Source organism: Paraperlucidibaca baekdonensis, from assembly GCF_003387535.1.
GTDB classification, from domain to species: domain Bacteria; phylum Pseudomonadota; class Gammaproteobacteria; order Pseudomonadales; family Moraxellaceae; genus Perlucidibaca; species Perlucidibaca baekdonensis.
On record NZ_QUNR01000004.1, the window covers coordinates 1 to 112,827 of the forward strand.

Genomic DNA, 112,827 nt, shown 5'->3' on the forward strand with positions numbered 1-112,827 from the left:
TCGTTGATGGGGGGTTTGTCCTTGCTCATGGTGTCTCCGGTCTGATGCGACAGTGTCGCTTGGTAGACCGGTTACACAAAGTCTAGGACACCCTCCAAAAGTGCCAACCTCTATCTCCGCGTTCATCTTTTTAGCTAGCCCTTCTACTAGCCGCTCATTGGCCTTGGTAGCTTTTAAGTTTGTCTGTGGTCGAACTCGACATCCGCCAATACGCACATCAAATACAAACTTGCCCGTTTCTTTTCTTACTCGATAACTAACGTGTGCCATTTAATGCACCTCCTCTTGCCATTGGAATTGCTGTGACTTTGTTAAAGCCACCCAGCATTTCTTTTTCAATGTTTTCCCAGATGTACAATTTTTTCTTACCTCCAAATGGTCTTACGAAGTGAATGCCCTCTATCAAGAGCCTTGCGATGTGTCCGCGCGTAATTGTTTCTTTTGCGTAGGTAGTTCTGGTCGCTAACTCTTCTACTGTTATGTACTCGTGCATGGTGATACCCTCGTCATCATTAATTGCTTGGTTTGAGAAAATGTTGCTTGTGAGCAACATTCACCACCTATAGTACGCAGTGTCTGCCGCGTGTCAACATAAATTAATGCTTTTGAGCAACATATTCATACTGGAGGCAACATGATACGGTTCCGGCTGCGCGAGCTGATGGCTGATAAAGGCTTTGCGGAGAAGAGATTGGTGACGATGGGGGAGGTTGCGGAAGCGACGGGCCTTAACAGAAGTACGCTGACAAAAATTGCCAACACTCATGACTACAACTGCACTAGCGAAGTTATAGACAAGCTTTGTACTTACTTTGATTGTGAGATTTCAGACTTGATGGTTCACATCAAAGAGAACAAAGAGGCTTAAAGCTGAGTAAGAAAGGGCTGTGCCTCTAAAAACCAATTGGTCGAGGCATGGCTAATTTATTGAAGGTTGATTTTTAGTGCGCTAACAGGATCGGGCACAAAAGAGGCACAAAAAGGGCACAAATCACAGGCAAAAAAAAGACGCTCATCAGAGCGTCTTTTTTTCGTTGATAAATCAACAGTGTAGTGGTGGGTCGTCCGCGACTCGAACGCGGGACCAATTGGTTAAAAGCCAACTGCTCTACCAACTGAGCTAACGACCCAAATGCTTAACAAGGCATACCCTGTGCGAGCGAGGCGTAGTTTAGGGGCACACCCGCCCAAGGGCAATACCGTTTGCGTTTAACTGCTCAAGTTTTTACCAGTTTTTGTGTTTTTTCTTGGCGCACAATCGCGCGAACCTCGGCCTCGTGCCAATTATGCGCTTTGCGTTGGCGTAAATGTGCGATGCAGCGCTCGAGCGTGATGCTGATTTGCGACTGTGTACGAATCTGGTCGATCTTCGGCCACGTGGCGCGCTCACCTTGCTGGCGGAACCAAATCACTGATTCTTTCGTGGGGTTTTGCAGCATGTGCTTGTAATGCTCACGCGTATAACCGTTTGGTGCGATGGTGGCATCGCCATGATAGCTCTGCGAAATCATGGTGTAGGCGTGGCTGAGCATTTGCCGCAAGACTTCATTACGCGAGTTGTCGTGAATGGTTTGTAAGGTGCCCATGCCGAGCATGCGTGCTTGGGTTTTGAGGATGCGCTTGGGCAGCGAGCTGATATTGGCCTTGCCCGAGCGGCGCTGCTCCGACGCCAGTAGCGGCACAATATGCGGATTAACTTGGCTAGCAATAAAGTAATTCACATTGTACAGCCGCATCAGGCGGCGGCGTGGCATGTCGCTGCGCATGGAACCATCGACCCAACGCTCCAGCGGCATATAGGGCTGGTGCGAGCCATCGGCGGCTTTCGTGGTCAGCGTGACGGGTGGAAATAGCACAGGCACCGCGCAAGAGGCCAGTACCGCGCTCCAGACCAACAAATACGGCGAAGTAAGCTCGTTCATCAGGCGTGATTTTTGGTTCGTGCCCACCGGCGAAATGCTCACATTGATGTGGCGGCCGGTTTTCTCGAAGGCCTCTTGGAAGCTCATCTCACCGACATTTTGGCGTATGAACGTTTCCAATTGCTTCTGATTGGCAAAGCCTTTGCCACGCAGGCCATCGCTGATTTTGTTCCAGCTCCAGGCATGCTTATAGAGCGCATCGCCATCATAAAATGGCTCCATTTCTTCGCGCGTGTGGGTGCCGAGCATGGAGGCGACGAGCGAGCCGGCACTGGAGCCTGAAATGACAGTGGGTAATAAGCCGTGCTCATCGAGCGCTTTGCAAACGCCAATGTGGAACATGCCAAGTGTGGCGCCACCGGAGAGCTGCAGAGCGGGGCGGCCGAAGCTGCTTAAAATATCTTCAAACAGTGCCAGCTTTTCGTCATTGCTTAAGTGTTCAATGTCGGCATCGCAGAGATATTCCATGCTCGCGCAGACTTGCGAGACAAAGTCTTCAATGAGGCGCTTGGTGCCCACATGCGTGCGCGTGAACAGCATGGGATTACCCATATTGCCGAGATCGTGATGCAGGCCTTCGCGCAGCGCGCGGATCAACATTTTATGGTTATGCGTGGCCTGCCACTGACGCAGCGTGAGCAGCCGATCGCGCAATAGCTCGTGGTGATAATGGCTAGAAGCCGTCTCAATTTTCCATAAGTCGAAGCCCGTGAGGGCGTCGAGCTCTAATGAAGTTTCGCGCCACTCGCCATAGCTGCTGGCTTGTTCACGGGCGGCTTTCAGACGACTGATTTTCGGGTTGATGGCCATAATCGCGTACAGTACCGACAAATATAAAGCGTCGATGCTACCATGCGTCGAGCCCTTGTTCACCCGTGCTGAGCAGCAAAAAAGGCATGCTGCTGTAGGTTATTTGTCACGATAATTTCTTTGGAGGCTGCGTTGAATTCATCTGTCACTGCTATTGCTGAGCGCCCCCCGTTGGCCAGTAAGTCTGTGCCCTCGGCTTTGTCCGCACACGATGCATTCGAATGCTTGCGTGTCGTTGAGTTACCGCACTTGCAGGCCACATTTGCCGAATATCGCCACCGCGTCACCGGCGCGCGGCATTTGCATTTAGCCGCCGATAATCCCGAGAATGTATTTTTAGTGGCGTTTAAAACCATGCCCGAAGACTCGCGCGGCGTGGCGCATATTCTCGAGCACACAGCATTGTGCGGCTCAGAAAAATACCCCGTGCGCGACCCCTTCTTTTTAATGATCCGTCGCTCGTTAAACACCTTTATGAATGCCTTTACGGCGAGTGACTGGACGGCTTACCCATTTGCCAGCACCAATAAGCAAGATTTCGATAACCTGCTCAGCGTGTACTTAGACGCCGCTTTTTTTCCGCACCTCGATGCCTTGGATTTCGCCCAAGAAGGCATTCGCCGCGAGTTTGCCAGCGCCGACGACGATGCCGCGCTGGTCTATAAAGGTGTGGTGTTTAACGAAATGAAGGGTGCCATGAGCTCGGCTTATAGCGTGCTCTACGAGACCGTCAATCAGTTTCTCTTTCCAACCACTACGTATCACAACAACTCCGGCGGTGATCCGGCGCACATTCCAGACCTCACACACGATGACCTGCTGGCCTTTCATCGCCGTCATTACCATCCCTCCAATGCCGTGTTTATGACCTTTGGCGATGAGTCCGTGCTGAGCTTGCAAACGCGCTTTCAAGCACAGGCCTTGGCGCGCTTTGATGATGTTGCAACGCCTGTATTAGGCCGCGATGAAAAGCGCCTTGTGGCACCGCTGTGCGTGGACACGGCGTATGCGCCTGAAAGCGTTGAAGGCCCTCAAACACATCATGTCATGGGCTGGTTGCTGGGCTCGGCAAGCGACACCGATGCGCGTTTTGAGGCGCACCTTTTAAGCGGGGTGCTGCTGGAGAACTCCGCGTCACCCTTGCGAGCGGCGCTCGAAACCAGTGCCCTTGGTCAAGCGCCATCGGGGCTTTGCGGCGTAGATGACAATAGCCGCGAAATGACGTTTTTGTGCGGCTTAGAAGGCTCAGAGCCTGAGCACGCCGCGACCGTTGAAGCGATGATTTTGGCCACATTGACGCAGGTGGCGCGTGATGGCGTACCACTCGCCGATGTGGAGGCAGTCCTGCATCAGTTTGAGTTAAGTCAGCGTGAAATTGGTGGTGACAGCTACCCCTACGGCCTGCAGTTACTGCTTAATGGCCTGAGCCCGGCGTTACAAGAGGCCGATCCCGTAGCCGTATGGCAGGTTGAGCCGGCCTTAGCGCGTCTGCGCGAACTCATTAAAGACCCACGCTTTGTACCCAATTTAGTGCAAAAGCTGCTGCTCGATAATCCACATCGTGTGCGTCTGACGCTACGCCCCGATGCCCATTTGTCCGCTCGCCGCGATGCGCTTGAAGCCAGCCAGCTTGCCGCTGAGCGTGCGCAATTAACGCCAGCCGATTGTGCCGCGATTCGCGAGCAAACCGAGGCATTGCTGCGTCGCCAAAATGAAGCGCCCAACACCGACGTGCTACCGAAAGTCACGTTGGCGGATGTGCCGGTGCAAGCCAAGGCATTGACCGATGAGCGCGCACCCGTATTCAGCACCCTGGCCGAGCACCCCTTAACGCGTTATGCGCAAGGCACCAATGGCCTGTATTACCAGCAAATCGTCATCGATTTGCCGGCATTCTCGCCGCGCCAAACTCAACTTTTACCGCTCTACACCACGGTGTTTGCCGAGCTGGGTGCGGGCTCGCACGACTACAAAGCCCTGCAGCAGCGCCAAAGTGCCGTTACCGGCGGCCTGCGCATGAGCTTATCAGCACGCACAACGCGCACGAATGCCGAACAAGCGCAGGCGCACTTGATCGTCAGCGGCAAAGCATTGAGCTATAACCAAGACGCCTTTCAGCAGCTCGTCGATGAGAGTTTATTTGCCCAACGCTTCGATGAAACTGCCCGCATCGGTGAGCTCCTAGCCCAGTTAAAAGGCCGCTTAGAAGGCAGTATTACAGGCCAAGGTCATGCCTTAGCCATGGGCGCGGCTTCTCGCTCAATGAGCGCGCTGGCGGCGTTTCAGCAGCGCCATGGTGGCCTTTTTGGCATTCGTTTTTTACGCGAGCTGCATGCCAGCGCCGCCACACCCGAGGCGCTCAATGCCTTAGCGCAAGAGCTGGCTGCTATGCATCAGCTGGTGCTCTCCATGCCGCGCCAATTACTCATGATTGCCGAGCCTGAGGTGTTAACGCAGGCCATTGAAAGTGCGCAGCCATTATGGGCGATGCGGCGCACAGGCAGTGCCGAGCCGATGACGTGGCCCACGGCGAGCGAGCGGGTCAATGAGGCGTGGCTAACGCAAACGCAGGTGCATTTTTGTGCGCGTGCGTATCCGGCCGTACCCAGTGGTCATGCCGATGCCCCTGCGTTGATGGCGCTCGGCGGTATTTTGCGCAATGGCTTTTTGCATCGAGCCATTCGTGAGCAGGGCGGCGCTTACGGTGGCGGCGCCAGCTATGACGCCAATAGCTGCGCGTTTCGCTTCTTTTCCTACCGCGACCCGCGCCTGGCCGAGACCTTGGCCGATTTCGACGCCAGCCTCGACTGGCTACACAGTCAGCCGCTGCCTGCGTCGGCTTTAGAGGAGGTATTGTTAGGCTTATTTGCCGATCTCGATAAGCCCATGTCGCCAGCTGGCGAGGCGCGTCAAGATTTCCATCAGCAGCTTTATGGCCGTCGCCTAGCTGACCGTCAGGCATTACGCGAGAAGCTCTTGACGCTGACGCCCGAGGACATCGTGCGCGTGGCGCGCGAGTATCTGCAGCCGGAGCTCGCGCACACAGCGGTTATTGCGCCCATGGCAGCGGCTGAGCAAGTTGCGGCATTGGGCATGACGATACAAAAGCTGTAATTCGGCGAGCTTTCTACCAACCCAAACACCGCTGCTGGCGCTGCACGATACGCGCGCCGGCAGCACAGAGGAGTGCGGCAATGACGCAATCAACGCGACCGCTGGTGCATTTTGGTCATGCCAATGGTTTTCCCAGCGGCAGTTACGGGGCGTTTTTCGAGGCCCTCGGTGACGACATCGATATTATTGCTATCCCCAAGCTTGGTCATAATCCACGCTATGCGATTGCGCCAAACTGGCATGGCCTGGGTGATGAGCTCGCTGACTCCGTTCGGTCACAGGCCGATGGCCGCCCGGTGATCGCCCTTGGCCATTCGCTCGGCGGCATGTGCTCGTTGATCGCCGCACATCGCGACCCGAACCTATTTCAAGGCATCATCTTGATGGACCCGGCGACCATTAACCCACTAGCAGGAATGTTCATGGGCATGATGAAAGCCATTGGCCAGATTGATCGCATCACGCCGGCTGGGCGCAGCAAAGGGCGACGTGCGAGCTGGCCGAGCGCGCAAGCGATGCACGATTCATTACGCCATAAAGGCCTGTTTAAAGCCTTTAGCGATGACAGTTTCCAGTGTTATATGACCCATGGTTTAGTGCCCGATGGTGACGGCGTGCGCTTGGCATTCGAGCCCGAGCGCGAGGTTGAGATGTTTCGTCATACGCCGAGCGATTCCTGGCGTTATTGGCGACCATTGGCCATTCCGCGGGTGGTGATGACTGGCGCCAGTAGCGAATTTTTACGCAGCGGCAATATGGCGAAATTGGCGAAGGCCCAAGGCGTGCCGCTAGAGATCACGCTGGGCGATCACATGTTTCCATTAGAACAGCCGGCGCAAACGGCGGCGCGTGTGCGGGAACATATTTTCGCGATCCATGCCGGCACGCATAGCAGCCAGCCACGCCATCGCGCGTCATGAGCGAGTATCGTATTAGCCAAGCTTGGGGTCGTGGCGAGCTAGCCGTGAAAATTTGGCCTGGATCTGAAGCGGCGCTGCCCATTTTGGCCGTGCATGGCTGGATGGATAATGCCGGCACGTTTAATGAGCTAGCGCCGCGGCTGCGCGGTCATGCCATCCACGCACTTGATTTACCAGGTCACGGCTTAAGCGATCCGCGCCCGGCGGGCATGCGTTATCACAATGCCGATTTCCTCGACGATATTTATGCTGCCATGGCGCATATTGCGCCCAATAATGGCCCGCTGATCCTGCTCGGACATTCGCTTGGCGCGGGGCTGTTAATGCTCATCGCGGGGATTTTTCCAGAGCGCGTGAAGGCACTGATATTGATCGATGGCCTGGGGCCGATTTCAGCCGATCCCGCCAATTACGCACGTGATACGCGCGCGGCGATAGAAAATTTAGCGACTTATAATCCGAGCCGAAAGCCGATTGCTGATATTGACCAGGCTGTGGCGGCACGCCGTCACGGTGTCGCGGGCATGCTCAGTGAGCGCGCTTCACGCGCCTTGTGCGAACGTGCATTGAGGCAAACAGCGGCCGGCGAGCTGCGTTGGCGCACCGATAAGCGCCTGCGCTTAAATTCATTGATGCGCTATAGCGAAGCGCAAGTTTTGGCCTGCATTGATGCCATTACGGCGCCGTGTCTGCTGATTACCGGCGATCAAGGCCTGCCCAATACGCTGGGAAAAAATCAACCGCGATACGCGCAGCGCCTAGCGCATTTCAAACAGCTTGAGCAGGTGGCGCTCGAAGGCGGTCATCATTTGCATCTCGATGACTGCCCCGAGCGCGTAGCCGATGCCATTAACGCATTTTTAGCCGCGCAAGGCGGTTAAAGCGGTATGTAGATGGTCGCGCACGCCGGCTTTGCGTAGGCCGTCAGTGGCACATTCGAGCACATAGTCACTGGGGTTAAAGCGGGCAATGCGCAAACGGTATTCGGCATTTAAGCCGGGATAGAGCGTGTTGTTGCGGCCATTGGGGCTTAAGTACCAGCTGGCGCAGCCAGACTTCCATACCGTGTGTTCGCTGCGGCTGTCCATGCTGCTGACAAACGCGGCTTCAACTTCTGGCTTCACCGATAGCGCCTTAATGCCACGCTCGGCCTTTAATTTCAGCGCCTGATAGACGTAGTCAATTTGCGCTTCAGCGTAGGCAATCACCGATGTGTGGCCTGGACCCGTGAAGGGGCCAACTAAGAAATACAAGTTCGGGAAGCCCGCGGTGCTAATGCCTTGATAGGCCTCGGTGCCATCGCGCCATTTATCGTTGAGCTGAGTGTTATTAAGGCCAGTGATGGGCACGGGTGAGCCGGTGTGACGGACCTCGTAGCCAGTCGCCAAAATGATCACATCGAGCTCGTGGAGTTGGCCGTCGGCAGTGATCACGCCTTGCTCGCAAATGTGGCTGATGCCATTGGTTTCGAGCTGCACATGCTCGCGTTGCATGGTCGGATACCAATCACTCGACACCAAAACGCGCTTGCAGCCAAACTTAAAATTAGGCGTGAGCTTGGCGCGTAAGGCAGCATCTTTGACTTTGTGTTTGAGGTAGCTGGTGGCCAGCTTTTGTGGCTGCGATTTAAACAGGTCGTAGCGTAAAATCAAAAACGGCGCGGTTAGCTCATTGAACCAATACACCCCGAGGCGGCTGGCCAGCATGCGCGACGGTGAGCGGCGCTTGATGGCTTTCTCTTCTTCACTGATGTCGCGATCCATGCGTGGCATGATCCAATTGGCCGTGCGCTGAAACACTGTCAAGCTGGCAACGTCATCGGCAATCGCTGGGCCAACTTGAACCGCCGTAGCGCCGGTGCCGATGAGGCCAACACGTTTGCCTTTAAGGTCGACTGATTTATCCCAGCGCGCGGTGTGCAGCGTCTTGCCTTGGAAGCTGTCGAGGCCGGCAATATCGGGTTGCTTGGGGTCAGCAAAAGGACCTGGTGCGGTGATCAGCGAGCGTGCGGTAACCGTCTCGCCGCTGCTTAAACTCACCTGCCAATGGCCGCTGCTCGCGTCGTAGCGCGCGCCAGTCACCGCGGTGTTGAACTGAATAAACGGATACATGCCGTATTTATTCGCGCAATGACGCACATAGCTGTAAATTTCGCCTTGTTTGGCGTAGTCATTTGACCATTCGGCCCACGGTTCAAATGAGTAAGAGTAGAGCGCTGATTTCACATCACAGCCACAGCCGGGGTAGGTGTTATCACGCCAGGTGCCTCCGACATCGTGACCACGCTCAAAGACACGGAAGTTTTCCACGCCGCCAAGCTTGAGGCGAATGGCCATACCCAGTCCGGAAAATCCAGCGCCAACAATAACAGCGTCCAGCACAGTCGTGGCCGAGACGGGCGAAGCGGTGAGCGGGGCATTCATGGGCAGACTCCTGCGTGTGATGAAGTGCGCGCACTATTCCACAAGAAATATGACATCGTCAATTGTCAGAATGACATTTTATCGAAAAAATCACTCAAGTAGCTGACAGCCATGGGGTTTTTGGCGTAGTTTCATACCTATAACTACGAACATATCGAGGCTGTTATGCGTTCCATTAGCGAATTTCTCAACGAATACGGCAAAACTCATCGCCACCCCAGTAATCAACGCATTCATTTTCTCTGCGTGCCGGTAATTTTGATTAGCTCGTTGGCATTTGGCTGGCCCCTAAGCGCGGCGTTACTGGGCGTGGAGGCGGCTTGGGCACCGTTTGTCAATATCGCCACCGTGGCCTCTGTGCTCATGATCATTGGCTTTTATAGCCGTCTGGGTTGGCGTGCCGTAGCCGCTATGGCGGCATTTTTGGCGGTATCTATCGCGGTGATCATGGCCGTTGAACAGTCGAGCTTGCCGTTGGTGTGGACAGCGGCCATTGCGTGGATTGCAGCTTGGGCGCTCCAACTGGTGGGTCATAATATTGAAGGCGCGAAGCCAAGCTTTGTCGACGACCTCGTATTTTTGCTGATTGGCCCACTATTTGTTTTGGAAGAATGGGGCGTGCCATTGCGCGCTAAATAATCGCGACTAAAGTAGGTTTTGTCTGAGCGCGAACGAGTAGGCGAGCGCGTACACTCGGCCGCTTGATGTAGTCATTACTACGACAGGTCGAGGTTGTGTCATGCGCGCGCTGCAAGCAATTGAAAAAGGCTATCTTTTTGCATTAACCACGGTGTGCATTTGGTCTGGCTTCGTGATTATTTCACGCGTTGGTGGGCAAAGCCCGCTAACACCGTTTGATGTGGCGGCACTGCGCACACTGTTCGCGGCGGCTATTTTGTTGCCATGGTGGTTGCCACGCCTGTTGAATCCCGCCAAACGTAAGCTGCAGTGGTATCAGTCATTGAGCTTTGCTTTGTTGGCGGGCATTAGTTATCCCTTATTTGCTTATGGCGGCTTTCATTACGCGCCGGCCAACCACGGTGCGGTATTGATTGCTGGCACCTTGCCATTTTTCACTACACTGTTTGCGCTCATGTTATTGCGCGAAATGCCGAGCTTGCAGCGCATGTTGGGCTTGGCGCTGATTATTTCCGGCGTCACCACGCTGTTTGTTGCCATGATGCGTGGTGCGAGTTGGCAAAGCCTGCCTGGCGATCTGATGTTTCTTGCTGCCAGCCTGTGTTGGTCATTATTTGCCGTGTTGCTGCGCTATTGGCAAACGCGCGCATTCGACGTCACGCTCGGTGTGGTGGCATTCTCCCTGCTGGTGTATGTGCCGGTGTATGTCGTGTTTTTGCCCAAAGCGTTGGCGCAGGCGAGTTGGGGTGATATTGCGCTGCAAGGCTTTTACCAAGGCGGCATTGTGGTGTGTGTGGCGATGTGGACATTTGCCAAAGCGACCGAATTGCTCGGCGCCGTACGTGTGGCGGTGATTATGTCGGCGGTACCCGTGGCGGGCACGTTATTAGCGGTTGCATGGCTCGGTGAGCTGCTGACGCCTGCATCGGCCATGGGGTTGTTGCTGACATTTTTAGGCGCACTGATTGGCGCGTTGGCACGTGCGAAAGTGATTCTACCGGCTACGCCGTAAGTGGGGGTGCTGATGTGGCAGTCAGTAGCCACACCAGCGTTTGCGTTAGTCGTCTTGGCGCGATGTCCAGCGCTCAAGCAACTTACCCGCGGCCTCACGGCCACCCAAGCCAAAGGCGAGGGCAAACGCCACGGCCACGGCGCCGAGCGTTAAGCCAAAGGCTAAGTTGACGATCGAGTCGGCAATGCCCATGGCACGTAAGCCCATGGCAATCACAAGGCCGATCACCAAGGTGCGTACCAGGCCAGACAGCCAGGCGCTATCGCTACGGTTGTTTTGCGCGACCACACCCGCAATGACATTTGCCAGCCAAAAGCCAACCAGTAAGATCACTGCACCCAGCAAAATATCGCTACCGAATACGATAAAGGCGCTGACGAGTTGGCTCACGGCGCTGAAGCCAAGCTGATGAGCGGCCTCAATGCTGGCAAACAGCATGGCGAAAAACATCACCAGTTGCCCAATGACAGTCGATAGTGAGCGGTCGCCTAGCGCTTGGCCCATGCCAATTTTCTCTGGCAAGGTATCGAAGCCTGCGCTGGCCATAAGGCGGGTCACGAAGGCGCTTGCAAAGCGAGCCACATAGTAAGTCAGCACAATGATCAGTGCCGCGGCAATGATGCCGGGTACGGCGGAGACCAATTGATCGAGCAGGTTTTTCGCCGGCCCGGCAATCGCTTCAATGCCGAGAGCGTCGAGCGCGGAAATTAATGCCGGCACAAAGATCAGCAAAAACACCACGCTGCCGATGCCCTTTGCCAAGTCGACACTGTCGCTGAGGCCTATTTTGGCCGCGGCGTCAGAGAGCCGTGTGGCACCGAGCAGGTTGCTCACAATGCCGCTGACGACTTTCGCCACGGCATAACCGACCACGGCAATCACCGCTGCAGCAATGATATTGGGTAAGTAAGTCAGTAAGTTATCGATGAGGTTCTGCACCGGCTGCATGAGGCCATCGAGATCGAGTACACCCAAAATCAGCGGTAGAAACATCAATAAAATCAGCCAATAGGCCACATGACCCATGTTTTCGCTAATCGGCCGCATGCCGGCTTCGGCGCTGAGGCGCTCATCAACCGAAGTGGAGTTGAGTAACTTTGTAATGCCGGTACGCACCAACGAGGCCAACACCCAGCCGACCACCAGCAGCACCAAGCCTGAGACCAGTCGTGGCAAGTAGGTCATGACTTCGCCGAGCATATTCGATAAGGGCGCGGAGACATTAAACAGGCTGAGCAGATTGAAGCTGGCAATCAGTGCGATGAGGAAAATAAACCAAAAGGCGATACGCGCAACGATGGCTTCTAAGTTGGCGTCGATGCCGGTGCTTCGCCGCACGCGATCGTTAAGCTCAACAGTGGTCAATATTTTGCGTGACAATGCCGCAGCCATGAGCGCGACAATCCAACCCACCAGCAGTAACAAGAGCGCGCCAATGATGGCGGGGACTTGACCACTGAGGGTGTCTTGCAGGCGCTCGGCGAGGGAAAAGTGTTCCATGAGAAATTCTCCAAACCAAGGGGGGAGCTGACTAGGTTATTGATTTCAATAATGAGTCGCTTTTTTACCCTAGGGGAGATTACCGTCGCTGTAAACCGCAGAGCCGGTTTAGGCGACGGTGTGTCGGCACAACTTAGCTATTAATGAGCGCCAAATACTCGTTTCGCGTTTGCGGATTTTCGCGAAACATACCCAGCATAATCGAGGTTTTCATTACCGAGTTTTGCTTTTCCACACCGCGCATCATCATGCACATATGCTTGGCTTCGATGGTCACCGCCACGCCGCGCGCGTTGGTCACTTGCTGAATAGCATCGGCAATTTGCTTGGTGAGGTTTTCTTGGATTTGCAGGCGACGCGCATACATATCGGCAATGCGGGCCACTTTCGACAGACCCAAAACTTGCCCTGATGGAATATAGGCAACATGCACTTTGCCGATAAACGGCAGCAGATGGTGCTCGCAGAGCGAATACAGCTCGATGTCTTTGACCAACACCATTTGGTCGTTGTCGGAAGGAAATACCGCGCCATTAACTAAGGTGTCGAGGTCTTCTTCATAGCCTTTGCAGAGGTATTTGAAGGCTTTGGCAGCGCGTTTTGGGGTGTCGAGCAGGCCGGGACGGCCCAGGTCTTCACCCACTGCGCGGATAATATCTGCGTAGGCGTTTTCCATGGTTGTTCTCGTGTGATCTAGTGAGCCTGCACGCTAGCGATTAACGCCGCATGAGTAAAGCCTACAGCGGCTCGGGTTTGTCGAGTCTTGGGTCGATGCGTGCTTGGCGATCGCGCTTGAGCAGCAAGACCACCGCGCCGGTACCGCCATCGCGCGGGATGGCTGAGCTAAACGCGAGCACTTGCGGCAGTTGCTTGAGCCAGCCATTGACCGCGCTTTTCAAGACCGCTTGGCCGTTGATCAGGCCTTTGCCATGGACGATTTTGGCAACCTGTAGGTGTTCTTTTTGACAGTTATCGAGCAGGTTCAGCACGGCCTCGCGGGCTTGATCGAGCGTGCAGCCATGTAAGTCCACGGCGGCCTGCCAGTTGAGCTTGCCGGCTTTGAGCTGATCGAATTGGCGCGGCTGCAGGCCTTGTTGGCGAAAGGCGAGGATGGCTTCTGGCGCTACGCTGGCGAGCAGCGCCACGGTATCTGAGAGTGGCTGATCAATGCGTTCAAGCTCGCCCTCGGCTTGGGCGCGACGCAGCAGCGCTTGCGGGCTGGGCGTGGGGCGTCGCGTGGGGCGTGGTGGTGGCGCGGGGGCATGAATGCGCTTGGCGCCGTGCATGGCGCGCGCAAATAGCTCCTCTTCACTGAGCTCGGGCATACGTGCCGGTTTAGTCGGCGTTGCCGCTGAGACCACGGCCGTCTCGGCCTTGAGCTGGCGTTTTAGCGCGCTGAGCAGCGGATCTTTCATCGATAACTATCCTCGTTGACCAAGTCATGCCCAATGTCCATGGTATGCACGGGCCAGTGGGGCTAACCCTGAAGCGCTAGCTAGTATAAAATCATCAGTCCCAAGCAGCCTACACGGGTTGCGAATTTATTGCCGGATGGCTAAGGAGTGCGCGTGAGCGATCTATCTGATGACTTAATGCTATCTGATGAAGTACTCGCGGAGGCGCAACAACACTTAGTCAGCATTCGCGACTGGATACGTTTTGGCGTGAGCTGCTTTCGTGGCTGTGACGTGCATTTAGGCCATGGCAGCGATGACCCGTTTGCTGAGGCCACGGCACTGGTCATGCAAACGCTGAATTTGGCGTGGTCTGCCGATGCCGAAATCATCGATGCCGTGGTGCTGCCGAGCGAGCGCGCGGCCATTGCCGAGGTGTTAAAGCGTCGAGTCAATGACCGCACGCCATTAGCGTATTTATTGAATTTGGCGTATTTCGCCAATTTGCCATTTTATGTCGATGAGCGCGTGTTGGTGCCGCGCTCGCCGATCGCCGAGCTTATTGAGAGCCGCTTTTTGCCGTGGCTAAGTGTTGAGCCGCAGCGCATTTTAGACTTGTGCACGGGCTCCGGCTGCATTGCCATTGCCTGCGCGATGGAGTTTCCCGAGGCCATTGTCGATGGCACCGATATTTCTATCGATGCCCTGAGTGTGGCGGCGCTCAATGTTGAGCATCACGAACTTACCGAGCGCGTTGGCCTTATTGAGTCGGATGTGTTTAATAAACTTCCCGGCCAGCGCTACGATTTAATTGTCAGCAACCCGCCCTATGTGGATGCCGAAGACATGGCCGACTTGCCGCTGGAGTTCACACGCGAACCAGAGCTTGGCCTGGCCTCCGGCGTCGATGGCCTCGACATTACCAAGCGTATTTTGGCCGAAGCCGCCGACTATCTCACCGACGATGGCGTGCTCGTGGTCGAGGTCGGTAATTCACAATGGGCCTTGCAGCAAACCTTCCCCGATGTGCCCTTTGTTTGGGTCGACTTTATTCGCGGCGGGCAGGGCGTGTTTGTCTTAAGCGCAGCCGAGTGCCGTGAACATCAAGCCACTTTTGAGAGCAGTATCTGATGGCCGGAAATAGCCTAGGACAAGTCTTTCGCGTCATGACCGCTGGTGAGTCGCATGGCCCAGCCTTAACTGCGATTGTCGATGGGGTGCCGCCCGGTGTGGCGCTGACTGAGGCCGATTTGCAGGGTGATCTTGATCGCCGCAAACCGGGCACCTCGTCGTTTGCTACGCAGCGTCGCGAAGACGATGTGGTGCGCATTTTATCCGGCGTGTTTGAGGGCAAAACCACGGGCACGCCGATTGCGCTGGTCATTGAAAATACCGATCAGCGCTCGAAAGATTACGGCAATATTGCCGATACGTTTCGACCGGCTCACGCCGACTACACCTACACTCACAAATATGGCTTTCGCGATTATCGCGGCGGTGGCCGTTCGAGTGCGCGCGAGACCGCCATGCGCGTCGCCGCCGGTGCCATTGCGCGTAAGGTGTTGAGTGAGCATTTTGGTGTGCGTATTCGCGGCCGTGTGGCGCAAATTGGCGACATTAAAGCGAAAACCTGCGACTGGGATTATGTCCGCGACAACCCGTTTTTCTGCGGTGATCGCGATGCGGTGGCGCAGATGGAGGCTTTGGTGTTGAGCATGCGCAGCGAAGGCTCAAGCATTGGTGCGGCTATTGAGGTGTTTGCTGATGGCCTGCCAGTGGGATGGGGCGAGCCGGTGTTTGATCGCCTCGATGCTGATTTGGCGCATGCCATGATGAGTATCAATGCCGTCAAAGGCGTGGAAATTGGCGATGGTTTTGCGGTGGTGAATCAGCGCGGTGAGCAGCATCGCGATGAGCTCACGCCCGATGGCTTTCTCAGCAACCATGCCGGCGGTGTGCTTGGCGGCATCTCCACCGGCCAAGACTTGGTGGTGCGTATTGCCCTGAAACCCACGTCGAGTATTACCACGTCGGGGCGCAGTATTAATCTCGCCGGCGAGGCCATTGAGGTGGTCACCAAAGGCCGTCACGATCCCTGCGTGGGCGTGCGCGCGACACCCATTGCTGAGGCCATGATGGCGATTGTCTTGCTCGATCATGCGCTGCGTCATCGTGCGCAAAATGCCCGTGTCCAATGCAGCACGCCGGTGATCGCCGCGCAGGCGCCGTGAGTTCAGCAGCACGCCCACCGTTTGTTGCGCTGGGCGCGTTTTACTTCTTCTACTTTGCCGTCATTGGCGGTTTCATGCCGTATTGGGGCCTGTATCTGCAGAGCCTCGGTTTTAACGCGGCTGCCATCGGCGAGCTGATGGCGGTGGTGATGGCAACCCGCATCATCGCACCGAATTTCTGGGGCTATATTGCTGACACCACCGGTCAGCGTTTGCGCCTAGTGCGCATCGGCGCGCTGATGATCTGTGTTGGCTGGCTGGGCGTATTTATTGCGCGTGAGTTTTGGCCATTAGCCGCGGTGCTGTTGGCTTATGGCTTCTTCCAAAATGCCATTTTGGCGCAGTTTGAAGCGGTCACCATGGCGCATCTTGGCGATCAGCGCGCGCGCTACAGTCAGGTGCGAGTGTGGGGCTCGCTAGGTTTTATTGTCACCGGCACAGGCTTAGGCTTGGCCTTTGATTACTACCCGGTGAGCGCACTGCCATTGGCGCTTTTAGCGTGTGCGGTCGCCACGTGGTTGGCGAGTCTTTGGGTGCCGGATATTGCCACGCCGACGCGGCAAGCAGCGCAGGCCAGTGTGTGGCAAACACTGAAGCGCACCCCCGTGTGGAGTTTTTTTCTAGCGCATTTTCTGCTGCAACTGTCGCATGCGCCGTATTACACTTTCTACAGCATCTTCCTCGAGGAGCATGGTTATTCACGCTCGCATATCGGCTGGTTATGGGGCGTGGGCGTACTGGCCGAGGTCGGTATATTTTTAGTGATGCACCGATTTTTGCCGTGGGTCGGTGAGTATCGCTTGATGCTCATTAGTCTGTTGTTAGCCGCGTTGCGCTGGATTCTGATTGGCCAGTTTGTTGATAGCGTGGTGATTATTTGGCTGGCGCAGCTGCTGCATGCGGCGAGTTTTGCCACCTTTCATGCCGCGGCCATGGCGCGCGTGTATCGCTATTTTGGCGATGGCAATCAAGGACAAGGTCAGGCGATCTACAGCATGCTGTGGGGCACGGGCGTGGCGCTGGGTTCGTGGTGGGTTGGCATGGTTTGGGCGCCAGACACCGGGCCGTGGGTCTTCACGGCGGCGGCTGGTTTGTGTGTGATGGCGTTTGTGCTGATGAGCACGGCCGCGCGTTATGGCCGCGCAGCCTAAGCGCGCGGACTTAGTCCCAGCGCCCATTGCGCGCGGCAATAACACGCACGCGGTTAACCCCACTGGCGCGACAATGGGGCAGGCGCTCAGCGAAATCACGCGGGCGCAATAAATGTGCGCTGCCAAAACCACAATGCTCGAGTGCTTGCTCGGCGCTGACCTCGCCATCGAAATGCAAATGCACCTGACTGCGGACAAAGCGCGAGAGCATCGCAATAAAGGCTCTACTGGCTACATCGTCGCCCAAATGCCCGAGATGAATATCCGATAAATACAGGCCGCGCTGCATGCGCGACAGTGCCTGAGCGATACGCCCCCACAGCGCGATCACCGACTCGGTGGGAAAGTAATTGAGCAGACCCTCGGTAATAATGGCTGTGCCTTTGCGCCGATCGAGCGAGCTCATCAAGGCATTTAGGCTGAGCGCGCCGTCGTCGGCAAAGGCGTCGATATCGACGACGCGATGATTAGCGCTGTCGAGGCCGGCGCTTTGCAGCACATCGCGTTTGCGCTGCGCCATGGCCGGCAGGTCGGCTTCAATGTAGTCAATGGCGGCCCCGTGGCGACTCGCAAAGCGCCAGCCGCGCGGCGATAAACCGCTAGCAATTTCAATGACCTGCGTAATGGCACCACTGGCGATGGCGCGCTCTAACTGTAAGTCGATGAGCGTATGGCGAGCCAACAAGATGGCATCCATGGTCGGCCCGCCGGTGCGTGCCGATAGCCATTGCGGCGCTCGCAAAGCGGCATACAGCGCCTGACCTTTGAGCGTGGCAAATGACGGGTGCGAGAGCTCATGGGCGACCCAGACATAGCCGGTGTAATGTGCCGTTGGGCTGATGTTGTCGTGGCCTGCCATGCGTGCTCCCCAATCTTCTCAATGGCGAAAGCCTAAGGCCAAGCGCGTCTGGGCGCTAGCGCGGTTTATCCGAAATCACCACGCTCTCGCCAATGCCCCAGACCGGAAAGCGTGCAGCCGGCAGATTTGCCGCTTGGCGTGCGAGTGCTAAGTCTTCGGCGGGCTGCTCGATGCGCTCATTGCTTAGCACCAGCGTGCCCCAATGAATCGGCAGGCTCACGCGCGCCCCCACATCATGAGCAATTGTCACTGCCTCATCGGGGCTGATGTGTTGGCGCTGCGTTAATGGCCGCGGCAGGTAGGCGCCAATGGGCAGCAAAGCCACATCCATCGCGCCTAAGCGCTGGCGAATATCGCGAAAATCTTTGGAATAGCCGGTGTCGCCGGCAAACAGCAGCTGTTGCTCAGCGCTCTGCAGCACAAAACCGCCCCACAGACTCTCGTTGCGCGCGCGCTTGAGAAAGTGTCGGCTCCAATGCTGCACTGGCACAAAATGAATGCGCAGACCATCGAGCGCTTTGATTTGCCACCAGTGCATCTCAATCACCTGCGTCAGGCCCAACTCACGCAGCCACGCGCCATCACCGGCGGGCACATAAAAAATTGCTGGGCCTCCGGCTTGGTGTTGTAACGCCAGCAGACTGGCCGGGTCTAAATGGTCGTGATGGTTGTGCGAAATCAGCACGGCATCGATATGCGGCAGGTCGGCCACGGCGATCGGCAGGGCTTTATGGCGCGTAGGGCCGAGCCATTGCACCGGGGAGGCGCGTTCGGAAAAAAACGGATCGGTGAGTAGGCGTTTGCCGGCCATTTCCACCAGCACCGTGGCGTGGCCTAGCCAGGTCACACGCAGGCCATTGGCCGCTGTCTTGAAGCGCTCGGGATCAATGGCCTGCCATGGCACGGCGGCGTCATTATGAACAATGGCCGGCCCGGTGAGCCTCTCCCAGGCCCAGCCAATAAGGTCTTGCCATTGTGGCTCACGCCCGGGGTAATTGTTCTGAAAACCGCTGTCTGCATCCGGTGGCGATGGGCTGCAAGCGCTCATCGAGCCCAACAGCAAAGCAAGCAAAACTACGGTAACGAGCGTTCTACGTGTCATGATGCCAACCTAAACTAAGCGCCCCGCGTGCGCGCTACCGATAAACCCATGTCAGCGAGTGTAACGATTATGCGATGGCTGTGTCTGATTCAACGTGTGCTAGTGAGCGCTATTTTATTCAGCGGTTTTTCATTAACGGCCTATGCCCAGGAGCTGCCCGTGCCCGAGACCTTGCGCTTTAGCTCGCCGAGCTGGCCGGCGGCCTTAGACGCTGATCTCTATCGCCCCAATGGCCGTGGGCCATTTCCCACGGTGCTGCTGATCCACGGCGGTGGCTGGAATAGCGGCACCCGCGATGCCGGCTATGTGAAACAGATTGCCGAGCATTTGCAGCGCAGCGGCTATGCGGCCTTGGCGGCGTCGTATCGACTCGCCCCGCAGGCACGCTTTCCGGCACAGCTCGATGACATGAGCGAGGCCATCCGCTGGCTAAAAGCGCATGGCGCTGAGCATGGTCTGGCCACTGAGCAGATCGCGGTTTGGGGCTATTCGGCGGGCGCGCATTTGGCCTCGCTGATCTCAACGCAGCCGCAAGCGCTGCCGATTGTCGCGGTGATCGCCGGCGGCACGCCGGCGGAGCTGCGCGTGTGGCCTAAGTCACCGATGGTCAAAGACCTGCTCGGTCAAGCCCGCGATGAAGCGCCTAAGCTCTGGGCAGAGGCGTCGCCAGTGGCGCAAGTCAACGCACAAACGCCGCCGCACTTTCTCTATCATGGCCGCCTCGACACCCTCGTGGCCTACTCGCAAGCCGAGAAACTGAAAGCCGCTTTGGACGCCGTCGATGTGCCTGTCACGCTTTATACGCGCTGGTTTTATGGCCATATTTTGACTGCTGTCGCGCCCGGTGGCAGCTTCAGTGCCGCCACCGATTTTCTCGCGAGCTATCTGCCGCCCATGCCCGCTCAGGCCGCCGCGCCGCCATTAACGCCTCCCGTGGAGACCTCCCATGCTGACTGATGAACTCCTGCCGGTGCTAGTCGCCACGGTGCTCATGGTCATCGCCTTTTCGATTACCTGGGCGGTGCAGCTGCGCACCCAAAATGCCGGCATTGTCGATGCCGTGTGGCCATGGAGCCTAGGCGCCACCGGTGCCATTTATGCACTCTTGGGCCAAGGCGACTGGCTGAGCCGAGGCGTGATGGGCGTGCTGGCGCTGCTCTGGGGCCTGCGTTTGGGCTGCTATTTATGGCAACGCAATCACGGCCAGCCCGAAGATGGTCGCTATGCGCGTTTTCGCGAATCCTGGGGCGATAGCGCCGCGTGGAATATGTATTGGTTTTTCCAATTTCAAGTGCTGATGGCCTTGCTGTTATCTGTGGGTTTTTGGGTGGTCGCTGTGCGCGAAACGCCGGTGTCGACGTTTGCCATTGTGCTCGCCGTGGTGATTTGGCTGGTATCCGTGATTGGCGAGCATATTGCCGATCAGCAGCTCAATGCCTTTCGTAATAACCCGGCCAATAAAGGTCAAGTCTGCCAGCAAGGCTTGTGGTATTACTCGCGCCATCCGAATTATTTTTTTGAATGCTTGCACTGGTTGGCCTATGTGCCGCTGGCGTTTGGCGGGCCGTGGTGGGGCTTGAGCGTGTTGCCAGCGCTGATTATGGCGTGGCTGCTGACGCGCATGTCGGGCCTACCGTTGACCGAGGCGCAAGCGGCAAAGTCGCGCCCGGGCTATGCCGATTACATGGCGACCACCAGTGCGTTAATTCCATGGCCACCGAAGCGCGGCTAACGATAATTTTTACCCAGAGTCGGCTTCACGGAGCCGACGTTATTAGATGAACAACAAGAGAGAGCGGTAATGGATGTGATTGACCTGTGTGAACGTGGCTTAATTCCCGATGGCTTAACGCGTTATGGCATGCGCAAATTGATGCACAAACGCTTAGTCGACGAGGGCGCTTTCGATAGCGAAATGGCCAGCATACGCCGCCAAGCCTTGCTCGATGACCTGCGCCAAAGTCCCATTGCCATTGAAACGCAAGCCGCCAATGAGCAGCACTACGAAGTGCCAGCGGCGTTTTTCCATCGCCATTTAGGCCCGTGCTTAAAGTACTCCTGCTGCTTGTATCCCACCGGCAATGAAACGCTGGCCGAGGCCGAGGAGCTGATGCTCGCCCTCTACGCTGAGCGCGCCGGCCTCACCGATGGCATGCGTATTTTAGACTTGGGCTGCGGCTGGGGCTCGCTGTCGTTGTGGCTGGCGAAGCGCTACCCGAACTCGACCATCGTGGGGCTGTCGAACTCCAACGGTCAGCGCGAATTTATTGAAGGCCAGGCGCGTGAGCGCGGCATCACTAATTTGACCATTCTGACCGGCAATATCGTCGATTTTGATTTTCCCGCGACTTCCAACGCCGGTGCGATGTTGGAACCCGGTTTTGACCGCGTGATGTCCATCGAAATGTTCGAGCACATGCGCAATTACGGCCTGCTGTTAGCGAAAATTTCGCGTTGGCTAGAGGCCGACGGCAAGCTCTTTGTGCATATTTTTGCGCACCGTCATTTGGCCTATTTCTTTGAAGACAAAGAGGCCGATGACTGGATGACACGCTACTTTTTCACTGGCGGCATCATGCCCAGTGAAACGCTGTTCGCGAACTTTCAAGATGACCTCACGCTCGACACGCAATGGTGGGTCGACGGTCGTCATTATGAGAAAACCTCGAACCATTGGTTGGCCGGCATGGATGCGCAGCGCGCCACCTTGATGCCGCTGTTGGTGGAAACTTACGGCGCCGATCAAGCGGCGATTTGGTTTCAACGCTGGCGCATGTTTTATCTGGCCGTGGCGGAGCTGTTTGGCTACGAGCAAGGTCGCGAATGGGGTGTGGGTCACTATTTATTTAGCAAGCGCTAGGAGTTTTTCATGCCGCATCGACCACTAATGATACGTGCGCTAGCCGTCACCGGGCTGTTAGTTGCTACGCTGTTTGCGCCGCTGACGCAGGCCGAGACGCGCACTTATTACGGCTATGCCACCGATTTAGAAACCGGCGAATACCGCTACACCGAGGTGCATAAGCATCAGTTTGATGGTGATCGCTGGTTATCGGGCGTGATGAAATTTTATGCCCCTGATGGCCGCTATATGGGCGATAAGACCTTGGACTTTAGCCAAGATCCGTATATTCCCATGGTGCGTTTCACGCTGGGTGGCGGGCGCTACCAAGATGCCGTGACAAAAATCGATGCGAAGGCCATCACGGTCGAGACCAAGCGCGATGACGACGTCAAAACCGAGCGTATTGCGCGTCGTAAAAACCTCGCCGCCGACTCGGGCTTCAACGCGTTGTTGGTCGATAATCTGGGCAATTTTAAGGCGGGCAAGCGTGTCGATTTGAGCTTGGTGGTGATTGGTCGGCGCGACTATTATCGCTTCAAAGCCATCCCTAAAGGCACGCTCGATTTCGCCGGCGAAAAGGCGATTCGCGTGCGCATTGAGCCCGACTCCTTGCTGCGCTTTTTGGTCGATCCGCTCGATGTTATTTATGGCCTAGACAGCAAGTCATTGCTGCGTTACGAGGGTATTTCCAACATTCTCGATCGCAACACTGGCAAGCCGTTTAATGTGCGTATTGATTACCGTATCAAGCCTGATGGTGTGCCAGTGAAGTTGCCGCCAGCGCTATAACCGCTGTTTATGCGCAATCAGGCTGCCTCTTATCGGAAAGCGCTGAAAACTCGCGGATGTTGAGTGCGCGGCGCCGGCATCGCGCGCTACTCTCTTTTGTCTTGGCCTGCGAATGTGTCGTGAGCTGAGCAAAGGAGAGCCACACTATGCCATCTGCGCCGAAGCCCACGCTCACCTCGCAACTGATGCGCGCCATCGACTCCTTCGCATTCCCGTTGCGCACCTCGCATTATGTCGAGCTGGTGAACCCGCTGTGGTCTACAAGCAAGTTGCAAGCGCGGGTCATTAAGGTGTGGGATGAGACCAAAGATGCGCGCACGCTAACGCTGAAGCCGGGTTTAAATTGGCGCAGCCATCGCGCCGGTCAGCATGTGCGCGTAGGCATTCCCATCGATGGCGAGCACTTCACGCGCACCTACACCATTTCATCGGCGCCGGAGCGCAACGACGACGCCTTTACCATCACCGTGAAGGCTATTAGCGATGGTAAAATTTCACCGCATATTGTGCGCAATATCAAAGTCGGCGATTACTTGCCCATTGGCTTGCCGCAGGGCGATTTTTTTCTGCCCGATGCGCAGCCGGTGCTGCCACTGTTTATTACCGCGGGCAGTGGTATTACGCCGGCGATGAGCATGTTGCGAAGCTTGATCGCGCGTGATCGCCTGCCCGATACCGTGCACATGCATTACGCGCCGCATGAGCTCGATGTGATTTTTGCCGCCGAGCTGCGTGCCATGGCCCGCACGCAATCGCGCTATACGCTGCATGAAATTCATACGCACAGTTATGGCGAGCTGAAGCAGAGTAAGGGCTATTTTAATGCCGAGCAGATCGACGAGCTTTGCCCCGATTGGCGTACGCGTGATGTCTACGCCTGTGGTCCGCCGGGCTTGATGGCCGCCCTTGAGCAGCATTTCGACAACGCCGGGCGTAGCCAATACTTGCATATTGAGCGCTTTTTAGCCGACTTCGCAGCCATCCCGGCCGATGCCGTGGGTGGCCGCGTGCGCTTTCGCCGCAGCGCCACCGACATCGATGCCAGCCATGATATGCCGCTGTTGCGAGTGGCCGAGGAGGCTGGTCTGAATCCGCCGCATGGCTGCCGCATGGGCATTTGCCATACCTGCAATACCACGCTGCTTGGCGGCGCCGTGCGCGATTTGCGCACTGGCAAACTCATTAGTGATGTTGGCAGTGTTGTGCAAACCTGTGTTTGCGCCACCGCTGGCGACTGCGAACTGGACCAATAGGAGTAAGACCATGAGCCTTCCCACGCACTTAAGTGCTGAGCAAATCGAGGAGTTTGGCCGCGAGGTCGATGCCATTCGCGATGAGGTGTTTGCTAGTCGTGGTGCGCGCGATCGGGCATACATTACGCGGCTTATTCGCGCCGAACGCCTGATGTCTCTGGGCGGGCGCTACCTGATGCTTTTTAGTTTGTGGTTTTTGCCCGCATTGGGCATGCCGCACAGCGGCTGGACGCCCTTGCTGGCGGGCTTGGGGTTGGGCGCGCTGCTGCTGGGCCTAGCGAAGATTTTGGAAAATATGGAGATCGGCCACAACGTCATGCACGCGCAATGGGATTGGATGAAAGATCCGGCCATCCAATCCAATACCTGGGAATGGGATAACGTCGGGCCGTCGGATCAGTGGATTCACTCGCACAATGTCGTGCATCACACCTGGACCAATGTCATCGGCAAAGACCCCGATGTGGGCTACGGCCTAATGCGCGTAACACCTGAGCAGCGCTGGAAGCCGAAGTATTTATCGCAGCCGATTAGCAATATTATCTTGGCGCTATTTTTCCAATGGGGCGTGGGTCTCAACGATATTATTTGGGCCGATAAAACCAATGCCGGCCCACGCAAGGTGCTATTTCAGCGCTTTTTGCGCAAAGCCTACCGGCAGTTGCGCAAAGATTATTTTGCTTGGCCGCTGTTTGCGGCAGCGCTTGCGGCTATCGCTGGTTGGCTGTTGAAGGTCGATAGTTTAGCGGCCGCTTCAAGCGCCTTTGGCCTGATTTTTCTCGCCAATATGGCGGCCAGCACGTTGCGCAATGTGTGGACCAATATCATCATTTTTTGCGGTCATTTTCCTGATGGTGTCGCGCATTTTCGCCCGCAAGACATTGTTGGTGAGACGCGTGCGCAATGGTATGTGCGCCAGCTCATGGGTTCGTGCAATATCCGCGGCGGCACGCTGTTTAATATCCTTTCCGGGCACCTGAGCTTTCAGATTGAGCACCATTTATTTCCCGATATGCCGAGCAATCGCTACCCGGAGGTGGCGCTGCGCATTCAGGCCCTCACGCAGCGTTATGGCTTGCCATACAATAGCGCCTCGTTTTGGCGCCAGTACGGCACTACCACGTGGAAGATATGGCGATTAGCGTTTCCAGGCGGTGGTAAAACGGCTGCCGCCTAGCGCGGTATTGGTGTCGCAAACGATGTGTGCCGATACGGTATTAGCTTGACAGGCCATCGACTGCGCGAATAAACGCCAGAATTTCATCAGCCACTATGCGCGGACTTTCTGCCTGCAAAAAATGCCCAAGGCCGTCGAGCATGATGCTCGTGGCATTGGTGCCCAAGCCGCGGGCTAAGCGCTGATGAAAGTCGGCGTGCATACAGCCATCATCGCGCCCAGCGAGCAATAAGAGCGGCTGCGTAATGGCGCGGCTCATCAGCGCGTAAGCCTGTCGCGTGTTGGCCTGCCACGGCGTAAATAGCGCGCGATAATAGCGCGTGGCGGCCCACGCCATGTCAGGCTGGCTAAACACGGTGCGCGCCGATGCGATGTCATCACGGCTAAAAGCCCAGCTTGGCGACCACCGCCGCCAGGTTTTTTCGACCCAAGCAGCATGACGGGCACTGACCCATCGCCACGCGTGTGCTGACTGCAAATGCGCCATATACGACGAGAGCTTGAGCTGTTTGGGCACGCTCGGTAGAGCATTTAGGCTGTTCAGCAGCGGGTAAAAAGCAGGGATCGCCAGTAGGCTGATGCTCAGCCACTGAACCGATGGGTCGCCACGTTGATGCGCCGCGAGTTGCGCCAGTACCGCGCCCCAATCATGCCCGACTAGATGCGCGTGGCGCTGACCGAGTGCGTCACACCAGGCGTTTAAATCCTTAGCGCAACTCAGTAAATCATAGCTGCCCGAGCGCATGGCACTGGCCGCTGTGTAGCCGCGCAGCCAAGGCATGAGCACTTGATATCCTGCCGCAACCAGCCGATCAGCAACGCCAAACCAGCTCTGTGGCGTGTCAGGAAAGCCATGCACTAAAACCACCAACGGTGCGTCGGCATCGCCCCAGTGTTCAGCGCGTAAGGTCAGACCATCGCGAGTTAAGAAACGCGTGTGTTTGGCAAAACTGATCGATTGACTCATGTCGATGCACCCATTGCAGACTGTTCACGCAGCAAATCCAACATGGCGCGCGCCGCCCGCGATAATGCGCGTTTGGGGTGATAGACCACGCCTAAATCGCGCGACAGCGCGACGTTATTAACAGCAATTGCCACCACGTCGTCATCGCATAAATTTGCTGGCAGCACGCTCCAGCCCAGGCCAATAGACACCATCATTTTCAGGGTCTCCAAATAGTTTGTCTCTAAACTCACCTGCAGCTGCAAGCCTTCGCGCGCCAACATAGCCTCGGTGATTTGCCGCGTAAAGGTATTGCTGGCCGGCAAAATGGCCTCGTGCAAGGCCAAATCTGCTGCCGCAATGGCCCCTGTGCTGGCGGCTTGCAACGCCAAGGGATGATTCACCGCCGCCACTACACATAAAGGGTCAGGCCAGATCACCTCGCTCAGCAAGCGTGCATCGGGCACCGGCGGCAGCGTGACTATGCCCAGCTCCAAGTCGCCGCTGCGCACGGCCTCATAGGCCTGTTCGGAATCAATAAAACGAATATCGAGCTTCACGGCGGGGTGGGCGTGACTAAATGCCCGCAAGCTCGGCGGCAGCCGGTGCAAACCAATATGATGGCTGGTGCCGAGCAGCAGGGTGCCGCTCAATGGCGCCTGCGCGCTGGCCGCCACATCGCGGGCGTGGCGCTGCATATCATCGAGCTCATGCAGCCAATCGCTGGCACGCGGCAGCAGCGCCAGGCCGGTCTCGGTCAGACTAATATGCCGGCCAACGCGATCAAACAGCGGTGTGTCTAGCTGCGCTTCGAGCTGGCTGATGCGCTTGCTAATTGCCGGCTGTGTGATGTGCAGTGCCTGCGCGGCTTGCGAAAATGAGGCATGACGTGCGACTTCAACAAAGGCACGCCAGAGCGCGGTGTCCATAGGTATTCCAATTCGTTATGGCTTATATGAAAACTATAAATTGGATTTATTCGATGCGCTAGCTTAAAGTTCGCATCTTAAGACAGGAGGGCATCATGGCCGGCAAAACCTTATACGACAAATTGTGGGATGACCACGAAGTGATGCGCCGCAACGACGGCTCGAGCTTGATCTATATCGACCGCCAACTCTTGCACGAAGTCACCTCGCCACAGGCCTTTGAAGGCTTGAAGTTGGCCGGCCGCAAGCCCTGGCGCTTAGATGCCAATGTCGCTACGCCCGACCATAATGTGCCGACCGAGCGCGTTGAGCGCGCCGGCGGTGTGGCTGCCATTGCCGATACGACCTCGCGCATCCAAGTACAAACCTTAGATGACAACTGCCGCGATTTTGGCGTCGTCGAGTTCACCATCAATGATATTCGCCAAGGCATTGTGCATGTGGTCGGGCCAGAGCAGGGCTTGACCTTGCCGGGCATGACCGTGGTTTGCGGCGACTCGCACACCGCCACGCATGGTGCCTTTGCGTGCTTGGCGCATGGCATTGGCACCTCCGAGGTCGAGCACGTCTTGGCCACGCAGTGCTTGATTCAGAAAAAGAGCAAAAACATGCTCGTGCGTGTCGATGGCGTGCTGGGCGAGGGCGTGACGGCGAAAGATGTGGTGTTGGCCATCATAGCGAAAATCGGCACCGCCGGCGGCAATGGCCATGCCATTGAATTTGGTGGCCAAGTCTTCCGCGACATGAGCATGGAAGGCCGTATGACCGTGTGCAATATGGCCATTGAAGCCGGGGCACGCGTGGGTATGGTCGCCGCTGATGACAAAACCATCGCCTATTTTGAGGGTCGCCCCTATGCCCCCACGGGCGCGCAATGGGCCGATGCCGTGAGCTATTGGCAGACCTTGCATTCCGACGCTGATGCCGTCTTCGACACTACCGTGGTCATGGATGGTGCCGCGATTGCGCCGCAAGTGAGTTGGGGCACTAGCCCTGAAATGGTCGTGCCAATTACTGCCAGCGTGCCGACACCGGCCGATGCGGTCGATGCCGTGCAGCGCAGTTCGTTTGAGCGCGCGTATGAATACATGGGCTTGCGCGCTGGTCAGGCGATCACTGATATTCAGTTAGATCGCGTGTTTATTGGCTCGTGCACGAATTCTCGCATCGAAGATTTGCGTGCCGCCGCCGTGGTGGCGAAAGGTCGTCAAGTCGCGAGCAGCATCAAGCAAGCTTTGGTGGTGCCCGGTTCTGGCTTGGTCAAGCAGCAAGCCGAAAGCGAAGGCCTGCACACGATTTTTATCGATGCCGGTTTTGAATGGCGTGAGCCCGGCTGTTCCATGTGCTTGGCGATGAACGCCGACAAGCTCGGCAGCGGCGAGCATTGTGCATCGACCTCAAATCGTAACTTTGAAGGTCGCCAAGGTAATGGCGGACGCACGCATTTGGTCAGCCCCGCCATGGCGGCCGCTGCGGCGATTGCCGGTCATTTTGTCGATGTCCGTTCGTTTTAATCGGCCCCAGGAGCTTTCGCATGCAACAATTTACTGAAATGACCGGCTTGGTGGCGCCCTTAGACCGCGCCAATGTCGATACCGATCAGATTATCCCTAAGCAATTTTTGAAGTCGATTAAGCGCACCGGCTTTGGCGTGAATTTGTTCGATGAATGGCGCTATTTAGATGAAGGCTATCCTGGTCAAGATTGCAGCACGCGCCCCATTAATACGGATTTCGTGTTGAACTTGCCGCGCTACCAAGGCGCGCAAGTGTTGTTGGCACGGCAGAATTTCGGCTGCGGCAGCTCGCGTGAGCATGCCCCGTGGGCGCTCGACGAATACGGTTTTCGCGCGGTGATTTCCTCGAGTTTTGCCGATATTTTCTACAATAACTGCTTCAAAAATGGCTTATTGCCGGTGGTGCTCACTGAGGCGCAAGTCGATCAGTTATTTAGCGAGTGCCACGCCACTGAGGGCTATGCCTTAACGGTCGATTTAGCCGCCCAGCAGGTGCGCACGCCTAGCGGTGAGGCCTTTGGTTTTGAGGTCGATGCTTTCCGTAAGCATTGCCTGCTTAATGGCCTCGATGATATTGGCCTGACCTTGCAAGACGCGGAGGCCATCAAGGCCTTTGAGGCTAAAGCGCAGGTCGCGCGGCCCTGGGTATTTAACGCGCTGGCTCGCTGAGCGCCGGTTAGCGACTATTTTGAGTCGGCTTTGAAGGGCCGGCTCACCACAGAGGAATCACGCATCATGAGTCAACACATTGTGCTACTTGCCGGCGACGGAATTGGCCCAGAAATCATCGCCGAGGCGGAAAAAGTCCTCGCGCAGGTCAATACGCAGTTTGCGCTGAATTTAAGCTGGCATCATGAATTGCTCGGCGGCGCCGCCATCGATGCGCACGGTGTGCCGCTGCCCGATGTCACGCTCGATGCCGCGCGCCAAGCCGATGCGATTTTGCTAGGTGCCGTTGGCGGGCCAAAATGGGATGCCATTGAGCGTTCGATTCGTCCCGAGCGCGGCTTGCTGAGGATTCGCGCCGAGCTGAATTTATTTGCCAATTTGCGGCCCGCCTTGCTGTATCCGCAGTTGGCCGCGGCCTCATCGCTCAAGCCTGAGATTGTCTCGGGTCTGGATTTGCTGATTGTGCGTGAGCTTACTGGCGGTATTTATTTCGGCCAGCCACGCGGCATTCGCACGCTTGAGAATGGCGAGCGTCAAGGCTTTAACACCGACATTTATAGCGAGTCGGAGATTCGCCGCATTGCCCATGTGGCCTTTCAGCTCGCGCAAAAACGTAACAAGCGCCTGCTCTCGGTCGATAAAGCCAATGTGCTAGAGGTCACCGAGCTGTGGAAGCAGGTGGTCACTGAGGTCGCCGCCGAGTACCCTGATGTGTCGCTGTCGCATATGTATGTCGATAACGCCGCCATGCAGCTGGTGCGCGCGCCAAAACAGTTCGACGTTATTGTCACTGGCAATTTGTTTGGCGACATTCTTTCTGACCAAGCCGCCATGCTTACCGGCTCGATTGGCATGTTGCCATCGGCCTCGCTCGATCAGCAGCAAAAGGGTATGTATGAGCCGTGCCACGGCAGCGCACCGGATATTGCTGGGCAGGGCATTGCCAATCCGCTGGCAACGATTTTGTCGGTCGCGATGATGCTGCGTTATAGCCTGCAGGCACCGCAGGCCGCTGAAGCCATTGAAGCGGCGGTGGGTCGTGTACTCGATCAAGGCTTGCGCACGGCCGATATTTTCAGCGAAGGCACCACCCGTGTCGGCACGCAAGCCATGGGCGATGCCGTGGTGGCGTCCTTACTCACTATTTAGGAGACGAACATGAAAGTAGGTTTAGTTGGCTGGCGCGGCATGGTGGGCTCGGTGTTGATGCAGCGCATGAGCACCGAAAAAGATTTCGACCACATCGATCCCACTTATTTCACCACATCAAGCCCGGGCAGCATTGCCCCGCATTTCGGTGATAAAGACGCCGGTGTGCTGCAAGATGCTCACAGCATTGACGCCTTGTCGGCCATGGACACCATCATTAGCTGCCAAGGTGGCGACTACACCAGCGAGGTGTTTCCGAAGCTGCGTGCTGCTGGTTGGGCTGGTTATTGGATCGACGCCGCCTCGACGCTGCGCATGGAAGACGATGCTGTGATCGTGCTCGACCCAGTCAACGATGGTCTGGTTGAGACGGCGCTTAACAACGGCGTGAAAAATTTCATTGGCGGTAATTGCACCAACTCCATCTTGCTGATGGGTGTGGGTGGTTTATTTAAAGCCGGCTTGGTCGACTGGGTTACTTCCATGACTTATCAAGCCGCGTCCGGTGGCGGTGCCAATCACATGCGCGAGTTATTGCGCGGTATGGGCGTGATTCATGACGCCGTGACCGAGGAGCTCAACACGCCATCTTCAGCGATCTTGGCGATCGACCGGAAAGTATCCAACACCATTCGCAACGATGTGCCGCGCGAGTTTTTTGGCGCGCCGTTGGCCGGTGGTTTGATTCCGTGGATCGACAAGCAGCTCGACAATGGCCAAACCAAAGAAGAGTGGAAGGGCCAGGCCGAGGTCAACAAAATTCTCGGCACAGACACCACCGTGCCGGTTGACGGTCTCTGCGTGCGTATCGGCGCCATGCGTTGCCATAGCCTCGCGCTGACGCTGAAGCTGAAAAAAGACCTACCACTCGATGAAATCGAGCAGATCATCCGTCGTGGTAATGACTGGGTGAAATGGGTGCCCAACGACCGCGATGACACCGTGGCTGAGCTCACGCCAGCGGCGATTACCGGCACGCTAGCGATTGGTGTGGGTCGTGTGCGCAAGCTCAATATGGGCCCGGAATACATCTCGGCGTTTGTTATTGGCGACCAATTATTGTGGGGTGCTGCAGAGCCGCTGCGCCGTATGTTGCGCATTTTGCTGGCGCGTGAAAACGCCCAGACAGGAGCTTAAACACAAATGGCCGCTATCACGCAGTCGATTGGTTTATTTGGTGTGACGGGCGAGGTTGGCCGCGCTTTTTTCGATGGCCTTGAGGCGCAACCGGCGTTCGTTGGACGTTTGCGTCTGTTTGCCAGCGCTGCCTCCAGCGAAGAGACGCGCGTGTTTCGCGACAAGCCGATTGCTGTGGAGGTCGTTGAAGAGCTCGCTAGCGACCGCTTCGATGACTTGAGCGAAGCCATCTTGGCGGTGCCGGCCGATGTTGCCGATGAACTCGCTGCCGAGCTTTTGCAAGCCGGCGTGCGCGTCTGGGATGCCACGGGTCATTTGCGCGCGCACCCGCGTGCCGTGGCGCTTACCGAGGCTACATCGAGCGATTTATTGATCGTTTGTGATGACCCGCTCACTGCGCTTTGCCAGCCCGTGCTCGATGTGCTGGCTGCACACGCACCACTAACTGAGCTGGCCATCACCGCGCTGTCGTCGGTGTCCTTGCGCGGCAAGGCCGGCGTCAAAGAACTCGCTGCGCAAACCGGCAATCTGCTCAATGGTCGTGGCATTGAACCCAGTGTTTGGCCGCAGCAAATCGCCTTCAATGTGCTCTTGGCTGATGGTCAACGCGATAGCAGCGGCCGTACGGCCCGAGAGCGTCGGATTGAAAAGGCGTTGAGTCACTTAGCCGCGGCCGTCACGGTTGAGCAGATCGTCATGCCACTGTTTTTCGGCGCCATGGTGCAGCTTCGCTGGCACAGCTCTGCGACTATGCCGAATGATCTAAGCGAACGCTTGGCAAGCCTAGCGCATACGCAAGTCATGCCTGCTCAAGCCAGTGAGTTACCCAGCCCAGTCTCCGATGGTGCCGATCACGACGGCGTCAGCATTGCCCGCGTAAATCTGGCGGATCGCCGAGGTTCGCTGTGGATCGTTGCCGATCCCATCCGCGCGGGATTGGTGCGGCCGGTCCTTAACGTCTTGATGAATGTGCCATAAGGCGGCATTATCGCGTTTATAAGTAGCGAATTACCAAGGAGATTTTCCATGCGCCACGGCTTGCAGTACGCCGCCTTTGTGGCCTTCGGCCTGATACTTACGACACCGGCTCAGGCGGTCTCCGTTGGTGACATTCGCCCACAATCGGCCATTGGTGAGCCTTTAGTGGTCGATATTGCGGTTATCGACACCGATGGCATTAGCGACTCTGCTATTCAAATTACGCCTGCGACCGCCGCCGATCATGCCCTTTTAGGCATGCAGCGTCCGGTGTGGCTTGATCAAATGCGTTTCACCACGCAACGTGACGACAACGGCCAACTCGTGGTGCGCGGCCAAGCACCCATTTTGCCAACCGCGACGGCGCAAAACTTTCTGGTACAGCTAAGTTGGCCGGGCAATGTCCGACTTCAACAAGTCGCGGTTAATTTAGCAGATGCCAGCAAGACCCCAACGGCTGATGCTGTCTCGGTACCTAGCATCGCAGAATCCACCGTGATACCGACGCAGCCAGTGACTCCAGAGCCGATGCCAGCGGAGTCGGGCAATGTCATTGCGACTCAGCCAGCGCAAGCAGCTAATATTCCCGTGCCCATTGTTGAGCGACCTGCGCAAACCCGCAGTGGCCCAATCTCTGTACGCCGCGGCGACACGCTGAGCCAAATTGCCAGCGAATGGGATCAAGACCTGAGTTTATTCCAGCGTCAGCAAATCATTCGTGAGGCCAACCCTAAGGCGTTTATCGATGGCAGCATCAACCAGCTGCGTGCCGATGTGCGTTTGCAGCTGCCAGACCCGGCCACCATTGATGTACCAACTGAGGCGGAGTCGAATCGCTGGTATCGTCAAGCGCTCAAACAAGCACAACGCGTCAGCAATCCCGTGGTTGTTGCGCCTGAAACCGCTGAGCCAGAAGCCGTTGATGAGCCGAACCTTACACTTATTGCACCGGGTCAAGGCGAGGGTGAGGCTGCCGGTACGGCCGATACCGGAGCGGATGTTGCCACTGCACTCGCCGATGCCAAGCGTGAACGTGTTGATGCGTTGGCGACTCGCGATCAGTTACGCCAGCGCCTAGCCACATTAACGCAAGAAAGCGCTGCCGCTGATCAGCGTTTGGCGGTATTAGATGATCGTCTCGCGGCGTTTGATCGCGGCGAGACGCCGTCTCTAGAGGAGGCCGCCCCAACGCCCGCTGATGAGCCTGCGACAGCATCAGACAATACCTGGCTGTGGTGGTTATTGGCAGCAGCATTATGGCTAGTGCTTCTCGTTGTTTGGTTGCGCCAACGTGCGCAGCGTCAAGTGGCCGATCACGAAGCGGCCCGCACAGAGCCGGTAGTCGAAGCAACACCCGAAGCGCCCGTGGCTGTTGAGCCGCCAGCTGAGCATACATTTGATGACAGCTTTGCTGATTTAGCGCCGTCTGCCGCCGCGCTAGGCGAATACGATGCAGCCCCTGCGGAAGAGGAGGAGTACGATTTCCTCAGCGACAGCGATGCTGAAGCCTTTCAAACGCGCTTAGACCTGGCTCAGGCGTATCTGGACATGAATGAAGATAATGCCGCACGCGAGCTATTAGAGCGTGTGCTGGAGGGCGGCTCGAGCGATCAACGCGTACGCGCTCAAGAACTGCTCAACAGTATCGGCTAGTCGCTCCGTTGACTACGCAGCGCTATGCCATCGGCGTTGAATTCGATGGCCGTTTTTTTCGTGGTTGGCAAACGCAGCAAATCGGCGTCCCAAGCGTGCAAGCCACGCTTGAGGCGGCGATTAGCCGAGTGGCCAACCATCCTGTCATTATTCATGGCGCCGGACGAACCGATGCCGGTGTGCATGCCTCTGGCATGATCGCGCACTTTGATAGTGATGCTAATCGCAGCGAACGTAACTGGCTCATGGGCGTGAATAGCTGCTTGCCGGAAAGCATCACGCTGCGCTGGCTGACACCCATTGATGATGATTTTCATGCGCGCTTTCATGCCACAGCGCGGCGCTATCACTACATCATTTACAACCACCCGCGGCGCTCCAGTCATTTGGCAGGTCGGGCGACGTGGCATTACCACACGCTCGATCTTGCACCGATGCAAGCGGCTGCTCAGCTCTTGCTCGGCCGTCACGACTTCAGCGCTTATCGCGCCGTGGCTTGCCAATCCAATCGCCCCGTGCGCGATGTGCATTTTATTGATATCGAGCAGCGCGGCCCGCTCATCCGCCTAGACATTCAGGCCGATGGATTTTTGCATCACATGGTGCGTAATATCGTCGGCGTCATGTTTGCGATAGGCCAAGGCCATGCCGAGCCGTCATGGGCCGCCGACGTGTTGGCGAGCAAAAATCGCAGCATGGGCGGCATCACAGCACCACCCGATGGCTTGTATTTTGTCGACGCGCATTATGCTCAGGCATTACCGCGCGATAGTCTCGGTCCGACTTGGCTGTCGGCATGGCCTTGTCGGTAGCATTTGTTGAGCGTATCCGTCTGAAAATGGTGAGAATTGTCACTCAAGTCTTGGCATGCAGGCATTTTGCGCGTTTACTGCACACAAATTAGCGACATATAAAAAGGGAGCTTCACGGTGCACAAATTTCTACAAATCAGTTGTTTGGTATTAGCGTCGCTCGGCTTTAGCAGCGTTGCGCAGGCCTTTTCAGTCGAACAGATGTCAGCATGGTCCGCGCCCAATGAGCCATTACGCATGGATATTGCGCTATCTGGTTTATCAGTGGCTTATGCCAGTGAGGTGCAAGTGCGTGTGGCCAGCGAGGCGGATTATTCGCGCCTTGGCCTGACGCGCCCGGATTGGGCCAACAGTGTGACATTCCAAATGATCACACTCCCTGACTACCGTGTGGTGGCGCGTGCCACTTCAACCGCCGCCGTGACAGATGACCCGGTGACGTTGCTAGTGGACATTCGCACACCCGGTGAGGGGCGCTTGCAACAGGTCGGTGCAACATTGGGCGGACAGCCGATTGCGGCGAAACAGCCAGCGCCTGAGCGTACCGTTGCGCCTGTGCCAACTAAGCCGCGTGCAATCGTGAAAGTCGCGCCATCGCCACGTGCCAAATCATATGACCCGTCAGCCCCGGTCGCGCGCGTTGCGTCGAGTTCGGCTACCTCGGCACAGGCCGCACCTCAGCAAGCAACACCCAGTGCATTGGCTGACATGGCCGCTACTGGCGCCGATATGGCTGATGACGCAGAGCAAGAGCGTGCCGCATTGGTGCAAGGGTTGCAGGCGGCTAAAGCACAGGTCACAGACCTTGAGGCGCGCCTAGCCGCATTAGATCAGCAGGCCATGATTCGGGCCCAGTCGGCCGCCAGTGAAGCAGCCGCTGCAGATGAGACAACACCTGCGATGTCTGATGACACCCCAGTTGAAAGCGAAACAGGCCTGACCGATGACGCCGCGATGGTTGCTGAGCCGGCTGAATTATCTGGTGAGGCGGCAGCTATGGTCACTGGCGAGGCGGTAATAGAGGAGCCGGTGGTCAGCACGTTGAAGCCCTATCAGCTTTTTGCGCGCTTTATGATACTGGTGGTGGCGCTTATTTTGCTGGCCTTTTTCTTGATCGATAAAGTCCGCAATCGTCGTTAAAACCTAGGCTTAGGCCGTGCCACAAGGCATGGCCTTTGTTACACTCGCTGGCAGATTTTAGCTTAGGTATTTCTTGTGTCGCTGCCTGCATCTCATCGAACTCGCGTGAAAATCTGCGGCATTACTCGTCGTGAAGATGCCCTGCACGCCATCGCCGCTGGCGCTGATGCCTTGGGCTTTGTGTTTTATGCGCCGAGTCCGCGCGCGGTCAGCGCAGAGCAGGCGGCAGCCATCATTGCGCAATTACCGCCATTTGTGACAACCGTGGGCTTATTTGTCGATGCCTCCGCTGAATTCGTGCACGCCACGCTCGCCGCTACGCCGTTAAGTTTGCTGCAATTTCACGGCGATGAATCAGAGGCATTTTGCCAACAATTTCTACGCCCTTATGTCAAAGCGCTGCGTGTTCAAGCGAATGACAATGTGGCAGCTCGCATGCAGCAGTTTCCCTCGGCTGCCGCTATTTTACTCGATGCATGGCATCCCACTCAGCATGGCGGCACGGGGCTGGTGTTTGACTGGCAGCAAGTACCGCACGAACTGTCCAATCGTGTGGTGTTGGCAGGCGGCTTAAGCGCGGCTAACGTCGGCGATGCTATCCGTGCCACCAAGCCGTATGCTGTGGATGTCAGTGGTGGCGTAGAGTCAGCGAAAGGCATCAAATGTGCCGACAAATTAAATGCCTTTATGGCAGGAGTTCAATCAGCATGAATGCACCGCAGCCGGTAGATTTTGCCCAATTTCCAGACGCCCGCGGGCGCTTTGGTATACATGGCGGGCGCTTTGTTTCCGAAACCCTCATGGCCGCACTCGATGACCTCGACCAGCTTTATGCGCGTCTGAAAAACGACCCAGACTTTCTCGCGGAGTTCGATCACGATCTCGCGCAATACGTTGGCCGACCATCGCCGCTGTACCATGCTGAACGCTGGAGTCGCGAGCTCGGTGGTGCGCAGATTTATCTCAAGCGCGAAGACTTAAACCACACCGGCGCGCACAAAATTAACAACACCATCGGCCAGGCTTTGCTGGCTAAGCTGTCGGGCAAAACGCGTGTCATTGCGGAGACCGGTGCGGGTCAACATGGCGTTGCCACCGCCACCATTGCCGCGCGTTTGGGCATGGAGTGCGTGGTCTATATGGGCGCTGAAGATGTTAAGCGCCAATCGCCTAATGTCTATCGCATGAAACTCCTTGGCGCCACGGTGGTGCCGGTCACCTCGGGCTCGCAGACATTAAAAGATGCGCTTAATGAAGCCATGCGCGACTGGGTGACTAACGTCGATAACACCTTTTACATCATTGGCACGGTGGCTGGTCCGCACCCATACCCCATGATGGTGCGCGATTTCCAGTCGGTTATTGGCCGGGAAGCGCGGCGCCAGTGCTTAGAGCAGACTGGCAAATTGCCCGATGCCTTGGTGGCCTGTGTTGGTGGCGGCTCCAATGCCATTGGCCTGTTTCACCCGTTTTTGGCTGATGAGTCGGTGAAAATTTACGGCGTGGAAGCGGCGGGGCATGGCGTCAGTGCCGGCGATGGCCAGCACTCTGCACCACTCAACGCCGGTCGTCCGGGCGTGCTGCACGGCAACCGCACCTACTTGATGAGCGATAACGACGGTCAGATCATCGAGACGCATTCGGTGTCGGCCGGTTTGGACTACCCGGGCGTGGGTCCGGAGCATAGCTGGCTCAAAGATATTGGCCGTGCCGAATACGTGACCATTAATGACACCGAGGCGCTGGCCGGCTTTCATCGCCTAACGCGCACGGAAGGCATCATTCCGGCGCTAGAGACTAGCCATGCCTTAGCCTATGTGGAGAAGCTGGCGCCCACTATGCGCAGCGACCAAATCATCATCGTTAACTTGTCTGGCCGCGGCGACAAAGACTTGATGACCGTCGCCAATATTGATCAAGAGGGTTAATGCGTGAGCCGTTTGACTGCGTGTTTTGCTGAACTTAAAGCCTCGGGCAAAAAAGCCTTAATTCCTTATATTGTTGCCGGCGATCCAACGCCAGATATCACCGTGGCCTGCATGCATGCCATGGTCGCGGCAGGCGCTAATGTGCTTGAGCTCGGCGTGCCATTTTCCGACCCCATGGCCGATGGCCCGACCATTACACTTGGCCATGAGCGCGCCTTAGCGCGTCACGTGTCATTGCGTACTGTGCTGGCCATGGTCAGCGAGTTTCGTCGCCAGGATGCCATCACGCCGATTGTGCTGATGGGCTATCTTAACCCGGTCGAGATGATGGGCTATGGCGCCTTTGCCGATGCCTGCGCAACGGCCGGCATCGATGGCGTATTAACGGTCGATATGCCGCCGGAAGAAGCCGACGATCTGATGGCGGAGTACGCGCGTGTTGGTATTGACCCCATTTATTTGCTCGCGCCCACCACCACCATGGCCCGTGCGGCGCGCATTACCGCGGCGGCTAGCGGCTATGTCTATTATGTGTCACTCAATGGCGTCACGGGTTCAGCCGCGCTGAATGTTGAGGCCGTGAGTGCGCGTATCGCCCAATTGCGTAGTCTCACGCAATTGCCGATTGGCGTAGGTTTTGGTATCAAGGATGCTGAATCGGCGGCTGCCGTGGCGCGTGTCGCTGATGGCGTTGTGGTGGGTTCAGTCTTAGTGCAGTGCATGGGCGATTTAGCGCATGCGCCCGAAGAAATTCCAGCGGCGGTAGCGGCTATTTTAGCGCCGCTGCGTGCCGCTATTGATCAAGCCTAAACAGGCCAAGTCAGTTTACGCTGACTTACAAGGAGTCTTAGATGAGTTCGAGCTGGCTAGAGCGCATTTTGCCAAATGTTGGTGCGCAAGCGTCGGGCGAGCGTCGCGCGGCAGTGCCTGAGGGCTTGTGGCGAAAATGCCCGAAGTGTGAGTCGGCGCTGTATCAGGCAGAGGTTGAGCGCAATCAGCATGTGTGCCCCAAGTGCCAGCACCATTTACGCATTGGCGCGCGCGAGCGGATTAACTTAACGCTCGATGCAGAAGGCCGCGAAGAGCTAGGCGAGGCACTATCGCCAGTCGATATTTTGAAGTTCAAAGACTCCAAGCGCTACAGCGACCGGCTTGCCGATGCCCAAGCTAACACCGGCGAAAAAGACGCTTTGGTGGTGATGAAAGGCAGTATCAACGAGCTGCCTGTGGTGGTGGTGGCCTTTGAATTCGATTTTATGGGCGGCTCCATGGGCTCAGTGGTCGGCTCGCGCTTTGTGTTGGCCGCTGAGTATTGCCTAAAGCACAATATGCCGCTGATTTGCTTTGCCGCATCTGGCGGTGCGCGCATGCAAGAAGCCCTATTTTCATTGATGCAAATGGCGCGTACGTCAGCCGCGCTTGAGCGCATGAAAGCTTCCGGCGTGCCGTATATTTCGGTGCTCACTGACCCGGTTTATGGTGGTGTGTCGGCCAGCTTGGCCATGCTTGGCGACATCAATGCCGCTGAGCCCAATGCGTTAATTGGCTTCGCTGGCCCGCGTGTGATCGAGCAAACTGTTCGCCAAAAACTGCCAGAGGGCTTTCAGCGCTCCGAGTTTTTGCTTGAGCACGGCACCGTCGATGTCATTATCCATCGCCACGAAATGCGCGACAGTCTGTTTCGGTTGTTAGCAAAGTTCGTGCACTTTCCGGTGTGAGCATATCTCGCACCAGCAGCCAGAGCGATGAGCTCGCCATGACCAGCGCTCAGTGCGTCAACGATTGGCTCAGCATCCTCGAGCAGCGCCATCCTAGCACCATTGATCTGGGCTTGGCGCGCATTGGTCAGGTAGCTGATCGGCTCACCTTGACCACGTTTGCATGCCCCGTCATCACGGTCGCCGGCACCAATGGCAAAGGCTCAACGGTCGCCACAATTGTCGCGATCGCTCAGGCTGTCGGATGGCGCGTGGCCAGCTATACATCGCCACATCTGGTGCATTTTCACGAACGCATTCGCTGCAATGAACACTTAATTTCAGACCACGATTTAGTCGCCGCGCTCGACGCCATTGAGGCTGTTCGTGGTGATGTGTCACTGACGTATTTTGAGCACACCACCTTAGCGGCGCTTTGGTGGTTTCAACGCCAAGCGCCAGATTTAGTGGTGCTGGAGGTGGGCTTGGGTGGTCGCCTAGATGCCGTCAATCTGGTGGATCCGACGGTGGCTGTGATTACCAATATTGGCTTGGATCACACCGATTGGTTGGGTGATGATTTAGCCAGCATTGCCCGCGAGAAGGCAGGCATTATGCGCGCTGGGCGTCCCGTGGTGCTAGGCGAGCGTGAGCCGCACGCCGAGCTGTTGCAGCGCGCGCAAGCACTCGGTGCAGCGATATCGCGTAAAGGCGTGGATTACGATTTTTTAGTGAAAGCTGAGCAGGGTGCTTGGCAATACGGCGACTGGATTTTGCCGTTGCCGCGCGTAGCCTTGGACAATGCCGCCACGGCCATTGCCGCATTGCAGGCGTTGGCGCATGTCTCGACGTGCCGCGTTGGTGTGGCTGAAGTCGCGGAAGGTTTGCGCGCGGTGCAAGTTACTGGGCGCATGCAATCACTGCCATGGCCTGCCTCTATACCGGGCACATCCATGCCAGCATTGTGGCTCGATGTTGCGCATAATCCCCATGGCGCCGCGTTTCTTTGGCAACACATGCCGCCGCTTGCCGCACCGGGACGCACCATTGCGGTGTTAGCGATGCTCGCCGATAAAGATGCCGCCGGCGTTATGGCGTGCTCGCGTGATGCCGTTGATGTCTGGTGTTTGGCGACGTTGTCGGGCGCGCGAGGTCAGACAGCGGCGGCTCTCGCGTCGGTTGCACAGACTCAACAGTTGGCCGCTGTGTCGACACACGAGAGTGTCATTGCGGCACTTGCTCAGGCACGACAACTCGCCACAGCAGACGATCGTGTCGTGGTTTTCGGTTCGTTTTACACGGTTTCGGCCGTGCTAGCACTCAGTGAGTAGCGTATGGATAGGGTGATTGGGCAGCGTGTTTTAGGGGGTGTGGTGTTGGTGGCTGCCGCCGTCTTATTTCTACCAATGGTGCTCGAAGGCGCAGGCGTTGCGGCCTTGCAGCCACCTGAGATTCCAGCCAAGCCCACGGTGCCAACAGCCGGCGATTTGGCGCCGGCTTTGCAAGATCAAGCCGCGACACTGGAGACCGATATTGCGGAAAGTCATGGCGAGCCGACGTTTTATCCAGTGCAGCCCGCCACTCGTGCTGCTCCTGAGGCAACTGAGGCAGTGCCTGAGCGCTTTCGCTTAGCCGAGCCTGAGGTAGCGCCGCCCCCAAAAGCCAAGCCAGTGGCTGAGCCGGCGCCGGCGCCAAAAGCAGTGACCAAGTCGGCTCCAGAGCCAAAAGCTAAACCAGTGCCGGAGCCGAAAGCCAAACCAGCCCCAGAGCCGAAAGCTAAGTCTTTGCCGGATGCTTGGGTCGTTCAAGTCGCCAGCTTAAGCTCGAAAGCCAGTGCTGACGACCTGGTTGCACGCCTACGCGAACGGGGCTTTCGTGCGGCGGCCACCAATATAAATGGCGCCTATAAGATCAGTGTGGGTCCCGAGCTCGATCGCGCCATTGCCGAGTCGCTGAAAGAGCGTCTGCGCAATGACAGTGAACTAAAACTCAACGGTTTTATTCTTCCCTACCGCCCCTAAGGCCATGACGGCGCATGTTGCAATTGATATGATGCGCGCCATCTGGCCTTTGCCTCTCGTCTGTGATTTTTGAGCTTATGCACCCGGCAGATATTGTTATTTTGGTTGTGCTTGCACTGTCGCTGATCTTCGGATTTTCGCGCGGTTTGGTGCGCGAGGCAATTGCCTTGGCTGGCTGGGTATTAGCAATTTATTTAGCCCGCGCGTACAACGAGCCAATGGCCGCTTGGTTAGCACAGTGGGTCAGCACGCCTTCGGTTCGGCTGGTGATGTCCTACGGCAGCCTGTTTTTGGGCACATTAGTGGTGTGCAGCTTGGGCGGTCATGCCATCAGCATGATGCTGCGCGCGGGCGGCTTAAGCTTATTGGATCGTTTCTTCGGCGGGCTCTTTGGTGTGCTGCGCGGCGTGGTGCTCTGCCTGATTGCTTTGATGCTGATGGCACCGTTTATTCGAGAAGATGTGTGGTTTCGCGAGGCGCAACTGCCGCGCGCAATCTTGAAATATGAATCGCTTGCACGCCAGCTGAAAGACAAGGCGATTGCTACGGTTCGCTCCCCAACTGCTAGCGAGTCGGCTAGCCAATAAGCTTGTGAGGTCATCATGTGCGGAATCGTTGCCATTGCCGGAAAAGCCCCGGTTAACCAGGCACTTTATGACGCGCTCACGGTGCTGCAGCATCGCGGCCAAGACGCCGCCGGCATCGTCACCAGCGATGACCATCGCTTATTTCTCCGCAAAGACAACGGCATGGTGCGCGACGTTTTTCATACGCGCCACATGCTGCGTTTGGCTGGCCACTATGGCATTGGCCATGTGCGCTATCCCACCGCGGGCTCATCGAGCTCGGCCGAGGCGCAACCGTTTTATGTCAACTCGCCCTATGGCATCACGCTCGCGCACAACGGCAACCTGACTAATTCAGAGGCCTTGGCGAAAGACATTTATCGCTCCGATTTGCGCCATGTTAATACCGACTCTGATTCCGAAGTACTGCTCAATGTGTTTGCCCACGAGTTGCAAATTCGCGGCAAAATCGTGCCCAGCATCGATGATATTTTTGCCGCCGTGAGCGGTGTGCATACGCGCTGCAAGGGGGCTTATGCCGTGGTCGCCATGATTACCGGCTATGGCATTGTTGGCTTTCGCGACCCGTTTGGCATTCGTCCGATCATTTTTGGTGAGCGCGACACGCCCGCTGGCAAGGAGTACATCATTGCTTCCGAGTCGGTGGCAATCACCTCCGTGGGCTTTCGTATCGTTCGCGACTTGCTACCGGGCGAGGCGATTTTCATCGATAACGAAGGCAATATGCACACCCGCCAATGCGCCGATAAACCGGTGTTTTCGCCATGCATTTTTGAGCATGTGTATTTCGCGCGGCCAGACTCCATCATCGATAATATCTCGGTCTATAAAGCCCGTTTGCGCATGGGTGAAACGCTCGCCAATACCATCCGCGAGCTGCATCCTGACCTTGAGATTGATGTGGTGATTCCGATTCCCGACACCAGCCGCACGTCGGCGCTGGAGTTGGCCAATCAGCTCAATGTGAAGTACCGCGAGGGCTTCATGAAAAATCGCTACATTGGTCGCACATTTATTATGCCCGGTCAGGGTCAGCGCAAAAAATCCGTGCGTCAAAAGCTCAATCCCATCGAGCTCGAATTTATGGGCAAGAATGTGCTGCTGGTCGATGACTCGATTGTGCGCGGCACGACCTGTCGCGAAATTATTCAAATGGCGCGTGATGCTGGCGCGAAAAACGTCTATTTCGCCTCTGCCGCACCGGCCGTGAAGTTCCCTAATGTCTACGGCATCGATATGCCGGCTCGCAACGAGCTCATTGCCTATGGCCGCAGCGAGCAAGAGGTCTGCGAGCTCATCGGTGCCGATGCGCTGATTTATCAAAAGCTCGATGACTTAATCGCCGCGGCGCGTGAGGGTAACCCTGACATTGAGCGTTTTGATTGCTCAGTGTTTGATGGCGACTACGTCACTGGCGATATCAACGAGTCGTATTTAGCGGCCTTGGAAGTCTCGCGCAGCGACGGCGCCAAGCGTAAAGTGCCACAAGGGCCTAACCTTGTTGACCTATCCAACGGCGAATAACTGATCCGGAGACCGGCATGTCGCAGAACGATTCAACCCCGCGCTTTGATACGCTGGCGGTACGTGCCGGTAATATTCGCAGTGATCATGGCGAACACTCCGAGGCGCTATTTTTAACGTCTTCCTATGTCTTTGCCTCAGCCGAAGAGGCCGCGGCTCGCTTCGATGGCTCTGAGCCGGGCAATGTCTATTCGCGTTACACCAACCCCACGGTGCGCAGCTTCGAAGAGCGTTTGGCGGCACTCGAGGGCGGCGAAAAGGCCGTAGCAACAAGCTCTGGCATGGCTGCGATTTTGGCCACCGTGCTGGGCTTGCTGAAGGCCGGCGATGAAATCGTGACGTCGCAAAGCCTGTTTGGCACCACCAATGTGCTGTTTGATAAGTACGCGCGTAATTTCGGTGTCAGCACAGGCTTTGTGCCGCTCGCCGATTTGGCGGCTTGGGAGGCAGCGATTACGCCGGCGACCAAGTTGTTTTTTATTGAGACGCCGAGCAATCCGCTCGGCGAGTTGGTCGATATCGCCGCGCTAGCTGAATTGGCGCACAAACACGGCATTTTGCTCGCTGTCGATAACTGTTTTTGCACACCGGCACAGCAGTTACCTTTAGCGCTCGGCGCTGACTTAGTTATCCATTCCGCCACCAAATACCTCGATGGCCAAGGCCGTGCGCTCGGTGGCGCGGTGGTCGGCTCGGCGGCCTTGATCGCTGATATCGTTGGCGTGGTGCGCACCTGCGGCCCGGCCATGAGCCCGTTTAATGCCTGGGTATTTCTCAAAGGCTTGGAGACATTACGTATTCGCATGGCGGCGCACACGCAAAACGCACAAGCCTTGGCGCAATGGCTAGAGCATCAAGCGGGAGTAGTCGCCGTGCATTACACCGGCCTGAAGTCGCATCCGCAACATGCGCTGGCCTGTCGTCAGCAAACCGGCTTTGGCGGCGTCTTGTCATTTGAAGTGGCGGGTGGCCGCGAAGCGGCGTGGCGTTTTATCAATGCCACGCAGTTGCTGTCGATTACCGCGAATTTGGGCGATGCCAAATCCACCATCACGCATCCCGGCTCGACCACGCATGGACGTTTGAGCCCTGAGGCGAAAGCAGCTGCGCGCATTAGTGAGGGCTTGATTCGCATTGCCGTGGGCTTAGAGGACATCGAGGACATTAAGGCCGACTGCGCCCGTGGCCTAGCCGCGCTTTGAGTGCCTGTGATGCATGCGCGCCGTGACGCCGCTCGCTAAGCATTCGCCAGGCTACCGGCAGGTTTCGCGCGCCTTATTGCTGGGTGGCTTTTCAACCTTTTGGTTGCTGTATTGGCCACAACCTTTGCTGCCGCACTTTGCCCGCGACCTGCAGCTTAGCCCGGCACAAAGCTCAGTCATTTTGTCGGCTGCCACTGCGGCGTTGGGCTTGGCCTTAATTCCTGCCAGTGTCTTGGCCGATCGCTTTGGCCGTCGTCCTGTGATGGTGGCCTCACTCTTTATAGCAGCGCTGTTAACCCTCGCCACCGCATGGGCCCAAAACCCTGAGCAATTACTGATCTTGCGCGCTCTGGCCGGCGTGGCGCTTGCCGGATTGCCAGCGACCGCCATGGCTTATGCTGGTGAGGAGGTTGAGCTCAACGCGGTCGGCTCGGTGATGGGCATTTACGTGGCCGGCACCGCGCTGGGCGGCATGAGCGGGCGCTTAGCCACGGCCTTAGTTGCTGAGCATTGGCCATGGTCGGATGCCGTGGCCTTGGTTGGTGCTATTGGCCTAGTGGCGGCATTACTGATGTGGTGGTTTTTGCCGGATTCGCAGCAGTTTCAAGCGCGCGCTTTGCCGTGGTCTCGCGCAGGCCGTCAAGCCTTTATGCGCGCGCTTCGTGCGATTACCCGCGATGCTACTTTGTGGGCGTTGTATATCACCGGGTTTTTATTGCTCGGTATTTTTGTGGGGCTCTATAACTACTTGAGCTTTCGCCTCGAATTGCCGCCATTTTCATTTACCTCAGCGGCTATTGGTGGCGTGTTTCTGCTGTACTTGCCGGGCTCTTTAGCCTCTGCGTGGTCAGGTCGACTCACGCGCCAGCTCGGGCGAGCACCTGCCTTGGCGTGGATGTGGTTGGCTATGTTGCTGGGTTTGTGTTTGTCACTGCTGCCCAATGTGATCTGGCTGATGTCGGGTGTGGCGCTGTTTACCTTTGCCTTTTTTGGTGCCCACGCGATGGCCAGTAGTTGGGTCGGGCAGCGCGCGGGGCAACATAAAGCCCTGGCGGCGTCGTTATATTTGATGAGCTATTACTTGGGTGCCAGCATATTGGGCACGTATTCTGGAGTAGCTTGGGACGGCTACGGCTGGCTGGGCGTTGTCGGATTGTTGTCGTTGGCACTGTTGGTCGGTGTGGCCTTGCTCTGGAGCATACGCCGCGCCTCCATGCATCAATAAGTCGTGGCCGCACGAGCTTGTGTGGCCACGATGGAAAACCGCTACGCGCGCTTTACAAAACGTATGATGGCAATCAGCACAACAGCACCGACGGTGGCGACAATAATTCGGCCAACGAAGCCGCCATCGGCAGAGAGCCCGAGTGCTGAGAATAAATAGCCACCTAGCACGGCACCGACAATGCCCACGACAATATCGCCAATGATGCCAAAGCCGCCGCCTTTCATCAGCACACCGGCGAGCCAACCGGCCACGAGGCCCACTAAAATTAAACTTAACATCTTTTTTTCTCCTAACAGACGGTCTAGATGCCGCCTCAATGTTTTAGCACAGCGACAATGCCGCAGCCTAATAAAGACAACAGTTTAACGACAGGAAGTCTAAGCTTAGTTGCACACCAGTGCCCTGAAGTAGGTACTCTAAGCACATCATTTTCTTCATTGGCGCCAGCACGGCCGGCGCAATAGGGCAAAGATATGCTTGCGTTGCAATGGCATAAACCGTCATCTCGAGTCACGGCGTGGTTAGCGTTAGTGGTGTTGCTCTGCGTGGTGACTATTTCGGCGATGGTGATATCGGATAGCCGCGCTCGGAAAACCGCCGACCAAGAGCTCAACACCGCACTGGTGCGAATGAGTGCGCACCGCACAGAACAGTTCTCTAGCCATTTACTGGCGCTGCGCAATGACGTGCGCTTTTTGTCACGGCTACCGCCCGTTAAAGGCATGACGCGTGCGGCATTTAACCAAGGCATTGATCCGCAATCGCAGCTCAGTAGCGCACGCTGGGCTCAACAACTTGCCGATGTTTATGGGGCCTATCTTGAGACCAATCCCAGCCTGCTACAGGTGCGTCTCATTGGCGTGCAAAATGGCGGCAGGGAGTTGGTGCGCGTGGATCGGCGCGAGGGACAATCGCAGCGAGTCGTTGGCGACCAGCTGCAAGTAAAAGAAGACATGCGCTACTTTCAGGAGACACTGAAACTCAAGCGCAATGAGATCTATATTTCGCCGTTTAATCTCAATCGTGAGTTTGGCGAAGTGGAAGAACCGCATTCGCCGGTTGTGCGCATGGCCACGCCGGTTTTTCATGCCAATGGTGAGCTCTATGCCATTGTGGTGGTGAATTATAATAGCCAAGATATTTTGGCTGCTGTAAAGGCCAAGCTGCCGAAGTATGCCCAGGCCTATGTCACCAACACCTCGGGTGATTTTATTTTGCACCCAGACCGCCATAAGACCTATGGTTTTGATTTAGGCCAACGCTACCGCTGGCAAGATATGGCGCGCCCACGCACGGAAAACGTGGCACAGCTGCGCGGTATTTCACTTTGGCAAACCGATGACTCGCATGTTTTGCGTGTCGCCAAGCGTGTGTTGAAAGTGGGGGATGGTCGCACGGCTTATGACCTGGTGTTCTTCATCACGGCCGATGAAGCCACGATTGATCACAGCATATTAGCCGCTCGAAAAACCATCTGGCTCAGCATGATCATCGTGTCGGTTGTTAGCGCTATTTTCTTGCAGCTCTATCTTCTTATTCGTCGCCGCCAGCAGCAAATTGATTTGCAGCGAAATCATCAGGCCGCCATCGTGGCTAGTGCCAGCGACGCGATTATTGTGACGACCTTGACCGGCACGATTTTGAGCTGGAACCAGGCGTCCTCCCGGCTGTTTGGCTACAGCTCAGATGAGGCGACAGGCTGTGACTTGAACGCCTTGATTTGCCCAGATGATGCCGAGGCGGCGAGTATTCAAGAGACGCTTAGTCAGGGTCACAGCGTGGCGCATTTTGTCACCAGTCGAGAGCGCAGCGATGGCGAGCTGATCTTTGTTTCCTACTCCTTGTCGCCAGTGCGTGACGTTGGCGGCGATGTCATCGCCATTGCCCATAGTCTGCGCGATATCACCCGCGAAAAAGCCGCCGAAGCCGAGGTGTTGGCACTCAACGCCAACCTAGAACAGCAAGTCCTCGATCGCACCGCCGAGCTGCAAGTGGCGAAAGAGCGAGCCGAGGTGGCCAGTCAGGCCAAATCGGCGTTTGTCGCCAATATCAGCCACGAAATTCGTACGCCAATGAATGCGGTATTGGGCATCACGCATTTGCTTGGAAAAACCAAACTCAGCGCCGACCAAACCAAATACATGGCGATGTTACGCGGCGCCGGTGAGTCGTTGCTGACGCTACTCAATGACATCTTAGACTTCTCGAAAATTGAAGCCGGCCACATGACCTTAGTGGAGGCGCCATTTCGCTTAAATGATGTGCTCAATGTGTTGGCGACGATCATGTCGGTGAATGCCGCACACAAGTCGCTTGAGTTGATCATTGGCTTAGAGCCAGAGGTAGAGACCAACTACGTTGGCGATGTGCAGCGCCTGCAGCAAGTCTTGGTCAATTTAGTCGGCAACGCGATTAAATTCACCGAGGCGGGTGAGGTGGCGTTATTGGTCGATCGCCATCGCGATAATGACTTGGGCGAGTGTTTGCGCTTTCGCATTCGCGACACCGGCATTGGGATGACTGCCGAGCAGCAAGCGGGATTATTTGCGCCATTTTCACAAGCCGATGCATCGATTACGCGGCGTTTTGGTGGTACTGGCTTGGGCCTAGCGATCTCCAAGCGCTTAGTGGAGCTGATGGGCGGCCAGTTACAGCTACGCAGCGACTACGGGGTTGGTACGGAATTCAGTTTGATAGTGCCGTTACACGCATCGCAATTGGCGCTCGATAGCTCTCGCCGTGCAGAGACGCTCGGGGATCTGCGCATTCTCGTGGTCGACGATAACGCCACCAGTTGCGAGTATTTGTGCAAAGCCATTGAGAGCTGGGGCTGGCACGCCACCGGCGTTATCAGTGGCCACAATGCATTGGCGGTGATTGCGCGCGCGCAAGCCGCCAATAACCCCTTCGATGTGCTCGTGGTTGATTGGCAAATGCCCGGTTTAGATGGCTTGGAAACCATGGCCGCGGTACGCCAATCACACCCCAATTCATCCTGGCCAATGGTCATCATGGTGAGCGCGTTTCAGCAAAGTGATTTGCAAGCCAGTGTTGAGGCGGAGCAGGTTGATGCCGTTTTAGTGAAGCCGGTTACCAGCTCAAACTTGTTCGATACATTGCATGAAGCGCTGGCGAATCAGCGTGGCGAGCAGGTTTTAGCCATTCCCGATGTGGTTGCACAACCACTCACGGGTAAGCAGGTATTGTTAGTCGAGGACAATGCCCTTAACCGCTTTGTGGCCAGCCAAATGCTCATGCAAGCTGGAGCCGATGTGCATATTGCTGAGCATGGCGAGCAGGCTGTTGAGGCCGTAGCGGCGGCGTCGGTGGTCTTTGATTTGATTTTAATGGATATTCAAATGCCGGTGATGGATGGCCTCACGGCGACGGAGCATTTGCGCCAACAGCAGCAGTGGCGTGGTCCTATTTTAGCGATGACCGCCGGCGTGCTCGACAGTGAGCGAGAGTCTTATTTGGCGGCGGGCATGAACGGCTTTATTGCTAAACCCATCATTTATGAGCAAATGATGACAACGATACTGGCAGCATTGGCGTCGCCGTTGGCCGCTACCCATCAGTCAGTGGGTGCCGTGGCGCTGCGTGAGCGGCCATTATTGCAGCAGCGCTTACCAGACTTTGATGTCTCCTCGTTAGTCGCCTTGGCACAAAACGATAAGGGTTACATCGATGCATTGGCCAGTATTGTTGCCAAGGCGGTGCGTGCCAACGTGACCCCGATCAATGAGGTGCGAGCGGCCTGGCGTGAGGGCGATGTTGAACGCGCATCGGGCCTGTTGCATAGTTTGCGCGGCTCGCTAGGCTCGTTAGGCGCGCAACGTTTTGCTCATGTCGCGCTGCAGCTGGAGCTGGCCATTAGTGCCAATGACACCGAGCAAATAGAGGCACTGTTTGATACCACCACGGCCGCATTAAGTGCCTCTCTCGCGCAGGCGGCGCGTTGGCTTGAAAGCCGTCAATAAGCCAGGAGGCGACATGATTTCAGTGGTAGCCGCGATCGCTTTGCGCGACGGTCAAGTGATGGTGGCGCGCCGCGCCATTGGTCAGCGTCAAGCGGGGCTGTGGGAGTTTCCCGGTGGCAAGGTCGAGGCAGGCGAGAGTGATGCGCAAGCGCTAGCGCGTGAGCTGCACGAAGAGCTCAATGTCGCCGCTATTATTGGCGAGGAATTTGCCCGCACGCAGTATGACTATGCCGATGGCAGCATTGAGCTGATTGGCCTGTTTACGGAGCTGCCAGATCTTGAGTATGTGCTCAGTGTGCATGATCAAATCGACTGGCTACCGATCGGGCATTTAGCCATGGTTGAGCTGGCACCCGCCGATGTCGCGTTGGCGCAACAGCTCATGCAGCGCTTCGCTTAAGTCATCCTTGCCACAGTTTTGGCAGAGATGACAGGGCGTTTTGTGTGAATTAGGTATTCCTAAGTTTCACCTATGATGTATATTGCTGCTCATAAGAAATAAAAAAAGAGTAGCCGTTATGTCGAATTGCCTTCGTCATGTTTTGGTCAGCAGCTTGCTGGTCTCTATTAGCCTAGTATCCGCCTGTGGTGGCTCATCTAGCTCACCAGCTAGCGCTACGGTGGTTACGCCGCCGCAATCGCGCGACCAAGCTCCGTGCATCGAGCCCGATGCCAATGCACGCGATAAAATTCTCTCGCAGCTCTTTCAAGCCCGCGCCGGCGACACCGTGTCGCTATGCGAAGGCCGTTTTGAGATGCCCACGGGCTTATTGGTCAATAGCAAGCGCGGCATCACGCTGAAAGGTGCCGGTAAAGACAAAACCATCCTCAATTTCGCCAACAGCGACAGTGCCGAAGGCATCAACGCCACCATGGCCGATGGTTTGGTGCTCGAAGGCTTTACCATTGAAGACACGCCCGGCAACGGTATTCGTGTGTTCCGCTCCGAATTCATCACCATCCGCGATGTGCGTACGCGGTGGCACGACGCGGCCGGCCGCGATGAAAATGATCCTGCTTACACACCACGCTCCGATGTCGGCGCTTATGGCCTCTACCCGGTAGAAACCCGCCATGTCTTAATGGAGGACTGTGAGTCGCATGGTGCCTCCGATGCTGGCATTTATGTCGGCCAGTCCAGCGATGTCATTGTGCGCAACTGCTTGGCCACCTATAACGTCGCCGGCTTTGAGTTTGAAAACACTTATCGCGCGCTGTTTGAAGATAACGTGGCCACGAAAAATACTGGTGGCTTCTTGATTTTCGACTTGCCGAACTTGCGTCAATTTGGCGAAAAAAATGTGGTGCGCCGCAATAAAGCCTTCAATAACAACACCGAAAACTTTGCGCCGCTGGGCAATATCGTCGGCCTAACGCCGCGCGGCACGGGCATGTTGGTATTGGCTTCCGACCAGCTGGAAATCTACGACAACGACATTGAAAACAACGATACCGTGGGCATTGCCGTCGTCAATTATGGTTTGGTTGATCGCAATGAGCCTGACCTGCGTTATGACTACTTCCCTGAAGGTGTGGAGATTCATAACAACCGCTTCTCCGGCAATGGCAATAACCCGCAACTGCCCAATGCTAATCGTGGCGTGGCGTCAGCCTTGCCGCTGTTATTGCGTTTGAAAAACCAAGGCCGTGGTGCGGATATTGTTTGGGATGGCGGCGAAGATATGCCCAATGACTGCACCGAATATCCCACCGACAAAGACGGTATTCGTCTCGATCAGCCCAACCCCAATGAAGATCGCTACGAGGCGCGTATTGATGAGCGTGGTCGTCCTAATTACGACCGCCCAGACATGAAGCCTAACTGCAAATTCAACGCCTGGAAGTTTGACCAAGCCGGCGCCTTGAAAAAGCCTGAAAATGGCTTGTGCTTGAGCAATAACCAGCATGATTTCAACCCGCTCAACACACCATTTCTCAATGCCGGCCTGAACCGCTCCGACCTCGGCCCTGAGTTAGTGCAGCAAATTGTTGTGCCTGGCAGTTCCAGTACGGTGCCGCATAATTGCGACTTGCCGGATAGGCCACTGCCGGTTTTGGATTTGCCCTATAAAATCGTCGCTGAAGAACAGGCGCCTGCAGCCGCAGAGGTCGCGCGCGTGTGTGGCGCTGGGCCGGTCGGTCAGGTGAACTGGGCTGCATTAGCTAAATACGACTGCCCCGAGCTGAGCCAATACGGCCTGTTTAAAGTCGCCAATGACCCCACGCAAGGCGGACAAGGTATGGGCGTGATGCCCTATGAGCTCAATAGCACGCTATTTTCCGATTACTCCAGCAAGTATCGGGTGATCTTCCTGCCGCCCAATGGTCAAGGCAGCGTTAAACCCGCCGTCTATCAAGATCAACTTAGCACCGGCAGTGTCACCGAAGGCTTGAAGTTCCCGGTCGGTACCGTGATTGCCAAGACGTTCACGTTCCGCACGGAAGATGCCCAGGGCGCGCTGTTGCGTGAGCATATTGTTGAAACACGCTTGCTGATTAAACGCAACACCGCAGCGGGTGAGACCTGGGTTGGTCTGCCGTATATTTGGCAGCAAGGAGCTGATGGCAAACCCACTAGCGCCAAGCTCAGTCTGGCCGGCGGCAATGTCGCGGTGCAGTGGGATTACCTCGATGCCAATCCAAATGTAAAGATCAATGGCGAGCGCGTCCGTTACACCGGCTCAGCGCCGAGCTATGCGCCTCCAGCGGCACTCAATTGCATCACCTGTCATGGCGGCGACGATCGTTTGGGCACCGCGCCCATTGGTCCGAAAGCGCGTAACTTAGATCGTGGTATCAATAAAGATCGCAGTGGTGAAAACCAGCTAGCCTTCATGGCCCGAAAAGGCTGGCTTACCGGCATGCCTGCTGAGCGAGAGCCGGCGGTGGCGGTCATGGAAATTCCCAGCAGTGGTGCGGGTATGCCGATGCCCAATAGTCCGCGCGATGTCCATCAGCGTGTGCGTGCCTACTTGGAAGTTAACTGCATGCATTGCCATAACCCCAATGGCGGCGCGTCGAACTCGGGCCTATCGCTCGATAGCTTGCGCACAGTTGATGTGCGCTATGGCATCTGTAAAAAACCCGTGGCTGCCGGGCGTGGTTCGGGCAATCTCAAGCACGATATCGTCTTGAGTCGCCCGGGTTCGTCGATCCTGAATTTCCGCGTCAGTTCGTCAGAGGCCGGTATTCGTATGCCGCCAATCGCCCGCAGTGTTATGCACAAAGAGGCCGTGGCGCTGATCAATGAATGGGTCGCCACCGGCTTACCCGGTGTCAACAGTGAAAACGACGACGAGATTCAAAACGAAGGCAACTGCACGGATAGCGAGCTGCCATTGTTACTGACGGAGCTGTTGCCCGCAGAACTCACCGGTGTGCTAGAAGAGATTCAAAGCGCCAGCGGCGGGGCGATCAGCCCGGCCATTGTCACCGACTTGTTGGCCAGCATCACGCAAGGGGTGAATCAGGCCTTGAGTTCGCCTACGCAACGCAGTGAGGCCGCCCGTGCGCGCTTGTCGCCAAGGCCTCCGTTGCGCTAGAGGCTAGTCGAAAAAGCCACACGCCGCCGCCTGAAAGCCAAGCAGGCGGCGGCGTTTTTTCTTATACTGCCGGCCTCGATTCTGTTCATTGAAGCCTCGCTATGACCTCTGCCCAATTGCCTATTCGCACTCGCGTTGCGCCATCGCCTACCGGTGATCCGCATGTCGGGACTGCCTACATCGCCTTGTTTAATCTGTGTTTTGCGCGCCAACACGGCGGCCAATTCATTTTACGCATTGAAGACACCGATCAGCAGCGCTCCACGCCAGAGTCGGAGCAGCAGATTTTGCAGTCGCTAAAATGGCTGGGGCTGAATTGGGATGAGGGCCCCGATATTGGCGGTCCGCACGCGCCGTATCGGCAAAGCGAGCGCAGCGCGATTTACACCGCGCACACGCAACAGCTCATCGATCAAGGTCATGCTTTTCATTGCTTCTGCAGCAGCGAGCGCCTCGATGCCCTGCGTGTTGAGCAAACCGCCGCCAAGACTTCTCTTGGCTATGATGGTCATTGCCTGCATTTAAGTTCCGCTGAAGTCGCCCAACGCCTAAGTGCTGGTGAGGCCTCGGTGGTGCGCCTAAACGTGCCACGACCTGCCGCCGATGCGCCCGCGAGCGAGCGCCTATGCACCTTCACCGATATGCTGCGCGGTGAGATTGAGATCGCTTGGGAACAGGTCGACATGCAGGTCTTAATGAAGGCTGATGGCTTGCCGACCTACCATTTGGCTAATGTCGTCGATGACCATTTAATGCAAATCACGCATGTGCTGCGTGGCGAGGAATGGATTAGCTCGGCACCGAAACATCAGCTGCTCTACCGCTATTTTGGCTGGGATATGCCCACGCTCTGCCACATGCCGCTGCTGCGCAACCCGGATAAATCCAAGCTCTCGAAGCGCAAAAACCCCACATCAATCACTTATTACGAGCGCATGGGCTACTTGCCACAAGCATTGGTGAACTATCTCGGCCGCATGGGCTGGTCGATGCCAGATGAGCGTGAGCAGTTCACCTTAGACGAGATGATTACGCACTTTGATGTCTCGCGCGTGTCCTTGGGTGGCCCGATTTTTGATGTCGAAAAGCTCGCTTGGCTCAATGGCCAGTGGATTAAAGCCTTGCCAGCGACCGATTTTGTCGCAGCCTTTCAGCAATGGGTCACGCCAGCGTATTTGGCGCGCGTGGCCAGTCAGATCCAAACGCGTGTGCAAACGCTATCGGAAGCAGTGGATTGGGCGGGTTTCTTTTTTGCCGGCTCGGTGGGCCTCAGCGCCGAAAAATTGCAGCATAAGAAGCTCTCGCCCGAGCAGATCAAACAGCTCTTGCAGCTGAGCTTGTGGGAGCTTGAAGTGTTGCAGCGCTGGGAGCATGACACCATCTCTGCGCTGATGCAGCGCCTCAGCGAAGCCCTAGGGCTGAAAATGCGCGACTTTATGGCGCCATTTTTTGTCGCTATGGCGGGCTCGCCATCGGCGCCGCCGATCATGGAGGCGATGGCCATCATGGGGCCGGACATGACGCGCGCGCGGCTGCGCGATGCCATTGCAGTGCTTGGTGGTGTGTCGAAAAAAGAGGCGAAGGCGCTGGAGGCACAGCTCGCGGCATTTCGCCGGGGCGAGTCGCTAGTTGAGGCCTCTACAGAAGGCTAAACCTCGCCATAAAACGCTAGTCGAGCTGCTCGCGCCGCAGCAGCTCGGCTTTATGGGCAACCCCCCATTTGTAGCCGCCCAATCCTCCATCGCTAGCCACCACGCGGTGGCAGGGCACGACCAAGGCAATGGGATTGGCACCGCAAGCACTGGCTGCCGCTCGAATGGCTTTCGGTCGGCCAGCCTGCGCCGCTAGCGCTTTATAGCTAATGGTTTGCCCGCGCGGGATGCGACACAGCGCCTGCCATACCGCCTGCTGAAACGCCGTGCCGGGCAAGGCTAAGGGCAGGGCGATGGTCGCCGGCTCACCTTTGCTCATTGCCGCAATGGCTTTCGCGGTGGCTTGATGCGCGCGTTGTTCATCGGCGCTCATCGGCAAGCACTGAGCTTTGGGATGCTCCGACTGCAGGCCGGCGATCAGCTCCTCATCGCTTGCACTAATAATCACTGAGGCGATACCTGCGTCACCGACCGCTAGTAGCAGTCGGCCAGCGGCGCCATCGAAGCAGTGGTAGCGCAGCGTCACGGCAGTTGCTTGCTTGGGCTGTGGTTTAGACACTGCAGTGTTCAGCGTTGGGTTCATGGGTGGCGGCCTGTGTCGTCTCGGTAATCAGTCGTCCCCAAGCCGATACCACGGCTTGAATGCTCGCCAAGGTGGTGTCATTGGCCATGGCGCTGGCAATGATTGTGCGCTCGCCCTGACGAATTTGCACGCAGGCGAGCGCCTCGGCGGCGGTGTTATCGCTCAAGCTAAATTCATCGAAATGCTCCACGCTGGCCGCCACGCCGGCATATTGGCTTAAGCCATTGATCACCGCGGAGATTACGCCATCGCCCATGCCGACAATATGCCGCGTGCCGACCTCGGCTTCGATGCGGACTTGGCCATCGCGGCGATGCGCTTGGTAGTCGCTGACCTGCCAGCCTGTCGGCACATTCAAGCAGTGCTCATCAAACAAGTGGGCAATGCGGCTGGCGTCGATCTCGCCACCGCTGGCTTCAGCCGCCGCCTGCACGCGCTTGGAGAAGGCAATTTGCATCCAGCGCGGCAGCGTGATGCCCACGTGTTGCTCGAGCACATGCAGCACGCCACCTTTGCCCGATTGCGAGTTGATGCGCACGACCTCCTCGTAGCGCCGGCCTAAGTCACGCGGATCGATAGGCAAATACGCGACATCCCACGGCGACGCCGCGCTAACCGGCGCGCGCTGGCGGTTTAAGCATTTGCGAATAGCATCTTGATGGCTGCCCGAAAACGCCGTGAACACCAGCTCGCCAGCATAGGCGTGGCGTGGGTGCGTGGTGATTTCAGTGACCGCCTCGACGGTCTCAATGATGTCGCGCATATCGGATAAATCCAGTTCAGGATCAATGCCTTGGCTGTAGAGGTTCATCGCCATGGTGACCAAGTCCATATTGCCGGTGCGCTCGCCATTGCCGAGTAATGTGCCTTCGACGCGATCGGCACCGGCCATCACGCCAAGTTCCGCCGCGGCAACGCCACAGCCGCGATCATTGTGTGTGTGCAACGATACGCAGACATGCGCGCGCTGGGTCATGTGCTCAATCATCCACTCCACGCTATCGGCAAAGACATTCGGCGTGCTGATCTCCACCGTGGCCGGCAAGTTGATGATCACCGGCTGGCCTTGTGCAGGCTGCCAGACCTCAATCACGGCATTAACAACCTCGGCGGCGACCGGCAACTCGGTGCCGGTGAAGCTCTCTGGCGAATATTGAAACGTCCATTGTGTCTCTGGATGCTGGGCGGCGTGTTCGGCTACGCACTGCGCACCGGCCACGGCAATGGCTTTGACGCCGGCGACATCGGTCTGAAAAACCTGCTCGCGCTGGATTTTTGAGGTGGAGTTATAGACATGCACAATGGCTTTCGGCGCCCCACGCAACGACTCATAGGTGCGCGCAATCAGCTCGGGGCGCGCTTGCGTTAACACCTGAATGGTCACCGTATCGGGGATACGCTGCTGTTCTATCAACGCGCGCACAAAGTCGAAATCGGGCTGTGACGCTGCGGGAAAGCCGACTTCGATTTCGCGAAAGCCACAGCGCACCAAGCATTCAAACAGGCGAATTTTTTGCGCCACGGTCATTGGTTTCACCAAGGCTTGATTGCCATCGCGCAGATCCACGGCGCACCAGCGTGGCGCCTGCGTGATGACCTGGTTTGGCCATTGCCGCTGTGGGCGCGCGAGCACCGGAGCAGGGCGGTACTTGCGATGATCAAATGCCATGATGATGTCCTCAATAATCCAGGGTATGGCGCTTAGTGTAGGCGTGTATCGGCGCAATTGTTGTGCTTTAGTGTGCTTGATAGCGGCTTAATTAGTGATATATTGCTTAAAATTAAATATTAATAGATAAATATAGTGCAATGAATGATAAGCAAAACAATTTGGATAAATTCGACAAACACCTCTTGGCGCTCTTACAGGCCGATGGCTCGCTGAGTAATTTGCAGCTTGCTGAACGTGTTGGTCTCTCACCATCGCCGTGTTTGCGCCGCGTCCAAAAACTCGAAGCGCTTGGCGTGATTACCGGTCGTCATGCCTTGCTATCGCCGAAAGCTTTGGGCTTAGGCCTCACGGTGATGATTCAAATCAGCATGGATAAGCACACGCCCGAGCGATTTGCGCAGTTTGAGGCCACGGTCTCAGGCTTTAATGAAGTGCAGCAGTGCTACTTGATCACCGGCCAAAGCGCGGATTATTTGCTGAAAGTGGTGGTGCCGGACATGGATCGCTATCAGGATTTCTTGCTCAATAAGCTCACGCGCATCGACGGGGTCAGCGGTGTGCATTCGAGCTTTGTCATGCGCCGCGTGGTCGACACCACGGCCTTACCCTTGCAGTATGTCTAGTCCTGCAACACAGAGGAGGGCTTATGAAGACGCTATTAATTGTTGCCCACGCGCCATCAACCAATATGCAGGCCTTGGTCGACGCTTTGCAGGCAGGCGCCAATGACAGCGCTATTGACGATGTCCAGGTGGTGCTGGCCGAGGCGCTGCAGGCCACGCCCGAGCAGGTCCTAGCCTGCGATGGCATTGTGTTGTTTACGCCCGAGAATCTCGGCTATATGAGTGGTGGCATGAAGGATTTTTTCGACCGCTGCTATTATTCGGTGCTCGAGCATAAGCAGGGCTTGGCCTGTGCGCTGCTGATTCGCGCAGGCTCCGATGGCACTGGCACGCGGCGCGCCATTGAGTCGATAGTCACCGGCTTGCGTTGGCAATGGGCGCAAGCGCCGCTGACGTGTCGTGGCGACTGGCAGCTTAAGTTTGTCGAGCAGGCGCGTGAGCTTGGCATGGGCATGGCGGCGGGGCTGTCGGCGGGTATTTTTTAGGCGGTTTACGCGTGTTTTGCTCGCGTGTTAAGCAAATACAGCGCGAACTGTGCAAAGCGTGTGCATATGGTCATTAAAATGCAAAAGGAGTGTTGACAGCATCTGGCCTGCTCAATAAACTGCGCGCCTCGAACAGCAGCAAGCACCCAGTCGCTGTTTGAAGCGTGGGGCTTTAGCTCAGCTGGGAGAGCGCTACAATGGCATTGTAGAGGTCAGCGGTTCGATCCCGCTAAGCTCCACCACTTTGGCCCCATCGTCTAGCGGTTAGGACATCGCCCTTTCACGGCGGTAACCGGGGTTCAATTCCCCGTGGGGTCACCACACAAGAAAAGCCCGGCTCGTCAGAGTCGGGCTTTTTTGTTTCTGGGCTACGCGCCACATTCTTCACGCTCAATACGCATCTGTCCTTGACTTTCCAGTCACGAACTTGTGTCATTCGCCAACCGTTTCTGTCAACGGATGTCACATAGGGATTACTCATGTCGTATCGTTCTGCTTTTCGTGCCGATTTATTTGCCGGCCAAACTCATCTTGTTACTGGTGGCGGCTCTGGTATTGGCCGCTGCTGTGCGCACGAACTCGCCGCCTTGGGGGCCAATGTGGTGCTTATTGGCCGTAATGTGGAGCGTCTAGAAGCCACGCAAGCGGAAATTATTGAAGATGGCGGCAAGGCCAGCTTTTATAGTGTCGATATTCGCCAAGAAGCCGATGTGCGCGAGACGGTCGCCAAAATTGTCGCGGAACACGGCCGCATTCACGGCTTGGTCAATAACGCCGGCGGTCAATTTCCAGCACCGCTCATGCGCATTTCGAAAAATGGCTGGGATGCCGTGGTCAACAGCAACCTCACCGGCGGCTTTTTGATGGCCCGCGAGGTCTTGAACCAATCCATGCACGAGCACGGCGGCTCGATCGTCAACATCATTGCCGATATGTGGCGCGGCATGCCTGGCATGGGCCATTCCGGCGCCGCTCGCGCCGGCATGTTGAGCTTTACCGAAACGGCTGCGGTGGAGTGGGCGTCGTTTGGCGTGCGCGTCAATGCCGTGGCGCCAGGTTTTATTGCCTCCAGCGGCATGGACCGCTACGACCCCTCATTTGCTGAGTTCGTGGTGCCACAGATGCGCGGCACTATTCCCTCAAGCCGCATGGGTGATGAAGACGAAGTCAGCAGCGCCATTACCTTCTTCTTATCGCCCGCGGCGTCTTACACCACGGGTGCTTGTCTGTGTGTTGATGGCGGCTCATCGCTCAATACCAAGCTGTTTCCGCTCAGCGATCATGCGCGCATGCCTGAGCAGAAGGCTTTTCATCGTGCCGTTAAGCCGCAGGCGGTGTTGCGCACCCTGAAAAAAGACGCATGAACACGCTGTGGCCGCAATGGCAAACGCGCGATGACGGCTTGCATATCGCCATGGGCTTTGCCAACTTCGATGCCGTGCAGGGGTTTGTCACTGAGCTAATGGCCTGGGCGCAGCGCAATGATCATCACCCCGAGGTAAGCTTCGGCTACGCGCAGGCCACGGTACGCTGGTTTAGCCACGACGCCGGAGCCATTACCGAGCGCGATCAGCGTGCGGCGCGCGCCACTCAGCAGCTGATGACCACCTGGGGTGCTACGGTCAGCTAAAGCAATCGGTTACACTTCGATCTTTGCGGCTGTATTAGCCGGGATGGGAGTCGCCGCGTGACGCATACCGAAGCCTTCTTGAAAGACCTCGCCATCATCATGATGGTGGCGGGGTTTATCACCTTAGTTTTTCACCGTTTCAAGCAACCAGTGGTGCTCGGTTACATCCTCGCTGGCATCATCATTGGCCCGCATACGCCACCATTTCCGCTGATTTCCGACCGCGACACCATCCAAACGCTGGCTGATTTGGGCGTGGTGTTTTTGCTGTTTTCATTAGGCCTTGAGTTTAATGTGAGTAAGCTGAAAAAAGTCGGCGGCACGGCGTTAATTGCCGGTACGGCGGAGATCAGCCTCATGCTCTGGGCCGGCTACAGCCTTGGCCGCGCCTTTGGTTGGAGCGAGATGGACGCCATCTTTTTAGGCGCCATGGTCTCGATCTCATCCACCACCATCATTGTCAAAGCTTTAGATGAGCTCAAGCTCAAGCGCGAGCGTTTCGCGCAATTCATTTTTGGCGTGCTGATTGTCGAGGATATTCTCGCCATTGCCATGATTGTGTTGCTGTCCGGCCTCGCGCTGACCGGCGAAGTGAGTGTGAGCAGTGTCGCCAATACGCTCGGGCGCTTGAGTATTTTCTTGGTGGTGGCGCTGCTGCTGGGCCTGCTGCTGGTGCCGCGACTGTTGTCGGTGGTGGCGCGCTATCAAAGCAAAGAGATGCTCTTGGTGTCGGTATTGGGGCTCTGTTTTGGCTTTTGCTTATTGGTGGTGGAGCTCGGCTATAGCATGGCGTTGGGCGCCTTTGTCATGGGCGCGATTATTGCCGAGTCGAAAGAGATTCATGTCATTGAGCGCTTGGTCGAGCCCTTGCGCGATATGTTTACGGCGATTTTCTTTGTCGCCATTGGCATGCTGGTCGACCCCAGTGTGCTGGTCGAATACTGGTTGCCTATCTTGGTGATTACGGCCGTGGTGGTGCTTGGTAAAACTACCGCCAATACGCTTGCCACCATTGCCACCGGGCATGATGCGCGCACCTCACTCAAGGTCGGCATGGGCCTGTCACAGATTGGCGAGTTCTCGTTTATTATTGCCAGCCTTGGCGTCACGCTTGGTGTCACCAGCGGCTTTCTCTACCCTGTGGTGGTGTCGGTGTCGGTACTAACGACCATCCTCACGCCGTATTTGATTAAAAACTCAGACTTCGCCGCGTCGACGCTGCGCAATTTAGTGCCGAACTCGCTGCAAGGCAGCCTCACGGCCTATGAGAATTGGCTCGGCAGCATAGGCTCAAGCGCGCAGGAAAATCAGGTGTCGGCGTTTATTCGGCGCATATTGCTGCATGTGGTGCTGAACTTCTGCGTGATTGCCGCCTTGTTTTTGGCGGGCGCGGCATTGGTGGCGCACAGCGATATCACGCAATGGATGGCGCTGCTGCCGCCAGACTGGCACAGCACGGTGTTTTGGGCAGCGCTCTTGATTATTGCCATGCCATTTATGGTGGCAACCTACCGCAAGCTGGAGGCGCTGGCGATGATTCTCACTGAGCTCGGTGTCGGCGTGGCCACGACACCATCGCGCGTGGCCTTGCACCGTTTGTTTGCGCGCGCATTGCCGACCGCGTCATTGGTGGCGATGCTGCTATTGATCTCGGCACTCAGCTCGATTATTTTGCCGCCGCTGCATTTATTCGTTGCGGTGCTGGTGCTGGTGCTCATGCTGGCCTTGGCGTTGTGGCCGCGCGTGGTGCGCTGGCATTCGCAGTTGCAGGTGGCGTTGCGGGAGACCATTGCCCAGCAAGCCGATGACCCAAAATAACGAGACACTGAGATGATTACCGAGCAAGGATTTAGCGGTCATGGCCGTGGCTTTTTAAAGGCATTGCTGATTGAGCTGCTGCTCTATGTGTTGATTGCGACGGTGGCGGTAGGCCTCGGTGGCTCGCTGCTGAGCGTAGTGCTCAGCTGTATTGGCGTGTTTGCCTTGCTGCGTTTGCTGATGGTCATGGGCAATGTCATCCCGACGTATAAACACCGTTCGCCGCTGCGGGCTGAGCACGAAATCGGCTGTTTCACGACGCTGGCCATGCTCTTGCGCGAATGGTGGGCGGCGCTACTGACCTATCCGTTTTTGTTTGCCTTGGAGCCGTGGTTGGTGCCGACCAATCCACCGCGGGGCGCAATGCATCGCGGTGAGCCGATTGTCTTGGTACCTGGCTTTTTCACCAATCGCGGCTATTTGTGGGCATGGCGCCGATTTTTAATTAAGCAGGGCTATGGCCAAGTGTATGCGGTGAGCCCTGAGCCAATTTTTCACAGCGTGGAGAAAAACGCCGAGCATTTGGCACGCTTTGTCGAGGAAGTCTTGGTCGATACCGGCGCAAAGCGCGTGATCTTGCTTGGTCATTCCATGGGTGGCTTGGTGATTCGCCTGTATTTGCATCGCTTTGGCGGCATGCCCAAGGCCGCGCTAGCCGTGGCGGTAGGCTCGCCGTTTAGTGGCACGGTGCTGGCAGAGGGCAAAGAAGGTCTGGGTCCTATTGTCGCGCAATTAACGCGTCGTAATGCTTGGGCGATGGAACTCTTGCGTGAAGTAGAAGCCGCGCCATGCCCAATTCCATTTGTCAGCGTGTGGTCACCGCACGACACCATTGTTGCCCCGCAAAACACCTCGATGGTGGCGCCCCACTATGGCCAAAATATTACGTTACCAGGCGTTGGTCATATGGAAATGGTCAACTCGCCGCAGGTCATGCGTGTGCTTAAGCAAACGCTCGACGAGTTTCATGACGAGCGCGGCAATTAAGCCCGTCAGTGCCTTTGCAGGCGCAGATGATTTCTCTATACTGCTGCCTCGCTTAAGGCTCCGCGCCTCACGCGCTATGGTGACCCTGCCGGTCTCCTCGCACGATAAAACAGTCAATCCCGCCAGGTCCGGAAGGAAGCAACGGTCGCTGTCGAGTTGGTGCCGAGGCCGGGCTGGTAGGGTTGCCACCCAACCTCTCGCTAGCACTTTCTTATGATCCCTGTTGCCATCATTGGTGGTGGTCCTGCGGGTCTGATGGCCGCTGAGCAGCTCGCGCAAGCGGGTATTGCCGTCGCTATTTTCGACACCATGCCCTCGCTTGGCCGGAAATTATTGCTCGCCGGCATTGGTGGTTTGAATATCACGCACAGTGAGCCAGCGGAGCCATTTTTGCGCCGTTATGGCGACGCGCAGGCGCCGCTCGCGCCGCTCATCGCCGAGTTTGGCGCCGATGCGTTGCGCGAGTGGGTGCATGCGCTGGGTATTGAGACGTTTGTGGGCAGCTCCGGGCGTGTCTTTCCGATCGAAATGAAAGCCGCACCATTGCTGCGACGCTGGCTCAATCGTCTGCGCGGGCACGGTGTCTACGTACACACGCGCCATCGCTGCGTGGGCCTCGTGGCCAACGCCACACAAGGCTACACGTTGGACTTTCAAACAGCCGATGGGCCGCGACAAATTGAGGCGCAGGCGGTCGTGCTGGCATTGGGCGGCGCGAGCTGGTCACGCCTCGGTTCCGATGGTGCTTGGCAGCAGTGGCTGGCGCCGCTTGCTATGCAACCCTTACGGCCAGCCAACTGCGGCTTTCATTGCCAGCACAGTGCGACCACGCAAGCGCTGGCGGGCAGTCCGCTGAAAAATATTACGTTGCGACTGCCTTGGCTCGACGAAGTCCAACGGGGTGAGGCCGTCGTCACCTCGTGGGGTATTGAGGGCGGTGTCATTTATGCCCACAGCGCGATGATTCGCGCGCGCATTGAGTCTCATGGCGTTGCCGATATTGTGCTTGATCTATTGCCCGATCAGAGCCACGCATCATTGCTAGCGCGCCAGCAACGCGCCAACCCGAAACACAGCCTGACTCGGCAGTGGCAGGGCATGGGCTTGACGGGTGTGAAAGCAGCCTTGGTGCGCGATACGCTGGCGCGTGGTCATTGGTCGGATGCTGCAGCGCTCATTAGCACAATAAAATCGCTGACATTACGGCTCACGCAGGCAAGACCGTTGGACGAAGCCATTAGTACAGCCGGTGGACTGTGTTGGACGGAGCTCACGCCAACGCTAGCGGCGAAGCGCTATCCTGGCGTGTTTTTTGCCGGTGAAATGCTCGATTGGGAAGCGCCAACCGGTGGCTATTTGCTCACTGCCTGCTTCGCTACTGGTCGGCAAGCTGGCCTTTCTGCGTTACGTTTTCTGAGCAGATAACTTGAGCCAAGGCGGTGTCAGAGGGTATAACAAGCATCCACTTTTTAATTGGACGGAGTTAATCATGGTTGATGTCGATGCTTATCAAAAGAAATTGAGCGCTCAACTTAACGAGTGGAAAGCTCAAACAGAGCAGTTAAAAGCCCGCGCTGAAGGTGCTGGCGCTGATTTGCAGCTTGAGCTAAATAAGCAGATCGAAAATCTGAAAGGCCTCCAAGCCGACGCGCATAGCAAGTTTGAAGAAATGCGTAACGCCGGTGAAGAAAAAGCCAATGAGTTGAAGTCCATGGTTGATGGCATGGTCGGTGAAATTGGTGACACCTTGAAGTCGCTGGGTTCACGCTTGAAAAAGTAAGTGACCCGATAAAAAAGCCGCCATTGAGGCGGCTTTTTTATGGCAAAAAGCCAATATGGCGAATAAAGCCGCGCATTGCTTTCAAATAGCGGCCTTTGTCGAAGTGCACGAGGTGATTGCCCGGAAACCAATGTAAGCGGCAGCGCTGCCAATGCTCCCAGAGTATGTGGGTATGTTTTGGCGGCGCTAAGCGATCGCCAGCGCCGGCTATGAGCATCAGTCGTTGGCGAGGCAGTTTCGGGGCAAAGCTCAAGGCTGATTGTACGGCAGTGGCGGCACGCGCATCGGTAATACTCATGCCGGCGAGCTTTAAGCCGGTGCGCACGATGATGCTGGTGGGAAACCATTCGAGCATGATATCCATAATGCTCACCACCGGCACATTTGGCACGCAAAATGCCAGTCGATCCTCCACACACGCGAGCAGTGCCGCGGTATAGCCACCTAAGCTAATGCCGGTGACGCCCATTTGTGGCACGCCTTGATCTTCCAAATAGTCCATAAAGACACGAATGTCGTGAATGGCATGTGCCATGGTCTCACTCATGTGGCAAAAGCCATGTGAAAAATAGCCGTGTCCGCTAAATGGCGACAAGGGTCCTTGGCGCTTGCCATGAAAGGGCAGTGTGACCAGCAAAATATCGTAGCCCTGCTCGTAGAACCATGGCATCGCGAGAAAGCGGCTATTGAGCCAATACGGGTCGGCGGTGAAGCCATGCACAACAATGATGGTGGCTCGCGGTCTATCGCCGTGCTGCCAATGCTCCGCCCATGCCGTGGCATTGCGGGTGTGCCGCGCGTAGGAGGCACGCAATGCCGGGTTGACCGGCTCGAAGGCGCTATCAAAAGACAGTAAGTCGATGTGGCCGGAGGGCAGGCGGTATTGCAAGCAGGTGGTTTTTTGTTTGCGTAGCGTCACGCCACGGGCGGGGCGCTGATAAAAACGCGCGGCATCACCTTGTCGTGCGATGGCCTCATAAAATCCGCGTTGCTCGCGATCAATGGCCACTTGTGTGGGTTTGAGTGTGGACGGAATGGCCAGCAGGCCGGCCATGGTGGCGAGCCCAGTGCGAAGCACATTGTCGATTTGCTTGGTGCCGGCGACCATGAGTTTTGCTGTGCCGCTAAGCGTGAAGTCATCTTGCCATTGCGAAAAATCTTCCGGCAAATGCTGCCACCAAGGCGAGCCGCTGATAATTTTGCCAGCGCGCCGATAGGTTTGATTGGCTATACGCGAAACGCGATGGGCGGGAGATACCATGAGCTATCCGTCACAAATAAAAATCCGATGCAGACGGTAGCGACTGATGAGTCATAGAGCAAGGCCAGCGCGTGGGAAAGTCGCAGAAAAGCTTGGGGTCGACTCATGCATCCGCTACGATAGCTGCAGATCCTTTTCATGAGATGCGTCGCTATGAGCTATCACGTCCTAGCCCGTAAATATCGCCCGCGCTGCTTTCAAGAGCTGGTAGGGCAAGAGGTGGTTGCGCGCGCGTTGAGTCATGCGCTTGAGCAAAATCGCCTGCATCACGCCTATTTATTTACCGGCACGCGGGGCGTCGGCAAAACCACCATCGCGCGTATTTTGTCACGCTGCTTAAACTGCGAAGTTGGCATCAGCGCGAACCCTTGCGGCGAATGCAGCACCTGCCGTGAAATCGATGAGGGTCGCTTCGTTGACCTCATTGAGGTTGATGCGGCCTCGCGAACCAAAGTCGAAGACACGCGCGAGCTCCTCGATAACGTGCAGTACGCCCCCACGCGCGGGCGCTATAAGGTCTATCTCATCGATGAGGTACACATGCTGTCTGGGCATTCGTTTAATGCCCTGCTGAAAACCCTGGAAGAGCCGCCCCCCCACGTGAAGTTTTTGTTAGCGACTACCGATCCGCAAAAGCTGCCAATAACGATTTTATCGCGTTGTTTGCAGTTTGCATTAAAGCCCATGACCCCGGAGCGTGTGGTTGGCCATTTGCAGCAAGTCTTGGCGGCTGAGCAAATAACTGCCGATGATGCGGCATTGTGGCTATTGGCGCGCGGCGCGCAGGGCTCCATGCGTGATGCTTTGTCGCTGACCGATCAAGCCATTGCGTTTGGTCATGGCGCCTTGGTCGAGGCAGATGTGCGCACACTGCTTGGCAGTATTGATCGCGACGTCGTGTTTCGTGTGCTCGATGCCTTGCTCGCTCACGATGCCGCGGCGGTGCTCGCCGTGGTCGCTGGCATGGCCGAGCAAAGTATTGATTTTGCTGGCGCGATCAGCGAGCTCATTAGTGTCTTGCATCGTTTGGCCGTGGCGCAAGCCGTGCCACAAGCGATTGATAATAGTGAGGGCGACCGCGAGCGACTGTTAGCCATTGCGCAGGCACTCACCGCCGAGGACTTACAGCTTTACTATCAAATGGCGCTGCATGGGCGTCGCGATTTGCCCTTAGCCGTTGATGCGCGCTCGGGTTTTGAGATGACGTTATTGCGCATGCTCAGCTTCCGTCCTGATACGCGCTCGCCAAGCGCGAGTCCTGCCGGCAGTAGCGATGCGCAGAAAGCGGGCGCTGCGGTGTCCGTCGTGCCATCGGTGCAGGCCGCACCCATCGTGACTGCGGCCCCCGTATCCATGCCTGAGCCTGTCATTGCGTCTGTTGCTGCACCTGTTGTCGCGCCTGTTGCCGCACCGACAGCGCATACACCAGCCTCCGAGGTTGCCGATGCGCATCCGCAATCTCGCTTAATGGCCGGCGACTGGTCTGCCGAAGCCTGGGCGCAATGGGTTGAGCGATCTGGCCTCACCGGTGCGCCGCTGAATCTCGCGCGCCACACGTATTTGCATCAACAGCCCAATAGCGCCTGGGAGCTGCGGTTAGCGCCACAGTTTCAAATGCTCGCGGGCGGACAAGCATTCCCACCACTGCAGCAGGCATTAGCGCGGGATTTTCCCGCGCAAGCCATTCATATGTCGATGGTCGATCCAGAGGTGGAGACGCCGATTCAGCGCCGACAGCGCTTGCTTGCTGCGCGCCGAGCCGCCGCCGAAGATGCCCTACGCAACGACCCCGTGGTGAAGGCATTAGAAAGTACCTTTGAGGCGCGACTAATTCCTGAGTCGCTGACCTTGACGCATTAACCAGTAACCAGAGATATTTTTATGAATATGCAGCAAATGATGCAGCAAGCTCAGCGTATGCAAGAGCAAATGCAAAAGAAAATGGAAACCGCCAAAGCTGATTTAGCCGCTGCCGAAATTCATGGCGAGGCCGGCGCGGGCTTAGTCAAAGTCACCATGAATGGTCAGCATGACGTGAAGCGCATCAGCATTGATGACAGCTTAATGAGCGAAGACAAAGACATTCTGGAAGATCTGATTGCCGCCGCCGTTAACGACACGGTACGTAAAGTCGAGGCCGCTAGCCAAGAAGCCATGGGTGCAGCGACCAGTGGTTTGGGTCTGCCGCCTGGCTTTAAGTTGCCGTTCTAAGCCATGCTCAGCCCTCTGATCAGCGAGCTGATTGATGCGCTACGGATTCTTCCCGGTGTTGGCCCAAAGTCAGCGCAGCGCATGGCCTTGCATTTATTGGAGCGGCAACGTCCCGGCGGTTTGCGACTCACAAAGGCACTAGAAAGCGCGTTGCACCGCGTGGAGCATTGCCGCGACTGCCGTATGTTGACGGAGCAGGCCGTGTGCCGTTTGTGCCAAGATGGGAGCCGCGATGATGGCGCATTGTGCGTAGTCGAAAGCCCAATGGACGTCATCGCGTTGGAGCAAAGCGGCTGTTTTCGTGGCCGCTATTTCGTATTGCTTGGGCGCCTATCACCGTTGGATGGTATTGGTCCGCAGGAGCTCGGGCTGCCGCAATTGATTTCGCGTCTGCGCGATCAGCCCAGTATCACTGAGTTGATTATTGCGACCAACGCCACGGTTGAGGGCGAGGCAACGGCGCATTATTTGCGTGAAGCCACGCGCGCTTTGCCGCTCACGGTGAGCCGCATTGGCCATGGCGTGCCCATGGGGGGGGAGCTCGAATTTGTCGATGGCAATACCCTCACACACGCCTTGAGTGGCCGCCGCCCCGTGCCTTGAGCGCGTTTATTAGGTAAGTGTTTATGCGCTGGCAGACCCGAATCACCTCGCTATTTGGCATTCGTTATCCGCAGATTTGCTCCGGTATGACCTATGTGTCAACGGCGGAGCTCGCCGCGGCGGTGAGTAATGCCGGTGGTTTAGGGCTTATTCAAATTGGTCATCTCAGCCCGGCTCTGGCGCGAGAGGAAATTCAGCGCGCCCGAACATTGACCGATAAACCCTTTGGCGTGGGCTTGGCGCTGATCATGCCGGGTGCGCATGAAAACGCGGAAGTCGCTCTCGATGAGCGGGTGCCCGTGATTAATTTCTCGTTGGGCAAGGGCGATTGGCTGTGCCAGCGAGCACATGCCTATGGTGGGAAAGTGATTGCCACAGTGGTCACCGAGCGCCATGCCATCGCCGCCGAGCGCGATGGCGCCGATGCGCTATTAGTCACGGGCCATGAAGCCGCGGCACACGGTGGCGATGTCACCACGATGGTTCTGGTGCCGGCAATTCGGCGCGTCAGCACGCTACCTATTATTGCCGCCGGCGGTATTGCCACTGGCCAGGGGCTTGTTGCAGCGCTGGCATTAGGAGCGGATGCCGTGGCCATGGGCACGCGCTGGGCGATGACGCAGGAAAGCCCAGTGCATGCAAAAACCCGCGAGTTGATTGCGACAAAGTCAGTGAGCGACACGCTCTACACTGCGAATTTCGATGGCATGGCTTGCCGCATCATGGATACGCCGACTGCGCGAGCCGCGGCGCGCAAGCCGATGAGCCCGTGGCGCGCACTATGGGCGGCATTACAGCTCATGCGTGAGCAGGGCACGCCGGTGCGTCAGGTGGTTGCCAATTTTCGCCGTCATGGCGCATTGGCCACACTGCAGCTGAGTTTTTTTGCCGCGGCCGTGGAGCGTATTCGCCTCGCGATTCTCGACGGCGATCATCAGCGCGGCGTGCAGCTGATTGGCCAGGCGCAAGGACTCATTGACGATGTGCCCAGTTGTGAGACGCTCATGCAGCGCGTCATGCAAGAGGCTGACAGCGGCTTCACGGCGATCAGCGCGCAGGCCGGCAACGCTGACGCTGCTGTGGCGCAAGTAACCCGCTAAGACGAGACGACTATGGATGCCTTAACCGCGATTCACACACGCCGCTCATTGCCTCGCTTGGCGTTGCCCGTGCCTTCGGCTGCGCAACTGGCGGGTTTATTTGAGGCGGCGGCGTGCGCACCCGACCACCGACTGTTGCGGCCATGGCGTTATTTAGTCATCAGCGGTGATGGCTTGGCGCAGCTTGGTGCTGTTTTCGTGGACGCTATTGCCCAGCAAGACCCCGTACGTGCAGCCGCAGAGGGCGAGCGTTTTCGGCAAATGCCGCAGCGTGCGCCGATGATTATTGTGGCGATCTTAAGTATTGAAGATCACCCCGGTGTGCCTGAATGGGAGCAGTGGTTGAGTTTGGGTGCATCGGTGCAAAATTTGCTGTTGGCCTTGCATGCACAAGGCTTTGCCGGCATGTGGCGCACGGGCGATATGGCCACCAATACGCATGTTTGCTCGGCACTCGGCCTGGCGGCGCATGAGCGCATTGGTGGGTTGATTTATGTGGGCAGTGCCGTCGCCGATAAAGCGGCGCCTGCCGCCCCCAAGTCTGTGTGGTCGCAATGGCCCGCGCTGTGACGAAGTCAACACTGCAGCAGGCACAAGGCCATTGGCTAGACGTGCGCGATACCATCCCCATGCTCAGTTATATGGCCACCGAGTTGACGTATTGGGATGGCCAAACGCTAACGATCGCGGCGCCATTGGCACCGAATAGCAATGATAAGGGCACAGCGTTTGCGGGCGCATTGGCGACGTTAGCAACGGTAACTGGTTGGGCGGCATTAACGTTGTGGGCTAGGGCGGCGTATGTGCCGTGCTGGGTGGCGGCGGCGGAGTCACACACGCGATACACAAAGCCCGTGATGGGTGACTTTCAGGCGGTGGCAACGTTGCCGTCAGCCGAGGATTTAGCGGGGCTACAAGCGCGCATTGCCAGTCATGGCCGCGGGCGAGTGAGTGTGGCGGTGATTATTGAGTGTGCGGGCGAAGAGGCGTTAACGTTAACCGCGAGTTACGCGGTGTGGCCTGTAGCGCGTGAGCCATGATGGCTCACGACAAACTTAAGCGGCTTGGCGGCTATCGGGGAAATGGCAGCGTTTGGCTAACTCGGCACAGGCCTGCTGAATCATTTCTTCAGTGATCGCAATTTCACGGCCTTGATCATCAACCAGTGCAGCAAATTGAAAAGCATTGCTGTATTGATGGCTGTCATTGTGATGTTGAGTCGTTGTATTCATGGGGCACCTCGTGCGTTTCCTTGAGTTCAATATAATCAGTACCCCTTAGTGCGTCATGGACTTTCATTCGTTAAATGTAACCATCTATGAAATCATTTCAGACTGTTTCAGAAACACCGAATAAGCCGAGTTTACGGCTAGGGTTATTGATTAACCCTTACGCTGGCGTTGGTGGGCCGTTGGCGCTGAAAGGCAGCGATAGCTTACCGGCGGCGGTGCGCAACAGCTTACATGCGCAAGTCGCGAGCAGTGATGCACCGGCACAACAACGTGTTGCGCAATTTCTGCAGGCATTAGCCACTGAGCCGCTGAGCCTGCAATGGGTCAGTGTTGATGGACCCTTAGGAGGCGCTGTGTTAGCGCAAGCGGGTTTGCGTTTTGAGGCCGTCAGCGTGGCGGTTGAGCAGCCCAGCACAGCGGCAGACACACAGGCGCTAGCGTGTGCTATTGCTGCTGCCGGTGTGGATTTGCTGATTTTTGCCGGCGGCGATGGCACGGCGCGCGATATTTGCGATGCGATTGGCATGCGGCTGCCGGTGCTTGGCTTGCCGGCGGGCGTGAAAATGCACTCGGGCGTGTTCGCGATTAATCCGCAAGCCGCCGCGACAGTGGTTGCTGACCTTCAGCAGGGGCGCTGGGTGGCGCTGGATACCGCCGAGGTGCGCGACATCGATGAGGCGGCCTTGCAGAAAGGTCGTGTTATCGCCAAGCATTTTGGCGAAATGCGCGTGCCCATTGCGGCAAATCAATTGCAACAGGTGAAATGTTCGGGCTTGGAGGTGGAGGCGTTAGTGGTGGCAGAAATTGCCGCTGATGTGACCGAGTCGATGCCCAGTGGTCAGCTTTACGCGCTTGGCCCAGGCACCACGGTGGCGGCAGTGGCGGCGGCGCTGGGTGTGGCGAATACCTTGTTAGGCTTTGATTTAGTGCGCGATGGCGCACTGGTATTAGCAGACGCCACCGCTGAGGATTTATGGCAACACGCGCAGCGCGAATCGTTGCGCGTGATCATCACACCAACGGGTGGCCAGGGCAGTCTCATTGGTCGTGGTAATCAGCAATTGACTGCAACTTTGCTACAAAAAATAGGCCGTGATGCATTGCAGGTCTTAGCCACGCCGGCCAAGCTAACGGCACTCTCGGGACGACCTTTACGCTTAGATACGCACAACGTTGAGTTGGATCGCGCGTGGTCGGGTCTTTGGCCTATTACCACGGGTTATCAGCAAGCGGCGCTGTATTCGGTGTCAGGTTAACCGCTGATTTATTACATTTTTCCGGCAATGCGAAACGCGCATTGCTGATTTTCGGAGCAAGTTATGAGTGCGTTGTTTGAGCCACTAACCATGGGCGCGTTAACGCTGCCCAATCGCGTCATTATGGCGCCGCTGACGCGCATGCGTGCCAGTGCCGGCGATGTGCCGAGCGAGTTATCAATCACCTATTATGCGCAGCGCGCCAGTGCTGGTTTGATCATCACGGAGGCTTCGCAGGTCTCGCCGCAGGGCAAAGGCTATATGCAAACGCCGGGTATTTATTCGCCGGAGCAGGTCGCCGGATGGCAGCGTGTCACCGCCGCCGTGCATGAGGCTGGTGGTCGTATTGCCATGCAGCTATGGCATGTTGGTCGTATCTCGCACAGCAGCCTACAGGTTGATAATCAGCCGCCAGTCTCGGCCTCTGACCTGCCCGCGATGACCAAGACCACCGTGCTCGGCGCCGATGGTAACCCCGAGCGCGTACCCTGCAGTACGCCGCGCGCATTAGCACTCGCTGAGATTCCTGAGCTGCTGGCGAGCTACACACACGCCACTCATGCCTCACGCGAGGCCGGCTTTGACTATGTTGAAGTGCATGCCGCGCATGGCTATTTGCTGCATCAGTTTCAGTCTATTGAGAGCAATAAGCGCGATGACGCCTATGGCGGCAGCTTAGAAAATCGTGCACGCCTGACTTTGGAGGTGCTCGACGCCACCATCGCGGCTTGGGATGCCGACCGCGTTGGCGTACGCATTTCGCCAATGGGTAATTTCAATGCCCTCGATGATGCCGAAGGCGAGGCCATGGGTCTGTATTTGGCCGAGCAGTTTGCGCAGCGCGGCATTGCTTATTTGCATCTATCTGAGCCAGATTGGGCGGGTGGCCCTCAGCTTAATGAGCGCTTCCGCATTGCGTTGCGTGCGCGCTTCCCTGGCGTGATTATTGGTGCCGGTAACTACACGAAGGCCAAAGCCGAGCCCTTGTTGGCGAAGTCGCTGATCGATGCCGCTGCGTTTGGCCGGCCTTACATTGCTAACCCCGATCTTGCGGAGCGTCTGCGCGATGATGCACCGCTCAATGAGCAGCGCCCGGCGTTGTTTTATGGTGGTGGGGCAGAGGGTTATACGGATTATCCGGCGTTGTCGGCTTAACGGCTTGTGGGTTGGTTGGCGGCGAGATGGGTTGGCGCACCACGCTGCGCTATGTGAGCCAACCCATCTCGCCGCCAACCGATAGACGTCAGTGGGTGTTGCGGCCCTTAGCCAAAGCGGTAGTGGGGAGTCCACCACAATCGCAGGTGCTGAGCCAAATCAGTAGGAGAATCCACCACAATCGCAGGTGCTGAACCAAAGCATTTGGCGCACATAGCGCAGCGTGGTGCCCCAAATGCTTTGGCTCAGCACCGTCAATAGCAACTCCTCAAGCGCTTAGCCACCGCCCCGCGAATAAAAAAAGGCCCATCAAAAGACAGGCCTTAATTCACCACAAAACACCTTAAGCAATCTGCATATTCTGCAGCGCCTCAATGCGCTTCTCCAGCGGCGGGTGCGACATAAACAATGACGCCACACTAAAGCCCTCGCGCTTGCCAGAAGTGATTGCCATTGCAGTCATCTCAGCCGGCATCTGGTCGGGCACCTCATGTTCGCGTTGCAGCGCGCGCAAGGCATTGATCATGGACTGGCGACCGGCCAAGCGAGCACCGGCTTCATCGGCACGGAACTCACGATAGCGCGAGAAGTACATGACAATGGTCGAGGCCAAAATACCCAAGACAATGTCGGCAATGATACTGGTCACGAAGTAAGCGATGCCCGGACCTTCTTCATTTTTAAACACCACGCGGTCGACAAAGTTGCCGATGATGCGCGAAAAGAACATCACAAAAGCGTTCACCACGCCTTGGATCAGCGACAGCGTCACCATATCGCCATTGGCGACGTGACCGATTTCGTGGCCCAGCACCGCGCGCACTTCATCGCGGTTCATGCGTTGCAACAAGCCTGACGATACCGCCACCAAAGCTGCGTTTTTATTCCAACCAGTGGCAAATGCGTTGGACTGGTAGCTGGGGAAAATACCGATTTCGGGCATTTTAATGCCAGCTTTTTGCGACAGCTCAGAGACGGTATCAAATAACCATTTCTCTTCATTGGAGCGTGGCGACTCAATGAGTTGCACGCCCATGGAGCGTTTCGCCATCCATTTCGAGAGTAATAGCGAGACCAGCGAGCCAACCATGCCGAAGACAAAGCACATGATGAGCAAGTTGCCCAATTGCAAGGTATTGCCTGCGCCATGCGTCGACCCCACGCCAAGCAGGCTGAGCACAACACCAGCAACCACCAAAACCGCTAAGTTGGTGAGCAGGAACAAGAAGATGCGTAACATGGGCTTTTGAGCTCCTTTTGATTGAAATCACTAGTTAATCTATGGACGCCCGATGACGATTTCAAGTCATCAAACGCTTATTTTGTGTCGGTCTGTATCGAGACGCAGAGCCTGTGTTGCCGCCACACGCTGTTTGTCCGACGTTAATGACTAACTGGCCACTGAATCGGTGCCGTGGCGGCGGCGATAATCCGCCAAAAACCGCGCCAAACGCGAAATTGCCTCGGTGAGCTCCTCACGATGCGGCAAAAACACCACGCGGAAATGATCCGGCGTTGGCCAGTTAAAGCCGGTGCCTTGCACCAACAACACGCGCTCGGCTTTCAGTAACTCCAAGATAAACGCTTGGTCATCGGCAATCGGGTACACGGCCGGGTCGAGGCGCGGAAATAAATACAGCGCGCCATTGGGCTTTACGCAGCTCACCCCGGGAATATCGGTGAGCAGCTGCCACGCCAGCTCGCGCTGTTCATGCAAGCGCCCACCGGGGCGAATTAAGTCATTGATGCTTTGGTAGCCGCCCAGCGCCGTTTGGATGGCAAATTGCGCTTGCACATTGGCGCATAGACGCATGGAGGCGAGCATATCCAAGCCTTCGATATAGTCTTTGGCCTGCGCTTTGGCACCGCTGACCATTAGCCAGCCGGAGCGAAAGCCGGCCACGCGATAGCTTTTCGAGAGGCCGTTGAAGGTCACGCAAAGCAAGTCATTGGCGAGCGTGGCAATGGACGTATGCTGGGCTTCGTCGTAGAGAATCTTGTCGTAGATTTCATCGGCGAAAATGATGAGGTCGTGCTTGCGCGCCAACGCCACAATACCCTCGAGAATCTCTTTTGAGTACACCGCGCCGGTGGGATTGTTGGGGTTGATCACCACAATGCCGCGGGTTTTTGCGGTGATTTTGCGCTCTATATCGGCGAGGTCGGGGAACCAGCCATTGTCTTCATCGCACAGATAATGCACGGCTTTACCACCGGAAAGTGTCACGGCAGCGGTCCACAGCGGATAGTCGGGCGCCGGCACGAGCATTTCATCGTCGTTATTCAGCAGCGCTTGCATAGCCATGACAATGAGCTCTGAGACGCCATTACCAATATAAATATCGCCCACATCGACGCCGAGCATGCCCTTGGTTTGGTAGTAATGCACCACGGCTTTGCGTGCGGCAAACAGACCCTTGGAGTCGCAATAGCCCACGGCATTAGGCAGATTGCTGATGACATCCGAGAGAATTTCCTGTGGCGCTTCGAAGCCAAACGGTGCTGGATTGCCGATATTGAGCTTAATGATGCGATGGCCTTGCTCTTCCATGGCATTGGCGGCTTTCAATACAGGCCCGCGAATGTCGTAGCAAACATCTTTAAGTTTCAGCGATTTTGAAATAGCCATGAGCGCCCACACCATCAAATTAAGCCGTCATTCTAGAGCAAATCATCACAGCTGTTGATAGCTGGCACGACTGTTTTCATCACCTAGCCAGACATTCGTGATAAAACCATCGGTTATAACGGTTCGCGCGTCAGCTGCTTGGCGCTGACCAACACATAAGGAGTGCGACATGACCAAAAAAACCGAGGCGCAATGGCGAGAAGCGTTGAGCCCTGAGGTGTTTCATATCACCCGACAAAAAGGCACTGAGCGTCCGTTTACTGGCGAATATAATGCCACCAAAACAGCGGGCACCTACTTATGCAGTTGCTGTGGCGAGCCGCTTTTTGATTCAGCAACAAAGTATGATTCGGGCTCGGGTTGGCCAAGCTTTTATGCGCCGCAGGCAGCATCGGCGGTAGCGGAGCATCGGGATGTCAGTCATGGCATGGTGCGCGTTGAGGTGACTTGCCAGGCCTGCGATGCGCATTTGGGCCATGTCTTTCCCGATGGGCCTGAGCCCACGGGCCTGCGCTATTGCATTAATTCTGCTTCGCTGCAATTAAAGCCCCAATCCTAAAGACAAGACGAACACGGCACAGCAGCGCATGACGCGCGCTTAATAGGAGGTTGCATGAACACATTAGGTGATTTTTCAGCACAAGGTATTGATGGCCAGGCCGTGTCGTTAAAAGACTACGCTGGTCAGGTGGTGTTGGTCGTTAACACCGCAAGCAAGTGTGGTTTTACGCCGCAATTTACAGGCTTGGAGACGGTTTATCAGCGCTTTCGTGACCAAGGGTTTGTGGTGCTGGGCTTTCCATGCAATCAATTTCTCAACCAAGACCCTGGCTCTGACAGTGAAATCGCCGAATTTTGCAGCCTAGATTATGGCGTGACGTTTCCTATGTTTGCCAAAATCGATGTCAATGGCCCCGATGCGCACCCGCTGTTTCAACACCTCACGCACGCCGCACCGGGCTTATTGGGCAGTAAAAAGGTCAAATGGAATTTCACCAAGTTTCTCATCGGCAAAGATGGTCAAGTCATTGATCGTTATGCGCCAACCACCAAGCCCGAGGACTTGGTGGCCGATATTGAAAAAGCCTTAAGCGCTTAAATCCCGGCAATCGCTGCGCTGGCGGCCATTAACGTGGCGGCCACGGCGGGGTCTTTTGATTCACTGGAGGTCATGGCTTTTTTGCGGCGAACAAAATACTGCCCGTGATGGTGCGCGGCGTCATCAGCAAGTGCCAACCAGACGGCGGTGTCAGCACCCTGTGTGGGACTGATGAGGACTTTGTCGACGAGCCATTGCACCGGTCCTGGCAGTTCACGCCAAATACCGGTGGCCACGCCGCCTGGGTGAAAGGCATTGACGCGAATGGCGCTGCCTTGTAGCTCAGCGGCTAAGGCGCGTGCATAGACCAAGTTGGCGAGCTTTGCGCTGCCATAGGCGGCGAAATCGCTCCAGTAGCGTGATGGGTTTTCATAGCGCTCGGCGTCTAAATGCCCCGCCCAATGCGCGACGGAGCTGGTCACCACCACGCGCGCCAAGGCTGCTTTATGCAGGCTTGGCAACAAGTGTTGCATGAGTCTAAAGTGACCAAAATGCATGGTGCCGATCATGCTCTCAAGGCCGTTGTCGAGCTGGCGCAAGCCATTGGTAAAACTGCCGGCATTGAGCATGACGGTGTCGAGCGCGGGTAGGGTGCTGAGCACCGTCAAGGCAGCGGCATCGACTTGCGTGAAGTCGGCGAGATCGAGCGCAATAGCGTGCAGCTTAGCGTTTGGCTGTTGTTCGCGAAGGCTGTCGATGGCCGCCATGGTTTTCGCCAAGTCGCGCGCTGCAATAGCCACTTCGTGGCCATCCGCGACAAAGGCTTTGACCATCTCCAAACCAATGCCGCTGTTGCCGCCGGTCACCAAAATTTGCCGCGATACGTTAGCCATTTTTCCTACCTTGTTGTCGATCGAGCGAAATTTACGCCGCGACATCGGCCGGCGGGCGCTGTAAGTTTTGCGATACTACGATATAACAAGGCCTAGAGCATCTACGAGCTGGAGTCATTGATGGCGGTTATCGGGATTTTTGGTGCGGGTAGCGTGGGCTGCTATTTGGGTGGCTGCTTGATGGCAGCACATACCGAGGTGGTGTTGGTTGGCCGAGCATCGCGCCGTGATGAACTGCGCGCGCATGGGCTGACGATCAGCGACTACAAAGGCCGCACACATGCGTTGACGAACGTCATGCTGGCCACCGATGCATCGGCATTGCAGCAAGTGGAGGTGGTGCTGGTGACCGTGAAGTCGGCTGACAGTGCCCAAGCAGCAGTCGACCTAGCGCCACATTTGCGCGACGGCACGTGGGTGGTGAGCATGCAAAATGGTATCGATAATGCCGCCACGTTGGCGCGTGGTTTGCCGCGTTGTCGGGTCGTGGCCGGGATGGTGCCGTTTAATGTCGCGCGTCGGGCACCGGGTGTGTTTCATCAGGGCACCGAAGGCTATTTAGCGGTCGGGCAGGCGCCAGGCCTGCAAGCGCTGATTGAGGCGCCCTTTGCCAAAGCCAAGCTACCGTTGCAATGGCAAGAAGATATGAACTCAGTGCTCTGGGCAAAGCTGATGCTCAACCTCAACAACCCCATCAACGCCTTGTCAAACCGGCCATTAAAAGAAGAGTTATCGCTGTGGGCGTATCGGCGCTGCTTGGCGATGGCGCAGCGCGAGTTACTCGGCTTGCTTAAGAAGGCTGATATTACGCCGGCACGACTCACGCCATTGGCGCCACAATGGATTCCACGCTTGATGTCATTGCCGGACTTTTTGTTCTCTCGCTTGGCTCACAAGCTGCTGGAAATTGACCCATTGGCACGATCATCCATGTGGGAAGACTTTGAGGCGGGTCGCCGCACGGAAGTCGATTGGATCAATGGCGAGGTGGTGCGCTTGGCGGAGCGCTTGGGCGAGCAGGCACCGGTCAATAAACAACTGGTGCGCTTAGTGCGCGATGCCGAGCAGGGCGGTCCGCGCGAATGGCAGGGTTCATCGTTATTGTTGTCGCTGAAAGCCGCTGCTGGTAGCGCCTAGCCTGCGCGCGATGGTTTTGCTGAGCGGCTGTCGCTTGACAGCACAATAGCCGCCTCCCTAACATCCGCGCCGCAGCTTCCGCTGCTGCCTCCCACGCATTGCCGTGTTCGATGTCCCCATCGTCTAGAGGCCTAGGACATCGCCCTTTCACGGCGGTAACCGGGGTTCGAATCCCCGTGGGGACGCCACTCATTAAGATTTCTCCTTTTCGTTTGTAGCCTGAGCACTTAATTGATCACTTTATATCTGCTATTCCATATATATGGAAAATCAGATATAAAGTGATGGTCTTACGAAGCAGCGACAGCCATGACGACCTCATTGACCCCGATAACGCTATTTAAGTGTTTAGCCGACGATACCCGCGCGCGACTGATGTTGCTCATCAATCAGGAGCACGAGCTGTGCGTCTGTGAGCTCACCTGCGCGCTGGATTTAAGCCAGCCAAAAATTTCGCGGCATTTGGCGCAATTACGCCAGTGCGGCTTGTTGAGCGATCGGCGAGCCGGGCAGTGGGTGTATTACCAAGTAGATCCACAACTGCCGGTGTGGGCGCGCGAGATTATTGCGCTGGCGGCAGCTGCCTATGGTCAGGCGTTACGCGATGATGAGACGAGATTGCAGGGCATGAATGAGCGTCCACAACGAAGCTCACTGTGCTGTCACTCAGGAGACTAGCCATGAAAATTTTGTTTATTTGCACACATAATCGCTGCCGAAGCATCTTGAGCGAAGCCATCACCAATCATCTGGCGCAAGGGCGTATTCAAGCCTTTAGTGCGGGTAGCCAGCCTGCCGGCGAAGTGCATCCACTCACGCTGAAGTATTTAGCTGAGCGTGGCATTGCTTGTGAGGGCCTGAAAAGCCAATCGTGGGATGATTTTGAGTCGATGCAGCCCGATGTCGTGGTGACCGTCTGCGATAGCGCGGCGAGTGAGGTTTGCCCGGTGTGGTTTGGCCAAACGATTCAGGTGCATTGGGGCTTGCCGGATCCATCGAAACTGGGTGCTGAGGAGGCTCCGGCGGCCTTTTTTGCGGTAATGGACACCATCAGCGCGCGCATCGAGGCGCTTTTGGCCAGCAATTTTGAGCAGCTCACTGAGCAGGCGCTGCGCGCTGAGCTGCAGCGCGTGGCGGATTAAATCATGGGCATTTTTGAGCGTTATTTATCGCTGTGGGTGGCCTTGTGTCTGGCGGCTGGGGTGATCTTGGGGAGCGCTTTTCCGGCACTATTTCAGTGGTTTGCAGCGCTTGAAGTCGCGCATGTGAACCTGCCCGTGGCGGTGTTTATTTGGTTGATGATCTACCCCATGATGGTGCAAGTAGATTTTGCCTCATTAAAAGCGGTAGGTCAGCGGCCACAAGGCTTGTATTTGACGCTAGTGATTAATTGGCTAGTCAAGCCTTTGACCATGACAGCGCTAGGCTGGCTGTTCTTCAAAGTCATTTTTGCCGATTTGATTGATGCGCAGAGTGCGAGCGAGTACTTAGCCGGTTTGATTTTGCTGGGCGTGGCACCGTGCACGGCAATGGTATTTATCTGGAGCCATTTGGTTAAAGGCGATGCCAATTACACCTTGGTACAAGTCTCTCTAAATGACCTGATTTTGATAATTGCCTTTGCGCCAATCGCTGCCTGGTTGCTGGGCATCAGCAACATTACCGTGCCCTGGGACACCTTGTTATTGTCGGTATTGCTCTATGTGGTGGTGCCGTTAGTGGCCGGCGTGTTGACTAGGCGCTGGCTGCTGGCTTCTGGCAGTGAGGCTCGCTTAAATGACTTTTTGGCGAGCATTAAGCCTCTGTCGATTAGTGGTTTGTTGGCGACGGTGGTGCTGCTATTTGGGTTTCAGGCAAACACATTACTCGCGCAGCCAGAGCGCGTGGTGCTGATTGCCATTCCGTTGATGATTCAAACCTATGGCATTTTCGCTTTGGCTTATGTGGCCGCGTGGCTGATGAAGCTGCCACATCGTATTGCCGCGCCGGCCTGCATGATTGCCACCTCGAATTTCTTTGAGTTGGCCGTGGCCGTGGCGATTGCCTTATTTGGCCTGCATTCGGGAGCGGCCCTGGCCACGGTGGTGGGTGTTTTGGTGGAAGTGCCGGTGATGTTGAGCTTGGTGGCCTTGGCAAATCGCACGCGGCGGTGGTTTCCGGCCTAGGTGCGACATATTGTCGCAGTGCTGGCCATCTGCGTTGTCAGCTGCAAGCGGGGTGAGTAGGGTAGCGTCAAAATAACAACGGATTTGCCATGACGACTTTAGCCCCAGCACCTTTATTTCCCCGAACCCTGTGCGCGCTTGCGCTTGCCAGCCTGAGTCTGCCAGTTTTTGCCGCCGGTACACACCATGGTGCCTCGGAAAACACAGCACATGCGAGCCACGGCGGGGTGCTCAGCCATGCGCCAATTGGCGTGATGGGCGATCATCGCCACGGAAAGGGCGAGTTCATGTGGTCGTACCGATTTATGCGCATGAATATGGAAGGCAACCGCCAAGGCACCGATTCGATTAGTAACGATGAGATTGTCACCACGGTGGCCAATCCCAATGGCAGCCCGGCCACTGTGCGCGTGGTGCCGAAAAAAATGACTATGGACATGCACATGCTCGGTGCCATGTACGGTCTCAGCGATCGCGTCACGCTGATGGCTATGGTGCCGTATTTGCAAAACAGCATGGATCACATCACGTACATGGGACCTTCTCCCACGGGGCCTAATGGCACCAAGGTGCTTGGCGAGTTCAGCACCGAAAGTAATGGCTTAGGCGATATCAGCCTGAGCGCCTTGGTAGGACTCTACACGCACGGTGCTAGCCAAGTGCATGCGCATATTGGCGTGAGTCTGCCGACCGGGACCATTAAAAATGAAGACACGGTGCTAGCGCCTACGGGTGCTATGCCGCGTCTGCGCGTGCCCTATGCCATGCAAATTGCTTCTGGCACTTATGACTTCCTGCCCGGCCTGACCTACACCAGTCAGCATCAACGCTGGGGTTGGGGCGCGCAGTATTTGGGTCGTTTGCCTTTAGAGAAGCGCAATGATCAAGGCTATGTCTTGGGGGCGCAGCACAGCATTACCGGCTGGGGAGCCTATGCCGTTGCGCCGTGGATCAGCACGTCATTGCGGGTGAAAGGAACGCATCGCGATCGCATTCACGGTATGGATGCCGCTATTCGCGCGCCGATTCAGACCGCCAACCCCGATAACTACGGCGGCGAGCAGGTTGATATTGGCTTTGGGGTTAACCTCATGGGTACCAGTCCTGGCCTGAAAGGCAAGCGTGTGGCCCTGGAGGTGCTGACGCCGGTGTATCGCAACCTCAACGGCACGCAGCTTGAACAAGACTGGACGCTGACCGTGGGCGCACAAGTTGCCTACTGACGCGCGCGGCTAAATCTTGCTATGTTGCCCCTCACGACAAAGGGGCAACGTATGATTGAGTTATTTACCGCATCGACACCGAATGGCTGGAAAGTCTCCGTGGCACTCGAGGCGCTGGGGCTGGCCTACGAGGTGCGCGCCATTGATCTGATGAGTCAGGCGCAGAAGGCGCCGGAGTATCTGGCCATCAACCCCAATGGCCGCATTCCCGCCATCATCGATCACGCGCCGACCGATGGCGGCGCGCCGATCACCATCTTTGAGTCGGGCGCTATTTTGGTGTATCTGGCCGAGAAAACTGGCCAGCTGATGCCGACTGATGTGCGTGGGCGCATGGCGTGTCTGCAGTGGCTGATGTTCCAGATGGGCGGCATTGGCCCGATGATGGGACAGGCCAATGTGTTTTTCCGCTACATGCCGGAAAAAATTCCCACCGCCATCATGCGTTACCAAAATGAATCGCGGCGCTTGTTTGAAGTGCTCGACCGGCGTTTGGGCGAGAGCGAATGGCTCGCCGGTGACGCCTTTTCCATTGCCGATATTGCCAACTGGTGCTGGGTGCGGACCTACAAATGGTCGGGTGTCTCGGTCAATGAGCTGCCGCACCTGCGGCGCTGGCTCGATGCCATCAAAACCCGCGAGGCCTGCCTGAAAGGCGTGACTATTCCGCACCCCATGCCATCACTCGATGATGACGAAGCGGCGGAGGCGAAAGCCAACTTCGTGAAGGGCGCGCAAACCATGGTGCAACGCTAAGATATGACCGCTGAGTCCGATAATTTTTACGAAGTTACTGGCGTTGCAACACGCCAGTAACATTCGGCAGCAAATCTCCTAAGAACTCCCCCGCCTAATCACTAAAGCGCGACAGATACCGGCCGACAAAGGTTGCACGATCAACCTATCGAGCTAAACAGGTACCGCGCTATGAAATTACTAATCGCCGACGACAGCAAAGCCATGCGTTTGGTTATCAACCACATGCTGCGTCAGGCCGGCTTTAAGGGTCATGAAATCGTTGAGGCCGCCGACGGCACCCAAGCCTACGACGCCATTCATAAAGAAGATCCTGAGCTGATTATCTCCGACTGGAACATGCCTGGCATGACCGGCATCGAAGTGCTGCAAAAAATCCGCTCAGAAGGCATCGACACCACCTTTGGCTTTGTGACCACCGAAGTCAGTCACGACATGCGTACCTTGGCAGAAGGCTCTGGCGCGGCTTTTCTCATTGGTAAGCCGTTTACGCCCGATGACTTTGAGCGTGCCCTAGATAAGTACCTAGGCTAAGGAGAGTCGCATGCAGTCGCTGCCAAATGCTGATGCCGTTGCAATGACCTTGACGACGTTTTTACGCCGCAAAGTCAAAGTAACGCCGGCCACTGTTCCAGATCGCTTACCGATTTTAGGCTTCTATCGTTCCACCGAAGCGACCGACATTGCGGTCTGCGAAAGTGATGTTGCCTTTGCTGCCAACTCGGCGGCGGCCTTTGCCTTGATTCCTGCCCCTATGGCGCAAGAGTCCATCAAAGCCGGCACCTTAGATGAAGGTCTGCAAGAAATTTTCGCTGAAGTACTTAATGTCTTGTCGCGCTTATTTGCCGATACCGATGGCGTGCGCGTGACATTAACCACGACTGTTTTTCCTCCCGAGGACCTTCCCGAGCGCATGGCCCAACGGCCAGCCGGTGGTGAGGTGGGCTTTGACGTGAGCATTGATGGCTACGGCACAGGCTTCTTGGGTTTAGGGTTACTGGGGGCGGTATGACAATAGACATGGACATGAGTGAATTTCACGCCATCTTCTTCGAAGAGGCGTCTGAGCACCTGGCCAGTCTAGAAACATTGCTGGTTGGGTTTGATCGTGAGCAGCCCGACCCGGAAGCAATGAATGCAATTTTCCGCGCGGCGCATTCGATCAAAGGCAGTGCCTCGACGTTTGGCTTCCCCGACATGGCCGCGGTCACCCACGACTTAGAAACATTGCTCGATAAAGCGCGCAAAGGCGAGTTGCAATTGACCGAAGAAATGGTCGATATCACGCTGGAGGCGCGCGACGTGTTGCTGCTGCAGTTGGCTGCACACCAAGGCGGGGAAGCGGTCGAGCAAGCAGTGATCGATGATCTCTGCGCGCGCGTGCGGGCCTTAGCTGTGGTGTCAGAGCCGGCTGTGGCAGCGCCAACTGAGGCGGATGAGACGTCTGTTGAAGCGGCAAGTGATGCCGTCGTCGATGCGCCAGATCAAGCAGTGCCAGAGCCGGCAGCCGTTGACAAAGCTGTGGCAGCGCCGCCAGAGACGCCAGACAAACCAAAGGCGGTGGCGAAAGTCGCCGAGTCCTCTTCGATTCGCGTTAGCGTGGAAAAGGTCGATCAGCTCATCAACTTGGTTGGCGAGCTGGTCATTACGCAGTCTATGTTGGCGCTCACCGAGCAAAGCCCGCTCAATGATGGCAGTGCCGAAGCCGAGCGCTTGCTGGAGCGCTTGCAACAGCTCGAACGCAATACCCGTGAGCTGCAAGAAACCGTGATGAGCATTCGCATGTTGCCAGTGAGTGCGGTGTTTAACCGCTTCCCACGGTTGGTGCGCGACTTGGCCGGCAAGCTCGATAAGCAAATTGAGCTGCGCACCTTTGGTGAATCTACCGAGCTCGATCGCGGCGTCATTGAAAAAATTACTGACCCACTCACGCATTTAATCCGCAACAGCGTCGATCACGGCATTGAGCTGCCCGATGAGCGCACGGCGGCTGGCAAGCCAGCTAAGGGCGTGTTGACACTGTCGGCGTATCACCAGGGCGGCAGCGTCATCATCCAAATTCAAGATGATGGCAAAGGCTTTGATCGCGATCGCATTTTGGCGAAAGCCCGCGAGCGCAATTTGCCGTTGAGCGATAACCCCGGCGATCAGGAAATTTGGAATCTGATTTTCGCGCCCGGTTTTTCCACCGCCGATACCGTGACCGATGTCTCGGGCCGTGGCGTGGGCATGGATGTGGTGCGGCGAAATATCGAAAACCTCGGTGGCCGTGTCGATTTGCAGTCGGTGCAGGGGCAGGGCACGACCATCACCATTCGCTTGCCGCTAACGCTGGCGATTATGGATGGCATGGCCGTGGGCATTGGCGAGCACAACTACATTGTGCCGCTGACGGCGATTATTGAATCGCTGCGGCCCATAGCGAAAGACCTCAAAGGGCTGGTCGGTCACGATGGCAGCAAAGGCCGCTTAGTGCTGGTGCGCGGTGAGTATTTGCCGCTCGTGGCGCTGCATGAGGTGTTCAATATTGAGCCGAAAAATGCCGAACCAGAAAAAGGCATTTTGATCATTGTCGACACCGACAGTGGTCGCGCGGCGCTGTTTGTCGATGAGCTGCAAGGCCAGCGTCAGGTGGTCATTAAGAGTTTGGAGTCGAACTACCGCAAGGTGCCTGGCATCTCGGCGGCAACCATCATGGGCGATGGCAGTGTTTCGATGATTTTGGATGTATCGGAAGCCGTACGCCTTGGTCGTCGGCATGGTATGGCGGCAGTAACGATGGCGCAGGCTGTCTAGGGGATAAACGATGGATATTTTGCAACGCGACAACACCAAGTCGAGTACGGGTCAGGAGTTTTTGACCTTTGCCCTCGGCGCTGAGGAATACGGCATTGATATTTTGAAGGTGCAGGAGATTCGCTGCTATGAGCGCGTCACGCACATCGTCAATGCGCCGAAGTTCATTAAAGGCGTGATCAATCTGCGCGGCATCATTGTGCCGATTATTGATTTGCGCATGAAGTTTGACCTCGGGAATGCCGATTACACGGCGTTTACCGTGGTGATTATTTTGAACCTCAACACCCGCGTGGTGGGTGTGGTGGTCGATAGCGTGTCGGATGTGATTCAGCTCGAAACCGAAGAGATTCGTGAGGCGCCGAGCCTGAGCAGTGTCGATCTCGACGCACAGTTTATCCGTGGGCTTGCCACGCTCAATGAGCGCATGGTGATTCTCATGGACATTGAAGCCTTGATGAGTAGTCCAGAGATGGCGCTGATCAACACCCCCACGACGGCCAGTGCCGACGCAGCTTGAGTTATTAGGAGAAAGATCATGCGAAATAACTTACCGGTGACAGGCACTGAGCGGTTTTTGGGAGAGGGTGAGTTCATCCTGTCGCAAGCCGATATGCAGGGCAATATCACCTACATGAACCGCACATTTATTGAAATGAGCGGTTATACCGAGGCTGAACTGCGCAATCAGCCACACAATATTCTGCGCCATCCCGACATGCCGCCCGAGGCCTTCCGTGACTTCTGGACGACGCTAAAGTCTGGCAAATCGTGGTCGGGTTTGGTGAAAAACCGCTGCAAAAACGGCGACCACTATTGGGTAACGGCGAATGCCACGCCGATGTGGAGCAACGGCACCATCACCGGCTATATGTCGGTGCGCACACGCCCCGATCGTAAGCTGGTCGAGAGCGCTGAGACGCTGTATCGGCAAATGCGCAATAAAGAAACTAAAGCGACCCTCAGCGATGGTCGAATCATGCTTGGCGGTTTAAAAGGCCTACTACAACGGTTGGATGATATGACGATTAAAAAACGGATGAGCTTGGTTTTCACAGCAACCTTGGTGCTCTGGTTAATGGTCGGCTTTTTAGGCTGGAGCGGCATTGCCGATGGTGAAAACGACCTGCGCGAGGTTGTTGAGCAACGCATGGAAGGTAATCGCCTCATTACCGCTATTGAAGCGGACTATGCGGTGGATATTATCGATGCAGTCAATAAAACCAATGCTGGGATTATGACAGCTGAGGCGGCTAATGCCGGTATTGATGCGGCTATCAAGCGCATTGATAAAAACTGGACAGCATTGAATGGATTAGATCACTCACCCGCTGCTCAAGACTTGCTCGAAAAAGCTGGCGCTCAAATGAAAAAGGCAGATGCTGATATTGTCAGGCTACAGTCGGCTTTGAGCGTTTTGAATGGCGCCGCGCCTGGTCGCTTAAATGCTTTCGATGGGGCGCTCTATCGCAGTATCGACCCCATTGGCTCAACACTTAATCAAGTCTTCGATATTAAAAATGAAGCCGCCAAGCAAAGCTATATTGACGCGATGTCACTGCACACGGCGCACAAAAGCGGTATTTCGATACTGATTTTGCTCGGCGCTATCTTGATTGCCTACATGCTGTTCCGCACTTACAAAGTTATTGTGCAGCCGGTGGAGCGTGTGCGTAAGCAGATGGTCGAAATTACTAACGGCAACTTGTCCTTAGCCGTTGAAAGTGATCGTCGCGATGAGATCGGTGATATGACCGATGCCTTCAAGTCGATGTTCGTGAAGCTGCGTTTCGACATGGCTGACACGCGCCGTGTGGCTGATGAAGCCGAGCGCATGGGCTTTGCCTTGGCCAGCGTGAGCATGCCCGTGACTGTGTCGAACGAGCAAAATAACCTGATTTATTTGAACCAGGCCGCACGCCAGCTCTTTGAAGGTATTTACGGCAGTGGCTCAGCAGTCGATGCACTGCTCAATAAGCCCATTACCGAGTCATTAGATGACCCTGAGCTCAAGCGCATTACGTTTGGCAAACTCGATCAAGCGAAAGCCGCTGACGGTATCCTGGCGGGCCGCAATATTCGCCTAAGTACACGCCCGGTAGTCGACAAGGCCAATACATACTTAGGGCGTGTTTGTCAGTGGAATGACCGTACTTTGGAGGTGCGCTCTGAAGAGCAGGTCTCGTTTATGGTCGAGGCAGCCTCTAGCGGCGACTTCAGTCAGCGCATTGAAACAAAAGATAAGTCTGGCTTCTTCTTGGCACTGGCTAATAACCTCAACGATCTTGTTGAGGCCACTGGTCAGAGCTTGGAAGATGTGGTGCGCGTGCTGAACTCGCTCGCTAAAGGCGACCTCACGCAGACCATTGATCGTGAATACCGCGGCACCTTTGCGCAGATGAAAACTGACGCTAACGCCACCGTGGCGCAGCTGAAAGAAATCATCACCACGATTTCTGAAGCGACCGACGCCATCAACGGTGCAGCGAAAGAGATTGCCGCTGGTAACGCCGACTTGTCGCGTCGTACCGAGTCGCAAGCCGCTAGCCTGGAAGAGACGGCATCGAGCACCGAAGAGCTAACCAACACCGTGCGCAATAACGCCGATAACGCCACGACGGCGAGCCAGTTAGCGCGCACATCCTCGGAAGTTGCCGATCGCGGTGGCCGTGTGGTCAGCGAAGTGGTAGTGACCATGGGCGCGATTGCCGAGTCATCGAGCAAAATCGCCGAGATCATCAACGTCATCGATGGCATCGCTTTTCAAACCAATATCTTGGCGCTCAACGCCGCGGTGGAAGCCGCGCGCGCCGGTGAGCAAGGTCGTGGCTTTGCGGTGGTGGCGGGCGAAGTGCGGAACTTGGCACAACGCAGCGCCTCGGCGGCAAAAGAAATTAAAGAGTTGATTTCTGAGTCGGTAGCGAAAGTTTCCAACGGCTACAAGCTGGTGGAAACCGCCGGTCAAACCATGCAGGAAATCGTCAGCTCTACGCAGCAAGTGGCGTCGATCATGAACGATATCTCCTCGGCATCGGAAGAGCAGCGCACCGGCATTATGCAGCTCAACAGCGCCATCACCTCGATGGATGAGACCACGCAGCAAAACGCCGCGTTGGTGGAAGAGGCTGCGGCTGCTGCGCAATCGCTGGAAGATCAATCCGGCAACCTCACCGAGGCCGTGGGTGTGTTCCGCATTGATGGTCGCGAACGTGGTGGCTCACGCAAAGTCGAGCGTCTGCCCGTGCGGCCAGTCATGAAAGCCGCTGCTTACAAAGCACCGGCCAAACCGAAAGCCGTGGGTGGCTCTGCCGCCGCCCAGCTCGATGATGAGTGGGAAGAGTTCTAAGTAACACCCTCCTAACAGGTCGTTAGGTGTGCACCGGCTGGCAATAGGGCCGGCCGGTGTAACAAGGAGAGGCGAGTCGTGAAAGCCAATAACGAACGGATTGTTACTGTCGATGGCAAAGAAGCCGGGTTTTCGTTTAATCAAGGCGATTTCCGTCAAGTTCAAAAACTGATTTACGATCATGCCGGCATCAAGCTGGCTGATACTAAGCAAGACATGGTGTATTCGCGGATTATTCGTCGTTTGCGCGCCACCGGTATCCAAACCTTTCGCGAATACCTCACGCTGATTGAGACAAGCCCGAGTGAGTGGGAAGCCTTTGTAAATAGCCTGACCACCAACCTCACGGCCTTTTTTCGAGAGGAATACCATTTTCCGATTTTAGATGCGTTTATGCGTCAGCGCCCCGATTGCTCGCGGCCATTTCGCATTTGGTGCAGTGCCGCGTCTACAGGCGAGGAGCCGTATTCGTTGGCGATGACGGCCTTACAAGTATTTGGCAAAAATCCGCCGGTGGAAATTATTGCTACCGACATCGACACCAGTGTGCTGGTGAAAGCCGATGCCGGTGTCTATCGCAACGATCGTATTGAGAAGTTAGACCCGAAATACTTACGCTATTTTGCGCGTGGCAAAGGCAGCAACGAAGGCCTAGTCCGTGTGCGCCCAGAAGTGCGTGAACTGGTGACTTTTTTGCCGCTGAATTTGCTCGATAATCAATGGCCAATCAACGGCCAGTTCGATGCGCTGTTTTGCCGCAATGTGTTGATTTATTTTGATAAAGATACTCAGCGACGAGTGCTGGAAAAGTTTATTCCGTATATGCACAACCAGTCGCAGCTATTTGTTGGGCACTCGGAGTCATTGCTGCACTTAAATGACCTGTTTCGCCTGCGTGGCAAGACCGTTTATGAGCTGCAGTCCTCCCTCAAGCGTGCAGGATGATGACTGATGTCAACACCGCGGCGTCGGCCGCGCTATGACGCTTCAGTTGGTGAGGCCTACCTAGCAACGTCTAAATTTTATGACCATCAATTCAAACGGGAGGTCATTAAAATCATGCCAGGTGAGTTTTTCGTTGCCAGCGGTGAGGTGGTGATTGCTACCGTGCTGGGTTCCTGTGTTTCTGCGGTGATTTGGGACCCCGTCACACGTATTGGTGGCATGAATCATTTTATGTTGGCCGCCAGTGCCGATGAGCATGGCGACGAGATCGACTGCATGCGTTATGGCCATTTCGCCATGGATACATTGATAGAGCGCGTATTGGCACAGGGTGCACTCAAGCACTCGCTTGAGGCGAAAGTGTTCGGCGGTGGCCGCGTGCTGCGCGGCTTCAGTGCCAGTGATATTGGTGAAGACAATGCCGCCTTTGTGGTGGAGTACCTTGAGGAGAAAGGTATTCCTATCACGGCCTGTAATTTAGGGGATGTCTACCCGCGCAAGTTGTATTTTTTTCCAGACAGTGGCCGCGTGAAAATGCGCAAGTTGAAAACTGACTATAACCCCAAGGTCGCTCGTATTGAGATGGCTTATCGGGCAAACCTAAAACTAGGATAAGACAATGACCTCTCCTTCTGTAGCGTCATCGGTTTCTTTACAGCCCATTCGTGTGGTGGTGGTGGACGACTCATCGGCGATGCGCCTTTTACTGTCAGAGATCATCAATCGACAACCCGATATGCGCGTGATTGCGACTGCGCCCGAGACCGATACCGCGCGCAAACTCATCCGCGAGTTGCAGCCCGATGTGGTGACGCTAGATATTGAAATGCCGGGTATGGATGGCATCAGTTTTTTAGAGCGTCTGATGCGTTTAAACCCATTACCCGTGTTGATGATTTCCAGTGCCGGTGATGCTGATTCTGAGTTGGCGCTGCATGCACTCGACTTAGGCGCGATGGACTTTATTAGTAAGCGCCAGCTCAAAGGCCGCGCAGATTTGCAAAGCATGGCTGCGGAAATCACCAATAAAATTCGCATCGCCTCAGAGGCCAATCATCATTTCAAGCGTGTACAGCCGAGTATTGTTAAAGCGCAGCATGCCAACACAGGGACACAAAAATTCCCGCTCAATCATATTGTTTGTTTGGGTGCCTCCACCGGCGGCACCGAAGCCATCAAGCAGTTTGTGCATCAGCTGCCCGCTAATTCGCCGCCGGTATTGATTGTTCAGCACATGCCCGAGGGCTTTACGCAGCGCTTTGCCACGCGTTTAAACAATGAGTGCAAGGTACACGTGAAAGAGGCGGTGGCTGGCGAGGTGATTCGACCCGGCTGCGTCTATATTGCGCCGGGTAATGCCCATATGTTGCTAGAGCGCGTTACCGGCGGCACCTACAAAGTGGTGTTATCGGAGGGGCCGGAGGTTAATCGTCATCGTCCGGCGGTCGATGTGCTGTTTGATAGCGCCGCCGAGGTGCTCGGCAAGCTCGCCACCGCCGTGTTGCTGACCGGAATGGGCCGTGATGGTGCCAAAGGCATGGCCGCGATGAAAGCCAAAGGCGCGTATTGCTTTGGTCAGGATGAGGCCAGCTGCGTGGTCTATGGCATGCCGCGAGCAGCGTTTGAGCTGGGCGCAGTCGATGAGCAAGGCTCACCGGATGTCTTGGCGCAGCGCGTTTTGGCGCGCTTATCGTCGATGGCCGATGTGATGGCCGCGGTGGGGTCAAAAGCCTGACGACTCGCGCCTGTCATTTTTTTGACATGCCTGCGCTGTTTTCATAACTAGCTGATTTTTATTGTATTTAAAGAATATCTAACGACTGGCACAGCATTTGCAAATCCCTAGTTATCCAGGCCATTGCGGCTCGATAACGATAGGACGTTGCAGATGAAAAAAATGTTGATGATTGGGGTGGGCGTTGTGGTGCTGTTGGCAGCAGCCATTGGTGGCACATTATTTGTCACCGGCAGCCTCGGCGGCGGTCATGCCCCAGAGGGCGCGCCGGCAAGCGCCGCCCCCGTGGCGCCACCGGCTCCGGTGGTCGCTGATCCCGTGTATTTCCCCATGGAACCGGCCTTTACCGTCAATATTGAAGACGGTTTTGCCACGCGCTTTCTGCAAGTAGAAATCAATCTGATGTATCGCGACACCAGCACGGGTGATCGCTTAAGCAAAGTCATGCCGCATATTCGCAACGACATCTTGATGTTGTTGAGCGCGAAAACCCGTGAGGCCATTAGCACTCCTGAAGCTCGCGAGGCATTGCAGGCCGAATTGGTTGCCAGCATCAATGCCGTGCTCAGCGAAAATACCGGTCGTGGCGGCGTTGAGGCCGTGTATTTCACCAAGTTCGTGGTGCAATAAGGAGCGCATCATGGGCGATATTCTCGAGCAAGAAGAGCTTGATGCGCTGATTGGCGAGGGCGCGGAGGGCTTGGTCAAAGACGACAGCGACACCCTCAGCGGTGGCGGCGAAAAGTATGACTTTGCCAGTCAAGAGTATGCCGTGTCGCGGCTTATTCCGGCGCTGTCGCAGGTGCAATCGAGCTTGGCTGAGGGTATTAAACAGCGCATTCGTCAATGGGTGCCGAGTGTTGAGAGTGTCCGCACCGATCGTATTGCGGTGATGAAATTTGCCGAGGTGATGCGCAGCATGGCGGCCCCGGCCTACATCGTCAGCATCAAATCTGACACCTTGGGCGCGCCGATTTACTTGGCCTTTGAGGCGGAGCTAGTGTTTTCGCTTGTCGATCATTTCTATGGTGGACGTGGGCGCTCACAGCATGTGCGCGCGCAAGATTTTTCGCCCTCTGAGGCGCGCTTTATGGAGCGCCTGACCACGAGCTTATTGCCCGATATCACCGCCGCCTGGCACACCGCCGTCAACATAACGCCGCGCATTGATGAGCATTACCACGACTTCCGTTTTGTCGATGAGCTCCAACAAACCGACACCCTGATGGTCACTCGCTTTACCGTGCAAGTCGGCCAGCAAGAGGCCGAGCTCTGGTCAGTGGTGCCGTGGGCGGCGATTGACCCAATTCGTGACAGCCTCGGCGGCGTGGTACGCACCACGCGTCAAGAGCACGACGCGCAATGGCGGTCACGCCTGATGGCCGGCCTCGAAGACAGCGAACTGACGCTGGTGGCGAAACTCGGCGACAGCAAAGTCAGCCTCAAGCGCGTCTGCAATTTACAAGTTGGCGATATTTTACCGATCGATAACCCCGCCAATGTGTGTCTACAGCTTGAGGGTCACGCCCTGATGAGCGCCACCTTTGGCACCCATCACGGCCAGCTGTCAGCCAAAATACGTCATATATATCCGGCACTTAACCGCCGTAATTAATACCTTTGAGTGTGGAGAGATGTCATGAGTGAACACGAAATTCCCGACAATGATGAAGTCCAAGCTGCCGCCTTTGGCGAGCTGCAAAGCCAGCCCGCGGCGGCCTCGGCGAGTGCGCCGAACGTCAATCTAGACATGATTTTAGACGTCAATGTCACGGTCTCGATTGAAGTGGGTCGGGCGCGTATGAGCATTAGCGATCTGCTCAAGCTCAGCCAGGGCGCGATCATCGAGCTCGACCGAATGGCCGGCGAACCACTCGATGTGTTGGTTAATGGCACGCTTGTTGCTCGTGGAGAGATAGTCGTTGTCAAAGATAAGTTTGGCATCATGCTCACCGAAGTGGTGAGTCCCGAAGAACGCGTACGCCGCCTGCATTAAGGACATGTTATGACTCTCCGCCATCGCCTACTCACACCGCTTATGGTTAGTGCTGGATTGTGTGCCAGCACGGCGCATGCCGCGGCGACCCCGAAAGATCCGCTGTCTGGCGCGAATGTGATCTCGGTATTTTTAGGCTTGGTGGTGGTGGTGGCGTTGCTGTTGGCGGCGGCGTGGATGATTCGTCGCTTTCAGCGCATTCAAGCGCCGCGCGAGGGCGCTTTGCAGGTCACCGCGCAATTATCATTGGGCTTAAAAGAGCGCGTGATCCTGCTGCGCGTGGGCGATGAAAACGTCTTAGTGGGCTGCACACCCGGCAGCATTCGGCCACTGCATAGCTGGCGTGGTGACACCCCAGCGGCGGCAGAGCCCACGGTATCAGCGCCATCAGCACCTGATTTTATGTCGCAGCTGCGTGGTGTCTTGGCCGCGCAAGGTGTGCGTCGCCCTGGAGCCTCGTCATGATGCGCTGGCTCGCCATAGTGGCGCTGTCGGCCTTGCCGGCGTTGAGTCTGGCTGCACCGACTGGCATTCCTGGTGTGAGTACCGCCGGCTCGGGCGAATACTCGGTGTCTTTGCAGCTGCTCGCCATGATGACCGCGCTCACGCTGCTGCCGGCGATTTTGCTCGGCATGACAGCATTTACGCGGATCATTATTGTCTTGGGGATTTTGCGCCAAGCCTTGGGCACTGGTCAGACGCCATCGAACCAAGTGCTGCTCAGTGCCGCGCTGTTTTTGACGCTGTTTATCATGAGTCCGGTGTTGCAGCAGACTTACACCGACGCCGTGGTGCCGTACATGAACGATGAGCTGGCGTTTGCGCCGGCGGTGGAAAAAGGCTTTGGTCCGATTCGCGGCTTTATGCTCAAGCAAACCCGCGAAGCCGACATCGCCATGTTTGCTGAGATTGCTGGCGTGAAAGCCATGGACAGCGCCGATGACGTGCCATTTCCGATTCTCATGGCCTCGTTTCTCACCAGCGAGTTAAAAACTGCCTTTCAAATTGGCTTCCTGCTGTTTATTCCGTTTGTGGTGATCGATCTGGTGGTGGCCAGCGTGCTGATGTCCATGGGCATGATGATGCTGTCGCCGATGATGATTTCGCTGCCTTTTAAAATCATGCTGTTTGTCTTGGTCGATGGCTGGAGCCTGATCATGGGCTCATTGGCGGCGAGCTTTCACATGGGGGCAACATGACACCCGATACCGTTATTGAGATCGGTCGCCAAGCCGTGACCGTCACCGTATTGCTGGCCGCACCCTTGCTATTGGCGGCGCTGGCGGCCGGTTTAATCATCGGTATGTTTCAGGCCGCCACACAAATTCAAGACATGACGCTGAGCTTTATTCCGAAGCTTATTGTGCTGATTGTGGTGCTCGGTCTGACCGGGCCGTGGATGCTGCGCATGCTCGTTGATTACACCCGCGAATTGATCCAAATGATTCCGAATTTGGTGGGTTAGGGCGATGAACTTTGCCGTCAATGACGCGCAACTGTTGAGCTGGCTGGCGGCGTTTTGGCTGCCCTTTTGCCGCATCAGTGGCGCGATTTTATCGGCGCCATTATTTAGCGGCAAAGGCGTGCCGGGGCCATTTCGCATTTTGCTGGCGGTGACCATCAGCGCCATGATGGCACCCATGGTGTTAGCCAATGGCACGGCGCCATTGACCGATTTCAACCCACTGAGCCTAAACGGCTTATTGATGGCCGCCAACGAGCTACTCATTGGTATTTGCTTAGGCTTTTTGGTGCAGCTGGCGTTTGAGGCGGTGATGTTTGCCGGCTCAATCATCGCCACCGGCATGGGCTTGGGCTTTGCGACCTTGATTGACCAGCAACAAGGCACACCCGTGCCGGTGTTGGGTCAGTTTCTGATGCTCATCACCTTGCTGCTGTTTATGGCACTCAATGGCCATTTAGCCTTTTTAGAGCTGCTGATGAAAAGCTTTATCGCGTGGCCGCCCGGCACGCTATCGCTGACCCCTGATGCGGTGCAAGTGCTGCTGAAAAGCATCAGCGCGATGTTTGCGGCAGCCATGCGCATTGCGCTGCCAGCCGTGATTGCGCTTCTGGTCGTGCAGGTCGGCATGGGCGTGATCAGTCGTTCATCGCCCTCGATGAACCTATTTGCGGTGGGCTTTCCGATCACCATGATGGTCGGCTTTGTGGTCATTGCGCAGGTGTTGCCGACGTTGACGCCGGCGCTAGAGGATTTGTTGTCATCGGCACTGAGCCAAGGCGGCGTGCTCATGGAGGCCTCGGATGTCCGATGACAGCGCCGAAAAGACCGAAGAGGCGACCCCGAAAAAATTAGAAGATGCCCGCAAAAAAGGCCAAGTGCCGCGCTCGCGTGAACTCTCAACGGCATTGGTCACCTTGGTGGCCGCTGTAACGCTATTTGCCTGGGGGCCGCAGATGGGCCGCGACTTCGCCAATTTATTGACGGTGTCATTGTCGCCGGCGGTATTAGCCAGCCAAGACCCCGCGCAATTGCCAGGCTTTTTCTACAGTTTATTAGTCGATGGCCTGTTGCTGATGTGGCCATTGATGGCGATGTGCTTTGCCGCCGCCTTGGTGTCTTCGGTGGCCCTTGGCGGCTGGACGTTTAAGCTCAATCTGAAGCTCGAGACGCTTAATCCGATCACCGGTATTGGCAAAGTATTTTCCGCCAAAAGCCTCGTGGAATTAGGCAAGTCATTGTTAAAAGTCGTATTTATTGGTGCGGCCGCTTACGGCTTGCTGAGCTATATGACGCCGTCAATTTTGGAACTCAGCCGCCACAATGCTGAGCAGGCTATGCGCCAAAGTGGTGGCATGTTGCTGTGGTTTTTCTTGATTGTCAGCTTACCGCTCATTGTCATCGCCTTGATCGATGTGCCATGGCAAATCTTTAGCTTTAACAAACAGTTAAAGATGTCTCGTCAGGAGGTTCTGGACGAGCATAAAGAGGCCAATGGCAAGCCTGAGGTAAAAGCGAAAATCCGTGAGTTGCAGCAGGCGGCGGCACGTCAACGCATGATGCAGGAAGTGCCGAAGGCCGATGTCATCATCACCAACCCCACGCATTTTGCCGTGGCGCTGCGCTATCGCGAGTCTGGCGGCGGTGCGCCAATTGTTGTCGCTAAGGGTGCCGATGAAGTCGCTGCGCGCATTCGCGCCCTTGGTAAAGCCAATAAAGTGCCGCTGGTGGCCTCGCCACGCTTGGCGCGAGCACTCTTTGCTAGCACTGATTTAGATCAAGAAATCCCTTCTGGCCTCTATCTTGCAGTAGCTCAGATACTGACGTACGTCTACCAGCTTCGGCAGTGGGAAGACCTCGGCGGCGACTACCCCGACGCACCCAGTCCCGTAGTCGACGATAGCTATTTGACAGGATTTAATGATGAACCCCAGCGAGATATTTCAGACCCTCACGCGTAACGGCTTAGGCATTTTATTACTGATCATGGCGCTGCTGGCCATGCTGGTGATTCCTATTCCGCCGATTTTGTTGGATCTGTTTTTCACCTTCAATATCGCCTTGTCGCTGATCATTATTTTTGCCGTGGTCTATGTAAAGCGGCCCATGGACTTCAACTCATTTCCATCTATTTTGCTGCTCGCCACGCTGCTGCGCTTGGGCCTCAACGTGGCATCGACACGGGTAGTGCTGATGGATGGCCACAACGGTCCCGGTGCCGCGGGCCATGTCATTGAGTCATTTGGCGCCTTTGTCATTGGCGGCGATTTTGCGGTCGGCATCGTGGTCTTTGCGATCTTGGTGATCATCAATTTTATGGTGGTGACCAAAGGTGCTGGCCGAGTCTCGGAAGTGACCGCGCGCTTTACCTTGGACTCTTTGCCCGGCAAACAAATGGCCATCGATGCCGATTTAAACGCCGGCGTGTTGACGCAAGATCAAGCTCGCCAACGCCGCGAGGACGTGCGCACGGAGGCCGATTTCTATGGCTCCATGGACGGTGCCAGCAAGTTTGTGCGCGGGGATGCCATTGCCGGCATCTTGATTTTGTTTATTAACATCTTCGGTGGTTTGGCGATTGGCATGCTGCAGCACGATCTGTCGTTTGCGCAGGCCGCGAATAATTACGTGCTGCTCGCCATTGGTGATGGTCTGGTGGCGCAAATTCCAGCGCTGCTGTTGTCGATTGGCGTTGCGGTCATCGTCACGCGCATCTCCAGCAGCCAAGACATGAGCACGCAGGTGGTCAAGCAAGTGCTGGCCAGCCCCCGTGTGTTGTATTTGGCGGCGGCGGTATTGGGCGTTATGGGTGTCATCCCGGGCATGCCTAACCTAGTGTTTTTATTAATGGCGGCGGCGTGTGGCGGCGGCGCTTGGCTGATGCAGCAAAAAGCCCTAGAGCCGGAGGTGCTCGATGGCAGTGATGCTATGTCGCGTACTGGTGGACTGCCTGGCGATGCGAAAGCGGCAGAACCCACCGAGCTGCAATGGGATGATGTCACCAATACCGATGTCATCGGTCTGGAAGTGGGCTACCGCCTGATTCCCTTGGTCGATCGCGCGCAGGGCGGCGAACTCATTGGCCGCATTACCGGCGTGCGTAAAAAGCTCTCGAAAGAACTGGGCTTTTTGGTGCAGTCGGTACATATCCGCGACAACCTCGATTTAGCGCCTGGCGCTTATCGCATCACCTTGCTTGGCGACACCGTGGCGCAGGGCGAGATCGTCATGGGCAGCGAGTTGGCCATCAATTCCGGTCAAGTCCATGGCCAGATTCGTGGCACGGCCACGCGCGACCCGGCATTTGGCATGGAGGCGGTGTGGATTGACCCGTTGCAGCGCGATCAAGCGCAAACCCTTGGCTATACCGTGGTCGACAACGGCACGGTAATGGCCACGCATTTAAGCCAAGTCATCAAGCAACACGCGCATGAGCTGCTTGGCCACGAGGAGGTGCAGCAACTGCTCGATGGACTGGCGAAAAGCGATTCGAAACTGGTGGAGAGCTTGGTGCCGAAGCAGCTGCCGCTGAGTGTGGTGGTGCGCGTGCTACAAAACCTGCTGAAAGAGGGCGTGTCTATTCGCAGCTTGCGTTTAATTGCCGAGTCGTTGGCAGAACAAGCGCCGCGCACGAAAAACCCCGATGAGCTACTCGAAGGCGTGCGCATGGCCTTAGGTCGCATGATTGTGCAAGAAATCAATGGTTTAGAGACCGAGCTACCTGTCATGGCACTCGATGCCGACCTTGAGCAATTGCTATTGAACTCGCTGAAAGGTGGCGGTGGCGGAATTGAGCCGAGCTTGGCGGAAAAACTGCAAAACGGCCTGTCTGACTTCACTCAAACGCAAGAGCTCAGTGGCCGGCCTGCCGTGCTGCTGGTGTCACCGGCGATTCGTTCGTGGCTGTCGCGGTTTATTCGCCGCAGCGTGCCGGGACTCAATGTGCTGTCGTACAACGAAGTGCCTGATAGCAAGGAAGTGCGCCTGGTGTCGACCATGGGGAATAACGGTCGCGTAGGGTTGGCCTAAGTTTTGCATTAACCCTATCAGAGCGCCTAAACAGGCGGCGCACCGTGATTGAGTAAGGGGCAGAAGATGAAGATTCGTAAGTTCAAAGCCGCAAACAGCCATGTTGGCATGCGTATGATTCGCGAAGCCTTGGGCGATGACGCCAGTATTTTGGCATGCTACGAAGTGGCTGATGGCGTCGAGTTTATTGCCACCGGCGACGACTTAAGCGCCATGGTCAATGCTAAGGGCCAACCCGTTGATAGCGAGGCCGCTCGCGTGCAAGCCATGGCCTCGGCAGTGACTCCCCCTGAGCAAGTGCAGCGCCGGCAATCCAACTTACGTCATTTAGGTCTGAGCGATGATACGCCGGCCCGCGACGGCGGCGTTACAGCGTCGATCTCCAGTGTTGGCCATAGCGCCAATATTTTGATGCGCAATACCCGCGCGGCTGAGAAGCCCACAAAAACGCCACTGCGCGCGGTCAATACCGACAATCAGCAATCCCTAGAAAAAAGCTTACAGGCCGCCAGTGCTTTGGCCATTGGCCGCTCAGTAGCGGCTGCTAAGCCTGCCGCTGCGCCTGCTGTCGCCACAGCGGCTGCGCCAGCTCAGCAGTCCCAAGCCGACATATTGGCGCTCAAGCAAGAGCTCGGATCGATTCGCCATTGGCTAGAAAACCATTTGCGCCAAAGCAGCGTGAGCAGCGTCGGTCAACTGCCCGATAACCTGCTGCAATGGAGCGATGCACTAGGCCTCGACAGCCATTGGCTACTCAGCAAGCCTGCCGTGCACGACGCCGTAAATGCGGGCCTATCTGTGCCTGAAGCGTTAGCCAAATCATTGGCGCAAGGCGTCAAAACTTCGGCTCTACCAAGCCAAGGCGTGGTGTTTATTGTTGGCCCAGCCGGTGCCGGAAAAACCACACTCGTCAATAAACTGGTGATGTCAGATATCCGTCGCGCCGGCCATGGCGGCCTCGCTTTAATCACCACCGACGGCAATCGCCTCGGTGCCCAAGAGCAGCTGCGCGCGGCGGGTCGCGTACTCGACGTGCCCGTGCACAGCGCTTTCACGCCCGATGAGCTGCGCGAAACCTTGGCGCGCTTAAGCCAGGAACGGCTGGTGATTGTCGATACTGCCGGCCTGCAAGCGCGCAACGAAGGCTCATTAAAAGCGTTGGCCATGCAGTTGGCCTGCGCACCCGATGCCGACGTGATGTTAGCGCTACCGACCGACGCCGACCCACGCAGCCTGCGCGCCTTAATGAGCCGTTGTGCGGGCCTACCCATTAGCGCCGTGGCATTGACGCGTGTCGACATGAGCTTTGCCCTGGCTCCCACGTTGTCGTTGCTTGGCGACTATGGCCTGCCGGTTGCTGCAATTAATCAAAGCCCGCGCATGACCGATGGCATAGATGCTGCAAAGAAAGACATAGACGTGCTGATTGCACAAACCCTGGTTCAAGCCGACGAGTGCATGAATCCAACGCCAGCGGCCAATGCCAACACGGCCCTAACCGCCTAAATAATTGATTCGGCAGCGTTTGCATGCCGACACAGCACACGACAAAAAGGAAGCGCTATGAAACCGGTAAACGTTATTGCAGTCACCAGTGGCAAGGGCGGTGTGGGCAAATCCAATGTTTCCGTGAATTTGGCCTGCCAGCTCGCCAAACTAGGCCGCCGCGTTTTACTCATGGATGCCGACTTAGGCCTCGCAAACATCGATATTTTATTGGGCCTGCGCCCCGCGCAAACCTTGGCCGACGTGGTCGCTGGGCGCGCTCATCTACGCGACATCTTAATGGAAGGCCCCTGTGGCATTCGCATTGTGCCAGCGGCTTCCGGCATCAAGCGGATGGCGGAAATGCAGCCCAGCGAACATGCGCGCATCGTGCAGGGATTTGCCGAGCTAGGTGACGAATTTGACGTGATGATCGTCGATACCGCCGCCGGCGTATCAGACTCTGTGGTGACCTTTAGCCGTGCCAGCAACCATGTTTTGGTGGTGCTCACCGAAGAACCCACCTCGCTGGCCGATGCCTATGGCCTGATCAAAGTGCTGAAGCGTGACGCCGGCATTAGCCATTTCAACATTCTCAGCAATATGGTCAGCGGCGATCGTGCTGGCCGTGCGGTCTTTAACCGCCTCAATGAAGTCGCGCAGCGTTTTTTGGATGTCAATTTACGCTACGCCGGTGCCATTCCGCGCGATGAGTTTTTGAAGAAAGCCGTGAGCCGTCAGCGTGCCGTCAGTGAGCTCTACCCAGCCACCGATGCCACCGCCGCCTTTAAGCGCCTAGCCACTGCGGTGAACCAGTGGGCGCCGCCGAGCCAAGCGCGTGGCCATATTGAGTTTTTTGTTGAGCGCCTACTTGGGGTGCCAAATCTAGCGGGAGTCGCCTAATGAACGCACATGTTGCCTACCAAGCGGTGGCCATGGGCAGTCGTGACGAGTTAGTGATGCGTCACGCTGGTCTGGTGAAAAAAATTGCCTGCCATTTGGCCGGTCGTCTGCCCGCGAGCATTGAGGTCGATGACCTGATTCAAGCCGGCATGATGGGCCTGCTCGAAGCCGCGAGCCATTTTCAGCACGATAAAGGCGCGAGTTTCGAGACCTTTGCCGGCATTCGTATTCGTGGCGCCATGCTCGATCAAGTTCGCCGCGAGGGCTGGGCGCCGCGCACGCTGACCAAGCGTGTGCGCGACATGAGCCAGGCGGTGCGGCGTGTCGAGCATCGCAAAGGGCGAGAAGCCAGCGGTGCTGAGGTAGCTCAGGAGATGGGCGTTAGTCTCGACGAATACCACGATTTATTGCGCGACGCCGGCAGCTTGCGGGTGTTTAGTCTCGATCAGCTCAGCGAAGACGGTTTCGATGCGCCCGAGTCCGATGATATGCACGACAAGCCATTAGGTGCGCTGCTTGAGGCCGGCTTTACCGATGCCTTAGCGACGCAAATCGCGGGCTTGCCGGAACGCGAAAAAATGGTTTTAGCGCTGTATTACGAGCGCGGTTTAAATTTGAAAGAGATTGGCGAAGTGCTGGAGGTGAGTGAGTCTCGAGTCAGTCAAATTCACAGCCAGGCGGTACTTCGTCTGCGCAGTCGCTTAGGCGAATGGACTGAGGTTGCCGCGTAAGCGCGCTGCAGAAGAGGACGCACACACATGGATATCATGACGCTCGCTGGGCTGGTACTGGCTTTCACCGCGCTGCTGGTTGGGGCTATTTTAAAAGGCGCTGGCCTGAAAGGTTTGTTGGGTGGCGCGGCTGCCATGATCGTGCTGGTCGGCACGCTTGCGGCGGTGATGATTCATACGCCAGGCCCCGTGTTTAAACGCGCTTTAAAGATTTTCAGTTGGTTATTTAAGCCACCACCCGGCGACATGGAAGCCTTGATTGGCAAAATTGTTGAGTGGAGTCGTATTGCCCGTAAAGACGGCCTAATGGGTCTGGAGTCGCAAGTGGACGGCGAAACCGATGAGTTCATCAAAAAAGGCCTGCAACAACTGGTCGATGGCGGTGAGCCGGAAACCATTCGCGGCACCTTAGAGGTCGAGATGGAGTCGAGCGAAGAGTTCGACACAGCGGCGGCAAAAGTCTGGGAATCCATGGGTATTTATGCGCCCACTCTCGGCATTGTTGGTGCGGTATTGGGCTTGATGGCGGTGATGGGCAACTTATCCGACCCGAGTAAGCTTGGCGCCGGTATTGCCGCGGCGTTTACGGCGACCATTTATGGTATTGCCTCCGCGAACCTCTTTTTCCTACCGTTTTCCAACAAGCTCAAGTACCACGTTAAAGAGCAGGCCAAGATGCGCATGATGTTTATTGAGGGGCTGGTGTCGATCGCCCAGGGTGAAAACCCACGCAATATCGAGGCACGCTTAATGGGCTATGTCGTTCACGCAGCACCAAAGGGCAAGGACGATGGCAAAAAAACATAAGCACGAAGACCACGTAAACCACGAGGCTTGGGCAATTCCCTTTGGCGATTTGATCATCTTATTGCTGGCATTTTTCGTGGTCATGTACGCGGTGTCATCGGTCAATGAAGGCAAGTACCGCGTGGCGGCGGCGTCGATGGCCGAAGCCTTTAACGGCGCGCCAAAATCGCTGAACCCTGTGCAGGTGGGCGATGTCAACGCCATGGCCAAGCTCACTTCCATGGCGCCGTCGCTGAGTCGACCGCAAGCCATGGGTCCTGGCGGCATTCCATTGGGTAGCGCGCAGGGCAGTGGTGTGAATCCCAAGGCCGGGCAAGTGGAAGAGATGGCCAAGGCCGTGAAGGCTGCCATGGCGGATCTCATTGATAAAAACGTGATTGTTGTGCGCACCACGCCGCAGGGCATTGAGGTGGAGATTCAAACCGATATTTTGTTTGCCAGCGGCACATCCACGCTGTCTGAGCAGGCCATGCACATCATGGAGCGCTTGGCGATCGTCTTGGCCGGCTTCCCCAACCCGGTGCGTGTGGAGGGCCATACCGACAATGTGCCCATTCATACCGCCACGTTTCCGTCGAATTGGGAGCTCTCGGCTGCGCGTTCGGCTAGCGTCGTGCATTTGCTCATGGAAAAAGGCATTGCGCCGCAACGCCTGGCGGTCATTGGCGTAGGTGAGTACCGCCCGGTAGCCGATAACGCCAGCGCGCAAGGGCGCAACCGAAATCGCCGCGTGGTGTTGGTGATTCCATCCGTGCGTGTTGATTCAAAAGCCGCGAATGACACCGCCGGTGCATCGATCTCGACGCCAACACTCGATCAACCACCTGCGGCTCAATAAGCCGTGGGTGCTTAGTCGTTAGGATGGTCAAATGTCCGGCGGTCGTGCCGGTCGGGTGCGGGCTCTGGGCTTTTGCCTTTCAAGCGATAGGTAAAAGCCAGCACCTCGGCAATCGCGACAAACAATGACAGCGGAATCTCGTCATCGAGCGCCACGTTTGAAAGTAAGCCAGTCAGCGCCACATCTTCATGAATCGGCACATCGTGCTCACGCGCCAACGCAATGATGCGCTCGGCGACCTCGGCCTCGCCTTTAGCGGTGACGCGGGGCGCGCGTTGGCCATCGTAGTGTAGAGCTATGGCTTGATGATTCATGCGCGTTCCGTGAGCACGCCGCGCGCGCTGGTGGGTAAGGTGTCATCGTGTGGTAGGCCGCGTTGCGCTTGCACATGACCAACGCTTAAGCCGCAATCTTGCAAGCGTTGGCGTAGCGCCGAGCAGTGCGTGCTAAGCCAGCGATGGGCATGCGCCTGCTCCGCATGAAAGGTGATGTGCACGCACTCATCTTGCTGCGCCAAGGTGGCGACAATGGCGCCATAGTCTGGCAACGCAATACTCAAGGAGACCTTCCAGAGCGCGTGTTGCGGCGTGTCTTTGCCGGCCCCGCGGCGATCTTTACTGAGCTGAATTTGGACTAAATCAATGCCATCGTGATCGCGCACCGGCAGCTCCATGAGCCAGTGTTGCTGGAGCTTTTGCTCATCGCCGGCATGCATGAGTTGATGGCTGACTAAGCGTGACAAGACCCCGTCAAGTTCTTGACTGAGGGCGTGTAGTAGCGAATTCGGTATCGATTGCGCCAGCATATCAAGCAGCGTATTGGGCAGACTGGCACGAGCAATGGTATCGATTTTACCGGCGGCATGTGGGCTGCCGCCGCTATTTAACGAGCTGCTAGCCTCGGGCGTTAAGCGCCGCTTGAGGTCATTTTGTAACTGCAATAACTGCCGCTTTAAGTCGCCATGGGGCGGTATGATGCCCGCGGCAAGCTGCTGTTCAAAAAATAAGCCACTGTTTTTTAATGTATTTTGTAGGCTATTGGCGTGCATGAGCTGCGCCGGCGTGGGCAGTTGCGCCAACAGTCGTGCCACGCCTTCCGGCGCTTCGGCGTGCGCGGCCAGTGCCGGCAGCAGGGCCATCAAGCGGCTGGCATCGAGTTGCTTGGGGAGAAATGTTTTGAGTTGGCTATTGGCCTGCTGTGCTGGCGTTGGTAGCTTATCGACGAGCAAGCGTTTGTCGTCACCGCCAATGACTTGCAGGCTGAGCTTGTCGCCAATCGTCAGCGCACTGCGGCTTTCGGCAATGCGCTCACCCATTGGCGTGCGCAGTTTATAGCGCAGCAAATCCAGCTGAGCGAGTACCTCCACGCGCATCACGCGACCCACCGCTTGCTGTGGCGTGACGAGCGAGGATTGCACCGTTGGCGGCAACACCACGGCGGCCTGATTGGGCGCGACTCGCATAAATAAAGTGCCTCAAACGCTCAGCCTCAAGCCGGCTTATGCCTGCCCGAGGCTGCCACGTAAATAGCCGCCGGACTGCTGACCTTGCTTGCCATAGGTGGCGGGCAGGGCGGCGTTGCCGGTCAAAATATCGAGGCTGCGGCGCGTTTGTTGGCCCAATAAACTAATGCTCAGCCCGGCTTGTTGATTGAGCGGCTGGCAGGCCTTTAATACGCTCACCGCGTGCTCCCAGACGTGCAGCAACTGGCTGCCATTGGGCAACGCATGCAATGCCTCGCGCATGGCCAAACGACCACGCTCACGTTGGCCTTGGCTGCTCAGCCATTGCACGCGCTCGCTTTCTAAACACTCTAGCTGACGGCTGAGCTGGGTTTTTGCCTGCGCGAAATCCGGCAGATTAAGCACCGGCCAGTTCGATAAATGCGCCAATTCACGCTCCAAAAGATCTTTGAAACGACCGGATAATTCGCTCAATTCATTGAGCCAAAGGGCTGGATCTCGGAGTGACATGGCGATTTCCTCACTAGGGGTTAGGTCATGCGCGTGTGGCATTCAACGTCATCGAGACGAAGGCTTGTGCCACCGCTTTCGGGTTTACTTGAAACTCACCGCGGGCAATCGCCAGCTTGATGTCGTCGACTTTTTGACGATCAATCTCGGGGGCCTCATGGGCCGCGGCTTTGGCTCGATCCACCAGCGAATTTGACGCGCTGTGGCTCGTGGCCTTGGTGTCTTCGGTTCGGGCTGACGCCTCTGCTGCGCGGCTTTCACGCAGTGCATCAGTGGATTTCGTGGCCTCGTTACGGGCCACATCAAGCCGCTTCGGCGGCAGTGAGCTGATGTTGTCTACCATGGCGGCAGATCCTCCAAATAGGGGTGGTCTTCCGTCTTATCGGCCCGCTTGAGCGAAACTTGAGAACTTATTTCAATTATTTTTAGCGTCACGCTGGCTCATTGCACGCGCACTCGACCACTGGCGATGGCCTCGCCTTGAACGGTGCGCCCGGACTGTGAATTTTTGACCGTGACCAGCTCGCCAGCAGCGGCATTGGCCAGCGCCACACCGCGCATACTAATAGCCATGCGCGTGTCACTAAGCTCAATGGCCACGAGGTCGCCGCGGCGGATCACATCAGCGGCTTGGGTCATGCTGGGCGTAATCACAGCACCTTGTGCAATGCCCATTTTCGCTTGCAGGGCACGCTCAGTTGGCAGGCTTTGCACATAGCCGTAGGGCAGGCGAGTGATGTCTCGACGCGCACGGATCACGTCATCGGGGCGAATGCTGTCGTGGCGAGCAATCGCACGTCGCGCCACCAAGACATCGGCTTGGGCTTCGGCAATCACCGAGACGTGCACGGTCCAGCCGGCATTGCCCGGGCAGCTCACGGCAATGCTGGTGCGCTGCGCGATGCGCCCACCAACCGGCAGCAGCGCGCGTAATGGCTCCGCGCAGGCCATCAGGCTCAAGCGCTCATCGAGCACTGGTGGCTGTAGGCGCACATGCAAGCCTTGCCACGGATGATTGGCTTGCACATAGGCCACGGCGGCATCGCCAATGGCGACGAGGCGTTGCGAGGCCGCCATGGCGGGATTGGCGATTAGCATCAAGAGCACGGGCCAGACGCTGATCAAGCAGGCGGCGCGCCGCAGCCGTGGCCTATGGCTTGCTGTGCGACACAGGGCGTGACGGAGAAAATGCATCATGGCGTAAGGCCTCTTAGCAAACTGACGCGCATGGCTTGCGCGATGAGTGACGCCCCACAGGGCATCGGTTTGGCAAAGAGGCTTACAAGTTACGTGCCAATGCACTTAGAGGCGCAGAAAAAAGATCAGGCTCATGGCCAAGCCCACGGCAATAATGCCGAGCCGTAGCGTGCCGGCGGGTAGCCGTTGTGCCACGCGCGCGCCCCAATACCCGCCGGCAGTTGCCGCCAACATCATCAGCAGTGCTTGTGGCCACAGCACCAGATCGCCGAGAGCGTAAATCACCACGGCAATGGCGGTGAGCACAGTCGACAGCAAATTTTTGACGCCATTCATGGCATTGAGATTGCTGTGACCGAGCAGGCTCAAGGCGGCCAGCAATAAAATGCCTAAGCCGCCGTTAAAGTAGCCGCCATAAATAGCCACAACGGTCAGCGCCGCCAGTGCCACCGTTGGCGAGGCAGAGCGGCCTTGGCGACTGGCTAATAAGCGCGGCGCGAGAGCAAACAATGCGGTGGCGGCGAGCAGCAGCCACGGCATGAGCTGATTAAAGGTGCGATTGTCGGTGACTAATAATAAGCCGGCACCGAGGCTGCCGCCGAGCACACTGAGCATCAGCACGCGGGGCAAAGATAGGCCCTTGAGCTCGCGTAATGCCTGGCGAAAGCCCCAGGTGCTGGCAGCGTAGCCGGGCAGCAGCGCCACGGTGCCGGTGGCGTTGGCCATGACCGGCGGCACGCCACAGTAAATCAGCGCGGGCAGCGTCAAAAAGCTGCCACCACCGGCCACGGCGTTGAGCGCGCCGGCCGCAAAAGCCGCCAGCGTTAACAGCAGGTATTCAGTCATGTGGCGCTGCCAAGGGCTTGACGTTGGCTGCTGATGGTAGCGAGACGCTGCCGGTGTTGCTAGTCATACCAACGTTTAAGGCACTGAAAATAAACCATAAATAAACATTGGCACGGCGATTGCTAATTCACTCTCGTACAGACGCACAAGGCGTTGGGAGGTGAGCGATGGGCATTAGTTTTGATTCCGTACTCGGGGTGCATGAAAAGGCATTGCATTTGCGCGCGCAGCGTAGCGAGATCATTGCCTCCAACATTGCCAATGCCGACACGCCGGGCTATCAGGCGCGCGACATCGACTTTAAATCGGCGCTCTCGGAAGCCATGGGCGAAAACCGCGCCGCTGTTGCTAGCGGCGGCAACTTGGCCCTGCGCGCCAGCAGCCATGGCACCAGCATCAATGAGTCGGGCCAGCGTATTAGCAGCACCAACGATGTGGCCGCCAGCATCAAATACCGTATTCCCATGCAGTCCGCGCTCGATGGCAACACCGTTGAGACCGACCGCGAGCAAGCCGCCTTTGCCGATAACACCGTGCGCTATCAAGCCACGCTGCAATTTCTCGGCGGCAAATTCTCATCCATGAAAAACGCCATCTCTGGAGGTCGCTAATCATGAGTATTTTTGATATCGCCAGTTCCGCCATGAATGCGCAAATGCTGCGCCTCAATACCACCGCTAGCAATATGGCCAACGTCGACACCGTCAGTGGCACCGCCGAGGGCGCCTATCGCGCGCGCCAGCCAGTGTTTGCCACGCTCATGGCCGATGCCAATGACGCCACGCAAGTGGGCGTCAAAGTCGATGGTGTGGAGACCAGCCAAGCTGAAATCCCTAGGCATTATCAGCCCGGCCACCCCATGGCCGATAAAGACGGCTATGTCTATGGCAGCAACGTCAATGCCATTGAAGAGATGGCCAATATGATTTCCGCCTCGCGCGCCTACCAAAGCAATGCCGAGATTTTTTCCACCGCGAAAACCCTGATGCTGCGCACCTTGCAGCTCGGCCAACAGTAAGCCCGGAGTAAGTCATGGACTTCAGTCAAATCAATAGTGTCGTCAATCCCGGTGCCACGGCAGCGGCTGGCGGTAGCGAAAGCCGCAAAACCTTGAGCGACTTGGATCAGGGCGATTTTATGACGCTCATGCTCGCGCAAATGCAGGCGCAAGACCCGCTCAAGCCCACCGATAACACGCAGTTTATGGCGCAGATGGCGCAGCTCTCCAGCGTTGCCGGCATCAATGACATGAAGGAGTCGATCAGTGATTTGGCCAACTCCATGTCATCGAGCCAGTGGCTCAATGCCTCCGGCTTAATCGGCAAAACCGTGTTAGTGCCCAGCGAGACCGTGGGACTTAGCCAAGGCACACCGATTACGGGTCAGGTCAGCCTCGATACCTCGGCGCAAAATGTCCGTGTCGATATTTTGACGAAGAGCGGCGAGCTCGTGCGTCAGGTCAATCTCGGCGCGCAACCGGCCGGCACCTTGAACTTCCAATGGGATGGAACCGACAACAACAACCTCGCGCTGCCCAACGGCAATTACACGCTAAAAGCCACGGCCATCCGCGGCTCCACCAGTGAAGCACTGCCCACCTCAGTACAAGCCACGGTGGGCAGCGTGAGTATGTCTGGCGGTAGCACGCAACTCGATTTAGGCCCCATGGGCAACGTCAAACTTTCCGATGTTAAAGCCGTCGGCTAAGCCGGCACCTTCAGAACCAGGAGTTTTCTCATGACTTTCCGCGTAGCCCTTAGTGGCCTCAATGCCGCCTCAACTCACCTCGAAGTGACGGCCAACAACATCGCTAACGTCAACACCGCAGGCTTTAAATCCTCGCGGGCGTTGTTTTCTGACGTTTTCGCCACCTCCAGCAATGACCTCTCGGCGACCGCTACCGGCGCCGGTGTGCGCACAGCGGCCATTTCGCAACAGTTTTCGCAAGGTAATATCGATTTCACCAACAATAACCTCGACATGGCCATTAGTGGCGAGGGCTTTTTTGTCATGTCTGGTCGTGAAGGTCTGGCGTATTCGCGTGCCGGTGCTTTTAGCGTTGACCGTGAAGGCAATGTTGTGAACAACGATCTGCAGCGTTTGCAAGTTTTCCCAACCACCGATGGCGGCGGCTTTGCCACGGGTTCATTGTCTGATCTGAAGCTGCAAACCACCGAGAGCCCACCGAAAGCCAGTGAGCTTGGTGATGTTGGCGTCAACTTGCCGGCCAACGTGAGCCCACCATCGCAGCCGGTGTTTGCGCCAAATCAACCCGATTCCTACAACCACGCCACCTCGATGACGGTTTATGACACTTTGGGTGCGCCGCATCAGGCCACGTTGTACTTCTCCCGTGCGCAGGATTTGCAACCGACAGACCCTGGCTATCCGGCCGCAGGTTTTCCCACGGCAGGCGGCACTGACCCCATGCCACAGTCAAATATGTGGCAGCAGCGCCTGTATCTTGACGGTAAAAATGTTACCACCGGCGGACAAGAGTTCTCGGTTTTAGAGTTCTCACCGCAGGGTATTTTGGACCCCGCCAACGCCCTCGTTGCCTATGATGGTCTCGATGTCGGCACCGGCAGTGCGCCGATTGAGCTAACGCTGAATTTTGGCGCCACCACCCAGTACGGCAATGAGTTTGGCGTCAACAATCTCTTCAACGACGGCTTCACCACCGGCCGCATGACCGGCATCGACATCGATCCGAAAGGCATTGTCTCGGCACGTTTCACCAATGGTCAGTTGCAGCAGCTCGGCAAAATTGCCGTGGCCATTTTCAACAACCCCAATGGTTTGCAGCAATTAGGCGATACCTCGTGGGCCGAGACGTTCACTTCCGGCGGCCCGCGTTTGGGTGAGGCCGGCACCTCGAACTTCGGTTTGCTGCAAGCCGGTGCGCTGGAAAGCTCGAATGTGGATTTGACCGCGCAGCTGGTGGAAATGATCACCGCGCAGCGTAACTTCCAGGCCAACGCGCAAATGATTTCGACCTCCGACCAGGTCACGCAAACCATCATTAATATGCGCTAAGGCATTGATTTAGCAACGTAGGGGACTGACATGGACAAGATGCTCTATCTCGGCATGACCGGCGCCAAGCACACGCAAATGGCGCAAACGGTGACCGTCAATAATTTGGCTAATGCCAATACGCCGGGTTTCCGTGGCGATTTTCAGGCCCTACTGAGCGATGAGATCAACGGCTCCGGACAATTTGCATCGCGAATCAACAGCATGGGCGCGGATCGTGCCAGCTCCATGGCACATGGCACGATGGTTGCTACAGGTAGAGAGCTGGATGTTGCCGTGGATGGCGATGGCTGGTTAGCGGTGCAGGGCGCCAATGGCCAAGAGGGCTATAGCCGCCGCGGTGACCTGCAGATTAGCGCCGAAGGCTTACTGACCAATGGCGCTGGTCAACCGATTATGGGCGATGGCGGGCCGATTACGCTGCCACCGTACCAGAGCCTGAGCTTAGCCAGCGACGGCACGATTTCCATTGTGCCCATGGGTTCCGGCCCAGAAACCACGGTGGCGTTGGGGCGCATCAAGCTAGTCACGCTCGATGAGTCGCAAGCAATGAAAGGCGATGACGGCCTGATGCGCCAAAAAGACGGCGCCGCTGGCGAGCCAACCACGACTGCCCGCTTGCAGTCGGGCAGCCTCGAGTCATCGAATGTGAGTGCAGTGGAATCGCTGGTGTCGATGATTGATCTATCGCGCCAATACGAAATGCAAGTGCGCATGATGCAGACCGCCAAGGACATGTCCGATAGCGGCACCCGCATGATTCGCATGGAATAAGCGGCCAGAGCTGGCCACAGGAGACGATTATGCAAGGCGCATTATGGGTGGCCAAAACCGGCCTCGACGCACAGCAAACCCGCATGCAAGTGGTCAGCAACAACTTGGCCAACGCCAACACCACAGGCTTTAAAAAAGACCGCGCGGTGTTTGAAGATTTGCTCTACCAAAATGTCCGCCAAGTCGGTGGTCAGACCTCGCAGCAAACCCGTGCGCCCACCGGCATGCAGGTCGGTACTGGTGTGCGCGTGGTGGCCACG

114 protein-coding genes, 4 tRNA genes and 1 other RNA gene (1 of these 119 only partly in view) are annotated in these 112,827 nt (G+C 56.5%); 93 read left to right on the top strand and 26 right to left on the bottom strand.

Translation table 11 applies throughout. The features are described from left to right. Window positions 1-270, bottom strand: a 270-nt coding sequence (locus DFR26_RS08730) for an Arm DNA-binding domain-containing protein (protein WP_116208927.1), incomplete at its 3' end; no start/stop codon positions are given. Continuing rightward, the gene (locus DFR26_RS08735; RefSeq protein ID WP_116208928.1) at window positions 257-493 is read right to left on the bottom strand and encodes a hypothetical protein; all 237 of its coding nucleotides are present in this window, start codon (window positions 491-493) and stop codon (window positions 257-259) included. The genes DFR26_RS08730 and DFR26_RS08735, both read right to left, overlap by 14 nt. A gap of 141 nt (window positions 494-634) precedes the next feature. Here DFR26_RS08735 and DFR26_RS08740 point away from each other — a divergent pair, with 141 nt between their 5' ends. After that, complete coding sequence (locus DFR26_RS08740; protein ID WP_116208599.1) at window positions 635-868, top strand: helix-turn-helix domain-containing protein; 234 nt, start codon at window positions 635-637, stop codon at window positions 866-868. Window positions 869-1,054: 186 nt separating this feature from the next. Here the strand turns inward: DFR26_RS08740 and DFR26_RS08745 are convergent. Together DFR26_RS08745 and DFR26_RS08750 are read right to left on the bottom strand one after the other, a co-directional pair. After that, window positions 1,055-1,130 (bottom strand) — tRNA-Lys (locus DFR26_RS08745). Between the two features lie 87 nt (window positions 1,131-1,217). Further along, the gene (locus DFR26_RS08750) at window positions 1,218-2,753 is read right to left on the bottom strand and encodes a DUF3336 domain-containing protein (protein ID WP_220375758.1); all 1,536 of its coding nucleotides are present in this window, start codon (window positions 2,751-2,753) and stop codon (window positions 1,218-1,220) included. Between the two features lie 150 nt (window positions 2,754-2,903). Between DFR26_RS08750 and DFR26_RS08755 the strand changes: the two genes are divergently transcribed. From DFR26_RS08755 to DFR26_RS08765, 3 genes are all read left to right on the top strand, one after another. Further along, window positions 2,904-5,846: an insulinase family protein gene (locus DFR26_RS08755; RefSeq protein ID WP_116208930.1), complete on the top strand. Its 2,943-nt coding sequence runs from the start codon at window positions 2,904-2,906 to the stop codon at window positions 5,844-5,846. A gap of 80 nt (window positions 5,847-5,926) precedes the next feature. Then, entirely contained in the window at window positions 5,927-6,766 is an 840-nt protein-coding gene (locus tag DFR26_RS08760; RefSeq protein WP_116208600.1) for an alpha/beta fold hydrolase, read from the top strand. After that, window positions 6,763-7,647 (top strand): alpha/beta fold hydrolase, encoded by an 885-nt coding sequence (locus DFR26_RS08765; protein WP_116208601.1) that lies wholly within the window; start codon window positions 6,763-6,765, stop codon window positions 7,645-7,647. The genes DFR26_RS08760 and DFR26_RS08765 overlap by 4 nt, the downstream gene beginning before the upstream one ends. Here the strand turns inward: DFR26_RS08765 and DFR26_RS08770 are convergent. Then, a complete protein-coding gene (locus tag DFR26_RS08770; RefSeq protein ID WP_116208602.1) occupies window positions 7,627-9,189 on the bottom strand; it encodes a flavin-containing monooxygenase in 1,563 nt (520 codons plus the stop codon). The genes DFR26_RS08765 and DFR26_RS08770 overlap by 21 nt on opposite strands. A 165-nt stretch (window positions 9,190-9,354) precedes the next feature. On the opposite strand from DFR26_RS08770, the gene DFR26_RS08775 reads away from it, so the two are divergent. After that, the gene (locus DFR26_RS08775; RefSeq protein ID WP_116208603.1) at window positions 9,355-9,828 is read left to right on the top strand and encodes an Mpo1 family 2-hydroxy fatty acid dioxygenase; all 474 of its coding nucleotides are present in this window, start codon (window positions 9,355-9,357) and stop codon (window positions 9,826-9,828) included. 100 nt (window positions 9,829-9,928) lie between these two features. After that, window positions 9,929-10,840, top strand: coding sequence for a DMT family transporter (locus tag DFR26_RS08780; RefSeq protein WP_116208604.1), 912 nt, complete (start codon window positions 9,929-9,931; stop codon window positions 10,838-10,840). A gap of 45 nt (window positions 10,841-10,885) precedes the next feature. Here DFR26_RS08780 and DFR26_RS08785 read toward each other — a convergent pair whose 3' ends face one another. From DFR26_RS08785 to DFR26_RS08795, 3 genes are all read right to left on the bottom strand, one after another. After that, window positions 10,886-12,340 (bottom strand): mechanosensitive ion channel, encoded by a 1,455-nt coding sequence (locus DFR26_RS08785; protein WP_116208605.1) that lies wholly within the window; start codon window positions 12,338-12,340, stop codon window positions 10,886-10,888. 133 nt (window positions 12,341-12,473) lie between these two features. Further along, the gene (folE, locus tag DFR26_RS08790) at window positions 12,474-13,016 is read right to left on the bottom strand and encodes a GTP cyclohydrolase I FolE (protein ID WP_116208606.1); all 543 of its coding nucleotides are present in this window, start codon (window positions 13,014-13,016) and stop codon (window positions 12,474-12,476) included. Between the two features lie 61 nt (window positions 13,017-13,077). After that, window positions 13,078-13,755 (bottom strand): Smr/MutS family protein, encoded by a 678-nt coding sequence (locus tag DFR26_RS08795; RefSeq protein WP_116208607.1) that lies wholly within the window; start codon window positions 13,753-13,755, stop codon window positions 13,078-13,080. A 177-nt stretch (window positions 13,756-13,932) separates the two neighbouring features. Between DFR26_RS08795 and prmB the strand changes: the two genes are divergently transcribed. The 3 genes from prmB to DFR26_RS08810 are packed head-to-tail and all read left to right on the top strand — an operon-like array spanning window position 13,933 to window position 17,116. Then, window positions 13,933-14,865, top strand: a complete 933-nt coding sequence (gene prmB, locus DFR26_RS08800; RefSeq protein WP_116208931.1) for a 50S ribosomal protein L3 N(5)-glutamine methyltransferase — start codon at window positions 13,933-13,935, stop codon at window positions 14,863-14,865. Then, window positions 14,865-15,965, top strand: coding sequence for a chorismate synthase (aroC, locus tag DFR26_RS08805; protein ID WP_116208608.1), 1,101 nt, complete (start codon window positions 14,865-14,867; stop codon window positions 15,963-15,965). Before prmB ends, aroC begins: the two co-directional genes overlap by 1 nt. Beyond that, window positions 15,962-17,116, top strand: a complete 1,155-nt coding sequence (locus tag DFR26_RS08810) for an MFS transporter (RefSeq protein WP_220375759.1) — start codon at window positions 15,962-15,964, stop codon at window positions 17,114-17,116. Before aroC ends, DFR26_RS08810 begins: the two co-directional genes overlap by 4 nt. A gap of 10 nt (window positions 17,117-17,126) precedes the next feature. Here the strand turns inward: DFR26_RS08810 and DFR26_RS08815 are convergent, their stop codons facing one another. Together DFR26_RS08815 and DFR26_RS08820 are read right to left on the bottom strand one after the other, a co-directional pair. Next, complete coding sequence (locus DFR26_RS08815; RefSeq protein WP_116208610.1) at window positions 17,127-17,975, bottom strand: class I SAM-dependent methyltransferase; 849 nt, start codon at window positions 17,973-17,975, stop codon at window positions 17,127-17,129. 55 nt (window positions 17,976-18,030) lie between these two features. Beyond that, complete coding sequence (locus DFR26_RS08820) at window positions 18,031-19,077, bottom strand: MBL fold metallo-hydrolase (RefSeq protein ID WP_220375760.1); 1,047 nt, start codon at window positions 19,075-19,077, stop codon at window positions 18,031-18,033. Between the two features lie 69 nt (window positions 19,078-19,146). Between DFR26_RS08820 and DFR26_RS08825 the strand changes: the two genes are divergently transcribed. From DFR26_RS08825 to DFR26_RS08850, 6 genes are all read left to right on the top strand, one after another. Next, a complete protein-coding gene (locus DFR26_RS08825) occupies window positions 19,147-20,034 on the top strand; it encodes an alpha/beta hydrolase (RefSeq protein WP_181899031.1) in 888 nt (295 codons plus the stop codon). After that, the gene (locus DFR26_RS08830; protein WP_116208613.1) at window positions 20,024-20,809 is read left to right on the top strand and encodes a DUF1295 domain-containing protein; all 786 of its coding nucleotides are present in this window, start codon (window positions 20,024-20,026) and stop codon (window positions 20,807-20,809) included. The genes DFR26_RS08825 and DFR26_RS08830 overlap by 11 nt, the downstream gene beginning before the upstream one ends. A gap of 69 nt (window positions 20,810-20,878) precedes the next feature. After that, a complete protein-coding gene (locus DFR26_RS08835) occupies window positions 20,879-21,937 on the top strand; it encodes an SAM-dependent methyltransferase (RefSeq protein ID WP_116208614.1) in 1,059 nt (352 codons plus the stop codon). 9 nt (window positions 21,938-21,946) lie between these two features. Then, on the top strand, window positions 21,947-22,711 hold the full coding sequence (locus tag DFR26_RS08840) for a hypothetical protein (protein ID WP_116208615.1): 765 nt from the start codon (window positions 21,947-21,949) through the stop codon (window positions 22,709-22,711). A 146-nt stretch (window positions 22,712-22,857) separates the two neighbouring features. Continuing rightward, window positions 22,858-23,964, top strand: a complete 1,107-nt coding sequence (locus tag DFR26_RS08845; protein WP_116208616.1) for a ferredoxin reductase — start codon at window positions 22,858-22,860, stop codon at window positions 23,962-23,964. A gap of 10 nt (window positions 23,965-23,974) precedes the next feature. Next, a complete protein-coding gene (locus tag DFR26_RS08850; RefSeq protein ID WP_116208617.1) occupies window positions 23,975-25,141 on the top strand; it encodes a fatty acid desaturase family protein in 1,167 nt (388 codons plus the stop codon). 40 nt (window positions 25,142-25,181) lie between these two features. Here DFR26_RS08850 and DFR26_RS08855 read toward each other — a convergent pair whose 3' ends face one another. Continuing rightward, the gene (locus tag DFR26_RS08855) at window positions 25,182-26,108 is read right to left on the bottom strand and encodes an alpha/beta fold hydrolase (protein ID WP_116208618.1); all 927 of its coding nucleotides are present in this window, start codon (window positions 26,106-26,108) and stop codon (window positions 25,182-25,184) included. Next, on the bottom strand, window positions 26,105-27,016 hold the full coding sequence (locus DFR26_RS08860) for a LysR family transcriptional regulator (protein WP_116208619.1): 912 nt from the start codon (window positions 27,014-27,016) through the stop codon (window positions 26,105-26,107). Before DFR26_RS08860 ends, DFR26_RS08855 begins: the two co-directional genes overlap by 4 nt. Window positions 27,017-27,111: 95 nt before the next feature. Between DFR26_RS08860 and leuC the strand changes: the two genes are divergently transcribed. The 18 genes from leuC to DFR26_RS08950 all read left to right on the top strand — a co-directional run bounded on the left by leuC (window position 27,112) and on the right by DFR26_RS08950 (window position 46,254). Then, the gene (gene leuC / locus DFR26_RS08865) at window positions 27,112-28,530 is read left to right on the top strand and encodes a 3-isopropylmalate dehydratase large subunit (protein ID WP_116208620.1); all 1,419 of its coding nucleotides are present in this window, start codon (window positions 27,112-27,114) and stop codon (window positions 28,528-28,530) included. A gap of 20 nt (window positions 28,531-28,550) precedes the next feature. Next, window positions 28,551-29,201 (top strand): 3-isopropylmalate dehydratase small subunit, encoded by a 651-nt coding sequence (leuD, locus tag DFR26_RS08870; protein ID WP_116208621.1) that lies wholly within the window; start codon window positions 28,551-28,553, stop codon window positions 29,199-29,201. 66 nt (window positions 29,202-29,267) lie between these two features. Further along, on the top strand, window positions 29,268-30,350 hold the full coding sequence (gene leuB / locus DFR26_RS08875; RefSeq protein WP_116208932.1) for a 3-isopropylmalate dehydrogenase: 1,083 nt from the start codon (window positions 29,268-29,270) through the stop codon (window positions 30,348-30,350). A 9-nt stretch (window positions 30,351-30,359) separates the two neighbouring features. Next, entirely contained in the window at window positions 30,360-31,487 is a 1,128-nt protein-coding gene (gene asd, locus DFR26_RS08880; protein WP_116208622.1) for an aspartate-semialdehyde dehydrogenase, read from the top strand. Window positions 31,488-31,493: 6 nt separating this feature from the next. Beyond that, a complete protein-coding gene (locus tag DFR26_RS08885) occupies window positions 31,494-32,465 on the top strand; it encodes an Asd/ArgC dimerization domain-containing protein (protein ID WP_116208623.1) in 972 nt (323 codons plus the stop codon). Between the two features lie 48 nt (window positions 32,466-32,513). Continuing rightward, entirely contained in the window at window positions 32,514-34,118 is a 1,605-nt protein-coding gene (locus DFR26_RS08890) for a motility hub landmark protein FimV (protein ID WP_116208624.1), read from the top strand. Between the two features lie 8 nt (window positions 34,119-34,126). After that, window positions 34,127-34,930 (top strand): tRNA pseudouridine(38-40) synthase TruA, encoded by an 804-nt coding sequence (truA, locus tag DFR26_RS08895; protein WP_116208625.1) that lies wholly within the window; start codon window positions 34,127-34,129, stop codon window positions 34,928-34,930. 117 nt (window positions 34,931-35,047) lie between these two features. After that, the gene (locus tag DFR26_RS08900; protein WP_116208626.1) at window positions 35,048-36,070 is read left to right on the top strand and encodes a type IV pilus assembly protein FimV; all 1,023 of its coding nucleotides are present in this window, start codon (window positions 35,048-35,050) and stop codon (window positions 36,068-36,070) included. A gap of 75 nt (window positions 36,071-36,145) precedes the next feature. Then, the gene (locus DFR26_RS08905; protein ID WP_425453363.1) at window positions 36,146-36,781 is read left to right on the top strand and encodes a phosphoribosylanthranilate isomerase; all 636 of its coding nucleotides are present in this window, start codon (window positions 36,146-36,148) and stop codon (window positions 36,779-36,781) included. Next, entirely contained in the window at window positions 36,778-37,998 is a 1,221-nt protein-coding gene (gene trpB, locus DFR26_RS08910) for a tryptophan synthase subunit beta (protein ID WP_116208627.1), read from the top strand. The genes DFR26_RS08905 and trpB overlap by 4 nt, the downstream gene beginning before the upstream one ends. 3 nt (window positions 37,999-38,001) lie before the next feature. Continuing rightward, window positions 38,002-38,808 carry a tryptophan synthase subunit alpha gene (gene trpA, locus DFR26_RS08915; RefSeq protein WP_116208628.1) on the top strand — a complete coding sequence of 269 codons (807 nt, stop codon included), beginning with the start codon at window positions 38,002-38,004 and terminating at the stop codon, window positions 38,806-38,808. A gap of 41 nt (window positions 38,809-38,849) precedes the next feature. Further along, window positions 38,850-39,716, top strand: coding sequence for an acetyl-CoA carboxylase, carboxyltransferase subunit beta (gene accD / locus DFR26_RS08920; RefSeq protein WP_116208629.1), 867 nt, complete (start codon window positions 38,850-38,852; stop codon window positions 39,714-39,716). Between the two features lie 38 nt (window positions 39,717-39,754). Next, window positions 39,755-41,026, top strand: coding sequence for a bifunctional tetrahydrofolate synthase/dihydrofolate synthase (folC, locus tag DFR26_RS08925; RefSeq protein ID WP_116208630.1), 1,272 nt, complete (start codon window positions 39,755-39,757; stop codon window positions 41,024-41,026). Between the two features lie 3 nt (window positions 41,027-41,029). Next, on the top strand, window positions 41,030-41,716 hold the full coding sequence (locus DFR26_RS08930; RefSeq protein ID WP_116208631.1) for an SPOR domain-containing protein: 687 nt from the start codon (window positions 41,030-41,032) through the stop codon (window positions 41,714-41,716). Between the two features lie 77 nt (window positions 41,717-41,793). Next, window positions 41,794-42,303 carry a CvpA family protein gene (locus tag DFR26_RS08935; RefSeq protein ID WP_147300289.1) on the top strand — a complete coding sequence of 170 codons (510 nt, stop codon included), beginning with the start codon at window positions 41,794-41,796 and terminating at the stop codon, window positions 42,301-42,303. Between the two features lie 15 nt (window positions 42,304-42,318). Beyond that, on the top strand, window positions 42,319-43,827 hold the full coding sequence (purF, locus tag DFR26_RS08940) for an amidophosphoribosyltransferase (protein WP_116208633.1): 1,509 nt from the start codon (window positions 42,319-42,321) through the stop codon (window positions 43,825-43,827). 17 nt (window positions 43,828-43,844) lie between these two features. Beyond that, a complete protein-coding gene (locus tag DFR26_RS08945) occupies window positions 43,845-45,029 on the top strand; it encodes an O-succinylhomoserine sulfhydrylase (protein WP_116208634.1) in 1,185 nt (394 codons plus the stop codon). A gap of 13 nt (window positions 45,030-45,042) precedes the next feature. Next, window positions 45,043-46,254, top strand: a complete 1,212-nt coding sequence (locus tag DFR26_RS08950; protein WP_116208635.1) for an MFS transporter — start codon at window positions 45,043-45,045, stop codon at window positions 46,252-46,254. 41 nt (window positions 46,255-46,295) lie between these two features. On the opposite strand, the gene DFR26_RS08955 is transcribed toward DFR26_RS08950, so the two are convergent. Next, window positions 46,296-46,535 (bottom strand): GlsB/YeaQ/YmgE family stress response membrane protein, encoded by a 240-nt coding sequence (locus DFR26_RS08955; protein ID WP_116208636.1) that lies wholly within the window; start codon window positions 46,533-46,535, stop codon window positions 46,296-46,298. A gap of 195 nt (window positions 46,536-46,730) precedes the next feature. On the opposite strand from DFR26_RS08955, the gene DFR26_RS08960 reads away from it, so the two are divergent. The 4 genes from DFR26_RS08960 to gltX all read left to right on the top strand — a co-directional run bounded on the left by DFR26_RS08960 (window position 46,731) and on the right by gltX (window position 55,431). After that, window positions 46,731-50,237: a response regulator gene (locus DFR26_RS08960; RefSeq protein ID WP_116208637.1), complete on the top strand. Its 3,507-nt coding sequence runs from the start codon at window positions 46,731-46,733 to the stop codon at window positions 50,235-50,237. A 13-nt stretch (window positions 50,238-50,250) separates the two neighbouring features. Further along, window positions 50,251-50,637 carry a (deoxy)nucleoside triphosphate pyrophosphohydrolase gene (locus DFR26_RS11285; RefSeq protein WP_116208638.1) on the top strand — a complete coding sequence of 129 codons (387 nt, stop codon included), beginning with the start codon at window positions 50,251-50,253 and terminating at the stop codon, window positions 50,635-50,637. Between the two features lie 118 nt (window positions 50,638-50,755). After that, window positions 50,756-53,779: a parallel beta-helix domain-containing protein gene (locus DFR26_RS08970; RefSeq protein WP_116208639.1), complete on the top strand. Its 3,024-nt coding sequence runs from the start codon at window positions 50,756-50,758 to the stop codon at window positions 53,777-53,779. A 116-nt stretch (window positions 53,780-53,895) separates the two neighbouring features. Continuing rightward, entirely contained in the window at window positions 53,896-55,431 is a 1,536-nt protein-coding gene (gltX, locus tag DFR26_RS08975; protein ID WP_245953062.1) for a glutamate--tRNA ligase, read from the top strand. A 16-nt stretch (window positions 55,432-55,447) separates the two neighbouring features. Here gltX and DFR26_RS08980 read toward each other — a convergent pair whose 3' ends face one another. Next, the gene (locus DFR26_RS08980) at window positions 55,448-55,990 is read right to left on the bottom strand and encodes a methylated-DNA--[protein]-cysteine S-methyltransferase (protein WP_181899032.1); all 543 of its coding nucleotides are present in this window, start codon (window positions 55,988-55,990) and stop codon (window positions 55,448-55,450) included. Continuing rightward, on the bottom strand, window positions 55,983-57,689 hold the full coding sequence (locus tag DFR26_RS08985) for a 2-isopropylmalate synthase (protein WP_425453366.1): 1,707 nt from the start codon (window positions 57,687-57,689) through the stop codon (window positions 55,983-55,985). Before DFR26_RS08985 ends, DFR26_RS08980 begins: the two co-directional genes overlap by 8 nt. A gap of 134 nt (window positions 57,690-57,823) precedes the next feature. Here DFR26_RS08985 and DFR26_RS08990 point away from each other — a divergent pair, with 134 nt between their 5' ends. From DFR26_RS08990 to DFR26_RS09040, 11 genes are all read left to right on the top strand, one after another. Then, the gene (locus DFR26_RS08990) at window positions 57,824-58,309 is read left to right on the top strand and encodes an Lrp/AsnC family transcriptional regulator (protein ID WP_116208643.1); all 486 of its coding nucleotides are present in this window, start codon (window positions 57,824-57,826) and stop codon (window positions 58,307-58,309) included. Between the two features lie 23 nt (window positions 58,310-58,332). Continuing rightward, a complete protein-coding gene (locus DFR26_RS08995; protein WP_116208644.1) occupies window positions 58,333-58,794 on the top strand; it encodes a flavodoxin family protein in 462 nt (153 codons plus the stop codon). A 166-nt stretch (window positions 58,795-58,960) separates the two neighbouring features. Then, window positions 58,961-59,036: transfer RNA gene (locus DFR26_RS09000), tRNA-Ala, on the top strand. 4 nt (window positions 59,037-59,040) lie between these two features. Beyond that, window positions 59,041-59,115: transfer RNA gene (locus tag DFR26_RS09005), tRNA-Glu, on the top strand. A 158-nt stretch (window positions 59,116-59,273) separates the two neighbouring features. Continuing rightward, window positions 59,274-60,158, top strand: a complete 885-nt coding sequence (locus tag DFR26_RS09010; protein WP_116208645.1) for an SDR family oxidoreductase — start codon at window positions 59,274-59,276, stop codon at window positions 60,156-60,158. Further along, entirely contained in the window at window positions 60,155-60,424 is a 270-nt protein-coding gene (locus tag DFR26_RS09015) for a 4a-hydroxytetrahydrobiopterin dehydratase (protein ID WP_116208646.1), read from the top strand. The genes DFR26_RS09010 and DFR26_RS09015 overlap by 4 nt, the downstream gene beginning before the upstream one ends. A gap of 57 nt (window positions 60,425-60,481) precedes the next feature. Next, window positions 60,482-62,242 (top strand): cation:proton antiporter, encoded by a 1,761-nt coding sequence (locus tag DFR26_RS09020; protein ID WP_245953052.1) that lies wholly within the window; start codon window positions 60,482-60,484, stop codon window positions 62,240-62,242. Between the two features lie 12 nt (window positions 62,243-62,254). Next, window positions 62,255-63,229 (top strand): alpha/beta fold hydrolase, encoded by a 975-nt coding sequence (locus tag DFR26_RS09025; RefSeq protein WP_116208647.1) that lies wholly within the window; start codon window positions 62,255-62,257, stop codon window positions 63,227-63,229. An 86-nt stretch (window positions 63,230-63,315) separates the two neighbouring features. Continuing rightward, an RNA gene (gene ffs / locus DFR26_RS09030) (signal recognition particle sRNA small type) lies at window positions 63,316-63,411 on the top strand. A gap of 31 nt (window positions 63,412-63,442) precedes the next feature. Beyond that, window positions 63,443-64,654 (top strand): BaiN/RdsA family NAD(P)/FAD-dependent oxidoreductase, encoded by a 1,212-nt coding sequence (locus tag DFR26_RS09035; protein ID WP_116208648.1) that lies wholly within the window; start codon window positions 63,443-63,445, stop codon window positions 64,652-64,654. A gap of 64 nt (window positions 64,655-64,718) precedes the next feature. Further along, entirely contained in the window at window positions 64,719-65,009 is a 291-nt protein-coding gene (locus tag DFR26_RS09040) for a sll1863 family stress response protein (protein WP_116208649.1), read from the top strand. A 37-nt stretch (window positions 65,010-65,046) separates the two neighbouring features. Here DFR26_RS09040 and DFR26_RS09045 read toward each other — a convergent pair whose 3' ends face one another. Then, a complete protein-coding gene (locus DFR26_RS09045) occupies window positions 65,047-66,270 on the bottom strand; it encodes an alpha/beta hydrolase family protein (protein WP_116208650.1) in 1,224 nt (407 codons plus the stop codon). A gap of 153 nt (window positions 66,271-66,423) precedes the next feature. Between DFR26_RS09045 and dnaX the strand changes: the two genes are divergently transcribed. The 6 genes from dnaX to DFR26_RS09075 are packed head-to-tail and all read left to right on the top strand — an operon-like array spanning window position 66,424 to window position 71,224. Beyond that, complete coding sequence (gene dnaX, locus DFR26_RS09050) at window positions 66,424-68,130, top strand: DNA polymerase III subunit gamma/tau (protein WP_116208651.1); 1,707 nt, start codon at window positions 66,424-66,426, stop codon at window positions 68,128-68,130. A 21-nt stretch (window positions 68,131-68,151) separates the two neighbouring features. Then, entirely contained in the window at window positions 68,152-68,481 is a 330-nt protein-coding gene (locus DFR26_RS09055) for a YbaB/EbfC family nucleoid-associated protein (RefSeq protein WP_220375761.1), read from the top strand. Between the two features lie 3 nt (window positions 68,482-68,484). Then, window positions 68,485-69,084: a recombination mediator RecR gene (gene recR, locus DFR26_RS09060; protein ID WP_116208652.1), complete on the top strand. Its 600-nt coding sequence runs from the start codon at window positions 68,485-68,487 to the stop codon at window positions 69,082-69,084. A 23-nt stretch (window positions 69,085-69,107) separates the two neighbouring features. Then, complete coding sequence (locus tag DFR26_RS09065; RefSeq protein WP_116208653.1) at window positions 69,108-70,184, top strand: NAD(P)H-dependent flavin oxidoreductase; 1,077 nt, start codon at window positions 69,108-69,110, stop codon at window positions 70,182-70,184. 12 nt (window positions 70,185-70,196) lie between these two features. Then, window positions 70,197-70,754 (top strand): nitroreductase family protein, encoded by a 558-nt coding sequence (locus DFR26_RS09070; protein WP_116208654.1) that lies wholly within the window; start codon window positions 70,197-70,199, stop codon window positions 70,752-70,754. Then, window positions 70,751-71,224, top strand: coding sequence for a YiiD C-terminal domain-containing protein (locus DFR26_RS09075; RefSeq protein ID WP_181899033.1), 474 nt, complete (start codon window positions 70,751-70,753; stop codon window positions 71,222-71,224). The genes DFR26_RS09070 and DFR26_RS09075 overlap by 4 nt, the downstream gene beginning before the upstream one ends. A 15-nt stretch (window positions 71,225-71,239) precedes the next feature. Here DFR26_RS09075 and DFR26_RS11100 read toward each other — a convergent pair whose 3' ends face one another. Next, window positions 71,240-71,416 (bottom strand): PA1571 family protein, encoded by a 177-nt coding sequence (locus tag DFR26_RS11100; protein ID WP_181899034.1) that lies wholly within the window; start codon window positions 71,414-71,416, stop codon window positions 71,240-71,242. An 86-nt stretch (window positions 71,417-71,502) separates the two neighbouring features. Here DFR26_RS11100 and DFR26_RS09080 point away from each other — a divergent pair, with 86 nt between their 5' ends. Both DFR26_RS09080 and nemA read left to right on the top strand, forming a co-directional pair. Further along, the gene (locus DFR26_RS09080; protein ID WP_116208656.1) at window positions 71,503-72,672 is read left to right on the top strand and encodes an ATP-NAD kinase family protein; all 1,170 of its coding nucleotides are present in this window, start codon (window positions 71,503-71,505) and stop codon (window positions 72,670-72,672) included. 63 nt (window positions 72,673-72,735) lie between these two features. After that, a complete protein-coding gene (gene nemA, locus DFR26_RS09085) occupies window positions 72,736-73,827 on the top strand; it encodes an N-ethylmaleimide reductase (protein WP_116208657.1) in 1,092 nt (363 codons plus the stop codon). A 343-nt stretch (window positions 73,828-74,170) separates the two neighbouring features. Here the strand turns inward: nemA and htpX are convergent, their stop codons facing one another. Both htpX and DFR26_RS09095 read right to left on the bottom strand, forming a co-directional pair. Next, the gene (gene htpX / locus DFR26_RS09090) at window positions 74,171-75,067 is read right to left on the bottom strand and encodes a protease HtpX (protein ID WP_116208658.1); all 897 of its coding nucleotides are present in this window, start codon (window positions 75,065-75,067) and stop codon (window positions 74,171-74,173) included. Between the two features lie 150 nt (window positions 75,068-75,217). Further along, the gene (locus DFR26_RS09095) at window positions 75,218-76,456 is read right to left on the bottom strand and encodes a pyridoxal phosphate-dependent aminotransferase (RefSeq protein WP_281269898.1); all 1,239 of its coding nucleotides are present in this window, start codon (window positions 76,454-76,456) and stop codon (window positions 75,218-75,220) included. A gap of 169 nt (window positions 76,457-76,625) precedes the next feature. Here DFR26_RS09095 and msrB point away from each other — a divergent pair, with 169 nt between their 5' ends. Continuing rightward, window positions 76,626-77,015 carry a peptide-methionine (R)-S-oxide reductase MsrB gene (gene msrB / locus DFR26_RS09100; RefSeq protein WP_116208660.1) on the top strand — a complete coding sequence of 130 codons (390 nt, stop codon included), beginning with the start codon at window positions 76,626-76,628 and terminating at the stop codon, window positions 77,013-77,015. Between the two features lie 54 nt (window positions 77,016-77,069). Next, window positions 77,070-77,555, top strand: coding sequence for a glutathione peroxidase (locus DFR26_RS09105; RefSeq protein WP_116208661.1), 486 nt, complete (start codon window positions 77,070-77,072; stop codon window positions 77,553-77,555). On the opposite strand, the gene DFR26_RS09110 is transcribed toward DFR26_RS09105, so the two are convergent. Beyond that, window positions 77,552-78,388, bottom strand: a complete 837-nt coding sequence (locus tag DFR26_RS09110) for an SDR family NAD(P)-dependent oxidoreductase (protein ID WP_181899035.1) — start codon at window positions 78,386-78,388, stop codon at window positions 77,552-77,554. The genes DFR26_RS09105 and DFR26_RS09110 overlap by 4 nt on opposite strands. A 120-nt stretch (window positions 78,389-78,508) precedes the next feature. Here DFR26_RS09110 and DFR26_RS09115 point away from each other — a divergent pair, with 120 nt between their 5' ends. The 29 genes from DFR26_RS09115 (at window position 78,509) to motD (ending at window position 104,742) form a co-directional block, all read left to right on the top strand. Continuing rightward, window positions 78,509-79,525, top strand: a complete 1,017-nt coding sequence (locus DFR26_RS09115; protein ID WP_116208663.1) for a 2-dehydropantoate 2-reductase — start codon at window positions 78,509-78,511, stop codon at window positions 79,523-79,525. A 112-nt stretch (window positions 79,526-79,637) separates the two neighbouring features. Continuing rightward, a tRNA-Glu gene (locus tag DFR26_RS09120) sits at window positions 79,638-79,713 on the top strand. A 121-nt stretch (window positions 79,714-79,834) separates the two neighbouring features. Next, the gene (locus DFR26_RS09125) at window positions 79,835-80,203 is read left to right on the top strand and encodes a metalloregulator ArsR/SmtB family transcription factor (RefSeq protein ID WP_116208664.1); all 369 of its coding nucleotides are present in this window, start codon (window positions 79,835-79,837) and stop codon (window positions 80,201-80,203) included. 2 nt (window positions 80,204-80,205) lie between these two features. Then, window positions 80,206-80,667: an arsenate reductase ArsC gene (locus DFR26_RS09130; protein ID WP_116208665.1), complete on the top strand. Its 462-nt coding sequence runs from the start codon at window positions 80,206-80,208 to the stop codon at window positions 80,665-80,667. Window positions 80,668-80,670: 3 nt separating this feature from the next. Beyond that, a complete protein-coding gene (arsB, locus tag DFR26_RS09135) occupies window positions 80,671-81,690 on the top strand; it encodes an ACR3 family arsenite efflux transporter (RefSeq protein ID WP_116208666.1) in 1,020 nt (339 codons plus the stop codon). An 89-nt stretch (window positions 81,691-81,779) separates the two neighbouring features. Then, on the top strand, window positions 81,780-82,913 hold the full coding sequence (locus DFR26_RS09140; protein ID WP_116208667.1) for a transporter family protein: 1,134 nt from the start codon (window positions 81,780-81,782) through the stop codon (window positions 82,911-82,913). Window positions 82,914-82,964: 51 nt separating this feature from the next. Next, window positions 82,965-83,669 carry a glutathione S-transferase family protein gene (locus tag DFR26_RS09145; protein ID WP_116208668.1) on the top strand — a complete coding sequence of 235 codons (705 nt, stop codon included), beginning with the start codon at window positions 82,965-82,967 and terminating at the stop codon, window positions 83,667-83,669. A 171-nt stretch (window positions 83,670-83,840) separates the two neighbouring features. Beyond that, a complete protein-coding gene (locus tag DFR26_RS09150) occupies window positions 83,841-84,203 on the top strand; it encodes a response regulator (RefSeq protein WP_116208669.1) in 363 nt (120 codons plus the stop codon). A gap of 10 nt (window positions 84,204-84,213) precedes the next feature. Continuing rightward, a complete protein-coding gene (locus DFR26_RS09155) occupies window positions 84,214-84,681 on the top strand; it encodes a hypothetical protein (RefSeq protein WP_116208670.1) in 468 nt (155 codons plus the stop codon). 14 nt (window positions 84,682-84,695) lie between these two features. Next, window positions 84,696-86,465 (top strand): chemotaxis protein CheA, encoded by a 1,770-nt coding sequence (locus tag DFR26_RS09160; protein WP_245953053.1) that lies wholly within the window; start codon window positions 84,696-84,698, stop codon window positions 86,463-86,465. Between the two features lie 10 nt (window positions 86,466-86,475). Next, the gene (locus DFR26_RS09165) at window positions 86,476-86,985 is read left to right on the top strand and encodes a chemotaxis protein CheW (protein ID WP_116208672.1); all 510 of its coding nucleotides are present in this window, start codon (window positions 86,476-86,478) and stop codon (window positions 86,983-86,985) included. Between the two features lie 18 nt (window positions 86,986-87,003). Beyond that, the gene (locus DFR26_RS11290; protein WP_116208673.1) at window positions 87,004-89,811 is read left to right on the top strand and encodes a methyl-accepting chemotaxis protein; all 2,808 of its coding nucleotides are present in this window, start codon (window positions 87,004-87,006) and stop codon (window positions 89,809-89,811) included. Window positions 89,812-89,889: 78 nt separating this feature from the next. After that, complete coding sequence (locus tag DFR26_RS09175) at window positions 89,890-90,756, top strand: CheR family methyltransferase (protein ID WP_245953054.1); 867 nt, start codon at window positions 89,890-89,892, stop codon at window positions 90,754-90,756. Window positions 90,757-90,762: 6 nt separating this feature from the next. Continuing rightward, window positions 90,763-91,371 (top strand): chemoreceptor glutamine deamidase CheD, encoded by a 609-nt coding sequence (cheD, locus tag DFR26_RS09180; RefSeq protein WP_116208674.1) that lies wholly within the window; start codon window positions 90,763-90,765, stop codon window positions 91,369-91,371. A 4-nt stretch (window positions 91,372-91,375) separates the two neighbouring features. After that, entirely contained in the window at window positions 91,376-92,491 is a 1,116-nt protein-coding gene (locus DFR26_RS09185; protein WP_116208675.1) for a protein-glutamate methylesterase/protein-glutamine glutaminase, read from the top strand. A gap of 153 nt (window positions 92,492-92,644) precedes the next feature. Next, window positions 92,645-93,121 (top strand): flagellar basal body-associated FliL family protein, encoded by a 477-nt coding sequence (locus tag DFR26_RS09190; protein ID WP_116208676.1) that lies wholly within the window; start codon window positions 92,645-92,647, stop codon window positions 93,119-93,121. A gap of 10 nt (window positions 93,122-93,131) precedes the next feature. Next, window positions 93,132-94,106 (top strand): flagellar motor switch protein FliM, encoded by a 975-nt coding sequence (locus tag DFR26_RS09195; RefSeq protein ID WP_181899036.1) that lies wholly within the window; start codon window positions 93,132-93,134, stop codon window positions 94,104-94,106. 24 nt (window positions 94,107-94,130) lie between these two features. Next, window positions 94,131-94,487: a flagellar motor switch protein FliN gene (gene fliN, locus DFR26_RS09200; protein WP_116208678.1), complete on the top strand. Its 357-nt coding sequence runs from the start codon at window positions 94,131-94,133 to the stop codon at window positions 94,485-94,487. Between the two features lie 9 nt (window positions 94,488-94,496). Beyond that, the gene (gene fliO, locus DFR26_RS09205; protein ID WP_116208679.1) at window positions 94,497-94,952 is read left to right on the top strand and encodes a flagellar biosynthetic protein FliO; all 456 of its coding nucleotides are present in this window, start codon (window positions 94,497-94,499) and stop codon (window positions 94,950-94,952) included. Then, window positions 94,949-95,686, top strand: a complete 738-nt coding sequence (gene fliP / locus DFR26_RS09210) for a flagellar type III secretion system pore protein FliP (protein WP_245953055.1) — start codon at window positions 94,949-94,951, stop codon at window positions 95,684-95,686. Before fliO ends, fliP begins: the two co-directional genes overlap by 4 nt. Further along, a complete protein-coding gene (gene fliQ / locus DFR26_RS09215) occupies window positions 95,683-95,952 on the top strand; it encodes a flagellar biosynthesis protein FliQ (RefSeq protein ID WP_116208680.1) in 270 nt (89 codons plus the stop codon). The genes fliP and fliQ overlap by 4 nt, the downstream gene beginning before the upstream one ends. A gap of 4 nt (window positions 95,953-95,956) precedes the next feature. Further along, on the top strand, window positions 95,957-96,763 hold the full coding sequence (fliR, locus tag DFR26_RS09220) for a flagellar biosynthetic protein FliR (RefSeq protein WP_116208681.1): 807 nt from the start codon (window positions 95,957-95,959) through the stop codon (window positions 96,761-96,763). Next, entirely contained in the window at window positions 96,753-97,910 is a 1,158-nt protein-coding gene (flhB, locus tag DFR26_RS09225; protein WP_116208682.1) for a flagellar biosynthesis protein FlhB, read from the top strand. The genes fliR and flhB overlap by 11 nt, the downstream gene beginning before the upstream one ends. Further along, on the top strand, window positions 97,873-99,978 hold the full coding sequence (flhA, locus tag DFR26_RS09230; protein WP_116208683.1) for a flagellar biosynthesis protein FlhA: 2,106 nt from the start codon (window positions 97,873-97,875) through the stop codon (window positions 99,976-99,978). Before flhB ends, flhA begins: the two co-directional genes overlap by 38 nt. A 66-nt stretch (window positions 99,979-100,044) precedes the next feature. Next, on the top strand, window positions 100,045-101,484 hold the full coding sequence (locus DFR26_RS09235; RefSeq protein ID WP_116208684.1) for a flagellar biosynthesis protein FlhF: 1,440 nt from the start codon (window positions 100,045-100,047) through the stop codon (window positions 101,482-101,484). A gap of 57 nt (window positions 101,485-101,541) precedes the next feature. Beyond that, on the top strand, window positions 101,542-102,366 hold the full coding sequence (locus DFR26_RS09240) for a MinD/ParA family protein (protein ID WP_116208685.1): 825 nt from the start codon (window positions 101,542-101,544) through the stop codon (window positions 102,364-102,366). Beyond that, complete coding sequence (locus DFR26_RS09245) at window positions 102,366-103,097, top strand: RNA polymerase sigma factor FliA (protein WP_116208686.1); 732 nt, start codon at window positions 102,366-102,368, stop codon at window positions 103,095-103,097. The genes DFR26_RS09240 and DFR26_RS09245 overlap by 1 nt, the downstream gene beginning before the upstream one ends. A gap of 27 nt (window positions 103,098-103,124) precedes the next feature. Then, window positions 103,125-103,904 (top strand): flagellar motor protein, encoded by a 780-nt coding sequence (locus DFR26_RS09250; RefSeq protein ID WP_116208687.1) that lies wholly within the window; start codon window positions 103,125-103,127, stop codon window positions 103,902-103,904. Then, window positions 103,888-104,742, top strand: a complete 855-nt coding sequence (gene motD, locus DFR26_RS09255) for a flagellar motor protein MotD (RefSeq protein ID WP_116208688.1) — start codon at window positions 103,888-103,890, stop codon at window positions 104,740-104,742. Before DFR26_RS09250 ends, motD begins: the two co-directional genes overlap by 17 nt. A gap of 11 nt (window positions 104,743-104,753) precedes the next feature. Here motD and DFR26_RS09260 read toward each other — a convergent pair whose 3' ends face one another. From DFR26_RS09260 to DFR26_RS09285, 6 genes are all read right to left on the bottom strand, one after another. Further along, window positions 104,754-105,056 (bottom strand): EscU/YscU/HrcU family type III secretion system export apparatus switch protein, encoded by a 303-nt coding sequence (locus DFR26_RS09260; protein WP_116208689.1) that lies wholly within the window; start codon window positions 105,054-105,056, stop codon window positions 104,754-104,756. Beyond that, entirely contained in the window at window positions 105,053-106,204 is a 1,152-nt protein-coding gene (gene fliK / locus DFR26_RS09265) for a flagellar hook-length control protein FliK (RefSeq protein ID WP_116208690.1), read from the bottom strand. The genes DFR26_RS09260 and fliK overlap by 4 nt, the downstream gene beginning before the upstream one ends. Window positions 106,205-106,240: 36 nt before the next feature. Next, a complete protein-coding gene (locus tag DFR26_RS09270) occupies window positions 106,241-106,714 on the bottom strand; it encodes a flagella synthesis protein FlgN (RefSeq protein ID WP_181899037.1) in 474 nt (157 codons plus the stop codon). Between the two features lie 25 nt (window positions 106,715-106,739). Continuing rightward, window positions 106,740-107,057, bottom strand: coding sequence for a flagellar biosynthesis anti-sigma factor FlgM (gene flgM, locus DFR26_RS09275; RefSeq protein ID WP_116208692.1), 318 nt, complete (start codon window positions 107,055-107,057; stop codon window positions 106,740-106,742). Window positions 107,058-107,155: 98 nt separating this feature from the next. Beyond that, window positions 107,156-107,911 (bottom strand): flagellar basal body P-ring formation chaperone FlgA, encoded by a 756-nt coding sequence (gene flgA, locus DFR26_RS09280; RefSeq protein ID WP_116208693.1) that lies wholly within the window; start codon window positions 107,909-107,911, stop codon window positions 107,156-107,158. A gap of 105 nt (window positions 107,912-108,016) precedes the next feature. Beyond that, window positions 108,017-108,757 (bottom strand): sulfite exporter TauE/SafE family protein, encoded by a 741-nt coding sequence (locus DFR26_RS09285; protein WP_116208694.1) that lies wholly within the window; start codon window positions 108,755-108,757, stop codon window positions 108,017-108,019. Window positions 108,758-108,924: 167 nt separating this feature from the next. Here DFR26_RS09285 and flgB point away from each other — a divergent pair, with 167 nt between their 5' ends. The 6 genes in view from flgB to flgG are tightly spaced (at most 30 nt apart) and all read left to right on the top strand, a layout consistent with a single transcriptional unit that may run on beyond the window. Next, complete coding sequence (gene flgB, locus DFR26_RS09290) at window positions 108,925-109,368, top strand: flagellar basal body rod protein FlgB (RefSeq protein WP_116208695.1); 444 nt, start codon at window positions 108,925-108,927, stop codon at window positions 109,366-109,368. A 2-nt stretch (window positions 109,369-109,370) separates the two neighbouring features. Further along, entirely contained in the window at window positions 109,371-109,775 is a 405-nt protein-coding gene (flgC, locus tag DFR26_RS09295; protein WP_116208696.1) for a flagellar basal body rod protein FlgC, read from the top strand. A 14-nt stretch (window positions 109,776-109,789) separates the two neighbouring features. Next, a complete protein-coding gene (locus tag DFR26_RS09300; protein WP_116208697.1) occupies window positions 109,790-110,464 on the top strand; it encodes a flagellar hook assembly protein FlgD in 675 nt (224 codons plus the stop codon). 30 nt (window positions 110,465-110,494) lie between these two features. Continuing rightward, window positions 110,495-111,793, top strand: a complete 1,299-nt coding sequence (gene flgE, locus DFR26_RS09305; protein ID WP_116208698.1) for a flagellar hook protein FlgE — start codon at window positions 110,495-110,497, stop codon at window positions 111,791-111,793. A 30-nt stretch (window positions 111,794-111,823) separates the two neighbouring features. Further along, the gene (locus DFR26_RS09310; protein ID WP_116208699.1) at window positions 111,824-112,567 is read left to right on the top strand and encodes a flagellar basal body rod protein FlgF; all 744 of its coding nucleotides are present in this window, start codon (window positions 111,824-111,826) and stop codon (window positions 112,565-112,567) included. Window positions 112,568-112,596: 29 nt separating this feature from the next. Next, window positions 112,597-112,827 carry the 5' end (the start) of a flagellar basal-body rod protein FlgG gene (flgG, locus tag DFR26_RS09315; RefSeq protein WP_116208700.1) on the top strand. It continues 555 nt past the right edge of the window, so the window shows 231 of its 786 coding nt (coding positions 1-231); the start codon lies at window positions 112,597-112,599; its stop codon lies off the right edge, out of view.

What these genes read in the sequence shown, in the direction of transcription:
- DFR26_RS08735 (WP_116208928.1), bottom strand. Translation starts at nt 493, where the DNA reads ATGCACGAGTACATAACAGTAGAAGAGTTAGCGACCAGAACTACCTAC.
- DFR26_RS08740 (WP_116208599.1), top strand. Translation starts at nt 635, where the DNA reads ATGATACGGTTCCGGCTGCGCGAGCTGATGGCTGATAAAGGCTTTGCG.
- DFR26_RS08760 (WP_116208600.1), top strand. Translation starts at nt 5,927, where the DNA reads ATGACGCAATCAACGCGACCGCTGGTGCATTTTGGTCATGCCAATGGT.
- DFR26_RS08765 (WP_116208601.1), top strand. Translation starts at nt 6,763, where the DNA reads ATGAGCGAGTATCGTATTAGCCAAGCTTGGGGTCGTGGCGAGCTAGCC.
- DFR26_RS08770 (WP_116208602.1), bottom strand. Translation starts at nt 9,189, where the DNA reads ATGAATGCCCCGCTCACCGCTTCGCCCGTCTCGGCCACGACTGTGCTG.
- DFR26_RS08775 (WP_116208603.1), top strand. Translation starts at nt 9,355, where the DNA reads ATGCGTTCCATTAGCGAATTTCTCAACGAATACGGCAAAACTCATCGC.
- DFR26_RS08780 (WP_116208604.1), top strand. Translation starts at nt 9,929, where the DNA reads ATGCGCGCGCTGCAAGCAATTGAAAAAGGCTATCTTTTTGCATTAACC.
- DFR26_RS08785 (WP_116208605.1), bottom strand. Translation starts at nt 12,340, where the DNA reads ATGGAACACTTTTCCCTCGCCGAGCGCCTGCAAGACACCCTCAGTGGT.
- folE (WP_116208606.1), bottom strand. Translation starts at nt 13,016, where the DNA reads ATGGAAAACGCCTACGCAGATATTATCCGCGCAGTGGGTGAAGACCTG.
- DFR26_RS08795 (WP_116208607.1), bottom strand. Translation starts at nt 13,755, where the DNA reads ATGAAAGATCCGCTGCTCAGCGCGCTAAAACGCCAGCTCAAGGCCGAG.
- prmB (WP_116208931.1), top strand. Translation starts at nt 13,933, where the DNA reads ATGCTATCTGATGAAGTACTCGCGGAGGCGCAACAACACTTAGTCAGC.
- aroC (WP_116208608.1), top strand. Translation starts at nt 14,865, where the DNA reads ATGGCCGGAAATAGCCTAGGACAAGTCTTTCGCGTCATGACCGCTGGT.
- DFR26_RS08815 (WP_116208610.1), bottom strand. Translation starts at nt 17,975, where the DNA reads ATGGCAGGCCACGACAACATCAGCCCAACGGCACATTACACCGGCTAT.
- DFR26_RS08820 (WP_220375760.1), bottom strand. Translation starts at nt 19,077, where the DNA reads ATGACACGTAGAACGCTCGTTACCGTAGTTTTGCTTGCTTTGCTGTTG.
- DFR26_RS08825 (WP_181899031.1), top strand. Translation starts at nt 19,147, where the DNA reads ATGCGATGGCTGTGTCTGATTCAACGTGTGCTAGTGAGCGCTATTTTA.
- DFR26_RS08830 (WP_116208613.1), top strand. Translation starts at nt 20,024, where the DNA reads ATGCTGACTGATGAACTCCTGCCGGTGCTAGTCGCCACGGTGCTCATG.
- DFR26_RS08835 (WP_116208614.1), top strand. Translation starts at nt 20,879, where the DNA reads ATGGATGTGATTGACCTGTGTGAACGTGGCTTAATTCCCGATGGCTTA.
- DFR26_RS08840 (WP_116208615.1), top strand. Translation starts at nt 21,947, where the DNA reads ATGCCGCATCGACCACTAATGATACGTGCGCTAGCCGTCACCGGGCTG.
- DFR26_RS08845 (WP_116208616.1), top strand. Translation starts at nt 22,858, where the DNA reads ATGCCATCTGCGCCGAAGCCCACGCTCACCTCGCAACTGATGCGCGCC.
- DFR26_RS08850 (WP_116208617.1), top strand. Translation starts at nt 23,975, where the DNA reads ATGAGCCTTCCCACGCACTTAAGTGCTGAGCAAATCGAGGAGTTTGGC.
- DFR26_RS08855 (WP_116208618.1), bottom strand. Translation starts at nt 26,108, where the DNA reads ATGAGTCAATCGATCAGTTTTGCCAAACACACGCGTTTCTTAACTCGC.
- DFR26_RS08860 (WP_116208619.1), bottom strand. Translation starts at nt 27,016, where the DNA reads ATGGACACCGCGCTCTGGCGTGCCTTTGTTGAAGTCGCACGTCATGCC.
- leuC (WP_116208620.1), top strand. Translation starts at nt 27,112, where the DNA reads ATGGCCGGCAAAACCTTATACGACAAATTGTGGGATGACCACGAAGTG.
- leuD (WP_116208621.1), top strand. Translation starts at nt 28,551, where the DNA reads ATGCAACAATTTACTGAAATGACCGGCTTGGTGGCGCCCTTAGACCGC.
- leuB (WP_116208932.1), top strand. Translation starts at nt 29,268, where the DNA reads ATGAGTCAACACATTGTGCTACTTGCCGGCGACGGAATTGGCCCAGAA.
- asd (WP_116208622.1), top strand. Translation starts at nt 30,360, where the DNA reads ATGAAAGTAGGTTTAGTTGGCTGGCGCGGCATGGTGGGCTCGGTGTTG.
- DFR26_RS08885 (WP_116208623.1), top strand. Translation starts at nt 31,494, where the DNA reads ATGGCCGCTATCACGCAGTCGATTGGTTTATTTGGTGTGACGGGCGAG.
- DFR26_RS08890 (WP_116208624.1), top strand. Translation starts at nt 32,514, where the DNA reads ATGCGCCACGGCTTGCAGTACGCCGCCTTTGTGGCCTTCGGCCTGATA.
- trpB (WP_116208627.1), top strand. Translation starts at nt 36,778, where the DNA reads ATGAATGCACCGCAGCCGGTAGATTTTGCCCAATTTCCAGACGCCCGC.
- accD (WP_116208629.1), top strand. Translation starts at nt 38,850, where the DNA reads ATGAGTTCGAGCTGGCTAGAGCGCATTTTGCCAAATGTTGGTGCGCAA.
- folC (WP_116208630.1), top strand. Translation starts at nt 39,755, where the DNA reads ATGACCAGCGCTCAGTGCGTCAACGATTGGCTCAGCATCCTCGAGCAG.
- DFR26_RS08930 (WP_116208631.1), top strand. Translation starts at nt 41,030, where the DNA reads ATGGATAGGGTGATTGGGCAGCGTGTTTTAGGGGGTGTGGTGTTGGTG.
- DFR26_RS08935 (WP_147300289.1), top strand. Translation starts at nt 41,794, where the DNA reads ATGCACCCGGCAGATATTGTTATTTTGGTTGTGCTTGCACTGTCGCTG.
- purF (WP_116208633.1), top strand. Translation starts at nt 42,319, where the DNA reads ATGTGCGGAATCGTTGCCATTGCCGGAAAAGCCCCGGTTAACCAGGCA.
- DFR26_RS08945 (WP_116208634.1), top strand. Translation starts at nt 43,845, where the DNA reads ATGTCGCAGAACGATTCAACCCCGCGCTTTGATACGCTGGCGGTACGT.
- DFR26_RS08950 (WP_116208635.1), top strand. Translation starts at nt 45,043, where the DNA reads ATGCGCGCCGTGACGCCGCTCGCTAAGCATTCGCCAGGCTACCGGCAG.
- DFR26_RS08955 (WP_116208636.1), bottom strand. Translation starts at nt 46,535, where the DNA reads ATGTTAAGTTTAATTTTAGTGGGCCTCGTGGCCGGTTGGCTCGCCGGT.
- DFR26_RS08960 (WP_116208637.1), top strand. Translation starts at nt 46,731, where the DNA reads ATGCTTGCGTTGCAATGGCATAAACCGTCATCTCGAGTCACGGCGTGG.
- DFR26_RS11285 (WP_116208638.1), top strand. Translation starts at nt 50,251, where the DNA reads ATGATTTCAGTGGTAGCCGCGATCGCTTTGCGCGACGGTCAAGTGATG.
- DFR26_RS08970 (WP_116208639.1), top strand. Translation starts at nt 50,756, where the DNA reads ATGTCGAATTGCCTTCGTCATGTTTTGGTCAGCAGCTTGCTGGTCTCT.
- DFR26_RS08990 (WP_116208643.1), top strand. Translation starts at nt 57,824, where the DNA reads ATGAATGATAAGCAAAACAATTTGGATAAATTCGACAAACACCTCTTG.
- DFR26_RS08995 (WP_116208644.1), top strand. Translation starts at nt 58,333, where the DNA reads ATGAAGACGCTATTAATTGTTGCCCACGCGCCATCAACCAATATGCAG.
- DFR26_RS09010 (WP_116208645.1), top strand. Translation starts at nt 59,274, where the DNA reads ATGTCGTATCGTTCTGCTTTTCGTGCCGATTTATTTGCCGGCCAAACT.
- DFR26_RS09015 (WP_116208646.1), top strand. Translation starts at nt 60,155, where the DNA reads ATGAACACGCTGTGGCCGCAATGGCAAACGCGCGATGACGGCTTGCAT.
- DFR26_RS09025 (WP_116208647.1), top strand. Translation starts at nt 62,255, where the DNA reads ATGATTACCGAGCAAGGATTTAGCGGTCATGGCCGTGGCTTTTTAAAG.
- DFR26_RS09035 (WP_116208648.1), top strand. Translation starts at nt 63,443, where the DNA reads ATGATCCCTGTTGCCATCATTGGTGGTGGTCCTGCGGGTCTGATGGCC.
- DFR26_RS09040 (WP_116208649.1), top strand. Translation starts at nt 64,719, where the DNA reads ATGGTTGATGTCGATGCTTATCAAAAGAAATTGAGCGCTCAACTTAAC.
- DFR26_RS09045 (WP_116208650.1), bottom strand. Translation starts at nt 66,270, where the DNA reads ATGGTATCTCCCGCCCATCGCGTTTCGCGTATAGCCAATCAAACCTAT.
- dnaX (WP_116208651.1), top strand. Translation starts at nt 66,424, where the DNA reads ATGAGCTATCACGTCCTAGCCCGTAAATATCGCCCGCGCTGCTTTCAA.
- DFR26_RS09055 (WP_220375761.1), top strand. Translation starts at nt 68,152, where the DNA reads ATGAATATGCAGCAAATGATGCAGCAAGCTCAGCGTATGCAAGAGCAA.
- recR (WP_116208652.1), top strand. Translation starts at nt 68,485, where the DNA reads ATGCTCAGCCCTCTGATCAGCGAGCTGATTGATGCGCTACGGATTCTT.
- DFR26_RS09065 (WP_116208653.1), top strand. Translation starts at nt 69,108, where the DNA reads ATGCGCTGGCAGACCCGAATCACCTCGCTATTTGGCATTCGTTATCCG.
- DFR26_RS09070 (WP_116208654.1), top strand. Translation starts at nt 70,197, where the DNA reads ATGGATGCCTTAACCGCGATTCACACACGCCGCTCATTGCCTCGCTTG.
- DFR26_RS11100 (WP_181899034.1), bottom strand. Translation starts at nt 71,416, where the DNA reads ATGAATACAACGACTCAACATCACAATGACAGCCATCAATACAGCAAT.
- DFR26_RS09080 (WP_116208656.1), top strand. Translation starts at nt 71,503, where the DNA reads ATGAAATCATTTCAGACTGTTTCAGAAACACCGAATAAGCCGAGTTTA.
- nemA (WP_116208657.1), top strand. Translation starts at nt 72,736, where the DNA reads ATGAGTGCGTTGTTTGAGCCACTAACCATGGGCGCGTTAACGCTGCCC.
- htpX (WP_116208658.1), bottom strand. Translation starts at nt 75,067, where the DNA reads ATGTTACGCATCTTCTTGTTCCTGCTCACCAACTTAGCGGTTTTGGTG.
- DFR26_RS09095 (WP_281269898.1), bottom strand. Translation starts at nt 76,456, where the DNA reads ATGGCTATTTCAAAATCGCTGAAACTTAAAGATGTTTGCTACGACATT.
- msrB (WP_116208660.1), top strand. Translation starts at nt 76,626, where the DNA reads ATGACCAAAAAAACCGAGGCGCAATGGCGAGAAGCGTTGAGCCCTGAG.
- DFR26_RS09105 (WP_116208661.1), top strand. Translation starts at nt 77,070, where the DNA reads ATGAACACATTAGGTGATTTTTCAGCACAAGGTATTGATGGCCAGGCC.
- DFR26_RS09110 (WP_181899035.1), bottom strand. Translation starts at nt 78,388, where the DNA reads ATGGCTAACGTATCGCGGCAAATTTTGGTGACCGGCGGCAACAGCGGC.
- DFR26_RS09115 (WP_116208663.1), top strand. Translation starts at nt 78,509, where the DNA reads ATGGCGGTTATCGGGATTTTTGGTGCGGGTAGCGTGGGCTGCTATTTG.
- DFR26_RS09125 (WP_116208664.1), top strand. Translation starts at nt 79,835, where the DNA reads ATGACGACCTCATTGACCCCGATAACGCTATTTAAGTGTTTAGCCGAC.
- DFR26_RS09130 (WP_116208665.1), top strand. Translation starts at nt 80,206, where the DNA reads ATGAAAATTTTGTTTATTTGCACACATAATCGCTGCCGAAGCATCTTG.
- arsB (WP_116208666.1), top strand. Translation starts at nt 80,671, where the DNA reads ATGGGCATTTTTGAGCGTTATTTATCGCTGTGGGTGGCCTTGTGTCTG.
- DFR26_RS09140 (WP_116208667.1), top strand. Translation starts at nt 81,780, where the DNA reads ATGACGACTTTAGCCCCAGCACCTTTATTTCCCCGAACCCTGTGCGCG.
- DFR26_RS09145 (WP_116208668.1), top strand. Translation starts at nt 82,965, where the DNA reads ATGATTGAGTTATTTACCGCATCGACACCGAATGGCTGGAAAGTCTCC.
- DFR26_RS09150 (WP_116208669.1), top strand. Translation starts at nt 83,841, where the DNA reads ATGAAATTACTAATCGCCGACGACAGCAAAGCCATGCGTTTGGTTATC.
- DFR26_RS09155 (WP_116208670.1), top strand. Translation starts at nt 84,214, where the DNA reads ATGCAGTCGCTGCCAAATGCTGATGCCGTTGCAATGACCTTGACGACG.
- DFR26_RS09160 (WP_245953053.1), top strand. Translation starts at nt 84,696, where the DNA reads ATGAGTGAATTTCACGCCATCTTCTTCGAAGAGGCGTCTGAGCACCTG.
- DFR26_RS09165 (WP_116208672.1), top strand. Translation starts at nt 86,476, where the DNA reads ATGGATATTTTGCAACGCGACAACACCAAGTCGAGTACGGGTCAGGAG.
- DFR26_RS11290 (WP_116208673.1), top strand. Translation starts at nt 87,004, where the DNA reads ATGCGAAATAACTTACCGGTGACAGGCACTGAGCGGTTTTTGGGAGAG.
- cheD (WP_116208674.1), top strand. Translation starts at nt 90,763, where the DNA reads ATGTCAACACCGCGGCGTCGGCCGCGCTATGACGCTTCAGTTGGTGAG.
- DFR26_RS09185 (WP_116208675.1), top strand. Translation starts at nt 91,376, where the DNA reads ATGACCTCTCCTTCTGTAGCGTCATCGGTTTCTTTACAGCCCATTCGT.
- DFR26_RS09190 (WP_116208676.1), top strand. Translation starts at nt 92,645, where the DNA reads ATGAAAAAAATGTTGATGATTGGGGTGGGCGTTGTGGTGCTGTTGGCA.
- DFR26_RS09195 (WP_181899036.1), top strand. Translation starts at nt 93,132, where the DNA reads ATGGGCGATATTCTCGAGCAAGAAGAGCTTGATGCGCTGATTGGCGAG.
- fliN (WP_116208678.1), top strand. Translation starts at nt 94,131, where the DNA reads ATGAGTGAACACGAAATTCCCGACAATGATGAAGTCCAAGCTGCCGCC.
- fliO (WP_116208679.1), top strand. Translation starts at nt 94,497, where the DNA reads ATGACTCTCCGCCATCGCCTACTCACACCGCTTATGGTTAGTGCTGGA.
- fliP (WP_245953055.1), top strand. Translation starts at nt 94,949, where the DNA reads ATGATGCGCTGGCTCGCCATAGTGGCGCTGTCGGCCTTGCCGGCGTTG.
- fliQ (WP_116208680.1), top strand. Translation starts at nt 95,683, where the DNA reads ATGACACCCGATACCGTTATTGAGATCGGTCGCCAAGCCGTGACCGTC.
- fliR (WP_116208681.1), top strand. Translation starts at nt 95,957, where the DNA reads ATGAACTTTGCCGTCAATGACGCGCAACTGTTGAGCTGGCTGGCGGCG.
- flhB (WP_116208682.1), top strand. Translation starts at nt 96,753, where the DNA reads ATGTCCGATGACAGCGCCGAAAAGACCGAAGAGGCGACCCCGAAAAAA.
- flhA (WP_116208683.1), top strand. Translation starts at nt 97,873, where the DNA reads ATGAACCCCAGCGAGATATTTCAGACCCTCACGCGTAACGGCTTAGGC.
- DFR26_RS09235 (WP_116208684.1), top strand. Translation starts at nt 100,045, where the DNA reads ATGAAGATTCGTAAGTTCAAAGCCGCAAACAGCCATGTTGGCATGCGT.
- DFR26_RS09240 (WP_116208685.1), top strand. Translation starts at nt 101,542, where the DNA reads ATGAAACCGGTAAACGTTATTGCAGTCACCAGTGGCAAGGGCGGTGTG.
- DFR26_RS09245 (WP_116208686.1), top strand. Translation starts at nt 102,366, where the DNA reads ATGAACGCACATGTTGCCTACCAAGCGGTGGCCATGGGCAGTCGTGAC.
- DFR26_RS09250 (WP_116208687.1), top strand. Translation starts at nt 103,125, where the DNA reads ATGGATATCATGACGCTCGCTGGGCTGGTACTGGCTTTCACCGCGCTG.
- motD (WP_116208688.1), top strand. Translation starts at nt 103,888, where the DNA reads ATGGCAAAAAAACATAAGCACGAAGACCACGTAAACCACGAGGCTTGG.
- DFR26_RS09260 (WP_116208689.1), bottom strand. Translation starts at nt 105,056, where the DNA reads ATGAATCATCAAGCCATAGCTCTACACTACGATGGCCAACGCGCGCCC.
- fliK (WP_116208690.1), bottom strand. Translation starts at nt 106,204, where the DNA reads ATGCGAGTCGCGCCCAATCAGGCCGCCGTGGTGTTGCCGCCAACGGTG.
- DFR26_RS09270 (WP_181899037.1), bottom strand. Translation starts at nt 106,714, where the DNA reads ATGTCACTCCGAGATCCAGCCCTTTGGCTCAATGAATTGAGCGAATTA.
- flgM (WP_116208692.1), bottom strand. Translation starts at nt 107,057, where the DNA reads ATGGTAGACAACATCAGCTCACTGCCGCCGAAGCGGCTTGATGTGGCC.
- flgA (WP_116208693.1), bottom strand. Translation starts at nt 107,911, where the DNA reads ATGATGCATTTTCTCCGTCACGCCCTGTGTCGCACAGCAAGCCATAGG.
- DFR26_RS09285 (WP_116208694.1), bottom strand. Translation starts at nt 108,757, where the DNA reads ATGACTGAATACCTGCTGTTAACGCTGGCGGCTTTTGCGGCCGGCGCG.
- flgB (WP_116208695.1), top strand. Translation starts at nt 108,925, where the DNA reads ATGGGCATTAGTTTTGATTCCGTACTCGGGGTGCATGAAAAGGCATTG.
- flgC (WP_116208696.1), top strand. Translation starts at nt 109,371, where the DNA reads ATGAGTATTTTTGATATCGCCAGTTCCGCCATGAATGCGCAAATGCTG.
- DFR26_RS09300 (WP_116208697.1), top strand. Translation starts at nt 109,790, where the DNA reads ATGGACTTCAGTCAAATCAATAGTGTCGTCAATCCCGGTGCCACGGCA.
- flgE (WP_116208698.1), top strand. Translation starts at nt 110,495, where the DNA reads ATGACTTTCCGCGTAGCCCTTAGTGGCCTCAATGCCGCCTCAACTCAC.
- DFR26_RS09310 (WP_116208699.1), top strand. Translation starts at nt 111,824, where the DNA reads ATGGACAAGATGCTCTATCTCGGCATGACCGGCGCCAAGCACACGCAA.